Below are 84625 nucleotides of genomic sequence, written 5' to 3'. Positions count from 1 at the left end.
CTGTTCCCGCTGGAGTCGCCGCCTTCCGTTACAATCAACGGAACTTATCTATGCAAAAGAATAATCGATAATGAAATTTAGTTAATGTTAGGGTTTTTAATCGAAATAAGCAATTATGAAATTGACTCGATTATAAAAAGATCATTGAAAGTAGGGGAAATGACCATGATTCGTTATCCTGAACCAATAGGCATCGGCCAAACAATCGGAGTCACCGCGACTTCATCAGGTGTTGAAAGTGAGTTGCATCATCTGCTGAGAAAAGCCGCCCATCAATTTGAGAAAAGGGGATACACCGTACTCCTTGGGGAGACTGTCTGGACGAATGAAAAACTGACTTCAGCACCGAAAGAAATACGTGTTAAGGAATTTCTAGATATGATGACGGATGATAATATAAATGCGGTTATCCCTCCATGGGGCGGCCACTTTTTGTCTGAAATTCTTCCGCTTATAAATTACGAAGAATTGAAGCCGAAATGGGCAATGGGTTACTCGGATACTAGTACATTGCTGTTGACGATTACACTATTAACTGGCATCGCTACAGTTCATGGAACAAATTTTGTTGATTTAAGGAGTGATGAATGGGACCCAGTTACTTCGAAATTCCTGGAAGTGCTTAAGGCATCCGCTGGGGATACAATTATTCAGCATTCATCTGAAAAGTTCCAATCAGAATGGCAGCATTTTGCAACACCAGATCCTTATGTCTTTAAATTGGATATGGAGACAGCATGGGAAACGATAGGAGATCATCCTGTTCGGTTTGAAGGACGGCTATTAGCTGGCTGTATTGACACAATCCGTCATCTTATTGGAACGCCATTTGGGGACGTAAAAACATTCCGGGAAAAATATGTTGCGAATGATCAAATTGTATGGGCGCTTGAGAATTGTGAATTGGATGCTTCCGATTTCTATAGATCTATTCTTCAAATGCATAATGCAGGCTGGTTGGATAATACTGCAGGCATCCTATTCGGCAGGACAGCGGCAGGAATCGCCCAAGGTGGGTTTAGTGATGTAGATGCAATGGAAAGACTGTCCAAGCTGACAGGTATTCCAATCGTTTACAATGCAGATATCGGACATGTGCCTCCTCAAATGACATTTGTCAACGGCGCATACGCAGAAATCGAAGTGGCAGAAGGCAAAGCTGTGTTGAAAACGAAACTGATCTAATGATAACCCGGCAATCATTCCATTATGCCTTCAAATCTGGTATTCTTAAAGAAATGCTCGAGATGAAAGGATGATTGAAATGGCTGGACCTGCACTCAAACACCTTCACTCTCACCGCGCGATACATGAAGGTGGACTTTCAGGAGCAATGGGTAAAACAGAGGGTATGATGGATTTCTTAAAACAGGGAGATCTGAATTAGCGAATCAAGCGGCAGATGACTTGATTGAATATTGGAAGACACGTGTTATTAGTCATGCGGATGCGGAAGAACAAGGATTTTACGGAGAAGTTGCTGAACGCAACCCGGACTTAAAGGACGCAGTTATTCAATTGACACGGGATCATGATTTACTGCGAATTATTGTGAAAGACATTGAGCAATTGCGCGAAGAAGAAAATTTAAGCCCTGCTGCACTACACAAATTTCACGCTTTGATTGTCGTCAATGAAATACATAGCCGCGACGAGGAACGTATGCTTTTTGAAAACTAAACCTACAAAAAGCACCATTACCCGGTGCTTTTTTCTTCGTCTAGTCCCCAGTTTCTGACTAAGGCTATTTTAATATCGACATATATTGGAAGGAGACGGTAAAAATCGAAAAAGCATTAAAGATATTAACAACGTATTTCGGATACCCTTCTTTCAGGATAGGACAAGAGCAAGTAATCCGTGGTGTTATGGATTATCAAGATATGCTTTGTGTTATGCCGACTGGCGGCGGTAAGTCTGTTTGTTATCAGGTTCCCGCACTTGTGATGGATGGTACAGTCCTCGTTATTTCACCACTAATCTCATTGATGAAAGACCAGGTTGACGCGCTCCATCAAGTTGGGATTCCGGCAGCATACATCAACAGTTCGATGTCATCGGAGGAATACTTTGATACGATGGAAAGAGCTGTGCAGGGTGAATATCAGCTTCTTTATGTGGCACCAGAACGTCTTGACTCTCCCTCTTTTAAAAATCAGTTGCGTTTGATGAAAATTCCGATGGTTGCCATCGACGAAGCGCATTGTATTTCACAATGGGGTCACGATTTCCGACCTAGTTATCGAAATATTAGTAGCATCGTTTCTTTGTTTGATAAAAAACCGGTTCTACTTGCTTTAACAGCTACTGCTACGCCGGCAGTTCGGGAAGATATTTGCAAGCAGCTCGGAATTAGTGAAAATAATACAGTAATGACTGGTTTTGAACGAGCAAATCTAACTTTTTCCGTTGTTAAAGGGCAAGACCGTGAGAAATTCGTAAAAGAATATGTTCGGAAAAATGAAGGGGAAGCGGGTATCATCTATGCCGCGACTCGTAAAGCCGTCGATTCAGTGCATGACTTTCTACAAAGAAGTGGAGTGAAAGTCGCAAAATACCATGCTGGACTTGGGGATATTGAACGCCAATCCGGCCAAGACCGCTTTTTAAATGACGAAGCCGCTGTTATGGTAGCGACGAATGCATTTGGAATGGGAATTGACAAGTCCAATATTCGTTACGTTATTCATTACCAAATGCCGAAAAACATGGAGAGTTATTATCAGGAGGCAGGCCGTGCAGGCCGTGATGGGCTCGATAGTGCATGTACGGTGCTCTTTTCATCGCAGGATGTGCAAACACAACGTTTCTTAATTGACCAATCGCAAGACCAAAGTAGAATTCCCGCTGAGCTGGAGAAATTACAGTCCATGATTGATTATTGCCATACGGAAACTTGTCTACAAAAGTTCATTATCTTGTATTTCGGAGAGACGGATGTAGTGGATTGTGGAAGATGTGCCAATTGCACTGACACTCGTGAAAGTACAGACGTCACGGAAGATGTTCAAAAAGTATTGTCATGCGTCATTCGAATGGGCCAACGATTTGGTAAGTCTATGATTGCGCAAGTATTAACCGGATCACGGAACAAGAAAGTGATTGAATTCGGTTTCGATAAATTAACGACATATGGTTTGATGAAAGGACGCAGCGCTAAAGACATTTCTGATTTTATTGAGTTTATAATTTCGGAAAGTTATCTTGGCGTGGAAAATGGGCAATTTCCGACCATTTATGTTAGTGAAGCAGGAAAAGATGTACTGACAGGCAAGGTGACAGTACATCGCAAAGTTTCTGTTGTTACTATGCAAGTCGCAAATGATGATCCGTTATTCGATCAGCTCCGTGCACTTCGTATGAAACTGGCTCAAGAAGCCGGTGTACCACCGTTCGTTGTCTTTTCCGATAAAACATTACGGGACATGGCAGCAAGAATGCCAATCACGAATGATGCGTTCCTAGAAGTAAACGGTGTAGGACTTGCGAAATTGGAACGATACGGTGATCCGTTCATGGAAGAAATCAAGAATTATCAAATGCAAAATGCTTGATGAACTTTGAAAAAAAGAGGCAGGTACTATTCCAAAATGGGATAGTACCTGCCTCTTTATTCTTCTGAATAGACAACTGATTTATCTTCAATGATGTTAAGTATAGTCCAACCGCTCATCAATAACGGGTGACAACAATTTAAATCCACATAGCAATTGGGGTAGCGTTTACTACCTTAAGCTTAATTTTTTAACGGTTATCTACTTTTTCCGGATACATATCATGATTCATCATCCGGTGTTCTGCCATTTTTTCGTATTTCGTGCCGGGTTTACCATAGTTACAATAAGGGTCTATTGATAATCCGCCGCGTGGTGTGAACTTACCCCATACTTCGATGTAACGTGGTTCAATCAGTTTAATTAAATCATTCATAATGATATTGACACAGTCTTCATGGAAATCGCCATGATTGCGGAAACTGAAGAGATATAATTTAAGTGCTTTACTCTCTACTAGCTTTTTGTCTGGAATGAAACTGATATACATCGTTGCAAAATCGGGTTGCCCGGTCATTGGGCAAAGTGAAGTGAATTCAGGACAATTAAATTTCACGAAATAATCACGATTGATATGCATGTTGTCGACTGACTCTAAAACGTCAGGGTTGTATTCATACACGTATTTTGTGTTTTGATTACCGAGTAAAGTTAAGTCGGTCAGTGTTGCCTCATCTCTTCCAGCCAATTAAAAAACCTCCCATAAATTTGTCAGGGAGGTCCATAGGCGCCGGAAAAAAGAGCCATATCGAATGCACATGACTTAAATTCCGTAATCCATAGTTTTTTTAAGAGGGTCGCTATGAACCTCTCCCGAACAGGGTATTCATTTCGTATCTGACATTAAACGACCTACTCTGATTTGTCAATAGCTTCTCTTTTTGTTAAGCCAATTAACGCATACAGAGCAACTGCCAGCAGGAGGAAACCAGTCAGCATGAATGCTCCTCGATATTCTAGGTCGAGGAAGCCGATAAGTCCCGAACCAGCAACAACGCCTATTGAGAAGAATGCATAGAAATAACCATAAGCTTTTCCACGGAATTCAGCAGACGAAGAATCGATTAGCAGTGAGTTGATCGATGGGAATAGGAAAGCAAATCCCGCTCCGTAAATACCCATTGCGACATACAAGTAATTCAATTCTTCAATTTGGCTTAGGAACAACATACTCAATCCCATGAGTGCAATTCCGAATGCTAGCGTCACAACCGGTCGTACGCGGTCAAAAATTCGATTAATGGGTAATAAAAAGATTAGAATTGCAACCACGCCGAATGTACTTAATAATAACCCCGTCGTTTTCGTATCGAATCCGAGCGAAGCTACTTTTAACGGTAAAACAAGAGCTAGTACACCTTGTGAAAACATTAAAAAGAATGCCCCAGCAAAAGCTCTGACCATTCCGGGATGCTGGAACAGATTAATAACCTGGAATTCACCAGCACCTTGTGAAGGTTGTTTTCGTACATATGTATAAGAACGAAGAACAAAGAATGCTAGTATTGCTAACAACAGCATAATCCCGCCGTTGACCGCCATAATGTATGAGGTGCTTGTTTTCGCAGCAACAATACCGCCGTATGCAGGTCCTAAAATTGCGGCCATTCCAACGAATGCACCCGAAATTGCAACACTTTTACCACGTTTTGAACCTTCTGCACGATTTGCTAGGAAAGTGAAGGCTGCGGGAACAATTAGTCCTTCCATAAAACCATGAACGAATCGCACCCCGAGCAGTGACATCGGCCCAGAAACAAACGCGTAGAGGAAGAGAGAAATCGCTGTCGCAAAAAGTCCGAGTACTAGTATGAGGAATGGACCTCGTTTGTCGGTCATGAAACCTGAAATGACATTCCCGATTGTGTTAGAAAATGAATAGATACCTACCGCAAGTCCTACGAGGAATGGCGTAGCACCAAGTGATAATGCAAATGGACTCATAACGGGAAGTTGTGAAAATAAGTCGAAAAACGAGAAAAATACAATGAGGTAAACAAACCCACGCATAATGTAGCCTCTTTTCAATTATATAGATACCGTTCTATATTTTAGCATTAGTTTGAGCTAAGGGGAAAAGGATAGATTGTGAACAATCCATTTGGTTTGCCATAATACGAACTGTAGCGATAAGATTACGATTAGATCTGATAGAAAAAGAGGTGAGAAATGAATGAGTTTCCTTAAAAAACTTTTCAGTAAACAAGATAATACAAAGAATGAAGCGCAAATTGAAAAACAGTATATTTTTGTTGAACTGGAATTGGAGGATTACTACGAGCCTTTTTACGCTAGGGATTTGTCAGAACGCCAAGTTGCCGATTTGAATAAACCTGAATATATGAATGTTCACCAATCATTCAATTTAGGATCACCAGTAATTGCACATATCGCATCTGATACTTCAATTGAAATATTTATTCAAACAAATCACTTTGAGGCGAATTCTGTCGTTAAAGCGGGAATTGTAGTGAAGCATGCGTATTCATCCATCGAAGCGATTTTTATGGAAGCAGTTATTTGGACTAGCGTTGGTCATGTGGTGACGATTCCATTTAAACTAAATATTCGTGCAGACGATGAAAAGTCTAGATTGGCTTCAGCTTTGATAAGCATACAGAAAGAAATTCCGTTTTATTTTGGAAGAGTAGTAAATGATTTAGTGACGATAGACAAGCAAATGCTTATGACTATTCCGGAGTCCGTGCAGAATGATATGCAAATCACTCTTGCAGAACTGTACCATGACGAGTCACGAAATCCGGGTCCGTATATTGAAATTGAAACAGTTTTGGATCGTGAAATGACGACTGCAGGATGGGTCATGCACTTTGATAATGAAAAGTTGATAGAAGAAGAACCAGACTTGTCTTTTATGATAAATGAAATTTTAAGTACGGTTTTTGATAAAATCATTCAATTGGCCGACAATGGCCGTTTTACAGGATGGGTTGCAGAACATGCAGCGAATTCAGAAGGAAGCAGTCCATATGGCGAAACAACGACATTCGTCTTTACATCATCAGAACCGATGCATAGAAATGAAAAACTTCATAGTGCCATTATGAAATATATGAAATCATTAAAAGGGTTCTTAAGAGAAGATGGCGGATATCCATTAAAGTATGAAGCACTTCCTTTGATTAGACAAAGCGGCACTGGATATGGATTTGTCTTGATTGATGAATGTTTTTTAGCAAAAGCAGATGAGTTATATAGAAAGATGACGAATAAAGAGATAAACTTATATAGTAAATTGCTGAAATTGAAAGCATTAGATCGAAAGGGGAATAAAAACGATGACAATTAGAGTCGGAATTGCAGGTTATGGAAATTTAGGCCGCGGTGTTGAATACGCGATTGCTCAAAACAACGATATGGAACTGGTAAGCGTATTTACAAGGAGGAAGCCAGAGGACGTTAAACTGCTGAATGGCAATATACCTGTTCATATGATGTCTGACATCCAAAATTATACAGAAGATATTGATGTCCTAATTCTTTGCGGTGGATCAAAAAATGATTTACCGGAACAAGGACCAGCTCTTTCTGCTCTCTTCAATACTGTCGATAGTTTTGATACGCATGCAAAAATTCCAGGATACTTTGAATCGGTTGATGCAACGGCTAAACCGAATGGTAAGACTGCGATCATTTCCGTCGGATGGGATCCGGGTCTATTTTCCATCAATCGTTTGTTCGGTGAAACAGTATTATCAGAAGGAGCAACGTATACATTTTGGGGCAAAGGGTTAAGCCAAGGACATTCCGACGCACTCAGAAGAATTGATGGTGTAAAAGGTGCTGTTCAATATACGATTCCTGATTCAGATGCAGTCGATCGCGTGCGGGATGGTTCGTTACCAGAATTGTCGACGCGTGAGAAACATACGCGTGAATGCTATGTGGTCTTGGAACAAGGCGTTGACGCTGAAGAAGTGCGAAACACGATTGTAACAATGCCAGACTACTTCTCTGACTACGATACGACTGTTACCTTTATCACTGAAGAAGAATTGAAGCAGGACCACTCGGCAATGCCACACGGCGGTTTTGTAATTCGTAGCGGTAAGACAGGTGTTGGCAATACACAAGTAATGGAGTATTCACTAAAACTGGGTAGCAATCCCGAATTTACTTCAAGTGTACTCGTTGCATACGCACGCGCAGCTTACAGGTTGAATGAGAAAGGTGAAACAGGCGCAAAAACAGTATTTGATATTGCACCTGGTTTACTATCACCAAAAAGCGCTGCCGATTTGCGTAAAGAGTTATTATAACAGCACTAGAGCCACCTAGGAAATTCACTATATACACGTCCAAAAAATTATCTTTTGATAGTTGATGTAAACTAAAATTCCTCAATCTAACTTTTGGTTGGGGGGTATTTTTGTTTAAGGATATATTAAAACCTAGTTTTTTGATAACACTTCACTTTTCGCATATACTACTCATAGGGACATATTTAGGAGGGCGAAGTAATTGACAAAATTAGACGATACATTAGCGATGCTAAAAGAGTTAACGGATGCTAAAGGGATTCCAGGAAATGAACGTGAACCCCGTGAAGTGATGAAAAAGTACATAACGCCATTTGCGGATGAAATCGAACAGGATGGACTCGGATCTTTGATTGCGAAGAAAACGGGCGAAGAAAATGGACCTAAAATCATGCTTGCTGGTCACCTTGATGAAGTCGGATTCATGATATCTAAAATAGATGATAGAGGCTTCCTGTCGTTTCAAACCGTTGGAGGCTGGTGGTCACAAGTGATGCTTGCGCAGCGCGTGACAATCGTTACACGCAAAGGCGATACAATTACAGGTGTTATAGGATCAAAACCTCCGCATATATTATCACCGGAAGCACGTAAAAAACCTGTCGATATTAAAGATATGTTCATTGACGTCGGAGCAACTTCAAAGGAAGAAGCAATGGAATGGGGTATTCTGCCCGGAGATATGGTAGTGCCTTATTTTGAATTCACAGTGATGAAAAATGACAAATACCTCCTTGCAAAAGCATGGGATAACCGTATCGGCTGCGCAATCGCTATCGATGTTATGAAAGCGCTTAAAGGCGAAAAACACCCGAATATCGTTTTCGGCGTCGGGGCTGCACAAGAAGAAATTGGACTGCGGGGTGCACGAACGACGGCAACGAAAATTCAACCGGATATCGGTTTTGCAGTTGATGTAGGGATTGCAGGTGATACGCCAGGTGTCACTTCAAAAGAAGCGACGGGCAAAATGGGCGATGGTCCACAAATTTTATTATTCGATGCTTCAATGGTTTCACATAAAGGATTGCGTGAGCTAGTAGTCGATACCGCTGAAGAAAATGGTATTCCATATCAGTTCGAAACAATTCCAGGTGGTGGGACGGACGCGGGTTCAATCCATCTTTCTGGAAAGGGTGTACCATCACTTGCGATTTGTATACCAACAAGATATATTCATTCCCATGCAGGAATTTTACACCGTGAAGATTTTGAAAATACGGTAAAACTGATTGTCGCAGTTATTAAAAAATTAGACCGGGATACTGTAAATAAAATCACTTTCGAATAAGATTTAAAAGGTGTGCTTAGGCCAGTAAAATGGCTTAAGCCTTTTTTATTTATGAATATCTATAAAAATACACTTGACTTTATATTTATGCATACATATAATCAGAGATACCAATTGAAATAAACGATAGGGGATGAAGAAGTGGTGATGATTGACTTGGACGAAACTAAAATATTAGCAGGATTAAAAGGGAAAGATCTATTGACACTACTGGACTATACGCGTGATGAGGTAGCGTATCTATTATATAAAGCGGATACTATGAAAAAAGAGATGGCAGCTGGCAAGATGCCAAATTTATTGGCGGGAAAAACACTCGGTATGATTTTTGAGAAGCATTCAACGCGCACACGTATTTCATTCGAAGTGGGAATGATCCAGCTAGGTGGGCATGCGATATTCATGAATGCACGCGACTTGCAAATTGGGCGTGGGGAATCGGTTTATGATACTGGTCATGTACTGTCTGAGTATTTAGATGGCGTCATGATTCGTGCGAACTCACATGAAATGGTGAAAGAATTGGCACAACATACTTCGGTTCCAGTTATCAATGGCTTGACGGATATTTTTCATCCATGTCAGGCATTAGCAGATTTACTGACGGTTTTGGAAGTGAAAGGGTCATTAGAGGGAATGAAGTTAGCATACATTGGGGATGGAAATAATGTAGCACATTCCCTGGTCATTGCCGCAGCACATATGGGTATGCATGTAGCTGTCGCAACACCAAAAGGATTTGAATACAATCCGAATCTTTTAGTGAAAGCACAAGCTATTGCTGTAAAAAATGGTGGAAGTGTTTTTGAAACGACGAATCCTGTTGAGGCTGTTACAGATGCAGATGTTGTTTATACTGATGTCTGGACGAGTATGGGGCAAGAAGAAGAAGCGGCCGCACGTCTCGAAGCATTCAAAGAGTTTCAAATTAACGACAGTTTGGTGGCTCATGCGAAAAAGGATTACATGTTCTTGCATTGTTTACCTGCTCACCGTGAAGAAGAAGTAGCGACTTCTGTTATCGATGGTCCAAATTCTTATGTTTTCCAACAAGCAGGGAACCGATTGCATGCACAAAAAGCTGTACTTGCATCTTTGTTATAATTAAATCAATTTCATAAAGAGGATTTTGTACTAAGATTCGAACAAGGTTGATTTACACTCCAGGCGGAAGCTTTCCGCGGGCACGGCTTCAATCTCCTCGTCACTGCGTTCCTGCGGGGCTTTCAGCTATGGAAGAGTGAACTTCTTTCTCTTCCTAGCTGTTCCCGCTGGAGTCGCCGCCTTCCGTTGCAATCAACGGAACTCATATATGCAAACGAATAATCTATTAAGAAATTTCGTTAATATTAGGGTTTTTAATTAAAATAAGCAATTATGAAATTGATTCAATTAAATTAAATACTTTAAAAGCCCAGGTTTGCCACCTAGGCTTTTTTGCTGATTCATTCAAAGTTAATGGTAAACTGAAAATATGTTTGATCAATAAATGAAATTATTTCGTGAAGGATTTGGTGAAATTTCTAGTTTTAAAATACTAAAGCCGCTCAATGAATGAGCGGCTTTATGTTTATCCAAATGCCATCCTAGAAAATTGTGCGGGTGACAGTTGTACACGAAGTTTTTACAAAGTTTAACTTGCCGAAAATACTTGTGCTAGTTCTCCGGCCATCTTTGTTTTTTCCTGTTCACCTGAACTATTCCACAGCTTTTCAAAAAACACCCCAAGGCCTGGTAACAGGTGTTCTTCGCCTCGCTTGATGGCATCTTCCACAACGTTACGGATATCATCCGCTGTATTATTCGTCATGTTTGCCGTAATCGCATCTCTTATTTGAAAATCCATTTTATCAACCTCCCACACTCATTTTGGACACAAATATCGCCAACTATACCGTCATTTGTTACACTGAAAAGAAAAAGGCGGTAAAGAATATATGAAACGCATTGAATCCTCACAAAACGCACTTGTGAAACATTGGAAAAAGCTTGTTACAACACGAAAAGAACGCGATCAGTCGAAAGAATTCCTTGTCGAGGGTTTTCATCTCGTTGAAGAAGCATTGAAAAGTGATGGGACAATTCTCGCGTTAATCACCCGTGACGGTGTTGAAATTCCTGAAGGATGGTCTATTGAAGATGTGAAACTTGTTGAAATAACAGAAGCGATTGCGAAAGAAATATCTGAGACGGAACAGTCGCAGGGCATTTATGCACATTGCCGTCAGCCGGTGCACGCTGAAGAGGACTATACAGCATGGAAAAAACTTTTATTAATTGACGCAGTCCAAGATCCAGGTAATGTCGGTACGATGATACGAACGGCAGACGCTGCTGGAATGGATGCAGTTATTCTTGGGGTAGGGACTGCTGATTCATATAATCCGAAAACAGTACGGTCTGCGCAAGGCTCCCATTTCAATATCCCAATCGTCAAAGGTGATCTTATTGAATGGACGGCTAAGTCGAAAGTAGCGGGCATTCAAGTTTTGGGGACAGGATTAAAAAATGCTGTGAATCACTCCGATATTTGGCCGCAAGCCCAATTTGCATTGATCGTTGGAAATGAAGGCAGCGGTGTCAATCCTGAATTGCTTGCAATGGCGGACAACACAGTCAAAATTCCAATGTACGGCAAAGCGGAATCGTTAAATGTTGCGGTTGCGACTGGAATCTTACTCTATACGTACTCCAAACTGTAAAAATTGCATGTTGTTGCTGTACAAATCATAATCGGGTATACTATTGGTTATGAACAGAAATGAAAAGCGATGATCGGGAAAAGTAAACAACACATGAGCCGAAAGGGAGTCCGCGCCTTGACTGAAAGCGCAGATGGGTAAATGAGTGTCGAAGTTCACCCCGTGAGCTGCCGCCGGGACCAGCGAAAGCTGTAAAGGTGAGCCGGTGCCGGACCGTTATTCCGATTTGAGTGATCATATCTTTTTGGTATGATAATCAGGGTGGTACCGCGAAATCGTCCTCGTCCCTTTTATAAGGGGCGGGTTTTTTTTATTTTCGAGAGGAGAATCGCAATGGAAGCACAATTAGAACTGTTGAAAGATGAGGCGCTTGCAAAAATTGAAGCTGCATCAGATGTTAAAGCGTTAATCGAAGTCCGTGTTGCCTATTTAGGGAAAAAGGGGCCAATTACTGATTTACTGAAAGGGATGGGAAAACTCCCTGCCGAGGAACGACCTAAGATGGGGGCACTCGTCAATGTCATCCGCGAAAAGGTAACTGAAGTTCTGGAAGACCGTATGGTGAAACTTGAGGAATTGGCAATCAATGAACAGCTTGAAAAAGAATCAATTGATGTCACATTGCCTGGACGTCCAGCAAGAACTGGGAATCACCATCCGCTAACACGTGTAGTTGAAGAAATCGAAGACTTCTACATTAGCATGGGCTATGAAATCGCCGAAGGTCCCGAAGTTGAGAAAGATTATTACAACTTTGAGGCACTGAACTTGCCAAAAGGCCACCCTGCACGCGATATGCAAGACTCGTTCTACATATCCGAAGATATACTTCTTCGTACACATACGTCACCTGTACAGGCTCGCACGATGGAAGCAAAAGGCGGCGCACCGATTAAAATCATCTGCCCGGGTAAAGTGTACCGACGTGACAGTGATGACGCGACACATTCACATCAGTTCACACAAATCGAAGGGCTTGTCATCGGAGAAGATATCCGGATGAGCGACTTGAAAGGAACCCTTTCTTTATTTGCGAAGAAAATGTTTGGCGATGAGCGTGAAATTCGTCTCCGTCCAAGCTTCTTCCCATTCACGGAACCATCTGTTGAAATGGACATTTCTTGTTTCAAATGCGGCGGAGATGGCTGTAACGTTTGTAAAAAAACGGGCTGGATCGAAATTTTGGGTGCCGGAATGGTACACCCGAACGTGCTGAAAATGGCTGGTTATGATCCGGCTGTCGTTTCAGGTTTCGCTTTCGGTATGGGACCTGAACGAATTGCAATGTTGAAATATGGTGTGGAAGATATCCGTCATTTCTATACGAATGACGTGCGGTTTGTATCGCAATTCCACCGGACGGAAGCTTAAGGAGGAATTGATATGTTAGTATCTACAAAATGGTTGAGTGAGTATGTAAATATAGAGGGTATTGCTGTTGCGGATCTTGCGGAGAAAATTACACGCTCCGGCATTGAAGTCGATTCAATCATCGATCGTTCTCACGGAATGACGAACGTTGTCGTTGGATATGTTAAAGAATGTGTGAAGCATCCGGAAGCGGACAAATTGCGCATCTGCCAAGTGGACGTTGGGGAAGAAACAACACAAATCATTTGTGGCGCACCGAACGTTGCAGAAGGACAAAAAGTAATTGTTGCACGCCCGGGCGCTGTACTGCCAGGCGGCATGAAAATTAAAAAAGCGAAACTACGCGGTGAAGAATCGAACGGTATGATCTGTTCGCTTCAAGAACTTGCAATTGAAGGGAAGCTTGTACCGAAAGCCTATGCAGAAGGCATTTACGTACTCCCTGAATCGGCAGTACCTGGAGAATCAGCACTGTCACTACTTGGTCTTGATGATCAAGTACTTGAATTCGATTTGACGCCAAATCGCTCGGACGCACTTAGCATGATTGGTGTTGCCTATGAAGTTGGCGCGATTTTATCACAAGGAATTCAGCTTCCTGAAATTAACTACACGGCTTCAAATGAAAAAGCGGAAGATGTGCTGAAATTGCGCATTGATGCAAAAGAAGACAATCCGATGTACGTCGCGAAAGTTGTAAAAAACGTCAAGGTTGCAGAATCACCGTTATGGCTACAAAATCGCTTGATGGCTGCAGGCGTACGTCCACATAATAACGTTGTCGACATTACGAACTTTGTGCTAATGGAATACGGCCAGCCGCTTCATGCTTTTGATTACGATCGTCTTGGAACAGGAGAAATCGCTGTCCGACTTGCAGAGCAAGGCGAGAAATTCACGACATTGGATAATACTGAACGGACGCTTGAAGCGCACCAACTTGTCATTACAAATGGTAAAGAACCAGTGGCGCTTGCCGGCGTAATGGGCGGGCTAAATACTGAAGTGCATGACGGAACGACAACTGTTGTCATCGAGTCGGCTTACTTCGCACCGGGATCTGTCCGCCGTACGTCGAGAGAGCTTGGGCTTCGCAGTGACGCAAGTACGCGCTTTGAAAAAGGAGTCGATCCGAATCGAGTTACAGCCGCAGCAGAACGCGCCGCGCAATTAATGTCTGAAATTGCGGGCGGCGAAGTGCTAGAAGGGTCCGTTATTATCGATGAACTCGAAAAAACGCCTGTACGAATTGTTGTTTCTCCGGATTATATTAACAACCGTCTAGGTATGAAAATACCTCTGGAAGAAATGTTGGCGATTTTGGAAAGACTGCAAATCCCGACAGAAGCGGTGAACGGCAAACTACTTATCGACGCGCCGACTCGCAGACAAGATCTGCGAATTGAAGAAGATATTATCGAAGAAATTGCTCGGATGTACGGCTATGACTTGATTCCGATGACGCTTCCTGTGACGGAATCGACGCCGGGTGGCTTGACACCATATCAGGCGAAACGTCGTACAGTTAGAGCGTTCCTTGAAGGCGCAGGACTCTACCAGGCACTGACGTATTCATTGACATCTAAGGAACAGGCACAAAGCTACGCGCTTGAAACAGCACCTGTTACAGAGCTTCTGATGCCGATGAGTGAAGATCGCAGTATTCTTCGTCAAAGTCTCATTCCTCATCTTCTAGAGGCAGCCACTTATAACGTTGCACGCCGTATGGATTCGGTGGCACTTTATGAAACGGGATCGGTTTTCCTTGGAGAAGAAGAAGATGGCCTTCCGCAGGAAGTGGAACATGTTGCAGCTGTTATAACTGGCAAGTGGGTCGACCATGCATGGCAAGCTGAAACAAAACTGGTAGACTTCTTCGTCCTGAAAGGGATTGTCGAAGGCATGATGGACAGTCTAGGTCTAACTGAAGGTCTGTCATTCAAACAAACTGTTCTTGACGGGATGCATCCTGGGCGGACAGCAAACATTTTCTATAACGGTGAACGGATTGGTTTGATCGGTCAAACCCATCCAACGGAACAGAAAAAACGCGATTTGAAAAACACATATGTCATGGAAATGAACCTTGCTAAAATCCTTTCTATCGAAACGGATGAATTGCTATATGTTCCGGTTCCACGTTTCCCATCGAGTTCAAGGGACATCGCGCTAGTCGTTTCGAGCGATACATCAGCAGGTACGCTTGAAAACGTTATTCAAAGTGCTGGCGGTAAATTGTTGAAAGACATCAGATTGTTCGACTTGTATGAAGGGGATAATGTTGAAGATGGCAAGAAGTCACTTGCATTTTCGCTGACATATTCAGATTCCGAGCGTACATTGACGGACGAAGAAGTCGTCAAAGCGCACGACAAAGTGTTGAGCGCATTAACAACAGAAGCAGGAGCTTTGCTTCGCGGATAAATAAACAAAAGCGGTACACAGAATTTCGATTCTGTGTACCGCTATTTTTTAAAGGTAAGTATAAGTTTTTCAACCTGTAGCGGTGTCTAGACTTCAGGCGCCAGCCCCTGGGGTTATTAGTCGTTTGAGAAGGGATTGAACTATATCCCTTCTGTGCCAAATAGAAATGGTGAAATAACTACGTACCATACACAAAGTGGTAAAAAGTTCTGGAAAACAATAAATGGTGATAATATCCCAGTAATTACTCCAGTAGAGTGAATAGTGAGGGGCTAGGAATGAAGTATTTAGCAATGGTTAAAAGATTAAATCCACTTATTGAAGAGGAAGTATGCCTTGAAATTGGAGGGGTTCAATTTACAGGTTTTTCATTTGTATGTCCTTATGAAATTGAGGTTGGGCAAATTTATCCCGTTTCACTAGGGTTTACGATTTTAGATGAATTAATTATTGAGGAAATAAATGGAGATAAGAAAGAGTTGGAGCAAATTTGTAAGGGTTATCAATACTGCATCCGAGGACTTTTACATGAGACCTCAATAGATGTTGGAATAATTATTTCGGATGAAGATGAGTATTTCATGAATTATTCTAATTTATTTGGTAAATTTGTTGAAATGAAAGTTGATAGAATTAGTATTGAATTTTTACAAAAATAGTATGAAATAGTAGGTTGATTCACAAAACAAAAACGCAAACCATGAGGTTATACTTTGTGAACCTGTACGTGCGATAGTAGTCAGGTTAATTATTATTAACGTACTAATTGGTACAAGTAGTTTCTCGGACTACGAATACTTTTTTACATCATTTACAACACTATTAGATGCTGACTGACAGTCATATCATGAAACAACAAATTGCAGATCATGAGCAGCAACAAATAAAATCTCAAATCGATCAAAGACTTGTGAAGCAGAAAAAATCTCAATTAAAAGAAGTATATCTACAGTGGAATGCTTGTTCGGGGAAACTGAGAGATAATAATAAAACAGCATTGTAGACTGACAAAGCGATTTGAAGCAGAAATAAAACACTTGACTAAACGTAAAAAACACCATCTTTAGGCTACCTGACCTCAAGTTTTTTTGGGTCAGGTAGCCTGATTTTTATTATCGAAGGGTTATTCACGAATGGACTCACTGACATCCATTTCCTAGCGGGTCATTGGGCGGCCTTGTCTTCAAAAAATACGCTGTAGACGGAATTGGCACTTCGTACGCAGTGGCAGCGTTTGATTTCTACACGGAAGATATTGGAGCTATGCTAAGTGCAGATGCGACAGTAAACCAGAGAATGGAAGCTGCAGCTTTCACTTTCATTAAACCTGCCAAAGGACTAGGTATGATACATGATATTTCGAAGGCAAAGGGTATAGATAATGCTTCTGATAACAAAAACAATAATTAATTCAGAGGTGAGAGCTTACTTCATTCTCCAACAAGACCAAATGGAATTGGTAAGCCTCATGTATCAAGTTTAGGTGATTTGGTTCCAGCTAGTAAGGATGGTTTATATAAAGGTCGCCAAGTGACTGTTACAGTACATATACTTGGAGGTTATAGAAAAAGAGCTAAGTCTAATAGTCCTTATACTAGTATTACTAATAACAAAAATGTGATTGGGAATTATGGAGAAAATGCAATTGAATTGGATATTTCTGCTGTAAGGAAAGATATACAGTCTAGAAAAGTAAAGGATGTTGTTATACTTTCTCCAAAGAAAATTCTGAAAATAATAGAAAGAGATGTTATTTCCTCTGATTTTTTGAAGAAAAGAGCTATTGACTGGACTAAAAGGGATAATGAGTATTTGATTAAAGCGGAAGTTCCTAGCCAATACATTAAGATTTCGTCTAAGGAGTGAGAATTTTGAATCTTTTCTTTTTATACGAATGTTTAGGGGAACTAGAAAATGTTAGTGTTGAAGGTATGTGGGTAAATGGAAAGATCATACCTAATAAGAACATGGAGAAATTCAAGGCTTTTTTCGAGGAGATTGTTGACGAAGAAAACGAGTTCGCAGAAGAGGATTTTAGTGAAGAATGGTTAGATGATAGCAATTGGTTTATTATTGATAATGAAAATAGAAAAAAGAATATATACATACCTGCAGTTTATCCTGATGGGGATTTTATCTGGAGATGGAGATGATTTAAAAATATAAAGCTTTGATTATAGATGGTGCTTGTCAATTACACTGTCTATGTTTACGCACTGGAAGGGCATAAATTGAGGGATTAACAAGTGGGTGAAGTGAAAGGCTTGTTTTTATACTAGTTTATCGTTCATTACTATATCTTAAATTTAAACAGGACCTAGATAATTACATAGAAAAACCCCGAATACAAGACTTTTCAAAAAGTGTCTGCTTTTCGGGGGGAGCTCAGAATATGCGGTTCATGTTCATTCATTGACGCCTTTCGTGACTATAAATCCGATTTCGGCTTCTAACTTAAATGGTTCCACATCAATCGTGCCAAGCTCAATGTTGAATTCGGCGGAACCATGGATGATATACTCACCTTTAGGAAATCCCTCATTAATAAGTGTCTGTATGAATTCTATAATCTTTTCATCATCATTTTCACTATACCCTCCGGCAAATGAGTATCTCGCGCGCAATGGTTCGTCTTTTTTTAATGTCGTCACAATTAGCGGTTCATTCATCGGGTAATCGATACTGATTCCCCGTGTCCTTTCTTCCAATGGGAAATAGAAGGGAGAAGCGGCATGGGGAATGTCGATGGTGGCTTGATCGCCGATATATGTTAATTCGGCAAATATTGCAGTATCGCCAAAAATGTCATACACGTCTTTTTCTGTGAACAAGCGATAAATGAAATCACCTTTTATCACTTTGATTTCCGCTGGCGGCAGCGGTTCCGTTGGACGGGGTTGATGGTTGGCATCATTTTTTTCAGCAGTACCACATGCAGTAAGGATAGAAATAAAAATGAGCAAAAAAGCGAGTCTTCTCACAACAATCACCTCTATCAATTAGAACGGAAGAAGAGCGATAAAGTTACATTTTTTGTGTTTTACCTCTATTAAGTAAGATTAGAGACGGTTAAATGGCAATATGAGGCACCGAATTTAGTTGTTATTTTTTAAGATTTTTCCTAGCCGCGAGAGCCTTTGCTTTCCCCGCATTCGCAAAATGCCACTTTGTCAACGATTTCAATGTATCTTCACCGCTGTTCAATAAAATCTTGGCGGCCACTTCGTCCACTTTTGGTCCTGCGCCTTTTGGAATTGTCATACCCGCAATACCACTCAGCCGATCCATCTCTTCTAAAAAAGCAACACGAGCAATAATAGACGCGGCTGCTACTGACATATGAAGACCTTCCGCTTTCGTAGAAAACAGCACATTCTCTCTCACAATTTCAGACTCCGCTTTAATATGATTATAATAAATGCCGCGTTCAGCAAATTGGTCAATCAAAATATAATCGGGTTTCTCGCCATCCATTTTTCGAAGGACATGCTTAAGCGCTTGATTATGGAGGAGAGCTTTAATCTTCCCTTGGGACCAGCCACTTGCTTGCACTTCATTGTATTTCGCGTTATCAAGTGTCAATACACTATGGAGAAGCGCTACCTGCAAATCAGGGGCGATTTTCCGCATAAGGTCATCCGTTAGCATTTTTGAATCTTTAACTCCGAGTTCACGCACCAGTTCGACTTGATTGGCACGGACGAAACAAGCCGCAACCGTGACAGGTCCGAAGAAATCACCCGTTCCAGTTTCATCCGATCCGAGTACTGATAGTTCTGCCAAGCGATCGGGCAGAGAATCTCCTTTTGTTTTCACCGCCACTGAGCCCGCTTTACCTTCAGCTGTACCCCAGCGCGCCGCCTCCCGTTCAGACCCTGCGCCTTGGAACAGCACTTTACCAGATTTATAGGCAGTGATAGAAGTATCCGGCAGCTTTGCAGCAAAAACGACGCCCGGGGCATTGCGAATGATTTTGGAAGCGGTATAATGATTTATTACTTTTTTCATTACTTGATCATTTACAATAATGACTCGATTACTCAATTTATTACATCCTTTCGTCGACTTATTTCACAACCAAAACAATTTCGTGGTATGATTGATAACAGGGTTTTTACGTAGGAGGTGGTATCATTGGCAGACGAACAGAAGACGCGTATAGCAGTAGATATATACGGACAGACCTATAAAATGGTCGGTACCGAGACAAGTACTCATATGCGGCTGGTCGCTTCGCTGGTCGATGAACGGATGAGGGAAATCAGTGCCCATAATCCCTACCTCGACAGTACGAAAATCGCTGTGTTAACCGCCGTTAATAGTGTACATGATAATCTTAAATTAAAAATGCAAATTGAACAATTAGAAGAAGAATTGAAAAAGTTGAAGGGTTGACGGTATTACATGCTTGATTTACTAATTATTATCCTCCTGTTCGGGGGGCTTGTCACTGGATTCAGACGAGGACTTATCGTACAAATCATACATATGACAGGATTCATAATCGCACTCGTTGTCGCTTATACGTATTATAAGCAACTCGCGGAAAAATTTGTTCTCTGGATTCCATATCCAGGTGTTACAGCTGGTTCGAAATTGTCCATGACAGTCGACAAGCTTGATCTTGATGGGACATTTTATCGCTTACTGGCATTCGTTTTGATATTTTTTGTCGTCAAATTCGTTTTTCAGCTCATTGCGTCCATGTTTGATTTCCTGACGTATTTACCTGTCCTTGGTTTTTTAGCGCGTATCACTGGGGCATTATTTGGATTCATCGAGTTTTATATACTAATATTCCTAGTTCTCTATTTGCTGGCCATGTTACCGATAGATTTTATCCAAGACATGTTGAGTAATTCATTGCTTGCAAAAACAATGTTTGAACACACGCCGCTATTATCAGAGACTGTGAAAAAATGGTGGTATATCTATACAAGTTAACGGCTTCCCCCTTTTTGGAGGGGAGCTTTTTTCTAGAAAGGAAGTGTTGTTATTGAATAAGAAAACGATTATCCGCACATTAGAAAAAATTGCATTATATATGGAATTGCTGGGGGAAAACCATTTCAAAGTATCCGCATTCAGAAAAGCGGCCAACGTACTTGAACTGGATCCACGCAGCTTAACCGATATGGATGATATTTTAAAGCTGAAAGGAATCGGAAAAGGGACAGGTGCTGTCATTACCGATTTGTTGGAAAAAGGGGAATCCGACCTTCTAAAGGAAATGGAAGAAGCGGTGCCAAAAGGGCTCATCCCAATGTTGAAAATTCCGGGACTCGGCGGAAAAAAAATCTCCAAACTGCGTGAGGCAATCGGCATCGATTCAATTGAATCGCTACGTGCGGCATGCGTTGCGGGAGAAGTCAGCAAAGTTCCTGGTTTCGGTAAAAAGACCGAAGAGAATTTTTTGAATGAAATTGAAATTCTAGGGACTAGGCAAGGGAAATTCCCAATTTGGCAGATGGAAAAAATCGTTACGTTCGTTGAATCAGAACTGCATCTGATTCCGGAAATCAGCCACTTTTCTGTCGCTGGGAGTTACCGCCGAACGGAAGAAGAAAGCAGTGATGTGGACTTCATCCTCGTGACGGATGAACCAGCAATTGTACGGGAAAAACTACTTGCAACTTTGCCGCTTCTGTCGACGATTGCGGCAGGTGATGCAAAACTGTCTGTGACACTCGACTTGGAAGAAGCGATTGACGCCGATTTCCGCTTCGTAAAGGCGGAACAGTTCGCAAGTGCTATCCATCATTTCACAGGCTCGAAAGATCATAATGTCCGGATGCGACAACTTGCAAAATCCAAGGGCATGAAAATAAGTGAATACGGAGTGGAGAATGAGGACGGTTCCGTTGAGACGTTCAATTCAGAGGAACAGTTTTTCGCCCACTTCGGATTGCCATTCATTCCACCTGCGGTCCGCAGAAATGGCAGCGAAATCGATCGTGTCGATGAACTTGCAGGGCTAGTGGCACTAGAGGATATCCGTTCAGACCTTCATATGCATACGACTTGGTCAGATGGAGCATACTCGATTCGTGAAATGGTTGAGGCATGCCGGACTAAAGGCTATGCCTATATGGTCATCACAGATCATACTCAGTACTTGAAAGTTGCGAACGGTCTCACACCAGAACGACTGCGTGAGCAAATCGCAGAAATTCGTACGTTAAATAAAGAATACGATGATATCGAAATCTTTTGTGGAACGGAAATGGACATCCTTCCTGACGCAACGCTCGATTTTGATGATGATCTCCTCAGTGAACTTGATTTTGTTATCGCGTCCATTCATTCCAACTTCAGTCAATCGCAGGATGTGATAATGGAACGGCTTCACGCGGCGATTAAAAATCCGCATGTCGATATGATTGCACATCCGACGGGTCGAATTATTGGACAACGAGAAGGGTATAATCCTGATGTGCCGCAACTCATTCGTTGGGCGAAAGAATATGGTAAAATACTTGAGTTAAACGCAAGTCCGTACCGTCTTGATCTTGCGAAAGACCACCTTATTATGGCGCAGGAACAGGGTGTAAATATCGCTATTAATACGGACGCACATGCAATTGATCAACTGAGTCATATGAATACTGGCGTGAATTATGCTAAGAAAGCCTGGCTGAAAAAAGAAACGGTCGTTAATACTTGGCCACTTGATAAATTTATCCGTGAGATAGTGCGGAAGTGAAAGGAAGTGTAAGACATTGGAAAATCGTGTCTTAAAAACACTTGAGTTCGATAAAATCCGAGATATGGCAGCAACCCATTGCACGTCATTTGCCGGTCGTTCTTATATGGAAAAATTAGTACCCGTAAGCAATTTTGACGAAGTTGTAAAGTTACTTGAGGAAACGGACGAAGGGTTATCGATACTTCGAGTTCGTGGCAATGTGCCGATGGGGGGAATCAGTGATATCAGACCCCATGCCAAACGTGCGCAAATGGGCGGCATGCTGAGTGCATTTGAACTAATGGAAACGGCTAACACAATTCGTGCAAGCCGGAATCTACGGCAATTCATCGAAGCGATTGTGGCGGACGAAGATATTGAGATTCCGCATTTTATTGCGAAAAAAGAAGCCATTCCTGTATTGACAGGATTGGAACATGAAATCAATGCATGCATCGATGACAATGCGCATGTGGTAGACAGTGCATCGGGGTCGCTTCGTACCATTCGGCAAGGCTTGCGAATCCAGGAAGGTCGCGTGCGCGAGAAACTAGAGAGTTATACGCGGGGCAAAAATGCAGCAAAAATGTTATCTGACGCAATCGTCACAATCCGCAACGATCGTTATGTCATTCCTGTAAAGTCGGAGTACCGTTCGCATTACCGTGGCGTCATCCATGATATGTCTTCTTCCGGCCAAACATTATTCATCGAGCCGGATGCAGTGGTGCAGGCAAATAACGAAATTAGAAGACTGAAACTTCAAGAACAGGAAGAAATAGAGAAGATTCTAATAGAGTTGTCTGCTATAGTGCAAGAAGTCGCTCATGATTTATTCACGTTAGTAGCCATATTGTCTGAAATTGACGTCATTCTTGCAAAAGCAAAATTTGGGATTGCTCATAAATGTACGAAACCTGAAGTGAACAACAAAGGTTATATACGCCTAAAAAAAGCTAGGCATCCACTATTATCGATTGAAGAGGCGGTAGCGAATACAATCGAATTCGGTAAAGACATAACCACTATTGTCATTACCGGACCGAATACGGGCGGTAAAACAGTCACGTTGAAAACGGTAGGACTCTGTACGCTCATGGCACAGGCTGGCTTGCCAATCCCCGCGCTCGATGGCTCTGAGGTGGCTGTGTTCGATTCGGTCTATGCAGATATTGGGGACGAGCAGTCAATTGAGCAAAGTCTCAGTACATTCTCATCGCATATGGTGAATATTGTTGACATATTAAAAAAATATGATGACCGTTCTCTAATTATTTTTGACGAGCTCGGTTCAGGTACAGATCCACAGGAAGGGGCGGCACTTGCCATCTCGATTTTGGATGAAGTGCACGGGCACGGCGCGAGAGTGATGGCTACAACCCATTATCCTGAATTGAAGGCTTATGGATATAATCGGCCGGGCGTCGCCAATGCTAGCGTTGAATTTGATGTTGACACCCTTAGTCCAACATATCGATTGCTAATAGGAGTACCAGGCCGCAGTAATGCGTTCGAGATTTCGAAGCGCCTAGGATTGCAAGACCGTGTCATAGAACGTGCTAAAAAGTTCACGGGTACAGATCGCGGGGAAGTGGATTCAATGATATTGTCGCTTGAGACAAGCCGTGTCCAATCCGAAAAAGATGCCGAAGAAACGCATGAAATTCTCTTGGAAACGGATCGACTGAAACGTGAACTGGAAGAAAAACTTGCCACATTCGACAGCATGAAAGAACGGATGGAAGAAAAGGCCAAAGACAAAGCGAGAAAAATTGTTCAAGACGCAAAAAGGGAAAGCGAAGCGGTTATATCAGATTTACGTGCAATGCGTCTAAATGTCGGTGCCAATATAAAAGACCACGAACTAATTGAAGCTCGGAAACGTTTAGAAAGCGCCTCACCAGTGGAAGCGAGCAAGAAAGTGATCAAAGCGAAGGCAGCACCAAGGGCCTTGCAAATAGGTGACGAAGTGAAAGTGCTGAGCTATGGCCAAAAAGGAACACTAATCGATAAGGTTTCAGATAATGAATGGATTGTCCAAATCGGCATCTTAAAAATGAAGCTTGATCAATCAGGTCTCGAGTACGTTAAACCTGAAAAAGAGAAAATATCTTATATATCGACCTCTGTAAAGGGAAGAGATTCAAACGTTAAACTTGAACTCGATCTTCGCGGCGAGCGTTATGAAGATGCAATCATTCGCACGGAAAAGTATTTAGATGATGCAATCCTATCTAATTATCACCAAGTATCTATTATCCACGGAAAAGGAACAGGTGCATTAAGGCAAGGCATTCAGCAATATTTGAAAACCCACAGGCGTGTCAAAACGTATCGGTTCGGCGAAGCAGGCGAGGGTGGACATGGCGTTACTGTTGTAGAGTTGAAATGAAAAATCAATTACGCCTCGGCGTAATTGCGTCCAGATTTTGAATCGAGCTTGAGGCCTACAGGATGTAGGTCATGCAACAGGGAAGGATGGAACTGCATCCTTCCTTGTTGCCGCAGGACGCGGCGATCTTAGGTTGCCTTCATTGACTCCTTTCAAAATCTGTGACTTCCGCCGGAGGCTTTATCAGGGAGGAATTGAACTTCATTCCTCCTTGTTCAGCGGGCGTTTGGACACCCGCTGAACAGGAGTACAAAACCGCATTCATCTCCCACCTATGGAGGTGAGAGTCTTCTGCTGAATGAAGATAAAGTTATAGGATAAATGAAATAGTTGAAACCTTTTACGTTCCAATCCGTAAAGGAATGAACGAACGAACTTAAAAGGAGTCGAAAATTATGACGAATACTGGATTTTGGAGTCATCCTTTAGTAGAAACAGCAGGCTACTTCAGTGTAGTTGTCCTTTGTCTTGTCGTTTCGATGGTTCTTTTTGAGCTCGTTACGAAATATAACAACTGGGAAGAAATTCGCAAAGGAAATGTTGCTGTTGCCCTTGCTACTGGCGGAAAGATTTTCGGGGTTGCAAATATTTTCCGCTATTCGATTGAACAGCATAATTCATTGCCCCAAATGATTGGATGGGGATTGTACGGTTTTATTTTACTCGTATTCGCATATTTATTATTTGAATTCTTAACACCCAAGTTTAACATAGATAAGGAAATCGAAGCAGATAATCGTTCTGTTGGCTTCATATCTTTGACGATTTCCGTAGGGTTATCATTCGTAATTGGAGCAAGTATTTCATAGGAGTCGTGAATTCATGGAGAGATTATCGAAAATACTAATTGTTGTCTGTGTCTTATTTATTTTAGTAGGCATATACTGGATGACATCTAATACACCTTGACCAGTTTATACTGGTCAAGGCTTTTTTAATGTAAATGTAATTTTTCAATTGTAACCTGAAACATTAACAACTATAATTAAATTAGGAATATTCAAAGAACTGTAGATAAGAGAAGAGGGGGCTAAAAAATGACAACGAAACCTTGGCTAGATTTATATCCTGCCGAAATTTCAAAGACACTCGATTATGAGCGAATTCCTCTACAGGAATATCTAACGAGGTCCAGTAACAAGTATCCTGATAAAACCGCTATGCATTTTCTAGGCAAAGATATTTCATTTAAAGAGTTTCATCAATCGGCTTTGAAGTTTGCAAACTATTTGACGACAATTGGAATTAGTAAAGGGGACCGGGTGGCAATTATGTTACCAAACTGCCCGCAAAGTGCAATTGCCTACTATGGTATTTTGTATATCGGCGCAGTTGTTGTTCAAACGAACCCTCTTTACACAGAACGTGAAGTGGCTTATCAGATGACGGATTCCGGAGCAAAAGCCATCATTTCACTCGATATTCTATACCCGAGAATTTCAAAAATTGTTAAGGAAACAGAACTTGAGCATGTCATCATCACAGGAATAAAAGATTACTTACCGTTCCCTAAAAACTTAATTTTTCCTTTTATTCAGAAGAAGGAGCATGGGGTCAAAGTGAAAGTTGAACACCGTGGCATGAATCATCTATTCACAGAAATAATGAAATCTGCAAAACCGGATCCAGTCAGTTATACATTTGATTCTGATGAGGATATCGCGTTGCTACAATATACGGGCGGAACGACGGGACCGCCAAAAGGTGTCATGTTAACACATGCTAACCTTATTGCCAATGTGAAGATGTGTGATGCATGGTTGTATAAATGTAAAGAGGGCGAAGAAGTAGTAATGGGCATCCTGCCTTTCTTCCATGTTTACGGAATGACAACTGTACTGATTCTTTCCGTGATGCAAGGTAATAAAATGGTCCTCGTACCTAAATTCGATTTCGAAACGGCACTGAAAACAATTGATAAACAGAAGCCGACTCTTTTTCCAGGCGCACCTACTATATACATCGGATTATTGAACCATCCTGATTTAGAAAAATACGACCTATCTTCCATAAAGGCTTGTATAAGCGGTTCCGCCGCCTTGCCGATCGAAGTTCAAGAAAAATTCGAAAAAATAACCGGTGGAAGGCTTGTTGAAGGATATGGTCTGACAGAAACCTCACCAGTATCACATGCGAACTTTGTATGGTCGGAAGAACGAATGAAAGGATCAGTCGGTGTTCCTTGGCCGGACACGGATTCCTGCATACTCGGCCCAGATTCAACAGAACCTTTGAAGAATGGAGAAATTGGTGAAATTGCAATTAAAGGTCCACAAGTGATGAAGGGATACTGGAACAGACCGGAAGATACGGAGCAGACTTTTCGCGACGGCTGGTTCATGACAGGAGATCTTGGATATATGGATGAACAAGGTTATTTCTATGTTGTTGATCGAAAAAAAGATATAATCATAGCGAGTGGATTTAATATATACCCACGAGAAATTGAAGAGATTCTTTATGAACATGAGGCAGTACAGGAATGTGTCGTTGCTGGTATTCCTGATCCATACAGAGGCGAAACAGTCAAGGCATATATTGTTTTAAAACAAGGTGCTACTGTAACTGAAGAAGAGCTTGATAAGTATTGTAGGGAAAATTTGGCGTCATTTAAAATACCACGACTATATGAATTCCGAAACGAGCTGCCTAAAACTGCTGTTGGGAAGATACTACGCCGTGCTCTTGTCGATGAAGAGAAAAAGAGGGCTGAGAAGGAATTGCTTCCACTGTAAGGGAATACTTGACACGAAGGTAAATAGCGACTAATATGAAAATATGAATGAATCATCATTCATATTTTCTATTGGTGGTGATTAAGTATGAAACGAGATAAACCGAAATATAAACAAATAGTGAACGCGGCGGTTATTGTAATCGCTGAAAATGGTTATCACCAAGCGCAAGTGTCTAAGATTGCGAAAGAAGCTGGCGTTGCGGACGGAACAATCTATCTCTATTTTAAAAATAAAGAAGATATTCTAATATCCGTCTTTAAAGAGAAAATGGCGATTTTCGTAAACTACGTTGAAATTATTTTGAAACAAGATATCGACACATCCGAAAAATTATTCAGGATGATTGATAATCATTTCCGTGTACTTCATGAAGACCGTCACCTTGCAATTGTAACTCAGCTTGAACTCCGACAATCTAATAAGGAGTTAAGGGTCCGTATTAATGAAGTCTTAAAGGAATATCTAATGCTTCTTGATGCCATTTTGAAAGAGGGAATCGAAAACGGGGCACTAAATACCGGTCTTGATGTCCGGCTTGCAAGACAGATGGTATTCGGAACAATTGATGAAACTATCACTTCATGGGTGATGAATGATCAAAAATATGATTTAATGAAACTATCACCCGAAGTACATAGGCTGATTATGAATGGAATGAAAGCTTAAGAAGGATGGGATGAAATGGAGTTTCTAAACGTTTTAGTTGACGATGGGGTGGCGGTAGTGACAATAAACAGACCGCCTGCGAATGCGCTTTCACGAGCACTTATCCTTGAAGTGGATGCATTGCTCGATAAAGTGGAGCACGACGAATCTGTTAGAGTCATAGTCTTACATGGGGAAGGTAAATTCTTCTCTGCAGGTGCGGATATCAAAGAATTTACATCTGTTACTACAGGTGAAGAATTTTCAAAATTAGCGGCCAGCGGACAAGAAGTTTTTGAACGTCTCGAACAATTCTCGAAACCAGTTATAGCAGCTATTCATGGGGCAGCATTAGGTGGTGGGCTTGAACTGGCAATGGCTTGTCACATTCGATTCGTCACTGAAAGTGCAAAACTTGGAATGCCAGAATTGCAACTGGGACTAATTCCTGGGTTTGCTGGAACACAACGTCTTCCTCGCTACGTCGGCATGCCGAAAGCCGCGGAAATGTTGTTAACGAGTGATCCTATCAGTGGAGTAGAAGCGGCACAACTTGGACTTGCCAATCAAGCCTTCACAGACGAAGAGTTACTTCCGAAATCAATGGAGCTTGCAAAAAAAATTGCTAAGAAAAGTCCTGTTGCGGTCAAATTTGCACTTCAGATGCTTCAGTATTCAAAACCAGCTTCTTATTATGAAGGTGTGAAAGCGGAAGCTGATTCATTTGGTAACGTTTTCATCTCTGAAGATGCTAAAGAAGGAATTCAAGCATTCTTAGAAAAACGAGTTCCAGTATTTAAAGGAAAATAATCAAAAAGTTGAGGGGGTATGCAATATGAACATTTATGTTTTAGTTAAACGGACATTTGATACAGAGGAAAAAATTACAATCTCAAACGGTAAAATTGCCGAAGACGGTGCGGAGTTTATCATTAACCCTTATGATGAATACGCAATTGAAGAAGCCATCCAAGTACGGGACGCAAATGATGGTGAAGTAACTGTTATAACAATTGGTGGAGAAGACGCTGAAAAACAACTTCGTACAGCGCTTGCAATGGGTGCTGATAAAGCAGTGCTTATCAATACTGAGGATGATCTAGATGAAATGGACGAGTTTACATCTGCTAAAATCATCGCTGAGTACTTGAAAGATAAGGAAGCTGATTTGATTCTTGCAGGAAATGTTGCAATCGATGGTGGTTCTGGACAAGTTGGTCCGCGTGTTGCCGAACTTTTGGGCATCAACTGTGTAACGACAATCACGAACCTTGAAATTAGCGGAACTTCAGTCAAAATCATTCGTGATGTTGAGGGAGATTCTGAAACGATTGAAACATCACTTCCACTCTTAGTGACTGCACAGCAAGGTCTAAATGAACCTCGCTATCCTTCACTTCCAGGAATCATGAAAGCCAAGAAAAAACCGTTAGAAGAGCTAGAGCTTGATGATCTAGATCTTGAGGAAGAAGACGTGGAAGCTAAAACACAAACAATAGAAATCTATCTTCCACCGCAAAAAGCTGCTGGACGTATTCTTGAAGGGGATACGAGTGATCAAGTGAAAGAACTTGTTAATCTCCTTAAAACTGAAGCTAAAGTAATCTAATCTGACTTTTAATTGTAATAGGAGGGACTATAGATGTCTAAAAAAGTAGTAGTACTTGGGGAAGTACGAGAAGGGGCATTGCGTAACGTTTCGTTTGAGGCGATTGCAGCTGCTAAAAAGGTATCCGGAGGCGGAGAGGTTGTCGGCATCTTGCTCGGCGATGCAGTACAATCGTTAGCGGAAGAAATGATCCATTATGGAGCGGACCGTGTGATCACTGTTGAGCATCCACATTTGAAACTATATACTTCCGATGGCTTCAGCCAAGCATTCATGGCTGTTTATGATCAGGAGAAACCGGATGCTGTTGTTTTTGGTCATACGGCTCTTGGAAAAGATCTTTCACCTAAAGTTGCTAGTAAACTAGCATCGGGTTTGATTTCTGATGTAACTGCTATTGAAGGAGAAGGCGATGCGGCAGTATTTATCCGTCCTATCTTCTCCGGTAAAGCATTCGAAAAAGTAAAAAATAAAGATGGATTATTGTTTATAACAGTTCGCCCGAATAACATTGCGCCGTTAGAGCATGATGCAAACCGTTCTGGTGAAGTAACAGCGGTACCTGTTGAGGTTACTAATCTACGGACAATCATTTCTGAAGTTATCCGTAAATCGACAGATGGCGTCGACCTTTCGGAAGCGAAAGTTGTTGTTGCAGGGGGGCGCGGTGTGAAAAGTGCAGAAGGCTTTGAACCACTGCAAGAACTTGCATCACTATTAGGCGGAGCAATCGGTGCTTCACGCGGGGCATGTGACGCTGACTACTGTGACTATTCATTACAAATCGGACAAACGGGCAAAGTTGTTACACCGGATCTGTACATCGCTGCAGGAATATCGGGTGCAATCCAGCATATGGCGGGCATGTCCAACTCGAAAATAATCGTGGCTATCAATAAAGATTCAGAAGCGAATATTTTTAAAGTAGCTGACTACGGTATTGTTGGAGACCTATTTGAGGTTATTCCAATGATGATTGAAGAAATCAAAAAGCTTAAAACGAACTGATTCAAAAGTAAGCGCCCTCATTAGCAGGGCGCTTACTTTTTTTGCAGAGCATATATTTAGGTCGGGATATAGCAGCATGCTATAATACGATCATAGGTTATCTAATAAGAGGAGGAAATATATTATGGCTATTATTCACGCAACTGATCAGAACTTTGAAGAGAACATTAAAGAAGGATTAGTCCTTGTAGACTTTTGGGCACCTTGGTGTGGACCTTGTAAAATGATCGCTCCAGTACTTGAAGAACTAGACGGCGAAATCACAGGGAAAGCAAGTATTGTTAAAGTTGACGTAGACGACAATCAGGAAACAGCTGGTAAATATGGCATTATGTCAATCCCTACTTTGGTTCTTTTCAAAGACGGAGAAATCGTCGATAAAGTTGTCGGTTTCAAACCGAAAGAAGCACTTGCAGAATTGATTACAAAGCACGCTTAATTATTAACATATTTCAGCAACAACGCCTAAGTTACCGATAGAGAGGAATGGAATATAATTCCTCCTCTTCGAGCTGAAGCCTCTGGCGGATGTCGAGGGTATTGAATGGAGTCAATCGAGGAAACTCCAATCAATATCTTAGCGTAAATACATTGAGGCATATTTGAAAGTATAACCGGGTCCCTTCAAAGGCTCCCGGTTTTTTTGGTAGGTGAAATAGATGAATGAACTAATTTCAGAGAAGTTGGCTATATTACCGGAGTTGCCGGGTTGTTATTTAATGAAAGACAGGCAAGGGACAATTATCTATGTCGGCAAGGCAAAAGTTTTGAAAAATCGTGTGCGCAGTTACTTTACGGGAAGCCATGACGGGAAAACACAGCGACTGGTTGGGGAAATTACAGATTTTGAATACATTGTCACATCTTCAAATCTGGAGGCTCTTGTTCTTGAATTGAATCTGATCAAACAGTATGATCCGAAATATAATATCATGCTAAAGGATGATAAAACGTATCCGTATTTAAAATTGACTGCCGAGCGACATCCGAAACTAATTATTACAAGACAAGTCAAAAAAGACAAAGGAAAGTATTTTGGTCCATACCCAAATGCATTTGCCGCTGGGGAAACAAAAAAATTACTTGACCGACTTTATCCTTATCGAAAATGTTTAACGTTGCCGGACCGAGCTTGTTTATATTACCACCTTGGCCAATGCCTTGCACCGTGCATCAATGAAGTGAGTACTGATACGTACAAAGAAATGGTGGACGACATCAGCCGATTTTTAAACGGCGGTTATAAAAAAGTAAAAAAAGAATTAACAGAGAAAATGTCTGCTGCAGCGGAAAATCTGGAATTTGAACGCGCAAAAGAATATCGTGATCAGATTGCTAACATTGAAGCGGTCATGGAGAAACAAGCGATGACCATGAATGATTTCACGGATCGTGATATTTTCGGATTTGCAGTCAATCACGGCTGGATGTGTGTTCAAGTCTTTTTTGTCCGTCAAGGAAAGTTGATAGAACGGGATGTGTCACTTTTTCCACTTTATCAAGAACCTGAAGAGGAATTGCTGACTTTCATTGGCCAATTTTATGGAAAATCACAACACTTGATTCCCCAGGAAATACTTTTGCCACAAGGAATTGATAATGTAATCATCAGTAGGCTTCTCGATGTCAATGTATTCATTCCACAGCGCGGAAAAAAGAAAGATCTAGTCCAATTGGCAGTCAAAAATGCAGAGATATCATTATCGGAAAAGTTCCATCTCATTGAACGTCAGGAAATGAGGACAATCGGTGCATGTGAGGAACTTGGCAAAGCGATGAACATCACAGTGCCTTTACGTATTGAAGCATTTGATAATTCACATATGTATGGCGCTGATGCAGTTTCTGCAATGGTTTCATTTGTTGACGGGAAACCGAATCGAAAAGATTACAGAAAATATAAAACGATGACCGCGGCAGCGCACGACGATTATGGTGCAATGCGTGAAGTTGTACGGAGACGTTATATCCGTGTGTTGAAAGATGATTTGCCATTACCAGACCTTATTGTTGTTGATGGGGGTAAAGGTCATATGGAGTCTGTTAGGGAAATCATTGAGGATGAGTTGAATTTATCCATTCCCATTGCGGGACTTGCAAAAGATGAGAAGCACCAAACAGCACAACTCCTTTATGGTAACCCGGTTGAAATGATACCACTTAAGAGGTCGAGTGAAGGATTTTACTTATTGCAAAGAATCCAGGATGAAGTGCATCGGTTTGCAATCACTTTCCATAGACAACGCCGCGAAACGAATTCATTGACGTCAGCACTGGATGGATTGCCGGGAGTTGGGCAAAAACGGAAAACGATGCTGTTAAGGCATTTTGAATCAGTAAATAAGATACGCGAAGCTACGATTGAACAATTGCAAGAAGCAGGACTACCTGCAGGTGTAGCAAAATCAGTTGAAGCGCATTTTCGCGAGATGGCATTGCGAGAAAAAAAGTAATATGGTAAGGTGAAACCAATGAATTTTTTCACTAATACATTTATATATAGTGAAGATAGAGGTGCGGTAACCAATAGTAGATCCACGGAAGGCGGCAGCCTAATGAAAGGGATTGAAAGGGGTATTCGCCGAAGCGGATGAATCGTCTGTCACGATTGTCATGCTGGATTTCCATTGAATAAGTGGAGATTTGTCAGGTATGGAAATACCTGGAGGGCTATCTGGATGGGGCGTCTCTTCGGGGATAGCTCCAATCAGACCGGCTCTCATACTTTTGAGGGCCGTTTTTGCATTCAGGGGAAAATGGAGGAAAAATCATGGGACGTATTGTAATGAAATTCGGAGGGACATCAGTTGCAAATCCAGAGAGAATTGCACGGGCTGCAACACTTGTTAAAAATGAGGTTAATCGTGGAAACCAAGTGGCAGTCATTGTCTCTGCGATGGGTAAAACAACAGATGAACTATTAAGGTTGGCAATGGAGATTAATCCCAAAGCAGGACGGCGCGAATTGGATATGCTCCTTGTAACAGGAGAACAAGTAACAGCGTCTTTACTTGCAATGGCGATTACTGCACAAGGGTTAGAAGCACGGTCATACACAGGTTGGCAAGCAGGGGTAACGACAGAGGCTGTTCATGGTAATGCAAGGATTGAACAAGTTAATGCTGACAAAATTCAAACCGCACTAGAATCAGGCGCGGTTGCAGTAATCACTGGTTTCCAAGGAATTGATAATAACGGTGAGTTGACAACACTTGGTCGCGGTGGTTCCGATACGAGTGCCGTCGCAATTGCGATTGCACTCGATGCAGCTAGTTGTGATATTTACACGGACGTCGAAGGGGTATTTACGACGGACCCAAGATTGATTGAACGAGCGACGAAACTTGAGGAAATATCTTACGATGAAATGTTGGAAATCGCTAACCTTGGTGCGGGTGTGCTTCATCCAAGAGCAGTTGAGTTTGCAAAAAATCATCAAATGCCGCTTCGGGTAAGACCGGCTCATATGGACGGAGTAGGAACAGTTATCAAGGAGGAAATCGATTTGGAAAACAATTTAATTGTACGTGGCATCGCTTTTGAGAGAGAAATTGTACGGATTACAGTGATGTATGAAGTACCTTATAATGGCTCACTTGCTAATATTTTCACTGCACTCGCGAAACAACATGTAAACGTCGACATCATTGTTCAGACAATTATGGAAGGCGTACAGCCGTCTGTGTCATTTTCCATTAAAAAAGAAGATTTCGCAGAAGCGATAAATGTTTTGGAGACCGAAAAAGAATCTCTCGGTTATAGTCGGGCAGATTTTGAAGTAGGACTGGCGAAAGTTTCAATCGTGGGAAGTGGAATGGTATCGAATCCGGGAGTTGCCGCGCAAATGTTCGACACGCTGAGGAACGCAACCGTTCCCGTGAAAATGGTGAGCACTTCTGAAATCAAAGTCTCCGTAGTCATTCCTGAATCGGATATGGAGAAAGCAGTTGCAACACTTCATGAGCAATTCGGTTTAGATAGAAATTAAAGTAGAATTGAAAGAAGATGCACCCAATACCGGGGCATCTTCGATTCATACTTCAATTTTGGTTTTTAAATCCCATTTGACTTGAAAGTGCACCAAACCGTCTTTCATTTCACCGTAGCATTCAGTCAGAAGTCCATTTAACTTTTGGTATTGTTCTGCAATGAAGCCCGCTTCAAGTTGACAAGATCTATTTTGGTTATTTGTCCCAAAATCGTTTTTCATCGAATAAAACGCTTCATCCTTTTCTGTCTTATCAAGCTGAAGTGGACCCCAACCGGCTTCCGTAAAGAAAATGGGTAGTTCATCAATACTGAAAATGGGGAATTTTCTGGCCACATCTTTTCCAGCCCAGTACAGAATGTCATCTTCGTGGTTGCCGAGAATACTAGGCAACACGTGGTCCCGTAAAAGTTCATAGCCGAATCGGGTCGGCGTATCGTATGTAATGTTTTCCAATCGAACATGCAACCCTTTCGGTTAAATGATAGAATCAGTAAGTCTAATGGCATAAAAGAGTACTAGATTAAGGCGTGGCAAAAAGCCTGAATCGTCTTGACCTCTTCAAAACTGAGGAGTACAATGGTTATGTCATAATATTGTACCATGAAGAGGTACGCCGTCAACATTTGCTTCGTGTCGAAACGATGGCAGACGACGATTGGCGGACTCAGTTAATAAGGGAGGGTAAAAGACTTGTCAAGAGAATCAGATTTCTATTTACGCCGTCTTCATTCGTTGCTCGGAATTATTCCGGTGGGGCTTTTTGTTGTCCAGCACTTGGTCATTAACCATTTTGCAACACGAGGTCCAGAAGCATTCAACACCGCTTCCAATTTCATGGGGAGCTTACCATTCGTTCTATTCCTCGAATGGTTTGTCATCTACATTCCACTCATGTTCCATGGATTCTATGGTGTGTACATAGCTTTCACATCGAAAAACAACGTACAACGATACGGTACTTTCCGTAACTGGATGTTTATGCTACAACGCATAACTGGCGTATTCCTAGTTGTGTTCATCGCATGGCATATTTACCAGACTAGAGTTCAAAAAGCATTAGGTGCTGATGTGGACTTTAATATGATGGAAGATATTTTGTCGAATCCGTTCATGCTTGCATTCTACATTGCGGGAGTTATTGCGGCAACATTCCACTTATCAAACGGTATTTGGTCATTCCTAGTAAGCTGGGGATTAACACAATCACCGCGTTCACAAAAAATTGTTACATATATTTCAATTGTCGTATTCCTAGTTCTCTCTGTAATCGGTGTACAAGCACTATTTGCTTTTGTTTAAATAAAAAAATAATTTAACGAAATATGAAATCCCTATAATTTGAGGAGTGAAACAATAATGGCGAAAAGCAGATTGATTGTTGTCGGCGGAGGTCTTGCAGGCTTGATGGCAACTATCAAAGCAGCTGAAGATGGCACGCCGGTCGACCTGTTCTCAATTGTTCCGGTTAAACGTTCCCACTCAGTATGTGCGCAAGGTGGCATCAACGGCGCAGTGAATACAAAAGGGGAAGGCGATTCGGTTGAAATCCACTTCGATGACTCTGTATATGGAGGAGACTTCCTTGCGAATCAACCTCCTGTACAAGCCATGACGGCCGCGGCACCAGGAATCATTAGTTTGTTGGACCGTATGGGCGTAATGTTCAACCGGACACCTGAAGGACTTTTGGATTTCCGACGTTTCGGAGGTACAATGCACCACCGTACGGCATTTGCAGGAGCGACAACAGGACAACAGCTTCTATATGCACTTGACGAGCAAGTTAGACGTTTTGAAGTCGATGGGCTTGTTCAAAAGTATGAGCACTGGGAATTCTTAGGTGTTGTACTTGACGAAGAAGGCGTTTGTCGCGGTATCAAAGCACAAAACATGAAAACAATGGAAATTAAAGCGTTTAAAGGCGATGCAGTAATTATGGCAACAGGTGGACCCGGTATCATTTTCGGGAAAACGACAAACTCTGTCATTAATACAGGTTCTGCTGCTTCCATCGTTTATCAACAAGGAGCACAATATGCAAACGGTGAGTTCATTCAAATTCACCCGACAGCGATTCCAGGAGACGACAAACTCCGACTTATGAGTGAATCTGCACGTGGTGAAGGCGGTCGTATCTGGACTTATAAAGACGGAAAACCTTGGTACTTCCTCGAAGAAAAATATCCGGATTACGGTAACCTTGTACCTCGAGATATTGCAACCCGTGAAATTTTCGACGTTTGTGTTAATCAAAAACTTGGTATTAACGGCGAAAACATGGTGTACTTGGACCTTTCCCATAAGGATCCGAAAGAACTCGATATCAAGCTCGGCGGAATTATTGAAATATACGAGAAATTTACAGGCGACGATCCGCGTAAACTTCCGATGAAAATCTTCCCAGCAGTCCACTATTCGATGGGCGGGTTATGGGTCGATTATGATCAGCAAACAAGTATTCCAGGCCTATTTGCAGCAGGAGAAGTTGATTATTCGCAGCATGGTGCAAACCGTCTTGGCGCAAACTCACTCCTTTCAGCAATATACGGTGGAATGGTCGCAGGACCGAATGCTATCAAATATATGAAGCACTTAAAACGATCTGTAGTGGATCTCCCTTCAACAATCTTCGACGAGGCAGAAAAAGAAGAGCAACAGAAGTGGGATGACACACTTAAAATGAACGGTACTGAAAATGCGTATATCCTTCATAAAGAGCTTGGAGAATGGATGACAGATAACGTTACAGTGGTACGCCACAATGACAAGCTTCAAGCTACGGATGATAAGATCGTAGAGCTTCTAGAACGTTATGAAAACATTAACATTATCGATACGCAAAAGTGGTCTAACCAAGGCGCAACATTTACGCGTCAGCTGAAAAACATGCTATACTTAGCTCGAGTCATCACACTTGGAGCGCTGAATCGTAATGAAAGCCGTGGAGCCCATTACAAACCAGAATTCCCAAATCGTGATGATGAGAACTTCCTGAAAACGACGATGGCGAAATTCGATGGACATTCTGCACCAATCTTCCATTACGAAGAAGTCGATGTTTCCTTGATTCCGCCACGTACACGCGATTACTCCGCGAAGAAAGGAGATTGACATAATTGAGCGAGAACAATACAGCCGTACCGGAACGCGAACAGCAAACAGCTAAGAAAACAGTCCGTTTTGAAATTCAACGCCAGGATACAGCTGATTCGCAACCATATATGGAGAGTTTTGAAGTAGAATATAGACCGAATATGAACGTTATTTCAGCGTTAATGGAAATTCGTCGTAATCCGGTCAATGCAGAAGGTAAGAACACTACACCAGTTAACTGGGAAATGAGTTGTCTAGAAGAGGTTTGTGGCGCATGTTCGATGGTTATTAACGGACGTCCACGTCAATCTTGTACAGCACTTGTGGACCAATTTACACAACCCATTAAACTTGAACCTATGAAAACATTCCCTGTCGTTCGCGACTTGATTGTTGATAGAGAATTCATGTTTGATTCTTTGAAAAAAATAAAAGCTTGGATTCCGATTGATGGAACTTATGACTTAGGTGAAGGACCACGTATGCCTGAGCGTAAGCGTCAATGGGCATATGAGCTTTCTAAATGTATGACATGTGGTGTATGCCTTGAAGCATGCCCGAACGTCAATGACAATACAAACTTTATGGGACCTGCACTTCTTTCACAAGTCCGTCTGTTCAATTCGCATCCCACAGGTGCAATGAACAAAGACGAGCGTCTAGCTACACTTATGACTGATGGTGGTATTGGAGAATGCGGTAACTCACAAAACTGTGTAGTTGCATGTCCAAAAGGAATTCCTCTTACAACTTCGATTGCTGCAATGAACCGCGCAACGAATGTTCAAATGTTTAAAAACTTCTTTGGAAGTGACCATATGGTAGACTGATTTCAGTCTAATGCTCCGCTAGGCAAGTGCCTAGCGGGGTTTTTTCTTTTTATCCTAAAGCTTCATTTATGTGGGGGAATTTGATAGAATACAAGAATGAGTATTCATTCATTTTAAACGAGAAGGGGTTTTTACAGATGAAAGCTGCTTACATAGCGGAATTAACGGAATGGACTTCTGATTTCAAATTCTCCGTTCCGGTTTCTGTCAGATTTTCAGAGACGGATATGTATGGTCATTTAAATAATACAATCCCATTTGTTTATTTTGAACACGCAAGAATTGAATATTTAAAGGAAATTAAGTTGATGAATAATTGGCTTGATCCAGTGGGCGAGACGTTTCCAGTTGTTGCAGACCTGCAATGTGATTTTGTGAAACAAGTATTTTTTGATGAACAGCTTACAATTTTCGTGAAAGCTGCATCCATTGGTAACAGTTCTATAGATATCCATTACATGGCGAAAAATAGTAAAGGGGATATCGTTTTCACAGGACGAGGTTCGATGGTCCAAATTAGCAGAAAAACAGGCAAAGGTGTTCCATGGACTGCTAAAGAAAAATTGCTATTTGACTATTAATTAATCAAGTAGCCGGCACAGCCCGCTCCTTCTTCACATATTTTAAAGTGAAAGTGGATAGGAGGGCGCGTCTTGATAGAAAACTCTAAAAACCGTTCTTTGCTTACCGCTAGAGAACGGGAAATATTCAATCTGCTCGTTGATGATCAAACGACAAAAGATATCGCAGGGCGGCTCGGAATCAGCGAAAAGACTGTTCGGAACCATATTTCGAACACGATTCAAAAGCTCGGTGTTTCCGGTAGAGCGCAGGCGGTAATCGAATTATTGCGTTTGGGTGAATTACAGTTGCGTTAAAAGGGTATTCATAACCAAAGACAATAAGAACCTATTTGTCGAAATGCGTATTTAAATTTTGCGCAATTATGTAATGACGCACCTTAAGAATAGCTGTTTGACCTGCATCATGCAGAATTCAAACGGCTATTCTTTTAGTGTTTTTTACCATCACTTTAAAAGGTATTGCCTTACGCGCGAAAAAGGGAGACAATGAGTAGACAGGAATCGTTCTCAGGGGGCTGGTCTATTTGATGGAAAACACCTCACCAAACAATGAATATACAGAAGAAGTAGCGCATATGGAGAAAGAATTGCGGTATGTTGCTGCGATTATTAAACAGCAAGGACGTAGAATCCTTAGCAACTACACAATTACCCCGCCGCAATTTGTCGCATTGCAGTGGCTTTTTGAACATGGAGATATGACAATCGGAGATCTTTCGAACAAAATGTTCCTTGCTTTTAGCACTACGACAGATTTGGTTGATCGAATGGAAAAGAACTCCCTTGTAAAAAGAGTTCGTGATACAACCGATCGCCGAGTTGTACGAATTCACTTGCTAAGCGAAGGTGAGAGGGTAATTGAAGAAGTGATTGATAAGCGACGTCATTATTTGAATTCAGTGCTGACAGATTTCGATGAAAAGGAAGTAAAAGTTTTCTCTGATCTGCTGACTAAACTACACCAAGAGATGAAAAAGGATTGAGGGATTACAGTGGAAGCACCAATCGGAGTAATCGATTCCGGCGTCGGCGGATTGACCGTAGTAAAAGAAATTCTTAAACGGCTACCGAATGAACCAATCGTCTACATAGGAGATGATGCACGTTGTCCATATGGGCCACGTCCAACTCAAGAAGTCCAGGTCTTTACAATGGAGATGGCAACGGCGCTGTCGAAAATGGGCATTAAAATGCTTGTAATAGCCTGTAATACAGCCACAGCAGTTGCTCTCGATGAAATACGGGCAAATTTTCCTTTCCCGGTCATTGGTGTGATTGCTCCTGGTGCGCGAGCTGCGGTTAATGCTTCAGAAACCCAAAAAATCGCCGTACTAGGAACTACGGGCACGATTAAAAGTGGAGCCTATGAAAATGCAATTCATGGACTAGCATCGAATGCAATGGTTTATTCACTTGCTTGCCCTGAGTTTGTACCAATTGTCGAAAGTGGTCAATACAACTCGGAAAATGCAGGTGCGATTGTCGAACAAGCACTGCATGGACTTGCAGATATTGACTTTGATGCAGCGATATTGGGCTGTACACATTATCCATTGTTAGAGCACCATATAAAAAAATCGTTACCGGATAATGTGCAAATTATATCGTCCGCGGTGGAAACAGTTTGTGATGTTGAACGAATTCTACTAGCAAATGATATTGAATATACATCTGAATGCGAAATAGCGCCAGTTTTTTATACAACCGGTGAATCAGATAGTTTCCGTGCTATTGTCACGGATTGGTTATCGATTGAAAACCCAGATGTTAGACATATCGATTTGTGACGAACCCGGAATGTCCTATTTGGGATTTCCGGGTTTTTGCCTATAGCAAATGGGTTATACTAAGATGAAAACGCAAACTTGAAAGATGGAGGCTACACTATATGAGACATGATGGAAGAGCGGCCGATATGATTAGGCCAGTAATAATAGAGACGGATTATTTAATACACCCAGAAGGCTCTGTTCTAATTACAGTCGGAAATACGAAGGTAATTTGTACAGCTTCAATTGAAGAACGGGTTCCACACTTTTTACGAAATAGCGGAAAAGGCTGGGTAACCGCTGAATACTCAATGTTGCCACGTGCCACAGGACAAAGAACGCAACGCGAAGCATCAAAAGGTAAAATCGGTGGACGTACGATGGAAATTCAACGTTTAATCGGACGCGCTCTGCGTGCTATCATTGATCTCGAGGCGCTAGGGGAACGAACGATATGGATAGACTGTGACGTTATCCAGGCGGATGGTGGTACACGTACAGCCTCGATTACAGGTGCATTTGTCGCTACAGCACTGGCGATATCTAAATTGCATATTGAAAAAGGCTTAGCTAAATTTCCGATTACTGATTACCTTGCAGCAACAAGTGTTGGTAAAACGCTTGAAGGTGAACTTATTCTAGATCTAGACTATATTGAAGATTCGTCAGCCGCTGTTGATATGAACGTTGTTATGACCGGGGCGGGTGCGTTTGTTGAGCTTCAGGGGACAGGGGAAGAGTCAACATTCACACGCGAAGAAATGAATGGTCTTGTGGAACTTGCCGAAACGGGCATCAACCAATTAATAGAAATACAAAAAGAAGCACTCGGTTTAGTTGCTCAGCTAATCAAGACGAAAGATCGAAATGTGTTATGAAGGAAGTCTTAATCGCTACAAATAATAAAGGCAAAGCAAATGACTTTGAAGCGCTTTTCAAGCCGTTAAAGGTACAAGTTCTTACCCTAAATGATATTGAAGGCAGCATTGATGTTGAAGAGACAGGTATTACGTTCGAAGAAAATGCGATTTTAAAAGCGGAAACAGTGGCACGCTTGCTCGGTAAAGTTGTCATAGCTGACGATAGCGGACTTGAAATTGATTTTCTAGACGGAGCGCCAGGTGTGTACTCCGCTCGATTTGCGGGGCTGGAGAAAAATGATGACGCTAATATAGATAAAGTACTTAATGAGCTAAAAACGGCTTCTGAGGGCGATCGTAGTGCTAGATTCCGCTGTGTGCTCGCGGTGGCTGGACCGGGTTTGAAAACAGAAACATTTTCGGGTAGCTGCGAAGGATTTATCAACACTGAGCGGCAAGGGTCTAATGGTTTCGGTTACGATCCAATCTTTTTTCTGCCGGCATTAAACCGGACGATGGCAGAGTTGTCAGCTGAAGAAAAGAGTGAAATTTCACATCGTGGAGCAGCGCTGGCTCAGTTAAAATCCAAATTACCTCAATATATGTCTATTTTAGGGGATTCATTATGAAAATTATAGTCATGAGTGATTCGCATGGAGATAAGGAAACGGTGAAAGCCGTTTCTGCACTACCCGCGGATGCACTATTTCATTCCGGAGACAGTGAACTATCATTTAATGATCCGGTTTTACATACAATGCATAAGGTCCGTGGAAATTGTGATCATGATGCTAAGTTTCCTATGTCTGTAATTGTCGAGGTGCGAGGTAAAACCGTATTGCTTGTCCATGGTCATGAGCACAACGTAAACCACTCACTGATGAAGCTTTATTATTATGCAAAAGAGTGTGGAGCGGATATAGTTCTGTTTGGTCATTCACACCTTTATGGTGCCGAGCAAAAAGACGGCATTTTGTTCTTGAATCCGGGTAGCACTGTGCAGCCTCGCGGTGGAAAAGTCGCGACGTACGCAGTTGTAGAATGGAATGAAACAATGCAAATATCCTTTAAAAATATGGTGCATGAAACAGTGGATTTCATAGAGTTTAAAAGTATTTAAAAATATTTAAAATTAATGTTGACTTTTGTTTGAAACTTATCTATACTAAAGCTTGTCCTTAAGAAACAAGCAAACACTTAAACGCACGTCTCAGTAGCTCAGCTGGATAGAGCAACGGCCTTCTAAGCCGTCGGTCGGGGGTTCGAATCCCTCCTGGGACATAATTAAGACAGTCACAAACCATTGATGTGATAGGGTTTGAGACAGATAAGGGATTCGGTCAGGGCTTCGGTCACTGGTGCAGAATCCCTTTTTTGTACCCTAACATTTTACGTATAATTAGACACGAAACTATCTTCCAATTCAACTGAATGGAGGATTTTTTATTATGACGAAAAAGACAGGATTATTTGATGTGGATTTCACACTGACAACCAAAGAGCTTACCACTTCTATTAAAGGGGTGAAGGCAACTACCGCTCACTACAAGCTCTTTTCGGAAGCTTTAGGAACTATTATCAACCAAATGCAGGTGAGCGGCTATCGCCCTCGTACTATGAAGGATTACGATACAATCCTGCATAACTTTGCAAAGAGTACAGGGATTACCTATTTAGAAGAAGTTACAGTAGATACTATCTACTCGTGGTTAGATTCCATGCAAGTAGTAAATCAAACAAAGTTAACACGTTTAAAGGTTGTGAAGTCGTTCTTAGGTAAGTGCATTAACAATGGTTGGTTGAAAGTGAACTTTTGGCACACTATCAACGTGAAAGTAGATAAAAAGGTGAAGAAGGGTGCTAAACCAACTGATATTGCTATCCTTATCTCATTGATTGATAAAAGTACCTTTATTGGTCTCAGGGATGTGACGGCTATTTTAACCATGTATAAAACGGGTATTCGTATTAATACTTTGGGGCAGCTTGAAGAAAAGCACATTGACTTTGACAATAAAGTGCTTGTTCTAAATGGAGCGATATTGAAAAATCACCAACTACTTAAATTGCCACTCAATGACCAACTTATACAACTTTATCGGGTGCTAATCAAACAGAGTATAAAAGTAAGAGAGTATTACGGGGAAAGTAATACCAATATATTCATTTCAACTAAGGGGACATCGCTAAATACGAAATCAACAAACAATGCGATCTCAAAGCAGCTAACTAAATATGCGAAACGGTTTGGACTAGAAAACATCAATGCGCACGCCATTAGAAGAGCCTACGCAAAGAATTTACATGATAATGGTGCAAGTATAGCCCTTATCAGCAAAGCTCTAGGACATAGCGATTTAGCCGTTACAACACAGTATTTGGATTTAGAAGTAGAAGAAGTGGTATCTAACTTGAGGGAATACCTATGATCATTAACAACGCCACTTTTTTAGATGCGATTCCTATTCATATGTAGTATTAAGTTCTTTTGGAGAATAAATGCGTGAATTAAAGTTTATTCAAAATCGCCTAAAACCGCCTAAAACCGCCTAAAACCGCCTAAAACCGCCCTAGCATTAAAGTGAATGGGATTATCCCCTCCAAGACACCACGCCGCCCAGAAGCGACTACAGGACGGTTTAGAAGCATAATTTGGTGGTTTGTTGGACTTGTAGAATCAATTTTATATGGAAATATGGAGAGATAGGAGATGCCTATCTCTTTTTTTATTTGATTAAGTGGAATGGGAAATTAGTTGTTAAATTTAATGCAAAGCAAAAGTATTGCAATATTATACCATTTATGTACCTAATTGACATATATGAAGTTGTGTTTTAGAATGATAGAAAGAGAGGGAGTAAGTAATTTCTTCGACAGTTATATGCAAGTAATGACAATAGGATTGAAATGAATGGTACTAAGGATTCTAATTCAAAGGGAGATAACTAATGAGGAAAATTGATTTGATTACAGAGATATTGTTACAGGAACAATATTATAATTTTTATGGAAGTGGATTTACTGATATGGGAGTGGATTTTTTGGAATACTAGAAATTGTTCTAAGGCGGTAAAGGCAATTATCGGGGATGATTTTTTTGGAGAAAATTATATCTACAATGTTGATCCTTTAATAGATGGATGGAAAAGTGAAGAAGAATTTAAGCTTAAAATGCTAGGATTGGATATTAATCTAGCCGAAACAATTTCCTATGAGCAGAAATCGATTGTTATTAAGGAACTGTTAAATGTTAAAAGAAATTTGCGGTCCAAAATTTCAAAGCTAAATGACGAATACGGTGTTTATTTTTGGAGAATTGAGGAGGCAAATTTACTGGGAGAATTGGTGAAAAAGCTGCTTTCTACTCATATCGATGAAAAGTCTTCGATGGAATTTTAACTATTAAGATAAAAGGAGTTATCCTATGATAGGTAGTACTTGTCGACTATATAAAAAATGTAGGATTTGCGGACAAACCAAGTGGTATAAAGAGTTCGAATCAAACGGGGTGAGAAGAAGGAAGTCTTATTGCAGAGAGTGTAAGGGGAGGAGACGTGAATTATTTCATTCAGCATTACCTCAATATAACTTTGACACACAAACATTGAAAAGATCAGACATAAACGTTCGTTTAAGTTTACGGTCTAATAGAAGAATTCAATATACAGTTACATATGAGCAAGCAGTATTAATGGTGAATGAGGGGGCGGCAGGAATAGTCCATGAAACCCTAATTCATAAGTTTTATGATAGACAGGCTTTTAAAGAAATGATATTGGAGAGGGACAAAGGGATCTGCCAATACTGTGGCGGATATGGAGACACAGTTGACCATATCAAATCTAAGTCAGAGGGGGGGATCTCAAGCCCTATGAACTGCCTCTGTGCCTGTCAAAAATGTAACATGAATAAAGGTAGTTTACCATTAGAGGAATTCCTTTTTTACATTGAACCAATAGAAGTAAGTGGGAATATAAAAGTTGGACGTTTAGAACAACAATTACAATATCTTTTACAAGCATTAGAATACATGAATGGTCGTATTTTAGATGAAGGATTTTCAGAAGAACAAACCTTTGAGCGGATTTATCAAACCATTGAACAGGTCGAAATCACTGTTAGAAATCTAAAGGCTGATATATTGGAACTGAGCAAGAGTATCTGGGAAACAGCAGTTTCTATTTAATGAGAATTCTTCGTAGTTGGGAGATATGGGAGAGAGAGTGAAGATGAATAATGAAAGACATGATGTACAAGTTGCCTCTGGATGGAATGACAGACAGTGACTTAATCGAGTGGATAAATTCTATCCCTCGCAATAAGAAAGCTGAAGTCATTAGGCATGCACTTAGATTCTACAGGGCGCATTTAACAGTGGGTGAAGGAATGTTTGTAATGCCAACAGTTGGGAGTCCACAGGAGACAGCTCCAGTGGACAAACCTAAGAAGAAGCTAAATGTTAAACTAGTAAAGGGATTAGGTGGCATGATTAGAAACGTTGAAGGTGAAGATGTAGAGTGAATGGGGAGATTAACGTTGTCTATGAACTAATTCTTATTAACTAAGAAAGTGAGAAGGTGAAAGAGACGTTCGCCAAAACCTTTGATTCTAAAATTTACAACAGCGATAACGATGGAACTGATATAATGATGGTTCACCATAAGATTAAGGACATTCAAGTGAAAAATGAGGATGTATTTCTATTAGGCTTCACAGTTGGGGAGATACGCTACTGCAATAGGGGGATATGCATTGAGTGATTGGACTATTAGCGAATTCATGGATGACTTTGCTAGAAGCTTGGCTAAGGAGAGGTCGATAAATGGATTCCTATTCGAAAAGTTAGATGATTACGGTTGCATCCGAGGTGTATATATTATTTACAACTCCGATGGAGTCCCATTGTATATAGGGGAGTCATCTAATGTTAAAGACAGACTGAAGGCTCATGTAAGGAATTCTCCATTCAAAGAGGAGATAGAGTATTTTAATATAATCCAAATGGACGATGGCTTAATTGAAGATAAAGAGCATAGGCTTCGAGTTGAATCAATGTTTATCGATATATTAAACCCGAAGTATAACGTTAGGAATCGTGGAGAAACTATGTTTAGGGAACTTATGGTCTTTGAAAAGATTGATTTGAATGACAGAAGTACATATACGAGACGAGTCGAGGATTAATTCCTCGGCTCTTTGTTGTTTTTAATGCCATTTATGCTGTAATTGGAGTTAAATTTGATTAAAAACAGGTAAAACAGATGATTTACGATTAAAATGGGATGAAATTTTGTGGAAAACGCTCGAAAAAAGGATGAAATAGGAACGAAAACGCACAAAGATGACGATAATGACGTCAAAAAGGGTGAAATCATGCTGAAATAGGCTCAAATCCCTTAAAATAGCTGTTATTTGGGTTGTTTACGTTAATCAATATATATACGTTCAAAAGGCTATTCTATACGAGTCGAAGAGGCTTTGTTATTTATTGATAGTTTTATTATTGATACTAAATGGTAGTGTCTTAAACGCAGGGTTTTCGGAAGATTAGCAATAGTAAACTTCCAGTTACATAAGGATGAATATCAATTTCTATGTAACATGTATCCATTGGAGTTGCGAGGGAGCGCCCTAGCCACATAATAAGATTGTGAAATATTCCGATGCGAGACCGATTCTGGTTTAAAATTCAATATGCTGATTATGTTGGTTCTGGAGTATTACCAACGTGTTTAGTCTATGGTTAAAATAAAAAGGGCAACCATGGCTCTGGAAAACAGAAGACTGCAGATTGGATTCAGTATAGACGAATATGCACCAATCCTTTTAGCGCTTGAAAATAAACAAGTGTTGCTATAACAAAATGGGATAAGTGCTACAGAGGGATATAAGCGTACACATCGACTTCTTATAAGCCTAGGATAATTATACTGACTTAGCTACGGAATGCTTGGAACGACCCGCAGGATGTCAGAATGCATCGTACTAACTACTAAACTGATGAATATTAAATCTTACATGGGTGGTTTTTTGTTTTACAGGGCTACTAATTATCAAAGGATTGGTTGTACAAAGGTCAGGAAAGAAGTGTCTTCCACACGACACTATCTGGTACTGTAAGAAGAGAGATAAATTTAATCATAAGTATAAAATTAATAAGAGAGCAATAGCCTCCCCGCAAGCGAAGGAGGATATGTATTGGATTTCTCCGTTATTCTTGTTCAACAAAACACAAGCTCTAAAGGGGGATTTTGATGTCAATTAAGGTCCATTGTCGATGCAATAGCATGGGGTACGCTGTAACTAGGCTTGTAGCTGCATTTAGCTCATAAGAACAGGACACTCATGATGATTAAACTCAATAATTGTGTATCCGTCACAGTAATCAAGTATCGTGATATGGTTCTGATATCGCAATCACCAATTAGACATGAATTGGTATCGGGTCTACAGAAAAGTTACGCTTTTTATTGATATCTCATACTGGTAAGTATCATTTTATAGATATACTGTCGAAAAGAAGAATAATTTCCGTTATTGTACTTAGCCACATAAATATTTGATATTCGATTCATACATCTGTTTTGAAGATAAGAATAATAACTGGAAAACTATTTATGGTACAGTTGATGCAGTTGATAAACGGTGAAATAAAAGAGTGAAGGAGTTGAACATCCTAGTGCAAACACGAGTCTTTGAAGAAATGAAACAAGTATTAAAAGAAACAATTTCTATGGAAAGATACAACGTAAATAAGTTTAAAATTTTTGCTTGGGAAGCTGGGTTAGGGAAAAGTAAATTTTCAACTGAATTTGTTGCTGAAGTAATAATTGATGCTATTGGAAATGAATCGAAAATAGAAATACCGACTTTTCTTATTGTAAAGAAATTTAAATCTGATGTTAAAGAGACTGTAAAATACATAAATTCGGCACTAGGTAGTTTTGGTGATAGTGGCTATAAAGATGATTGGGTTATAGGCATCACAAGTGAAAATTGGGAAGAGCTACGTAAGCAGCCAGATAAACTAGATAATAGTTTGGTACTAGTGATCACGCATCAAAGATATATCGAGCTTTGTCAAGCTGAACTACCAAAACCATTTGGTAATAGGAATACACTGATAATTGATGAAAAAATCCAATTTCCATCGTATTCTTATTCAAAAGCTCAATATGATGCAGTTCGCCCGAAATTTCCGTATAAGTTACAAAGAGAATTTGATTTACTAAATGATGAATTGTTAATGAAATTAGATGAGTTAGATACTGAAGGTAAAAACAAAATTAGAGCCATAACAGTTGACTTTGACAGTGCTTTAATTGATTCATTCTTAAAACAACTAAAGATTTTTGGACTTGATTCAATTAAGGAAGTAAAAGAGTTTTTTGCTGAGCTGAAATTTTTCTATAATCAAGAAATCATTTACAATAACAATCATTTCTACTCCTATAACAAAGCGATGAAGCTGAGAAAATTAGAAAATAACATCATTCTTGATGCAAGTGCAACGTTAGATTCCGTTTATAATGGCGAAGATTTTGTATTAATTGAGAAAAGAAGAATTGTTGATTATAGCAAATCTCTTTTCATAGGTGAACTAAAAAATAGTAGCCGCTCATCGATTGGGAAAAATGCGAAAGTGTATATGAAAGATGCTGTTCGTGGGGCGGGAAACATCTTAGAATCAAAAAGAAAATGTTTATATATTACTCATAAATCTGAATTGAAGTCTTTTACTGATGCGCTTAAAGAATTAGAGGTCAGTAAAGAATCATATCATCTTCCTAACGCAATCAAAAGTATAGAAGATGAAGAGATAGATGCCACAATAGAGTTAAAAGACTATAAATTGGCTGTGAATTGGTATGGAAATATTGTTGGACAAAATAAATATAGTGATTTTGATATGTGTCATATCATAGGAACAAATAATCTACCTTATCCAATATATTTAATTCAGTATGCAATTTACAATGAGCTTGAATCAATTAAACAATATGATTTGACAATTGAGAAAGGCAAGTTCAAAGATATTGAAATGGAAAGGATTCGCAAGGGTTCTATTGCTGCAGAGTTTTATCAAGCAGCAAAACGCATTCAGCGAAATGAAAATCCACAAGCAATTTTTATCCTAGTTCATCATGATGAGCATGTGATTAACATGATTGCTAACGAAATGAATAATGTTCAATTATATGTGATAGAGCGTATTTCAGACAAGGATATGACTAAGATTGCAACTAATACAATTGGCTTCAAGTTAGCAAAGCATATTGGAACTCTTGAAATTGGGAAGTATAAGAAAAAAGAAATTGCAGCTATTATCGGAATAGATACTAAAAACTTGGCAAGACATTTAAAAAATCCAGAAATTCAGCATTTAATTGGAGAAGGTTTTATTGTAATTCAGCATCAAAGTATTGAAGTTATAAAAAAAAATAATAGCTGATTTGAAACTCCTCATCTGCTCTATATAGAGAAAATAGATGAGGAGTTTTTTATATTGTATTGCCCCAGATCATCAGCGTAGCTGATGCGGCGGAGCCACCTATCCAATCAATTAACTGCTAATAAATTAGTTTACGATAGTATAAGAAATGCAGTCTTTCACGTAGTGAAAACTGCAGAGCTGTCGGGGAGCATAGAGTGAGGGACGAGCGACTATGAGGGCTGACAAGCCAAAACACGAAGTGTCATTTCGTTATTCAAATATAATTAATACAGTACCCAAACCCACACCAACATGGTGTGGGAAATACCGATACGAGACGGATATTTGAACCTTTTCATCCAATAAAATACTTCAACAATAAGTATTACTAAAGTAAATCTCGATACTTGTAAACATTTGACTAAGGTGAGTGGATTATAATCCTACATTGTGTTGCCTTAGTCAATTGGAATGATTATATAAGGTGCGCCACTTAGCGGTTTTTGCTAATTGGCGCACCTCGGCTAGGAGGAACGGAGTGACGGGGCGCTGAAGCCCAATGCTCTTGATTTTTAGTACAACAAATAATCATAATCGAGAAAAGTGATTACTAAGTTGTAATGCATATTATTGAAGGATCTCACCTTAACAGAGCAACATGTAATCATCACGATAGAGATGTTCATGCACAGCGAGCGTTCATTAGAACATGCTAAGGGAAGGCAGAAAAATATCACTAACACGTCTGATTCAGATAGAATCAAATCATTGAAGATCATGAAGCAGTATGCTCCAATGTAGGAGTTGCTATTGGAGTACTTTAGATGAAAGAGCAGTATACAATCAAATCCATCTGCAGTTGAGGAAATAGCACCAACTTCATTTGAAGTTGATGGGGTTGATTATGAAGTTGCTAAAGAATCAAAGAGAACTAATCCTTTAGCTCAGTTCCAAGCTATTCGTCTGATTGCCTAAATGAATATGGAATAGATAAGAAACACAGGAGGGTCTCTTTACTGAAATCCTCCACTTTCGTATATTGGAGTGGACGATGGAATATAGGTCGGAATTCATGACATTGTTACACCTACTAATAAAACCGTCTTTTATATAGTCTGATACATCATTATCAGTATGTAATGCAAGGAGGATATTTTTTACAATATCTCCTTATCAATGCGCTATAGATAGTTGGTACAGACACACGTCACAAAGTTTTTATGAAGGTAGCAACTAAATGGTTATGAACCTTTGTGCCATACACTTATAGAAGAGATGAAAATGGTGGGAAATGTAGTTTTGAGGGAGGACTTTTAATGCACACAGTAGATGATATCATCATTTTTCTAAGTTACTATAAGGAGAATAAATTAAAAGTAGATAAAGAGGACTTTTTAGAAGCTGTAAGCTGTGTGGAAAATTATCAAGAATTCAAGCTGGTTCTAGATTTATTTAAAGACGCTGGACTTGAAGTAGGGATACGTTTATACGGCCATATTGTTCATTACATTTGTAGTTATGAAGACTGTAGGGAAATATTAGATTACTTAAAGAAAAATGCTGCTATAGTTAATCGTGAGTATTTTATACAACTCATATTATTAAGCACAAATAAAGAGGATGCAAGAAAAATTTACAATGAATTTATTGATCAAAATACTAGAACAAGATTTGCAGAAAGTTTCATGGGGAGATTTGGTAATAAAGAGCAAGTGTTGAGAGATTTCAATGGGAAAGCCAAGCTTGAATATAAGATTAGGGGTTACAAATTCCATGAACGTGTTGAAAATATTAAAGGACAAATTTTTGCTAGCAGGGAAATAACAGAGACTGAGAAAGAACATTCAATAAAGTTAAGAATTGGTCAATCTGTTTTTAGAAAGGCTCTACTATCCACTGGGAATAAATGCAAATTATGCGGTGTTACGGACGAAAGGTTTCTTGTAGCAAGTCATATTAAGCCATGGAGTCAATCAAATGATCAAGAGCGGTTAGATGTTAATAATGGGTTGCTGCTTTGTCCAAATCATGATGCCTTATTTGATAAGCGACATATTAGCTTCAATGTTGAAGGAACAATTTTGATTTCAGATAGTTTGGATGAAGTGACAAGGCAGTTTTTGAATATCACTGACAAGATGAAAATTGAAATGAACGTAACTCAGCAGCGGTATATGAAGTGGCATAGAGTGAATCGATTAAAGCCTTGATTTAAAGAAAACATTAAGGGGGAGAGTAGTTTGACTAGTTATCTAATTCCGTATATAGACCCAAAGAAAAATGATGGAGAAGAAGACCCTTTATTTTCGGAATATACATATGGCGATAAAGGGAGTAGAGGGGATACATTAAAAAATAGAGTTGCAAAGGGAGATTATCTCTTCTTTCATACTAGCATAAGAAATAAGCGGTACATTACCGCTTTTTACGAAGTGGAAGAGGTTATGGAAATACAAAGAGCAAGAACGGATAATATAATAATGATGAAATACCGAAATCCTCACTTAATTAGTACTGAAACGCAAGAGAATGAAGTAATTGTATTTGGGAATCCAATTAAATCCTTGGTATTAGATACACCACTTGAACTTAATGAGGGGTTGCTGTTAGAACTTACTATTAACTATAATCCCTCTTCAAATCAGACAGCATTAGCAGCACTGTCGTCAAAGTTTAGAAATTGGTTTGCATTAACCGACACGCAAATTGAATTAATACTGCAAAAAGTATATACCTTGCATAACGAGAGCTATCTTAAGAAAAAACAACTTTCTAGCGATGAAATACGCCAATTAAGCGAGGCGGATATTGAACAGTTTCTTGCTGATGATCCAGAAGTATTAGGGTCTGACCTAGTTTTTGTTGAAAGGCAACATCAATTTCGGGATGGAAAAAGGTTAGATTTATTAATGAAAAATAGTGTAACAAATCAAGTACATATTGTTGAAATTAAAAAGGATGATATAGGTCCTGAAGTACTTAAGCAAATTAAAGGATATATTGATAGATATGAAACAGAAGAGAATACTAGAGACATTAAAGGGATTATAGTATGTAAAGGGATATTACCTCACTTTGAAGACGAAATATTGAAGCAATTAAAAGGAAGAATACAAATATTTCAGTATGGATGGATGTTCTCTATACAACCAGTTTAACTTAAGTGATGTTAATAAAACTTTGATATTATTAATTATTTAAAATGCGACTAATTTTTGTATTTGTATCCTAACTTGGACAATATGACCTGAATTTCTTATACTATAAAATGACAGTATTTATTTTCATCTATGGTGGAAAAGGTTTGGACACTAAAAAACATAATCCAGAAGGGGAGAATTCTATTTTGACTACTTTAAAAACTTCTTTGGACTCTTTGAAGCAAATTGCTAAAGAAAGAACAGTTAAAACACAGAATATAGAGTATGATTTAGAAACTTTGGCAAAAAAAATTGATAGGAAAACTATTAAATTGGACCCAGAATATCAAAGGAATCATAGATGGTCTGATGAAATGTCTTCAAAGCTAATTGAAAGTTTAATTTTAAACATCCCTATTCCAGTTATTTATTTATCCCAAGACATTGATGTAGATGATGATGACGGTGAAAACGAAGGCATTCCTCGATATTCAGTTATAGATGGTCAACAACGTTTAACCGCTATATTAAATTTCATGAAAAATAAGATGCCGCTAAGTGGAATGGATGTATTAGAACCATTAAATGGTTCATTTTATAAAGACTTACCTCCGTTCTTAATTAGGAGACTAGAAGAGCGAACAATTAAATGCCTAAGAATTGATTCCACTTTAGATACTCAGGTTAAATATGATATTTTTGAGAGGTTGAACTCTGGCTCTATACGTTTAGAGGCGCAAGAATTACGTAACGCTATTTATAGAGGTCCTTTTAATAGCTTAATTAAAAAATTAGCTGAAAATGAAAATTTTAGGTTGTTAAATCAAATAAGTTTAGAAGAACCCGAGAAAACTAAAAAAGTGCAAAAAATGGAAGATGTTGAATTAGTTCTTCGTTTTTTTGCACTACAAAATAATAGATATAGAAATTTAAAGAAGGGTTTTAAAAAGTTCTTATCTGAAGCAATGGAAGAATTCAATATGTTACCTATTTCAACTCTTAAAGAATATGAATTAAAGTTTAATAAAGTGATGGCTCTAATAATTGAGGTATTTGATAATGAAGCTTTTTCTAAGTATAAATATGAGAGTGTAAATGGGACTTATGATTTCAAAAAGATGTCAAAGTTTAATGCCGCTGTATATGATGCCTTAGCAATTGCTATTGCTGATGAAGTTAACTTTGATGATGATGTGAAATTACCTATTACTATAAATGAGAGTTTTCAGTCGTTATTTAAAGACCCAAAATTCTTTGATGCTGTTTCAGGGAGCGTTAATGACAGGGAAAAAGTTATATTTAGAATTGAAGCTGTAAAGGAGCTACTGAGAAATTGAAGGCTGCAGAATCAATAAAAGTAGAAGCCCCTCATGAGTTAGAAACTGTCGAAATAGAAGATTTCACTTTAGAAATTAAGGAAGATGGAAGCGAGTCAGAATCTGAAATAGACGGACTTACATATGCGTCTCTATTCATTGAAAGCCTTGAAGAACGATGGAAGGAAATTGATTTACTTATAACACAAATTAATCTAGAAAAAAATGAGGAATTTAAAAATATTCTATGTAGATCGACAATTGTTCTAATAGTGGCACAATTGGAAGGCTTTATGAAAGAAGCTGCGTCAATTATTATAAAGGATTTAAATCTTTATGTTGATTTTGCTAGTATTCCAAAATTTATTAAAAAGACATACTGTATCTCATTTTTATCTTTGGATAAAAATGGTAAAGTTGATAATCGGAAAATAGAGAAATTGATTGAAGAATTCGGAGATTTAAATGCAAAGCTAGATGTCTCTCCTTTCTTTTACGAACAAAATAAAAATCCATCACCAACAATTATAGAAAAAGTAATGTCGAATTTTGGGGTCACAGAGTTTTTTAGAGTTATTCATAAATCAAAGCTTGATATTGTTTTTGAAAATAACCCTTCTGAAACAAAGATCCTTTTTGAAGATTTGAGAGATTATACAAAACAAGCTGTGAAAACATTTCCATATAGAATTGAATTAAAAAATTATGGTTTGGTGTTAAATGAAGAAAAAATAAAAAGAGGGAATTCCTTGTGGACAACCTTCTTGGATGAATTATTGCGCAAGAGACATCAAATTGCACATGGGGTAAGCTTTACTGATGAAATTAATATTAATGAATTGAAAGATTATCGGACAAAAATACATGTTTTACAGTTTGCTATTGCATTAGTATTGTTTGATAGTGGAGTGAAAAATGAAGCATAAAACGTTTTTGTATCAAAAATAGTGTTTTTTATGACTTTATTAATTTAAGGGTATTATTTCTGTTTGATTTAATAAATTTGGATATTATTTCAAAAAGACAGCGGACGTAATTTCCCTGTCTTTTTATTTTATAGAAAAACATAATATAGAATATAGTTATTGATAGAGTGTACTTAAACGGTAACGAATGTAATAATATTCCAAATGTAATAATGACAAGGATTGTAGCGTGTTCGTGGCGTTATCGTTTGACTGTTACCGAAATAAAAGGTAATGTGAAGCCATCATAGGGTGAAAGAAGGTTGTTATATGAGAAATATAGCGTACATAAGAGTATCTTCCGAAAAGCAAAATACAGCACGTCAGCGCAAAGCACTAAAAGAAGTTGGTTGTGATGTGTTCTATGAAGAAAAGTTGAGTGGTAAGAATACAGAACGTCCCGAATTACAACGTATGCTATCAGAGCTACAAGAAGATGATGTAGTAATTGTGCATGAAATATCACGTCTATCTCGTTCAGTAAAGGACTTACTAATCATAGTTGAAGATATTAAAGAGAGAGGAGCTTCTCTTAAGTCGCTGAATGAGTCGTGGTTAGATACATCGACCGAGAATCCTATGAATGAGTTCTTGCTTAATATCTTCGGCAGCCTAGCACAATTGGAAAGGGGTCTAACCTTACAACGCCAAAGAGAGGGAATTGAAATTGCTAAAAGAGAAGGGAAATTTAAAGGTCGAAAATTAGAGGTTACCTTAGGCGGAAAGAAGGCAGAGAAAGCCGTACAAGCTCTTGAATGGTATCAAGAAGGTAAGTCTGTACGATACATATGTAAGACGTTGTCAATTGGCACTGGAACGTTGTATAGGCTGTTGGAGCGAGAGGGTTTACGTTAGAGGTGATATTTTAACGAGAACGAAGTTTCGTATGTAATAAGATAAAGAAATTATTAATGATTGGACTAATTAACGCTGATGATAACTCTGTTTGACTAATTCAAAAGTCACCGAGAAGTTAATATCATGTTTTGATATGTTTGGTTTGATCATATTCCCACGTGAAATAAGCTTCTCAAAAGTATTCATCCATTTTGAGTTAAGTACATGTTTTCTCAGGGAAGAATAATCAAGTTGTAGAATGGCATTGAAAGATTCATGTAACCCAGTCAGCATAAGAATTAGTATTGGCATCCAACAATGTAATGACATCGATCCTATCCTCATTGTTTCTATGAATTAGAGCTACTTCTAATTACGGATTACAAAATGTGTAGGAGAATTACTAAGCTTTTGAAATGGTATGAATTAGGATTAGTGAATAGGAGATAACTTATCAACTGATGTTATAGAGGTTGATTTAATACTAACTACCTTGCTAGGTCAGGGCGGCATGCTAGAATATAGTGTATATAGGCGGGGGTAATAACCACATTCTAGTGTGTTTATATCTGGATGATGGAATAGGCAGCCACATCTGCACGTCATAATATTAATTAAAATTTGAGGTAAGGTTTGACCAATTGAAGTTGTTTTCTAATAAGGATAGTTAAAGTCATACACTTACCGCTATAATAAGGATGATACTTAGTCAATTTAGCAGGTCTAAATAGATCACTTCTTTAGAAAGGGGGATATATAATTGAAAGCAAAACATCAAATGACTGAAGAAGATATTAAATTGAAATATATTACGCCAGCTATTCAAAAAGTAGGTTGGGATATCATGAACGATGTATTCTGTGAGTACAGTTTTACAGATGGTCGGATAATTGTTCGTGGTAATTTAACTGCACGTGGTAAGTCCAAACGAGCGGATTACTTATTGTTCTATAAGAAGAACTATCCAATTGCAATCATAGAGGCAAAAGACAACAAGCAAGAAGTAGGAGCAGGGATGCAACAAGCTTTAGATTATGCAGAAGTTTTAGATGTACCTTTCGCATTTTCCTCTAATGGTGATGGGTTTATTGAGCATGACCGCTTAACTGGTAATGAAAGAGAACTAACTCTTGATGAATTCCCAACACGTGAGGAACTGTGGAGGCGTTATTCGAAGGAAGCAGATATTACACCTGAGCAAGAGCAGATCATAAACGAACCGTACTATTTCCAATTAGGAGAAAAAACACCACGTTATTATCAACGTATTGCTATAAATAGATCAATAGATGCGATTGCAAATGGTCAAAATAAGATTCTATTAGTAATGGCAACAGGTACAGGTAAAACTTATACAGCGTTTCAAATCATTTATCGTTTATGGAAAGCTGGTGTAAAAAAGAAAGTCTTATTCTTAGCGGATAGAAATATCCTGGTAGATCAAACTATGACAAATGACTTTAAACCATTTGAAAAAGTCATGACTAAAATTGAGAATAAAGAGTTAGATAGCTCTTATGAAATATATTTATCGCTATATCATCAGCTTGCAGGTGATGATGGTTTAGAACCCTTCAGAAAATTCAAACCAGATTTCTTTGATTTGATTATAGTTGACGAGGCACATCGTGGTTCTGCCAGAGAAGACAGTCGTTGGAGAAAGATATTAGAGTACTTTGATACCGAGGGAACTACTCAAATTGCCTTAACTGCTACACCAAAAGAAACGAAAGAAATATCCAATATTACTTACTTTGGTGAGCCAGTCTATACTTACAGTTTGAAGCAAGGAATTGATGATGGATTCTTAGCCCCTTATAAAGTGATGCGCATAGGTTTAGATAAAGATTTACATGGATATCGACCAGAAAAAGGTAAGCATGATATGTATGGTGAGCTAATCGAAGACAGGGAATATAATCAAAAAGATTATGATAGAAATATTATTATCGATGCTAGAACAGAAGCAGTTGCCAAGCGAATTTCACAGTTTCTAAAGAAGACAGATCGATTTGCTAAAACGATTGTTTTCTGTATAGATATTAACCATGCGGAGCGCATGCGTAGAGCATTAGTGAATGAAAATAGTGACTTATGTCAAGAAAACTCGAAATATATTATGCGTATCACAGGAGATAATAAAGAGGGGAAGGCACAGTTAGATAACTTTATTGATAGGGGAAGTAAGTACCCTACAATTGTTACAACTTCTAAGCTTTTAACAACAGGCGTGGATGTTAAAACATGTAAATTAATTGTGCTAGATTCTAATATCAACTCAATGACTGAATTTAAACAAATTATAGGTCGGGGAACTCGCTTAGATATTGAACATGGCAAGGAATACTTTACTATTATGGATTTTCGTAATGTTAGTCGCTTATTTGCCGACCCCGATTTTGATGGTGATCCAATTGTCATTATTGATGTTCCGAATGGTGACGATATGCCTGGCTATGATGATGATGATGGTGGTGGTGAAACAGGAAATGGCGGCACTGATATAGATGGAGATCCAGATCCAGATACAGGAGATGGTGATGGTAAAGTACCGTCGAAAAAATATCGTGTGAATGATGTTGATGTGCAAATCATTCATGAGCGTGTACAGTATTACAATGTGGATGGGAAACTCATAACAGAAAGTCTGGTCGATTACACGAAAAAGAATATCCAAAAACAATTTGCTTCCCTTGATGTCTTTTTACGAAGATGGAAAGAGGAAGATCGAAAAGAGATTATATTGGAAGCGTTAAAAGAGCAAGGTGTCTTATTAGATGCGCTTCGTGAGTACGACAACCTTAAGGAGTTAGATGATTTTGATTTGATACTACACCTAGCCTTCGACCAGCCACCATTGACAAAAGCAGAGCGTGCAAAAAATGTGAAGAAACGTGGCTATATTTATGAGTATAAAGATGTAGCACGTGAAGTTTTAGAAATGCTATTAGATAAATACATGAATGAGGGCATTGCAGAAATCGAGGGAACAGAAGTGTTGGAATTAAGTGAATTCCATAAGTTTGGAAATCCAATGAAAATTGTAAAAGCCTTCGGGAACAAGAAGAAATACTTAGAAGCAGTGAGAAAATTAAAAGATGAAATATATCTAGCATAGGAGACTTAACATGTCGGTGACATCATTTGTAAAGACACTACAAAATATTATGCGTAATGACGCTGGAGTATCTGGTGACGCACAACGTATTGAACAAATCGTTTGGACGCTATTTTTAAAAATTTATGATTCAAAAGAAGAACTTTGGGAATTCCATGATGATGATTTTGAATCCATCATTCCCGAGGATTTGCGCTGGAGAAATTGGGCTGTAGATAACAAAGACGGCGAAGCAAAAACAGGTGACTCATTACTTGATTTTGTAAATAACAAGTTATTCCCTGTGTTAAAATCCATTGAAGTAGATGAGAATACACCAGTTAGTAAAGCAATCGTACGTTTTGCTTTTGAAGATGCGTACAACTACATGAAAGATGGTGTGCTATTAAGACAAGTTATTAATGTGATTGATGGCATTGATTTTACGGATTATAAAGAACGCCATGCGTTCAATGAAATCTATGAACAAATTTTAAAAGATCTACAAGCCCAACGTGCATCAGGTGAATATTACTCGCCAAGGGCTACAACTGATTTTATTACCGCAATGATCAAACCACAATTAGGTGAAAGAGTGGCGGATTTCGCTTGTGGAACAGGTGGTTTCTTAACATCTGCTTTAAACTATTTACAACCCCAAATTAAATCTACAGAAGACAACGAAGTTTATGATAGATCTGTTTATGGGATTGAGAAAAAAGCATTCCCGTATCTATTAAGTATTACTAACCTATTATTGCACGACGTTGATAATCCAGTGATTATTCATGGTAATAGTTTAGATAAAAATGTACGTGATTATACAGAGAAAGATAAATTTGAAGTGATTATGATGAACCCTCCATATGGTGGTTCAGAAAAAGAAAGTATTAAAATGAATATCCCTATGGAATTACGAAGCAGTGAAACTGCAGATTTATTCATGTCTGTTATTATGTATCGTTTAAAACAAGATGGTCGTGCGGGTGTTATTTTACCAGACGGAATCTTATTTGGAACTGACGGAGCGAAGCTGGGGATTAAGGAAAAGTTATTAAAGGAATTTAACCTTCACACAATTATTCGCTTACCCCATAGTGTATTTGCACCTTATACTTCTATTCATACAAACGTGTTATTTTTTGATAATACACAGCCAACTGAAAATGTGTGGTTCTACCGTTTAGATATGCCAGAAGGATATAAAAACTTTTCTAAAACGAGACCGATTAAACTAGAGCATTTTAAACCCGCTATGGAGTGGTGGGAAAATCGTGTAGAGATTAAAGAAGGGAATTTTGATAAAGCACGTAAATTCTCAGCGCAGGAAATTATTGATGACAACTACAATTTAGATTTGTGTGACTTCCCACAAAAGGAGGAGCTAATTTTAGAACCAGGAGAATTAATTGCAACATATCAAGCTGAACGTACACGATTAAATAATGAAATCGATTCGATTATGGATGAAATTCAAGAGATACTAGGTGATACTAATGAATGCTAAGCAATTAAAAGATTCTATCTTAAAATACGCTTTAGAGGGGAAGTTATTAGACACAATAGGCGAAAACTCGGAGCTTATAATTTCGCAGATTAGTAATATTAAAGCTGATCTAATAAAAAAGAAACTCTTAAGAAATGATAAAGAAAATTACGATTATATAGAGAGTATTCCTTATGAACTACCTGAAAAGTGGAATTGGGTGAAAATGGGTAAAATTGCTACAGTAAAAGGAGGGAAACGAGTTCCAAAAGGTCACAAGCCATCAACCACGCCTACGCCATACATTTATTTAAGAGTCGCTGACATGAAGCAAGGTACTATTTTTGAAGGAAATTTACATTATGTTGACGAGATAATTTATCAGCAAATAAAAAATTATACAATCTCAAGCGACGATTTTTACTTAACTATTGCTGGAACTATTGGGAAGGTAGGTTCGGTCCCGAAGCACTTAGACAATTCATTGTTGACGGAGAATGCCGTTAAAGTAATTAACTATGGTATTTATAAGCCCTTTTTTAACATGGTTTTAGAATCTCCAATTATACAAAATCAATTCGAATCTCTTATTAATAAAGTTGCTCAGCCGAAATTGTCAATTAGAAATATAAATCAAACATTAATGCCTTTACCACCATTTGAAACTCAGATAAAGTTAGTAGAGAAAATAAATGAACTTTTTAGCAAGGTTTTGAGTTATGAAAAAATTGATAGTGAGTTAAAAGATATTTCATACGCCTTTCCAACTCAACTTGAAAAGTCTATCCTTCAATATGCAATGCAAGGAAAATTAGTTGAACAGCAAGAGACTGATGAACCTGCTAGCCTTTTAGTTGAACGAATTAAAACTGAAAAAGAACGATTGGTGAAAGAGAAGGTAATTAAGAAAGAAAAGGCATTACCTAAGATTACTGAGGAAGAGATACCTTTTGAGATCCCGAGTTCGTGGGAGTGGGTGAGGTTAGGGGAAATTGGAAAATACATTCAAAGAGGGAAGTCACCTAAATACTCTACTATTGAAGAGTTTCCAGTTGTATCACAGAAGTGTGTTCAATGGTCAGGTTTCGACATTAGTAAAGCAAGGTTTATTGAGCCAGACTCACTAAAACAATACGAAGAAATAAGGTTCTTACAAGATGAAGATTTACTTTGGAATTCCACTGGGCTTGGGACAGTAGGGCGTATAGGTATATATAATTCTGACAAAGTATCGTATGACAGGTTGATAGTTGACACACATGTAACGATTGTTCGTTTACCAGAAGAAATTAACAGAGAGTTTATCTATTACTACTTAGCTTCGCCTACAATTCAAGAAGCAATTCCAGATATTAGTACAGGAACAACTAAACAAAAAGAATTAAATCTTAGCGTAATAAAAAATATTCTAATACCGTTACCTCCAAGGTTGGAACAAGACAATATTGTAAATAGGATCAAAGAATTGATAAAGTATAAAGAAGATTTAGTTGAAGTGCAGATATAGGGGCAAATTATCAAGTCTAAAACATCCTTTGCCTGCTACAATTAAGTGGGTACAGTATAAAAAAAAATTTGTAAAGAATCTTAAAAGGATTCTTTTTCATTATGCAACAATATGGTATATACTAGTTCTTAGAAGGTCATTGAACCAAGTTCGTGAATATGTAATACTCCCTAGTGAGTAAAACCTTGATATATCAGCATTTGATAGTGTAGATGCTTAAGTGTTAGAGCCTCTGGACGTGGGTTCGACTCCCACCGTCTCCATCTTAGAAATCATTGGATTTCAAACAGTGCCAAAACCCTTGTATATCAAGGGTTTTTTCTTTTGCCTTGTTTCATATGCCGTGTTTCATATGATTTCAGATAATTTCAATAGAACGTAGTCAAAGCGTAGTCATCTGTCTACATTTCAATATAGTTGGCAAAATTCAGTATAGTTTCTTCTTTCGATTTCCGATGTTGAGATAGGGTATCTACCTATTAATATATGACCTGATACACTCACCCAAATTGAAGTTGCTAACGAGCTGAGCTTTGCAATAGGCTTGAATAATGTTATCATTGGTTCAAAGATAGTTTCGGTCTTAAAACGTAAATTGACCGAATCCCTAGTACGAGTTGAATACGTTCCAAACGCTTGGTATGACTAGGCTGGTGGTGAAAACCATAGTGGCCTTCTAAGCCGTCGGTCGGGGGTTCGAATCCCTCCTGGGACATAATTAAGACAATTTAGAAGAAGTTAAGAAATTAAAAAACCGCTAGAAACGTTGGATTAACAGCGTTTCTAGCGGTTTTTTGATTTTGGAAAATTCGTTAGAAAACGATATGAAGTGAAACCATTATACTCAAATTATACACATTTACTCAATCATATTCTCGAAAGTAGCAATTGTACTCTTCTCATCACGTACACGTAATTCTTTAATAATGTGTGCATAATACTTCAATGTGGTGTCAATATCTTTGTGTCCTAACCTTTCGGAAACATAATATATGGATACCTTTTTGTAAAGTAAGATACTTGCGTGTGTATGGCGTAATCCATGAACCGAAATCAAATCGATGTCAAGACTTTTAAGCATCCTGCGTAATAACTTATTAGTGTATTCATTTGTGATGGATTTAAAAAGTTAATCAATAATAAAGCAAGGTATTTGTGAGTTAACCTAGGAACCGGATGGAATTGGTACATCGGCTCGTCCAACATCAATTTGAAGCATACTTTGGGAGGTTGTTTTTAAATTTAATATCAGAAGGAATAATTTTTAACAGTTGTTAAATTTTAATTAGTCTTTGACAGGCGTAAAGTAGTGCTATTAAGTTAATGCGATTAGATATCCTAATAATATCTTTGGAATTTGGACGGTAAGTCATACGTGTTTTATTTAATTACTTCACGCATAGAAATTTTTACGTAAAAAGATGGGAATCACGCATCCTTTGGTGCAGAAATCTTTTTTGCATTACCTCAAACTACCAAAAGTACTATTCTGGAAACTAGTCCCAAGTAGACTTTATTAAATAGTCTAATAACTTATACTTAATGTGTAACCAACTATATTTTAGGAGGCTCGATTAAGTATGAGAAGAAAACCGTTTATCGCATTAGTACTTGCCACAAGTTTATCAGTAGGGCTCCCAACCGCGTATGCAAAGGAAGCGCCTGCTCCACCTCCTCAGGCACAGCAAGCTTTTGATAATAAAATTGTCAAAAGAATCAATGTGGATAACATTTATAACGATATTGCCCATCTTTCCAGCGAACCGCGTGTTGCGGGTACAGAAGCCGAATGGAATGCTGTTCAGTATATCAAATCCAAATTCTCTTCATTTGGATACAATACCGAGATTCAGCCTTTTACATTTGAAAGTTACCAAACGCCAATTGTTTCCGTTACAGTAGCGGGTGATACTCTCTCATCAACTAGCTTTACATATACACCAAATGGGGAAGTGTCAGGTGAAATAGTTTATGCAGGTTTGGCAACAGAGGCTGATTTGGTAGGCATCGACTTAGCAGGCAAAATCGCTTTGATCAAAAGAGGAGATATCTCCTTTGCCGATAAGGTGCTAAACGCTGCTAAAGCAGGAGCATCAGCAGTGATCATTTATAATAATACTTCTGGCACATTATCTGGAACTCTGGGTGCACCAAATGATAAATTTGTTCCTACTGTTTCTCTTTCACAAACCGAGGGAGATAGGTTAGCATCATTAGCTGTAGGACAAACTATTTCCGCAACTGTCAAAGTTACGGATGGCGGTATTCAACAAAAAACATCCCATAATGTTGTTGCTGTCAAAGAACCTACTAATAAAAAGAAAGCTACTAACCAGATTATAGTTGTTGGTGCCCATCATGACTCTGTTCCGGGATCTCCAGGTGCCAATGATGATGCTTCCGGAGTAGCTACTTCCATTGAGTTGGCTCGTGTAATGGCAAACATGCCTACTGATACTGAAATTCGCTTCGTGACGTTCGGTGCGGAAGAATTAGGGCTTCTTGGATCCTATGCTTATGTCGAAACTCTATCCCAAGATGAGCGTGACCGGATTGTCGGTATGTTCCAAATGGATATGGTCGGAAGTAGGGATGCTGGTGAACTGGTAATGTTCACTGTAGATGGAGAGAAAAATGTCGTCACTGACCTCTCGGCAGCTGCTGGAGTGAGAACAGGAAATCCATTGAGTTACGGAAAAGAAAGCCGAAGCGACCACGTGCCGTTTTATTATGCGGGCATTCCAGCTGCTTTATTTATTCATAGCCCTACTGAACCTTGGTACCATACACCAAATGATTCAATTGATAAAATTAGCAAAGAGAAACTACAAGAAACAGCAGAAATCGTTGGTGCAGCAGTATACCAAGTTGCACGTCCCGACACACCCGCTTTAGAAAGGGCGAAAGTTTCACCAAAACCAGTTGACTATGAAAGAGAGCTTGGTGGACTACAATAAGAAATATAGAAAAAAAGCGGGAGAAAGTTTCCACGCTTTTTTTCTATTTGAATTTGTAGAAGTACTTTTGATTAAAGTTGGATTGGGATTAATACACCAAACATGATTAGGAAATTAAAATTTCTTGGGAGGCTGTCGAAACTTGGTATCTAGTTATTGTAAAGGATAACAATTCCCAAGATTCATCTAACAGGTAACTCAATTTATAAAATAAGTTTTACAACAAAAAAATACTTTTGAAAAATTACAAAACACGTTCCATTCAGCCAATGAATGGAACGTGTTATTTTTATTGACTTATAAACGGAAGGGGGATTCACAAAGTGTTTTTCAAAACTAAAATCTGTAGACATAAGCTGAATATCTATCCGGAAGTAGAAGTCAATATAGCAATACATGACCCAGTCGAATTAATCGAGTTGCGTGTTCTTAAACTCGGTAGATCCCTATTACTTTGAAAGTCGTCTTCATCCGAGCAGAAATCTCATACAAGAAAAAGCGTGGCAATCAACGTATCGAGGAACAGCCGAACAAAAGCTATTTTGAAAAAAGGAAAGAGGAAAAGGAGAGAATACAGCGAGGGGAAGTTATCATCATTCTAGGTGCTTCAACCGATAATGATGATAATTGAGCGAAAAATAATTAGATGCTGAGTTACAAGTAAAGGAATTTAATTCAACCAGAACAACAAAAAACACCCCTAAAGAGCAATTAGGGTGAAAAATGATGTACATTTAAAAGAAACGAACTATAGTAAGATATTCAGTAAGATGTCTTTTAGTTCTAAGCAAATTAATCTAGATGTCAAAGTACGACCGCAATGTGTAATAGCATATAACTGGTGCTTTAGTGAAAAATACTAGGATTAACAATAAATGTTTTGGTATTAATGAAAGGTAATTTTATTTACAAATGGGTTTTCAAAGTCACATTTCCAACCAACACAGTGGATTAAATATAGAAAAGTATTTATTGCGCATTTGATACATTAATCATAATTAGGTGAATTCAAAAGTGAAATCATATTCACTTGTCGAACGAATGGAAGTTAAAAGAAATGAATTTAAATAATCAATTGAATAACACTTTTTACAGTGGCGCTAGCGAATTTCCTACTACGTTTGCTCTATTCCAAATAGATAAGGACATAACGGCTTCAAGAAGAGTACAGTTTAAATACAAAGTTTCATTCTCATCTTTTGTATTCATAAGGGTCAGCGCTTCGCATAAGAGTTTAATATCTTGGAGAATACATTCTTGAATCAAAGAATCGTGGCATCGGTTATAATCGACTACTAGCTTATTAAGTTCAATCAAAATGAAATCCATAGGTCAATTCTCCTTAAAATGATTATCGTTCCTATAGTATCACTCATTTGCAATGAAAAAGAAATAGTTTATTTGTAAATTTCTAAATATAATCTAATTCATTAAAAGTAGGTAACAAAAGGTGAGAGAAGACTGGTTTTTGATGGGAAAATAAATCTAGAATACACGTTCCATAACCCTGGTACGTTATGCTTACAGGTTTTAATAATGATAAAACATATTTGGGAAAAATGAATTGTTTACTCAATCGACTGGGACTTTAGTTGAAAAAGAAGAAGGTTTTTAAATAATCTAATTGCACTTGAGACTAATTAAATTATGTTTTTTGTTTTACAATACAAAACCCGTTTCATTCCATCATTGAATGAAACGGGTTGTTATTTCGTAAGGGAGAAGTCGCAAAGTGTTTTTCAAAACTAAATCCTGTAGATAAGCTGTATATCTACCCGGAAGTGGAAGTCCATGTAGCAAAATGAGACTGAAATAGCTGGTTCAATTTTATTGTGTAGCTATTAAATTGAATTTTTAAAAGTATCCTTAATTTATAAAAAAATCATCTGTAATGGATAGCACAGGGAAATTTTGATTTACAGCTTTAAGCACATTTTCAAGACGCTACCTATATAGGTCTTTTGTTCAAAAAACTCTAGTATATGATCTAGGAAAATCACATAGAATAGTAAAGAAAAACTGTGACTACTACTGGATATGGAGGGAATATATTCATATGAGTATCAGAATGATTCGGCAGCTGATTAGGTCAAGGCAACAGGAATTAGTCGAACTTGCTGCTTCATTTATTAGAATTCCATCCGAAAATCCATCGCCCGATTTTAAGAAGCAATCGGCAGAAATGGGAACCCATATTAGCCGATACCTAGCAGCAAAAGGGTTTTTAATAACCGAGCACCGCAGTAGTGAAAATTCGCTAGTTACCGTAGTCTGTGATGCTCCCTTAACTAGTGTATCCGGTCCACGACTCCTATTTTGCGGACATACAGATGTCGTACCGGCAGGCGACCGTTCACGTTGGACCTTTGACCCTTTTTCGGGAGAAGTCAGATCAGGTATGCTTTTGGGGCGGGGAGCCTCCGACATGAAGGGCGGCTTGGCATCAATGATCTTTGTGGCTGGACTGCTTCAGGAGTTTGCCTCCACTCTTAATTTGAAAGGTAGCCTAGGAATTATTGCTTCTCCGGATGAAGAAAATGGCGGCATTGAGGTCGCCTCTCTCCTGGATCAAGGATTGATTAAGGGAGATGCTTGTCTTATTGGCGAACCAACGCACACCCACCATCCGGTTGTTGGTGAAAAGACCATGGCATGGATGCGGGTGACTATACCAGGTCAGACCGGGCATGGAAGCCAACAACCGCTTTCTGGAATCTCCGCTGTACGAAGAGGGGCAGCCGCGGTCGAAGCACTAGCTAAACTATGGGAGCTCAAAGCAACGCCTCCGGCTGAACTTAGTCAGCTATTGTACAATACTGAATGGTTCCTATCTCAGGGTCAAGGACATCCTTTAATGTCACAATTACTATATCGTCCCTCTTACAATCCAGGTATAATTCAGGGCGGAACAAAGGTAAACACCATCGCAGACAGGTGCATCATTGAAGTGGATACCCGGGTTCCATTCGGAATGAAGTCCGAGTTTGTACAGGGTGTCGCCAGGAATCTTGTCAAAGCTGTAGCGCCAGGTGCTGTTGTAGAGCCAATAGTACCCTATAGTAACCCGAACTGGACCTTAGAGAATCGCCCAATTGTGCGGTCTATAGAACTGGGAATCCAGCGTGTCCTTGGAATAGAGGAACCTGTCTTCAGCGTACTCTCGCTTGGGTCTAGTGATGCCACTCACTTCCGGCGCAATGGCATTGATACCGCATTTTATGGTCCGGGGCTGCAAGATACTATCCATGGGTACGATGAGCAGGTTTCAGTAGAGAACTTAGTAGAATCTGCCGAGATATATGCTGAGACGGCAGTCCAGTATCTTAGGTCATTCTAAATCTATTTTCACCAAACTTTATGTAGAGTCAGGATTTTGACAATTTATAACGTTAAGATAGAACCTCTAGTATTAATAAGTTCTAGCTTTATTTAGTCTATATATGCATATTGCTATTTTAGTTGTTGAATAAATTTCTATTTCTATTTTCACAAAACACGTTTCATTCAGCCATTGAATGAAACGTGTTATTTTTATTTCCATTTTTAAGGAAGGAGGAAATCGCAAAGTGTTTTTCAAAACTAAAACCTGTAGAAATAAGCTGTATATCTACGCGGAAGTCGAAGTCTATGTAGCAAAACAAAGCCCTGTTAAGGATGTTGAACGGGAGGTTGAGTAACTAAAGAAGTTTTGTGAGCAATAAGACCGCCGATTGCAATTCAGCGGTCTTAAACACAGTCACCTTATTGGTGTAGCAGCAGTATTGCCGAACCTGGCGATTGATAAACGTGGGGGTATTTGGCAGTATACACAAACTATGCAGTATAGGATACGAGGTTAACAGAGTCATTTATGAATGACAACCCTTGTACCTATTGGAACTCTAGATGACAATTCTAGAACATCATGATTAAACATTCTAATACATCCACGTGAGACATTCTTACCGATTGAAGCTGGGCTACTTGTGCCGTGTATACCGTAATGAGGCTTTGATAATCCCATCCAAAGCACTCCAAATGGACCTCCGGGATTACGTTGTTTATTGATGATCGTGTAAGTCCCAGAAGGTGTCGGTGACAATATTTTTCCAACTCCAATTGGATAAGCTTTTATAAGTCTGTTTCCATCAAAAAGTTTTAATTTATGTTGTGAAGTAGATATGTCAATCCATATAGCCATGAGGATCAACTCCGTTCTTTGAATATTGTATGGAGTAACCTAGGGATCTGTGAATTAACAGAAATTAATAGAACAGTTAATGAGGAAAGAAAGCAAAACTGCTTAAGGAACAGTTCGACCATTATAAGCCGGGAAAGAGAAATTTCTTACCCTAATGAGTGTAGTTGTAAAAGGATTCTTCAACTTTATTGCTTTAAAGACCAAATATAATTACTTTGTTGTTATCCATCAGAACACGTTCCATTCATCCTTTGAATGAAACGTTTTTTTTTGTCCTTTAACTGAAGGGAGAAATCAAAACATGTTTTTTAAAACTAAAATCTGTAGAAATAAGCTGTACTTCTATCCTGAAGTAGAAGCCCATGTTGCAAAACAAAATCCAACCGAACTATTCGAGCTTGGTTTTGTCGTCCTTGAAACATCCCTCCTATTGTTGAGAATGATGGATACTCAAAACTACAAGAGGGAAATGCGGTTTTGGATGAAACGTATATCCCACAATACAAATGCGCTACCTGAATTATTATGGGAAGAAGGTGAACATGCAAATCAACTAATGTTAGGAAAACAGAATAAAGAACACCTGGAATTACTCAGATATAAAATATTCAGTACCATTCAGACGTTGTTCAGTTTTGAAGAAGATAGTCATAGTCGTTCACTGTTCAAAATGGACCAATTACATGAGTACTTCGGCAAGAGGGATTGGATAAAGAAATGATATCGAGAGGAGGTGATGCAGATGGGTATGCCCGTTGAATCCGGTGAGTTTATTAGTGAAGTAGAAGAGACATAAGAAAATGGGTTAACCATTTCAGCCAACTGTTCTTTTCATCTTCATTCGACGGTGTAAATGTTTGAGTAGCCTGCGATTCTGGGTTTACTCAGTTCATCCGTTGTTGAAACTGTAGAATGTCCTAAGTTATGTGAAATTACATTTAAATGCACATTTGCTTCCATTAATAAAGAAGCGAACGTTTGTCGAAATGGATGGGGGGTAATGTGCTTATTCAAATCAGGCATTCGTTTCAATAGTCGCTGAAGAGGATTAGAAAACTGTTTGATTGTATACGGATGAAATACTGGAAGAGTTAGATGCAAACCGTAACCACATGTACGGTGAATTCCAGCCTTCATCGTTCTATTCCTCGAAATTCATCTACCTATAGTTTAACACGTAGATAATGAATCGTGATATATATCCGACGCATTAAGATGGATATATATCACGATTCATTTCCACCTACGACTTTCCTCGTACCCTGGAAGAACGGTGGCGACAGGAGGGGGACAGAGGTGTTATCTGAGACCGCAATTCAGTTGATTAAATGTTGGGGCTGTTTGCTTAAAAAGAAAGGGATGAAGCATTCACTCCATTGAATAAATGAATGAATTGTAAAAGTACAATCAATAAATTGGACAAGGGAAACATCGATAACTAAAATTGAAATGGAATACAAGAAGGAGTGATGGGCTATGTATCGTAAGGTAGAAGATTTTATAGAGGACTGGACTGTTTCATCTGAAGGAACTACCAATGTGATGAATGCAATGACAGATGAAAAGCTTGACCAAGCTATTGTGGAAGGGCATAGCTCGCTAGGTTGGTTGTCTTGGCATTTGGTTGGCGCTGCAGGGGCTTTCGGCCATTTTGCTGGATTCGGGGTTCAAGGACCTGACCGACAGGAGCCACAACCAACAAGTGCAAAAGAAATTGCCAAAGCTTACGAAACACTTGCGCAGGCAATTAAGAAAGAGGCAACCAAACTGACCGATGAAGACCTACTCGAAGAAGTTACAAGTTTCACAGGACCAACTAAACGAGGAAAATTACTACGCGCGCTCATCGACCACCAAACACACCACCGTGGCCAAATGACCGTCCTCCTTCGTCAGGCGGGGTTGACTGTTCCACCCATTATGGGACCAACAAAAGAAATGCAAGTATAACGAAATGGGTTGTCCAGAAACTCAGTGTAAACTGTTTTTTCTGTACAGCCCATTGGCGTTTAGTAATAAAAAGGTGCTGGTTCTACTCCAAGTAAAACTAGAAAACTCGGCGATTGCCGAGCCTTTAGGCGATCCGTAGTTACAGCGAAGGGTATGACCATTGTCAAAACACCTTACATATTTTAGAGGCATTCGCTTGCGGGGATAACGAAACTATGGAGCGCATTCTTCCATCCGAACTGGGTTTAACGAAAGAATCATCCATGCAGATCAACCAAGAAAAGGTATTCTACTAACTGGTTTAATGAATGAAATGGAGAAACAATTCAAAATCCCAGTGTTTAGGAATGAAGTATGGGAACGAGAAAATATTAAGGTAATAGCAATGTATCGCAAGTTAAGTATTACAAGAACATTGTGAAGGTCGGCGAAACCTGATCTTCTTTTTTTTGTGCAGATTGTCCAAGGGGTCTGTACTTTTGATAATGGGTGTCACTTTAACCGATAATTTGCGCTTATTTCAAGTGTTATTTTGCACATATAACTTTAAAAAACCGACTAACTTCACATGAGGAGATTAGCTGGGCTTCTTCATTGCAACATAAGATAGATTTTATTAGGTTATTGAACGTAGAATAATGAACAAGGATTTGTAACGTCTATAGCCGTAAAGAGTATTCATTTCAACGGGGATCTGATTGTGTTCAGAAAAGGACGAGTTTTGGAACGTAGAAAAAGAGGAATACCGACTAAAATAAAATACTTAACTTCTAACTCAATTCTAAACTTCTAAGCTCATCTGCTCACTATCAAATAATTGTTTCTTTTATTATGCATTATTCTGTTTGAAAAAGTTTTATTGAAGAAAAGAACGTCCGCAAACTAATCATATAGTTTAACGGACGCACAATATAAATACTCCTCACTTTATTTATAGGTCACTATGTTGTTGAAAGGCTGGAAGGTTTATTCTGAAAATTGTACCTTTATCGAGTTCACTACTTACATGAATGGTACCATTCATTCCTTTGATGATACTATAAGAAACCATCATTCCAAGACCAGTACCTGTTTCCTTAGTTGAAAAATATGGTTGACCAAGACGATTAATTTGTTCTTGTGACATTCCAACACCTTGGTCACTAATCTCAATTTGGACTGTATCTTGGACACTAGACAAGTGAATTTGAAGCTTACCTTCCTTTGACTTCATAGATTCAATTCCATTTTTCATAAAATTGATCAAACATTGTTGGAATTTTTTTCTTTCGCCAATCGACACAAATTGATTTTGATCTGGATTGTATATTTTTCGCTCTATTTCAACTCCGTTTATTGTTGCCAAATGACAAATCACATTGACGGCCTGTTGTATTTCATCATTAATATTGATCTTTTCATTTTTTTCTAAGGTTGGTTCAGCAAAGGTTAAATAATCATTAATGATATCGGTAGCTCGATCTAATTCTTTTAAAGTAATACTAATGAATTCTTTTCTTTTATCAGGGGAAATATCATCAGATAATAATTGAATATAACCTCTGCTTACTGTAAGTGGGTTCCGAACTTCATGAGAAATACTAGCTGCCAAGTGGTAAACCATTTGGAGTTTTTCTGCCTTAATCAAGTTTTGCAATAAACTAGAATAATTACGAATACCTTCCCATATGATCGTTGAAATAATAATACCCAACATATTAATACTATAAAACTCGAAGAGAAACAAACTTGGTTTATAACCCGAGAAATAAATGAATTCCAAAGAATCAAGAATGATCATCCCAATGAATGATAATGTCACTGAAAGTAAAAGTTTTTGCTTCAAATTCATTTTTAAATAGTTTTTGGAAAGGATGCAAGTTGCAATTCCGATAATAATAAATACTACAGATGCTGGATAAAAACCCATCCCTCCCAATGAGAAACGAATAAGAAGAACGATAGCTAATTGTATCAACCCTAGTTTATAACCACCATATAGACCACCTAGAATAAATGGAACATAGCGTAAATCCCAAAAGCTATTATCGTTTGAATATACCGGAAATACCATACACAATACAAGAGTGACAATAGGGAATAAAGCGATTTGCCAACTTTTTAATTCTTTTGAACGGTAAGCATAAGTAGCATGTAGGATTTGTAATAAACAGAGAGCTAGTAGGATAAATAGAAAATTGTTGAGCAAATCTTTTGTAATAAGATCCATGTGAGCATCGTTCCCTTAATTTTATGACTAGTCTTATAATAGCGTACGTCTGTCGTTAAAACAAATTCAGACAATATTTTCATGAATAATCAGTTATAAACCAGATTAATAATAAAATGACACACTCGATATCTATTACACTGGTCGAATCTGGGAGTAAACATGCTCTCAGGCATTCTTCGTATTTCATGGACACGCCTTTAGCTATTTTGCAATCAGTAGTATTTTTCCCTTAAAAGTCGTTTTAAAACTAAAAATAGGAAACTAGCCGACATTTTATTATTTCATTCTTAGCCAATTCATTCTGTTCATAAAAGTACACATTCACTGCCAAGTGTGAAAAACATAGCGGAAAACAGTTCGTAAAAGTAAAAAACAATTGTTGAACGTTCCTTCATACCTTTGCAACTTCCCAAACGAAAATGTATAAATAAACGTGCTCAAAGGGGTGTTCTATTTTGGAGTCGCGAAAATTCGGATATGTCAGGGTAAGTCCAAAAGAACAAAATGAAAGCCGACAAATGGAAACAATCAAAAAGATAGAGATTAGCAAGCGTGACGTTTTTCTCGATTAGCAATCAGGCGATCAAAGGAAAGAATATAAGTACTACTATATCAACCCCAATTTCCTTCGTAAGTTCTTGCCACTCTTTCCGTTAGAGCAATAAAGAAGAGAGGAGAGTATTCTTCTCTTCTTTCTACATAAATGGTCGATTTTCACTGCAGACAGGGAAGGGAGTCACGGAGAAGGAAATCGTTCTGGCATCCACGGATTGTCAAGAGAACAGAGGGAAAATCTTATTAATAAACTTGAATAGTAATGTTAACGGGGTGAATACTGAGGGAGTAGAAGACAAACAGCTCCAATTTAACATGGATGTGATAGTGCAAGCATTCATCTACGGTAAACCATTGAGCAGTAGTGATTAAAATCAAATTTCCAGGGTGCCTTCCTATAACAAGTAGAGTCGCATTTTTTGTATTATATGAATCATGAAGATTGCAGTAGGACTAAACTACTTAGAGGAGTCCTCTTCCTTCTGTCGAATATTGCAAGATAGAGGGGAGGGGATTCTATGATTTTCGGTCAAGAGGATTTATCGCAATATAATTCAGCAAAATCGCCATGGTTCAATATAGCAACTAACGGTAAAGTTGATATCGGTATTGAACAAGATTATATCCAAAAAGTCGGTTTGACTTCCGAAGGAATGTACAAAATGGTAGATGAATGGTTAAACAGCATCCACGGATTGTCAAGAGAACAGAGGGAAAATCTTATTAATAAACTTGAAAAGTAATAGGCAAGAACGTCCTCTACAGGGACGTTTTTTTATTTTCGTGAAGCATACGGAGTGAGATGGTAAGGGCGTGGTATGAGATTGACTGTTAGAAAGTTTCCATACCAAAATGATAATGAATTAAAAAGAGCAGATTAGGCTCTTAATAAAATCCTTTTATCTTCTTGAGAGATTCTAAAAGTACGAATACCGCTGAAAAAGTATTCTGAACTCCCGATGACATGTAAAAATTAGCTTCATCATAATAAATATTGTTGTAGTTAGGCTTTAGAGCTTTTGCAAGCTCGATTGCTAGTCATTTATTTTCATCCGAAAATAGAAAGTGAAATCCAACTTCTAAAAATGATGCTACTTAACAGAGGTACTCAATTACAGAGCCGTGAAACTATCGCGCTATCGGTTAAATAAATTTTAATGGAGTTGATGCACAAAAAGAGGGTAAATAAACAATGAGTTCAAGGATGCTTTATCTAGAATGCGCTATCCGGTATTACAGATTTCTAATCTGGAAAATAGAAAAGGGAGCGATGATATGGCCTCAGCCTGTTCAATGCTATATGACGGGTTAGCAAAACGCTTTATGTTTAAATTTGAAGGAGACTTAGGAAGCATGAGTTTGAACAATTGAACAGAAATTATCAACTAATTTAAAAGGAGATTTTTAAAATGAAAAACTATGAAATGATAATTGAACATCAAATTGGAAGAAGAATGTGATGCTGATAATGGTAAATATTTCGAAGGACGAAGGTTGATGAGTGGCATAATGCTGAGTGTTGTAGGTATTTATGCAGTTATTGGATTGATGATGTGATAAATGCAAACTATAAAACTGAAAAGGGGATATTAAAAATGAATGTAAACATACAAAAGGTAGAAATGAAAGAGATGTTGGATGCGGTTGTTACTAGAATTGATAATCTAGAAAATTTAATGGTGGGAAACGGATTAATGACAATGAATGATTTTAATCGAGATATATTGAAACCTATTATTGTCGGATTTGAAGATATGGAGAAAAATCTAATCGGCATTGGGAGCGATACGTTAGACACTCTTAAAGATATGAAAGAAACGTATGGTGATAGTGGGCTTGAAATGATGAAATTTGCGATGATGCTTAATAGATTAAAAGATAATTGAATATGCAGATAGGAAGGCATGATTATGAATGAATTTGGAGCTTTGAATGAGGATTATGGGAATGTATCTAAGCCATTCACTCTATCCTTTTGAATCACCAAATTGTTGATGATAGAATAAAATATTAATATAAAGTCAATAAATTTTACACCTGAATTAGAGAGTGTTTGTATATTGTTTGATGCGAGCATCCTAGAAAGGGTGCTCTTTTGAATTACCTGAATTGTTCTCTAAATTTATTCCGCTATTATAAATCTGCTTTTATCGTATAAATTGTAATCCTCGATATCGAATCCACGATACTCTTGTTTTTCAAAGGTAGTTGTACAACTCGTTCATAAATAACATTATCATCAGCTGTTTTCGCAAGAATGGAACCATATATGCCTAGCCAAAAAAGGGTGAGTGGATTCAACAATGACATTTTGAAACCGGTTAGCATTGATGTTCTAAGACGGATTCACGGCATGCAGGGGCTCAAAGAATGGACAGAATTGTCGCACCCGGATGTCTACGAAGTGAAAGTGAAAAAGGATACCTATTACGTAAGAAGAATCTGGGGCTGAAAAAATGAAATAACCCTCTGATATCTTTTACAGTGCATCCCCTAAATTAGTAACGTTCAAAACTGAGGGTTTTTAATGTCTATTCTAAGGGACGCACTTCGCGTATCTCATTTCGGAAATTAATGTTAGTAAAAGTACACTTTTTACGGACACTAAACTCGAGAACTATCAATCAAAAAATAGAGCGTTGTTGCCGATGGAGCCTTTGGCGACAAAAGAGGGAGTGCTTGAAAACAACTTATCCTGTGAGGAATGACAAGGAAAACGGCCGATCAATATGTGGGAAGGTCTTCTTATTTGACTGGGCGATAACATGGATCCAGGAATACATATAAAAAACGCTCCAAATCCTTTAGTGTAAGGGTTTGAGGCGTTTTTTGAAGATATGTTGATCAGGATTGGAAATGAAAGGTCATACATTTTCTGTATAAGAAAATATATCAAGGAGGCTCCAATTGTCAATTCTAAATCCGTCCTTCTTTTCCGATACTATGTCAATGCTAGCGCATTTAAGACATTGATACTCCAAAATCAAATAATTTGTCGGTAAAAACCCGAATTAACTAAAAATTAATATGTTAATTACTAACTATATTTAGGCACCAAGAGAAATTTTCCCAAGCGGATTGCCAGCCTATGAAATGCTCGGATGAATCATCCCAACGGACATCGAATTTCTTCTGACCGTTTACATCCACTAAATACAGTGCAAGGGTATTATCCTCCTTAGAGACAGCTATCTTCATACCGATTTGAAGTTCTTCTTGAGTGAACGGTACGTCTGAAACCGAACGTAGCTGTGCCTGTTCAAATACTTGTTTGTTAATGATTTTGTAATTCATAATAAACCTCCAATAAAACTTTTTATTCATTATATAAGTTCCTATCACATCCGCAAATCATAGGGCTACAAAAGTATATTTTATATTCATTTAGCGATAAAAACAATAATAAAATGAATTCGCTCTATTCAATTAGACTAAGGATTAAGATGTGTTTAAACCAGTGGCTAAACCAAAACCATCGACACGGCCTAACTTTAAAAACTGTACAGACTTACGTACGGTATATCCAAGCGGTGTTCAAAAGATCACCCGGCATATCAATCGAAAATGGACCGGGACAAAGACGGATGGGCGTGTGAACGATTATGGGAAAAGCAAAATACACACTTGATCGTGTTGAAGAAGGTCAATATAATTTTTCTAGAGTATCCTGTATCCCGGCGAATGAAGTCACTGGAGAAATTTCCAAAGGCGATATTGTATAAATTAGCCAATCGGATATAATAGCGAAGTCATTCAAATAACACTCTTTTTTGAATCGTTTCCATATCTGTTTTAATGTTTACTTCTCCTATTTGAAAAAAGCAAAAAAAACAACGGCTGGGAAGGAGAGCAAAAAGCGTCCTTGTTTGACAAGAACACTTTTCATGTCAATATTTACTTACTGTCACATTTACAGAGTAACCAGAGTTTGCTGATATAAGCACTTCATAAATTCCATCATTTTTTATTTTGAGTGGAAAAAAGACGAGGGCGTATATCTTGAAAAAGTGTGAAAACATTTGAAATCGACCCACTCACAAATTTCGTGGTTAGGTCGCTATTTCTTATGCTTGCGGTCCGAAATCTAGTAGCGCTTGCGCAAGCATTCGTTGATCTAGATCCAGATTTCAAAAGCTCCATTAACATTTTCAATTCACGGTTGTGGGGCTCTTCCATAGCTATAGCAAGTTTTTCATCGCTTAACCCCGTGTTTTCGCCTGACTCAACACTTGAAAGCATGTAGATTAACACTCCTTTACTGTTATTCTATCGAAATATAAATTGATTAAATACGAGTGACAGATTTTATTTAATCTCTATTATCTGCGGCAACCTTAATTTTTTCCTGCTCGTCCAACCCCGCGCTTTTACTTTGGCATGAAACGGTGTCTTCCTCGATAGCAACTTATCTTTTATTTCCTTCGTGAATCCAATCGTAACACTCCCTAAATATTCGCCATCAAGACTTTGCAATTGGACGGTAAGTGGCCCAAACGTGATTTTCGACACAATCACATCATGGTAACTCCAATTAATGATTTTTCGCCAGTCATCTGAACGCGTACGAGACAAATAGAGACTACCTACTCGCTTAGCAATGATACCTTCTATTTTGTTTTCTTTTATAACATCAAATAGTTGTTCGCCTTCGGTATATACGTAGGGCACTAAATTAATATGTGGTGAATCGATTGCGGTTAAGGTTTCGGTTAATAACCCTTTTCTTTCTTCGATTGGCCAATGTGTCACTATTTCTGAATGATAAGAAATAACGTCAAAGGCCATCAACGAAATAGGTTGATTCTTGTTACCACTAAATCGAGACATCGCGCCCTCGAAGTAATCTGGTGACTCATCTCCAGGCGCAATCAGTTCTCCATCCAATAATACTTCATTGCCTCCAAAAATAAGTCCGGGGAAAATACTTGTTGTAATTGTTCCGTGACGTGTATAGGACCGATTATTTTCCGCTAACAGGCGAATTCCGTTAAATTTCAATTCATAAATCCATCCATCATCCGATCTAACTTCCTCTTGATACCCGAGGAGCATGGGCTTAACTAACTTCATGCCCGTTTCTTTTGCTCCTTGATAGATGCAACGCTTTTCTCCATAGCATCCATTAAATTAATAACATTCGACGGCTGTTCTGCATTCTTAGGTATTTTACTCTTAATCAATTTTTCTAAGCGCTCACGATATTCGTCATGATATTTAGTGGGTTCAAATTCTGCAGTTAGTTGCTCAATTAACGATAGTGCGATTTCTTTTTCTTTCAGGGTTAATTTTACGTTTGTTATCTGTGGAAGGTCAGCGGTAGACCGTACTTCATCGGGAAAGTGTAACGTCTCTAAAACTAGATGATTATCAAGGACCCTCACTGCTGCAAGACGTTCCTTTGAACGTATCGTTATCTTTGCAATACTAATCTTTTTCGACTTGGCCAATGCCTCACGAAGTAGTGCGTATGTTTTCGAACCATTGCTATCTGCAGCTAAATAATACGTCTTGTCAAAATAGACAGGATCGATTTCTTTGAGTTTGACGAACTCCACAATCTCTATAGCTTTTTCTTCTATATAACTATTCAGACCATCCAATTCTGCATCCGCGATGACAACAAATCGGTCATTCGCATACTCATAGCCCTTTACAAGTGACTTGGAATCCACATCTTCATTACATATAGGACATACCTTTTCCTGCTTAATTGGTTTCTTACATTTATCATGAATCTGCCTTAATTTTATACCTTTGTCTTCCATGGCTGCATGTAACTTTACAGGAATTGTTACAAGCCCAAACGATATAGCACCTTTCCAGACCGTGTGCATTTAAATCATCTCATAGTTATTATCGCCAATAAAAATAATGCGATACATCCTGTTCCAGTTCATTGGAACCTAATCGACAGCGGACGTCGTATGTTTGGCATGAAAATACTTCCAAAGTCTAAAAAAGCTATTATTGCACATATTATTTTGGACGGAGGTGAGTATCCATGACAAACAACAAAAACAGAAACCCGAACAACAATCGTAACAACAACAGCCGCAACAACAACAGCAACAGCAACAGAACCACCAACGATACCAACAACAACAACAACAATAACCAAGATCGTACAGAGTTCGGGACTGAAATTGATGTGAATCAGCTTAAAGAACGAAACGCAGACAAAGAGTGCAATAATGATATTAATGCGTGCAACAATCGTTTCTAAAAAGATTCTCGTTTGGTTGTGGATACCACTGATGGCAGAAGCGTAATGCTTCTGCCATTTTTTAAAAGGATATTATGGATTGAGAAAAAGTGAATAATAATAAGTTAATTGGTAAATATTTTCAGAAGTTATTTATTATTCCGAAGTAGCTTAGCGGTGGAGCTATCGGCTGTTAACCGATTGGTCGTAGGTTCGATTCCTACCTCCGGAGTAATATCCAATTTGAAAACCTCTTCTCAATTGAGTAGAGGTTTTTCTATGCTGAAAAATAAAAAGCGGTCTCAATCAGCTAGGGTGCCCAACTTTTTTTATTGTTGCAATACGAACATTTATTCGGTATACTGTAACGAAAGGAGGGAACAAGTGTGCGTAATCAATTAAGTAAGTCAGAGGTCCATGGTGAACTTCTGGATATGATGTATATGGCGAAGGATGGTTCAATCAGTAAGCGAAGAATCAAAGTCCTGCAGGTCGGCGAGGTGTCGTTCCGTGCGTACTGTTTCTTACGTAAATCCAAGCGTACTTTTACAAATGATAACGTGCTGGCACTTGTTCCCGTCGTATATAAAGAAAGCCTGGTGATTTAAGTCGTGCGATTCATTCCATCTGGGGCAATACCTTATTTCGATATTATTGAAGGTGCACTAAAGGCTGCAAGGCATGAAATGAAAGAAACGAATATATATTTGAAGTGTAATAAAATGAAAGTAATTAAAAGGCTGAATGATGGAACGTTTACAGAGTACCTATTTATGCACGATGGTCACGAAGAGCGACGGAAATATTTAAACATACGGTTACGAAACAGAACCGAGGAATTGATAAGCATCTATTTTACGAAGTCCGGAGAACACCATACCAAAGGAGCTGTTATTTAATGAGCGAACGTCAAAGAAATATTTTAGAATACATTAAAAGCTACACAGCAGAAAACCTATATCCACCAACGATTAGGGAGATTGCTACAGCAGTCGGACTCAAATCACCATCCACAGTTCACGGTCATTTAGATAGGATGAGGGAAAACGGGTTTATAAACTTTGTTAATTCATCACCACGCACTTTGACAGTTGTTAGTTAAATGCATCCGATATATAAGGGGCAACCAAATAAACAAATCGCCTGTATCGATATGATGAGCTTCTATGCGAGCTGCATGGCTACGTTGCACAATTTAGATGTTCGTACTGTGCCAATCGCGGTCGTAGGAAACCTACAACAAAAAGGTTCAGTCGTACTTGCGGCCAGTCCCGCTATGAAAAAGAAATTTCGTATAAAGACAGGTAATCGATTATTTGAAATCCCTAGCCATCCCGAAATTCGTTTGTTTGAACCAAAAATGTCGTATTTCCTCAAGATGTCGATGGCAATCACACATATTCTCCACAATTACGTGCCTGCAGAAGCTATACATGTCTACTCGGTCGATGAATCGTTTATTGAACTAACGGGAACCGAGAAGCTCTGGGGTGACCCGGTGGAAACAGTTAAGGATATACAAGCAGAAATACTGGAAACGCTTAACTTACCCTCCACAGCTGGCATGGGCCCGAACATGTTGATGGCGAAATTGGCGCTGGATTTAGAAGCTAAAAAGACAGGTTTCGCGAAATGGACTTTCGAAGACGTGCAAACAAAATTGTGGCCAATATCACCATTAAGTGAAATGTGGGGGATTGGCAGGCAAACGGAAAAGACTTTAAATAATATGGGAATCTTTTCGATTGGTGACCTGGCTCATGCCAATTTACAAAGCCTTGAAAAGAAGTTTGGTGTTTTGGGAAACCAATATTATCATCACGCATGGGGAATTGATTTGTCAGAGTTAGGCGCTCCACTTTTGCAAGGTCAAGCGATGAGCTACGGCAAAGGGCAGACTCTGTACAGGGATTATGTAACCCGTGAATCCATCCTTGTAGTTATTTTAGAGATGTGTGAGGATGTTTCCCGTCGAGCTAGAGAAGCAAGAAGAGAGGGGAGGACCGTTCATCTTGGAATTGGGTACAGTAAGCATTCATTCGGTGGCGGATTTAGTCGTTCTCTTTCAATAGAAGAAGCTACAAACGATACGATGAAAGTTTACCGAACTTGCATGGCTCTATTCGATAAATTTCATGATGGCCTTCCAGTAAGGAAAATCACAATCGCGTTAACAAATTTAGAAGACGAAACATCAATGCAGCTAAGTTTTTTTGATGAGCATAAGGTTCGGAATCGTAAATTAGGCATGGTTATGGATGATATCCGAAATAAGTATGGATCCACAGCTATATTGAGGGCGGTGTCTCTAACGGATGACGGGACCGCAATCGGACGCTCTAAATTGGTTGGCGGACATAAGTAATGGGAGGTATAGCATGATTCGAGATCGCGGAAGTATTAAATGGACGGCATTGATGTTGCCGGAGCATATTGTGGAATTAAGAAATTGGATGGATAAGGAGCATTTCGTTGAATGTCCGGAACTCAATGATTGGGATTTACAATCTATCCAGGAAGAAATCGAAGTAGCGTATAAACGCAAATGCCAAACGTTGATTAAGACTTGGAAAGACGGCAAGATTATGACGCGTGGAGCCATAGTAGAAGTAATTGATGTGCAGTCTAGCTGTATTGTGCTCGATAACCCCTTTGGACCCGAGAGGATTCCATTTTCAGATATAGTCAGCGCACAATGTATGGAATGAAAAAACAACGACCAATTCGATTAGGGAAAGGTCGTTTTTATTTGGCGACATTTTCGAAATACTATTAAAGGTCTTCCTGACTATTTGACGTTCTATTGGGACAGTCCATCTGCGCAGAAATGATTGTTATAGAAGAAGTACAGACTTAAAGACAGTACATCCTAGCGGCGTCCCACAAGGTCATGCTGCATACCAGTCGAAAATGGATCGTGACAAGGATGGGTGGGCTTGCGAATGACAAAAGTAAAATACACTCTTGATCGAATCGAAGATGGTCGGTAAGTGTTCCTGGAATATCCTAACGAAGAAAATCAATTACTCATTCCGAAGAATGAAGTCCCGGCCGAAGTTACGGAAGGTGACATCGTATTAATCAGCAAAGAGGATTCGGTTTATGAAATAGTAGTATTAGATGAAGAAACTGAAGACGTGCATCATAAAGTTAGCAGCTTGCTCGAGAAGTTGAAGAATAAAAAGTAAATAAAAAACGACTACTACTCAAATTGAGCGGATGGTCGTTTTTTTGTATAGCAAAGTGGTATCAATGCTCTGTACAACTTATTCATTAGCATACTTCAACTAGGGCGGACTCCGATTCGATTGAAGTATGCTCGATAAGATTTTTGTTGTATGTCGAAAACAATAAGACGAAAACATAAATTGGGTTGATGGCGAAGCGTGCGCTTGATGAAGATTACGTCCAATGGAGTGTAGATGGATCATTGGACTTTAGGAATCGTCATCTTGCTATTGAAAAGGTATTGGAATAGAAAGATGTTTAATTTCTAATGATGAAAAAGAATTGAGAAAGTGCACCCCGGTGCCGTTGAAATAGAAATGAAAACTATTTTAAACAAGACTTGCATTTCATGAGATGGAGTGGTATATTTATAAAGTTGCTTTTGCGACATAATGAAAACAACGCAAAATGAAAGTGGAATTAGTTGTTGACACGAACCAAACGAAATGTTATGATATAAAAGTTGTCGCAAAAAAACGACAACGACTAAAGGTGAAGGATGCAAGTAGATTCTTCCTACATGAACCTTGAAAACTGAACAGCAAAACATCAATGAAATATAGCGAGAGTGCTAACACACTTAAGCAAAACGTTTCTAAACTAAGCTAGCTTCGGTTGGTTGAATAGAAACGCACACAAGAATCTTCGGATTCGAGTCAGCAAGAAATGAGCTATTCATTTTCTTCTATTATGGAGAGTTTGATCCTGGCTCAGGACGAACGCTGGCGGCATG

General features: G+C 38.9%; 85 protein-coding genes, 2 tRNA genes, 2 pseudogenes, 2 riboswitches and 1 other annotated feature. Of the genes and pseudogenes, 74 read left to right on the top strand and 15 right to left on the bottom strand.

Annotated features, from left to right (window positions below; genetic code table 11):
- Positions 1-165: 165 nt before the first annotated feature.
- The 4 genes from AC25Y6_RS12260 (at position 166) to recQ (ending at position 3554) form a co-directional block, all read left to right on the top strand.
- Positions 166-1185: a S66 family peptidase gene (locus AC25Y6_RS12260; protein WP_482099731.1), complete on the top strand. Its 1020-nt coding sequence runs from the start codon at positions 166-168 to the stop codon at positions 1183-1185.
- Positions 1186-1264: 79 nt separating this feature from the next.
- Complete coding sequence (locus AC25Y6_RS12255) at positions 1265-1387, top strand: hypothetical protein (RefSeq protein ID WP_488143233.1); 123 nt, start codon at positions 1265-1267, stop codon at positions 1385-1387.
- A gap of 20 nt (positions 1388-1407) precedes the next feature.
- The gene (locus AC25Y6_RS12250; protein WP_488143232.1) at positions 1408-1680 is read left to right on the top strand and encodes a hemerythrin domain-containing protein; all 273 of its coding nucleotides are present in this window, start codon (positions 1408-1410) and stop codon (positions 1678-1680) included.
- A 104-nt stretch (positions 1681-1784) separates the two neighbouring features.
- Entirely contained in the window at positions 1785-3554 is a 1770-nt protein-coding gene (gene recQ, locus AC25Y6_RS12245; RefSeq protein WP_482105163.1) for a DNA helicase RecQ, read from the top strand.
- A gap of 190 nt (positions 3555-3744) precedes the next feature.
- Here the strand turns inward: recQ and queF are convergent, their stop codons facing one another.
- Positions 3745-4242 (bottom strand): preQ(1) synthase, encoded by a 498-nt coding sequence (queF, locus tag AC25Y6_RS12240; RefSeq protein ID WP_488143231.1) that lies wholly within the window; start codon positions 4240-4242, stop codon positions 3745-3747.
- 85 nt (positions 4243-4327) lie between these two features.
- Positions 4328-4371: riboswitch (PreQ1 riboswitch) on the bottom strand.
- Positions 4372-4406: 35 nt separating this feature from the next.
- A complete protein-coding gene (locus tag AC25Y6_RS12235) occupies positions 4407-5564 on the bottom strand; it encodes an MFS transporter (protein ID WP_488143230.1) in 1158 nt (385 codons plus the stop codon).
- Positions 5565-5727: 163 nt separating this feature from the next.
- Between AC25Y6_RS12235 and AC25Y6_RS12230 the strand changes: the two genes are divergently transcribed.
- From AC25Y6_RS12230 to argF, 4 genes are all read left to right on the top strand, one after another.
- Positions 5728-6864: a hypothetical protein gene (locus AC25Y6_RS12230; protein WP_488143229.1), complete on the top strand. Its 1137-nt coding sequence runs from the start codon at positions 5728-5730 to the stop codon at positions 6862-6864.
- Entirely contained in the window at positions 6854-7834 is a 981-nt protein-coding gene (locus AC25Y6_RS12225) for a diaminopimelate dehydrogenase (RefSeq protein WP_488143228.1), read from the top strand. Before AC25Y6_RS12230 ends, AC25Y6_RS12225 begins: the two co-directional genes overlap by 11 nt.
- Positions 7835-8036: 202 nt before the next feature.
- Entirely contained in the window at positions 8037-9125 is a 1089-nt protein-coding gene (locus tag AC25Y6_RS12220; RefSeq protein WP_488143227.1) for a M42 family metallopeptidase, read from the top strand.
- 147 nt (positions 9126-9272) lie between these two features.
- The gene (gene argF / locus AC25Y6_RS12215; RefSeq protein ID WP_482105162.1) at positions 9273-10229 is read left to right on the top strand and encodes an ornithine carbamoyltransferase; all 957 of its coding nucleotides are present in this window, start codon (positions 9273-9275) and stop codon (positions 10227-10229) included.
- A gap of 529 nt (positions 10230-10758) precedes the next feature.
- Here argF and sspI read toward each other — a convergent pair.
- Entirely contained in the window at positions 10759-10971 is a 213-nt protein-coding gene (gene sspI / locus AC25Y6_RS12210) for a small acid-soluble spore protein SspI (RefSeq protein WP_482099723.1), read from the bottom strand.
- A 91-nt stretch (positions 10972-11062) separates the two neighbouring features.
- Here sspI and AC25Y6_RS12205 point away from each other — a divergent pair, with 91 nt between their 5' ends.
- The 8 genes from AC25Y6_RS12205 (at position 11063) to AC25Y6_RS12170 (ending at position 17775) form a co-directional block, all read left to right on the top strand.
- Positions 11063-11827 (top strand): TrmH family RNA methyltransferase, encoded by a 765-nt coding sequence (locus AC25Y6_RS12205; RefSeq protein WP_488143226.1) that lies wholly within the window; start codon positions 11063-11065, stop codon positions 11825-11827.
- A 60-nt stretch (positions 11828-11887) separates the two neighbouring features.
- Positions 11888-12119 (top strand) — a binding site (T-box leader).
- A 41-nt stretch (positions 12120-12160) separates the two neighbouring features.
- Complete coding sequence (gene pheS / locus AC25Y6_RS12200; RefSeq protein ID WP_488143225.1) at positions 12161-13198, top strand: phenylalanine--tRNA ligase subunit alpha; 1038 nt, start codon at positions 12161-12163, stop codon at positions 13196-13198.
- A 12-nt stretch (positions 13199-13210) separates the two neighbouring features.
- Positions 13211-15622: a phenylalanine--tRNA ligase subunit beta gene (gene pheT / locus AC25Y6_RS12195; RefSeq protein WP_488143224.1), complete on the top strand. Its 2412-nt coding sequence runs from the start codon at positions 13211-13213 to the stop codon at positions 15620-15622.
- Positions 15623-15900: 278 nt separating this feature from the next.
- Positions 15901-16281: a hypothetical protein gene (locus AC25Y6_RS12190; RefSeq protein ID WP_488143223.1), complete on the top strand. Its 381-nt coding sequence runs from the start codon at positions 15901-15903 to the stop codon at positions 16279-16281.
- Between the two features lie 167 nt (positions 16282-16448).
- On the top strand, positions 16449-16625 hold the full coding sequence (locus tag AC25Y6_RS12185) for a hypothetical protein (RefSeq protein WP_488143222.1): 177 nt from the start codon (positions 16449-16451) through the stop codon (positions 16623-16625).
- A gap of 221 nt (positions 16626-16846) precedes the next feature.
- Positions 16847-17032 (top strand): hypothetical protein, encoded by a 186-nt coding sequence (locus tag AC25Y6_RS12180; protein WP_488143221.1) that lies wholly within the window; start codon positions 16847-16849, stop codon positions 17030-17032.
- A gap of 78 nt (positions 17033-17110) precedes the next feature.
- Positions 17111-17488: a hypothetical protein gene (locus AC25Y6_RS12175; RefSeq protein WP_488143220.1), complete on the top strand. Its 378-nt coding sequence runs from the start codon at positions 17111-17113 to the stop codon at positions 17486-17488.
- 5 nt (positions 17489-17493) lie between these two features.
- Positions 17494-17775: a hypothetical protein gene (locus AC25Y6_RS12170; protein WP_488143219.1), complete on the top strand. Its 282-nt coding sequence runs from the start codon at positions 17494-17496 to the stop codon at positions 17773-17775.
- 252 nt (positions 17776-18027) lie between these two features.
- Here the strand turns inward: AC25Y6_RS12170 and AC25Y6_RS12165 are convergent, their stop codons facing one another.
- Positions 18028-18621, bottom strand: a complete 594-nt coding sequence (locus tag AC25Y6_RS12165) for a hypothetical protein (RefSeq protein WP_488143218.1) — start codon at positions 18619-18621, stop codon at positions 18028-18030.
- Between the two features lie 103 nt (positions 18622-18724).
- Complete coding sequence (rnhC, locus tag AC25Y6_RS12160) at positions 18725-19666, bottom strand: ribonuclease HIII (RefSeq protein ID WP_488143217.1); 942 nt, start codon at positions 19664-19666, stop codon at positions 18725-18727.
- A 90-nt stretch (positions 19667-19756) separates the two neighbouring features.
- Between rnhC and zapA the strand changes: the two genes are divergently transcribed.
- The 13 genes from zapA to AC25Y6_RS12095 all read left to right on the top strand — a co-directional run bounded on the left by zapA (position 19757) and on the right by AC25Y6_RS12095 (position 34687).
- The gene (zapA, locus tag AC25Y6_RS12155) at positions 19757-20017 is read left to right on the top strand and encodes a cell division protein ZapA (RefSeq protein ID WP_488143216.1); all 261 of its coding nucleotides are present in this window, start codon (positions 19757-19759) and stop codon (positions 20015-20017) included.
- A gap of 9 nt (positions 20018-20026) precedes the next feature.
- Positions 20027-20566, top strand: a complete 540-nt coding sequence (locus AC25Y6_RS12150) for a CvpA family protein (RefSeq protein WP_482099712.1) — start codon at positions 20027-20029, stop codon at positions 20564-20566.
- Between the two features lie 52 nt (positions 20567-20618).
- Complete coding sequence (gene polX, locus AC25Y6_RS12145) at positions 20619-22325, top strand: DNA polymerase/3'-5' exonuclease PolX (RefSeq protein ID WP_482104979.1); 1707 nt, start codon at positions 20619-20621, stop codon at positions 22323-22325.
- 64 nt (positions 22326-22389) lie between these two features.
- Positions 22390-24699, top strand: coding sequence for an endonuclease MutS2 (locus AC25Y6_RS12140; RefSeq protein WP_488143237.1), 2310 nt, complete (start codon positions 22390-22392; stop codon positions 24697-24699).
- 395 nt (positions 24700-25094) lie between these two features.
- The gene (locus AC25Y6_RS12135) at positions 25095-25508 is read left to right on the top strand and encodes a DUF350 domain-containing protein (protein WP_482099710.1); all 414 of its coding nucleotides are present in this window, start codon (positions 25095-25097) and stop codon (positions 25506-25508) included.
- Positions 25509-25736: 228 nt separating this feature from the next.
- Complete coding sequence (locus tag AC25Y6_RS12130; RefSeq protein WP_488143215.1) at positions 25737-27434, top strand: long-chain-fatty-acid--CoA ligase; 1698 nt, start codon at positions 25737-25739, stop codon at positions 27432-27434.
- Positions 27435-27521: 87 nt separating this feature from the next.
- Positions 27522-28103, top strand: coding sequence for a fatty acid metabolism transcriptional regulator FadR (gene fadR, locus AC25Y6_RS12125; RefSeq protein ID WP_482099708.1), 582 nt, complete (start codon positions 27522-27524; stop codon positions 28101-28103).
- Between the two features lie 15 nt (positions 28104-28118).
- Positions 28119-28892, top strand: coding sequence for an enoyl-CoA hydratase (locus AC25Y6_RS12120; RefSeq protein ID WP_482099707.1), 774 nt, complete (start codon positions 28119-28121; stop codon positions 28890-28892).
- Between the two features lie 25 nt (positions 28893-28917).
- Positions 28918-29691, top strand: coding sequence for an electron transfer flavoprotein subunit beta/FixA family protein (locus AC25Y6_RS12115; protein WP_482099706.1), 774 nt, complete (start codon positions 28918-28920; stop codon positions 29689-29691).
- A 33-nt stretch (positions 29692-29724) separates the two neighbouring features.
- Entirely contained in the window at positions 29725-30699 is a 975-nt protein-coding gene (locus tag AC25Y6_RS12110; RefSeq protein WP_488143214.1) for an electron transfer flavoprotein subunit alpha/FixB family protein, read from the top strand.
- A gap of 124 nt (positions 30700-30823) precedes the next feature.
- Entirely contained in the window at positions 30824-31138 is a 315-nt protein-coding gene (trxA, locus tag AC25Y6_RS12105) for a thioredoxin (protein WP_482099704.1), read from the top strand.
- Positions 31139-31358: 220 nt separating this feature from the next.
- Positions 31359-33152: an excinuclease ABC subunit UvrC gene (uvrC, locus tag AC25Y6_RS12100; RefSeq protein WP_488143213.1), complete on the top strand. Its 1794-nt coding sequence runs from the start codon at positions 31359-31361 to the stop codon at positions 33150-33152.
- Between the two features lie 48 nt (positions 33153-33200).
- Positions 33201-33380: riboswitch (Lysine riboswitch) on the top strand.
- 89 nt (positions 33381-33469) lie between these two features.
- Positions 33470-34687, top strand: coding sequence for an aspartate kinase (locus tag AC25Y6_RS12095; protein ID WP_488143212.1), 1218 nt, complete (start codon positions 33470-33472; stop codon positions 34685-34687).
- Positions 34688-34732: 45 nt separating this feature from the next.
- Here AC25Y6_RS12095 and AC25Y6_RS12090 read toward each other — a convergent pair whose 3' ends face one another.
- Entirely contained in the window at positions 34733-35143 is a 411-nt protein-coding gene (locus AC25Y6_RS12090) for a YslB family protein (protein ID WP_482099701.1), read from the bottom strand.
- A gap of 237 nt (positions 35144-35380) precedes the next feature.
- On the opposite strand from AC25Y6_RS12090, the gene AC25Y6_RS12085 reads away from it, so the two are divergent.
- From AC25Y6_RS12085 to AC25Y6_RS11965, 25 genes are all read left to right on the top strand, one after another.
- A complete protein-coding gene (locus tag AC25Y6_RS12085) occupies positions 35381-35989 on the top strand; it encodes a succinate dehydrogenase cytochrome b558 subunit (protein ID WP_488143211.1) in 609 nt (202 codons plus the stop codon).
- A 57-nt stretch (positions 35990-36046) separates the two neighbouring features.
- Positions 36047-37801, top strand: coding sequence for a succinate dehydrogenase flavoprotein subunit (sdhA, locus tag AC25Y6_RS12080; RefSeq protein ID WP_488143210.1), 1755 nt, complete (start codon positions 36047-36049; stop codon positions 37799-37801).
- Between the two features lie 5 nt (positions 37802-37806).
- On the top strand, positions 37807-38613 hold the full coding sequence (gene sdhB, locus AC25Y6_RS12075; protein WP_482104971.1) for a succinate dehydrogenase iron-sulfur subunit: 807 nt from the start codon (positions 37807-37809) through the stop codon (positions 38611-38613).
- Between the two features lie 137 nt (positions 38614-38750).
- Positions 38751-39194, top strand: a complete 444-nt coding sequence (locus tag AC25Y6_RS12070; RefSeq protein WP_482099697.1) for an acyl-CoA thioesterase — start codon at positions 38751-38753, stop codon at positions 39192-39194.
- A 75-nt stretch (positions 39195-39269) separates the two neighbouring features.
- Positions 39270-39491, top strand: coding sequence for a helix-turn-helix domain-containing protein (locus AC25Y6_RS12065; protein ID WP_482100101.1), 222 nt, complete (start codon positions 39270-39272; stop codon positions 39489-39491).
- 233 nt (positions 39492-39724) lie between these two features.
- Entirely contained in the window at positions 39725-40180 is a 456-nt protein-coding gene (locus AC25Y6_RS12060) for a MarR family winged helix-turn-helix transcriptional regulator (protein ID WP_482100100.1), read from the top strand.
- 9 nt (positions 40181-40189) lie between these two features.
- Positions 40190-40984, top strand: a complete 795-nt coding sequence (gene racE / locus AC25Y6_RS12055) for a glutamate racemase (RefSeq protein ID WP_488143209.1) — start codon at positions 40190-40192, stop codon at positions 40982-40984.
- A 101-nt stretch (positions 40985-41085) separates the two neighbouring features.
- Positions 41086-41844, top strand: a complete 759-nt coding sequence (rph, locus tag AC25Y6_RS12050; RefSeq protein WP_482104969.1) for a ribonuclease PH — start codon at positions 41086-41088, stop codon at positions 41842-41844.
- The gene (locus tag AC25Y6_RS12045) at positions 41841-42455 is read left to right on the top strand and encodes an XTP/dITP diphosphatase (RefSeq protein WP_482104968.1); all 615 of its coding nucleotides are present in this window, start codon (positions 41841-41843) and stop codon (positions 42453-42455) included. The genes rph and AC25Y6_RS12045 overlap by 4 nt, the downstream gene beginning before the upstream one ends.
- On the top strand, positions 42452-42946 hold the full coding sequence (locus tag AC25Y6_RS12040) for a metallophosphoesterase (RefSeq protein ID WP_482104967.1): 495 nt from the start codon (positions 42452-42454) through the stop codon (positions 42944-42946). Before AC25Y6_RS12045 ends, AC25Y6_RS12040 begins: the two co-directional genes overlap by 4 nt.
- Positions 42947-43033: 87 nt before the next feature.
- Positions 43034-43107, top strand: a tRNA-Arg gene (locus AC25Y6_RS12035).
- A 167-nt stretch (positions 43108-43274) separates the two neighbouring features.
- Entirely contained in the window at positions 43275-44255 is a 981-nt protein-coding gene (locus tag AC25Y6_RS12030) for a tyrosine-type recombinase/integrase (RefSeq protein ID WP_488143208.1), read from the top strand.
- Between the two features lie 577 nt (positions 44256-44832).
- On the top strand, positions 44833-45225 hold the full coding sequence (locus AC25Y6_RS12025) for a hypothetical protein (protein ID WP_488143207.1): 393 nt from the start codon (positions 44833-44835) through the stop codon (positions 45223-45225).
- Between the two features lie 205 nt (positions 45226-45430).
- Positions 45431-46012 (top strand): HNH endonuclease, encoded by a 582-nt coding sequence (locus AC25Y6_RS12020; protein WP_488143206.1) that lies wholly within the window; start codon positions 45431-45433, stop codon positions 46010-46012.
- An 86-nt stretch (positions 46013-46098) separates the two neighbouring features.
- Positions 46099-46347 (top strand): hypothetical protein, encoded by a 249-nt coding sequence (locus tag AC25Y6_RS12015; protein WP_488143205.1) that lies wholly within the window; start codon positions 46099-46101, stop codon positions 46345-46347.
- A 231-nt stretch (positions 46348-46578) separates the two neighbouring features.
- Positions 46579-47010, top strand: a complete 432-nt coding sequence (locus tag AC25Y6_RS12010; RefSeq protein ID WP_488143204.1) for a GIY-YIG nuclease family protein — start codon at positions 46579-46581, stop codon at positions 47008-47010.
- Positions 47011-48505: 1495 nt separating this feature from the next.
- Complete coding sequence (locus AC25Y6_RS12005; RefSeq protein WP_488143203.1) at positions 48506-50278, top strand: hypothetical protein; 1773 nt, start codon at positions 48506-48508, stop codon at positions 50276-50278.
- Between the two features lie 1298 nt (positions 50279-51576).
- Positions 51577-52470, top strand: coding sequence for an HNH endonuclease (locus AC25Y6_RS12000; RefSeq protein ID WP_488143202.1), 894 nt, complete (start codon positions 51577-51579; stop codon positions 52468-52470).
- A 30-nt stretch (positions 52471-52500) separates the two neighbouring features.
- Complete coding sequence (locus AC25Y6_RS11995) at positions 52501-53418, top strand: endonuclease NucS domain-containing protein (protein ID WP_488143201.1); 918 nt, start codon at positions 52501-52503, stop codon at positions 53416-53418.
- Between the two features lie 110 nt (positions 53419-53528).
- The gene (locus AC25Y6_RS11990) at positions 53529-54737 is read left to right on the top strand and encodes a GmrSD restriction endonuclease domain-containing protein (protein WP_488143200.1); all 1209 of its coding nucleotides are present in this window, start codon (positions 53529-53531) and stop codon (positions 54735-54737) included.
- Complete coding sequence (locus tag AC25Y6_RS11985; RefSeq protein ID WP_488143199.1) at positions 54734-55642, top strand: MAE_28990/MAE_18760 family HEPN-like nuclease; 909 nt, start codon at positions 54734-54736, stop codon at positions 55640-55642. The genes AC25Y6_RS11990 and AC25Y6_RS11985 overlap by 4 nt, the downstream gene beginning before the upstream one ends.
- 309 nt (positions 55643-55951) lie before the next feature.
- Positions 55952-56536 (top strand): recombinase family protein, encoded by a 585-nt coding sequence (locus tag AC25Y6_RS11980; RefSeq protein WP_488143198.1) that lies wholly within the window; start codon positions 55952-55954, stop codon positions 56534-56536.
- 760 nt (positions 56537-57296) lie between these two features.
- Entirely contained in the window at positions 57297-59636 is a 2340-nt protein-coding gene (gene hsdR, locus AC25Y6_RS11975) for an EcoAI/FtnUII family type I restriction enzme subunit R (RefSeq protein ID WP_488143236.1), read from the top strand.
- Between the two features lie 10 nt (positions 59637-59646).
- The gene (locus AC25Y6_RS11970; RefSeq protein ID WP_488143197.1) at positions 59647-61122 is read left to right on the top strand and encodes a class I SAM-dependent DNA methyltransferase; all 1476 of its coding nucleotides are present in this window, start codon (positions 59647-59649) and stop codon (positions 61120-61122) included.
- Positions 61112-62608, top strand: a complete 1497-nt coding sequence (locus AC25Y6_RS11965; RefSeq protein WP_488143196.1) for a restriction endonuclease subunit S — start codon at positions 61112-61114, stop codon at positions 62606-62608. Before AC25Y6_RS11970 ends, AC25Y6_RS11965 begins: the two co-directional genes overlap by 11 nt.
- Before the next feature lie 859 nt (positions 62609-63467).
- Here AC25Y6_RS11965 and AC25Y6_RS11960 read toward each other — a convergent pair.
- Positions 63468-63725: a tyrosine-type recombinase/integrase gene (locus AC25Y6_RS11960; protein ID WP_488143235.1), complete on the bottom strand. Its 258-nt coding sequence runs from the start codon at positions 63723-63725 to the stop codon at positions 63468-63470.
- A gap of 463 nt (positions 63726-64188) precedes the next feature.
- On the opposite strand from AC25Y6_RS11960, the gene AC25Y6_RS11955 reads away from it, so the two are divergent.
- The 3 genes from AC25Y6_RS11955 (at position 64189) to AC25Y6_RS11945 (ending at position 66196) form a co-directional block, all read left to right on the top strand.
- The gene (locus tag AC25Y6_RS11955; RefSeq protein WP_488143195.1) at positions 64189-65565 is read left to right on the top strand and encodes a M28 family peptidase; all 1377 of its coding nucleotides are present in this window, start codon (positions 64189-64191) and stop codon (positions 65563-65565) included.
- A gap of 323 nt (positions 65566-65888) precedes the next feature.
- Positions 65889-66023 carry a hypothetical protein gene (locus AC25Y6_RS11950; protein WP_488143194.1) on the top strand — a complete coding sequence of 45 codons (135 nt, stop codon included), beginning with the start codon at positions 65889-65891 and terminating at the stop codon, positions 66021-66023.
- Positions 66020-66196 (top strand): hypothetical protein, encoded by a 177-nt coding sequence (locus AC25Y6_RS11945; protein WP_488143193.1) that lies wholly within the window; start codon positions 66020-66022, stop codon positions 66194-66196. Before AC25Y6_RS11950 ends, AC25Y6_RS11945 begins: the two co-directional genes overlap by 4 nt.
- A gap of 458 nt (positions 66197-66654) precedes the next feature.
- On the opposite strand, the gene AC25Y6_RS11940 is transcribed toward AC25Y6_RS11945, so the two are convergent.
- On the bottom strand, positions 66655-66894 hold the full coding sequence (locus tag AC25Y6_RS11940) for a hypothetical protein (RefSeq protein WP_488143192.1): 240 nt from the start codon (positions 66892-66894) through the stop codon (positions 66655-66657).
- A 727-nt stretch (positions 66895-67621) separates the two neighbouring features.
- Between AC25Y6_RS11940 and AC25Y6_RS11935 the strand changes: the two genes are divergently transcribed.
- Positions 67622-68902, top strand: a complete 1281-nt coding sequence (locus AC25Y6_RS11935; RefSeq protein ID WP_488143191.1) for a M20 family metallopeptidase — start codon at positions 67622-67624, stop codon at positions 68900-68902.
- A gap of 507 nt (positions 68903-69409) precedes the next feature.
- Here AC25Y6_RS11935 and AC25Y6_RS11930 read toward each other — a convergent pair.
- A complete protein-coding gene (locus tag AC25Y6_RS11930; protein ID WP_482106623.1) occupies positions 69410-69745 on the bottom strand; it encodes a L,D-transpeptidase in 336 nt (111 codons plus the stop codon).
- A 301-nt stretch (positions 69746-70046) separates the two neighbouring features.
- On the opposite strand from AC25Y6_RS11930, the gene AC25Y6_RS11925 reads away from it, so the two are divergent.
- Positions 70047-70466, top strand: a complete 420-nt coding sequence (locus AC25Y6_RS11925) for a hypothetical protein (protein ID WP_488143190.1) — start codon at positions 70047-70049, stop codon at positions 70464-70466.
- A 116-nt stretch (positions 70467-70582) separates the two neighbouring features.
- Here AC25Y6_RS11925 and AC25Y6_RS11920 read toward each other — a convergent pair whose 3' ends face one another.
- Positions 70583-70882, bottom strand: coding sequence for a tyrosine-type recombinase/integrase (locus AC25Y6_RS11920; RefSeq protein WP_488143189.1), 300 nt, complete (start codon positions 70880-70882; stop codon positions 70583-70585).
- 339 nt (positions 70883-71221) lie between these two features.
- On the opposite strand from AC25Y6_RS11920, the gene AC25Y6_RS11915 reads away from it, so the two are divergent.
- Entirely contained in the window at positions 71222-71695 is a 474-nt protein-coding gene (locus AC25Y6_RS11915; RefSeq protein ID WP_488143188.1) for a DinB family protein, read from the top strand.
- 931 nt (positions 71696-72626) lie between these two features.
- On the opposite strand, the gene AC25Y6_RS11910 is transcribed toward AC25Y6_RS11915, so the two are convergent.
- The gene (locus AC25Y6_RS11910; protein WP_488143187.1) at positions 72627-73904 is read right to left on the bottom strand and encodes an ATP-binding protein; all 1278 of its coding nucleotides are present in this window, start codon (positions 73902-73904) and stop codon (positions 72627-72629) included.
- Positions 73905-74980: 1076 nt separating this feature from the next.
- On the opposite strand from AC25Y6_RS11910, the gene AC25Y6_RS11905 reads away from it, so the two are divergent.
- The 3 genes from AC25Y6_RS11905 (at position 74981) to AC25Y6_RS11895 (ending at position 76348) form a co-directional block, all read left to right on the top strand.
- The gene (locus AC25Y6_RS11905; protein ID WP_488143186.1) at positions 74981-75205 is read left to right on the top strand and encodes a hypothetical protein; all 225 of its coding nucleotides are present in this window, start codon (positions 74981-74983) and stop codon (positions 75203-75205) included.
- 688 nt (positions 75206-75893) lie between these two features.
- A complete protein-coding gene (locus AC25Y6_RS11900) occupies positions 75894-76019 on the top strand; it encodes a hypothetical protein (RefSeq protein WP_488143185.1) in 126 nt (41 codons plus the stop codon).
- Between the two features lie 38 nt (positions 76020-76057).
- Positions 76058-76348 (top strand): hypothetical protein, encoded by a 291-nt coding sequence (locus AC25Y6_RS11895; RefSeq protein WP_488143184.1) that lies wholly within the window; start codon positions 76058-76060, stop codon positions 76346-76348.
- Between the two features lie 352 nt (positions 76349-76700).
- Here the strand turns inward: AC25Y6_RS11895 and AC25Y6_RS11890 are convergent.
- Together AC25Y6_RS11890 and AC25Y6_RS11885 are read right to left on the bottom strand one after the other, a co-directional pair.
- Positions 76701-76805 (bottom strand): annotated as a pseudogene (locus tag AC25Y6_RS11890) (amino acid transporter); the annotation flags it as partial.
- Positions 76806-77492: 687 nt separating this feature from the next.
- Positions 77493-77756 carry a hypothetical protein gene (locus AC25Y6_RS11885; RefSeq protein ID WP_482106631.1) on the bottom strand — a complete coding sequence of 88 codons (264 nt, stop codon included), beginning with the start codon at positions 77754-77756 and terminating at the stop codon, positions 77493-77495.
- A gap of 196 nt (positions 77757-77952) precedes the next feature.
- Between AC25Y6_RS11885 and AC25Y6_RS11880 the strand changes: the two are divergent.
- Positions 77953-78062 (top strand): annotated as a pseudogene (locus tag AC25Y6_RS11880) (excalibur calcium-binding domain-containing protein); the annotation flags it as partial.
- 705 nt (positions 78063-78767) lie between these two features.
- Here the strand turns inward: AC25Y6_RS11880 and AC25Y6_RS11875 are convergent.
- Positions 78768-79532 (bottom strand): ATP-dependent DNA ligase, encoded by a 765-nt coding sequence (locus AC25Y6_RS11875; RefSeq protein WP_488143183.1) that lies wholly within the window; start codon positions 79530-79532, stop codon positions 78768-78770.
- Positions 79529-80296, bottom strand: a complete 768-nt coding sequence (gene ku, locus AC25Y6_RS11870; RefSeq protein WP_488143182.1) for a non-homologous end joining protein Ku — start codon at positions 80294-80296, stop codon at positions 79529-79531. The genes AC25Y6_RS11875 and ku overlap by 4 nt, the downstream gene beginning before the upstream one ends.
- Positions 80297-80463: 167 nt before the next feature.
- On the opposite strand from ku, the gene AC25Y6_RS11865 reads away from it, so the two are divergent.
- From AC25Y6_RS11865 to AC25Y6_RS11820, 10 genes are all read left to right on the top strand, one after another.
- A complete protein-coding gene (locus AC25Y6_RS11865) occupies positions 80464-80685 on the top strand; it encodes a hypothetical protein (protein WP_488143181.1) in 222 nt (73 codons plus the stop codon).
- Between the two features lie 139 nt (positions 80686-80824).
- Positions 80825-80896: transfer RNA gene (locus AC25Y6_RS11860), tRNA-Asn, on the top strand.
- A gap of 154 nt (positions 80897-81050) precedes the next feature.
- Positions 81051-81272 carry a transcriptional regulator gene (locus tag AC25Y6_RS11855; protein ID WP_482106636.1) on the top strand — a complete coding sequence of 74 codons (222 nt, stop codon included), beginning with the start codon at positions 81051-81053 and terminating at the stop codon, positions 81270-81272.
- A 3-nt stretch (positions 81273-81275) separates the two neighbouring features.
- The gene (locus AC25Y6_RS11850) at positions 81276-81563 is read left to right on the top strand and encodes a YhjD family protein (protein ID WP_488143180.1); all 288 of its coding nucleotides are present in this window, start codon (positions 81276-81278) and stop codon (positions 81561-81563) included.
- On the top strand, positions 81563-81766 hold the full coding sequence (locus AC25Y6_RS11845) for a LexA family protein (RefSeq protein WP_482099559.1): 204 nt from the start codon (positions 81563-81565) through the stop codon (positions 81764-81766). The genes AC25Y6_RS11850 and AC25Y6_RS11845 overlap by 1 nt, the downstream gene beginning before the upstream one ends.
- Positions 81767-83029, top strand: coding sequence for a Y-family DNA polymerase (locus AC25Y6_RS11840; RefSeq protein ID WP_488143179.1), 1263 nt, complete (start codon positions 81767-81769; stop codon positions 83027-83029).
- A gap of 13 nt (positions 83030-83042) precedes the next feature.
- On the top strand, positions 83043-83372 hold the full coding sequence (locus AC25Y6_RS11835) for a YolD-like family protein (protein WP_482099557.1): 330 nt from the start codon (positions 83043-83045) through the stop codon (positions 83370-83372).
- A 94-nt stretch (positions 83373-83466) separates the two neighbouring features.
- Positions 83467-83610 (top strand): excalibur calcium-binding domain-containing protein, encoded by a 144-nt coding sequence (locus AC25Y6_RS11830; protein WP_488143234.1) that lies wholly within the window; start codon positions 83467-83469, stop codon positions 83608-83610.
- Positions 83611-83654: 44 nt separating this feature from the next.
- Complete coding sequence (locus tag AC25Y6_RS11825) at positions 83655-83852, top strand: DUF3006 family protein (RefSeq protein ID WP_488143178.1); 198 nt, start codon at positions 83655-83657, stop codon at positions 83850-83852.
- 448 nt (positions 83853-84300) lie between these two features.
- A complete protein-coding gene (locus tag AC25Y6_RS11820; protein ID WP_488143177.1) occupies positions 84301-84423 on the top strand; it encodes a hypothetical protein in 123 nt (40 codons plus the stop codon).
- Positions 84424-84625: the final 202 nt, after the last annotated feature.

The sequence above is a fragment of the Sporosarcina sp. Y1004 genome (genome assembly GCF_057669665.1).
Note: the sequence above shows the minus strand (reverse complement) of the source record. Positions and strands in the feature narration are given on the sequence as shown.

Bases quoted from the DNA above. Each gene is read 5' to 3' on its own strand.
- AC25Y6_RS12260 (WP_482099731.1), top strand. From the start codon at position 166: ATGATTCGTTATCCTGAACCAATAGGCATCGGCCAAACAATCGGAGTC.
- AC25Y6_RS12255 (WP_488143233.1), top strand. From the start codon at position 1,265: ATGGCTGGACCTGCACTCAAACACCTTCACTCTCACCGCGCGATACAT.
- AC25Y6_RS12235 (WP_488143230.1), bottom strand. From the start codon at position 5,564: ATGCGTGGGTTTGTTTACCTCATTGTATTTTTCTCGTTTTTCGACTTA.
- AC25Y6_RS12230 (WP_488143229.1), top strand. From the start codon at position 5,728: ATGAGTTTCCTTAAAAAACTTTTCAGTAAACAAGATAATACAAAGAAT.
- AC25Y6_RS12225 (WP_488143228.1), top strand. From the start codon at position 6,854: ATGACAATTAGAGTCGGAATTGCAGGTTATGGAAATTTAGGCCGCGGT.
- argF (WP_482105162.1), top strand. From the start codon at position 9,273: ATGATTGACTTGGACGAAACTAAAATATTAGCAGGATTAAAAGGGAAA.
- sspI (WP_482099723.1), bottom strand. From the start codon at position 10,971: ATGGATTTTCAAATAAGAGATGCGATTACGGCAAACATGACGAATAAT.
- AC25Y6_RS12205 (WP_488143226.1), top strand. From the start codon at position 11,063: ATGAAACGCATTGAATCCTCACAAAACGCACTTGTGAAACATTGGAAA.
- pheS (WP_488143225.1), top strand. From the start codon at position 12,161: ATGGAAGCACAATTAGAACTGTTGAAAGATGAGGCGCTTGCAAAAATT.
- pheT (WP_488143224.1), top strand. From the start codon at position 13,211: ATGTTAGTATCTACAAAATGGTTGAGTGAGTATGTAAATATAGAGGGT.
- AC25Y6_RS12190 (WP_488143223.1), top strand. From the start codon at position 15,901: ATGAAGTATTTAGCAATGGTTAAAAGATTAAATCCACTTATTGAAGAG.
- AC25Y6_RS12185 (WP_488143222.1), top strand. From the start codon at position 16,449: ATGCTGACTGACAGTCATATCATGAAACAACAAATTGCAGATCATGAG.
- AC25Y6_RS12150 (WP_482099712.1), top strand. From the start codon at position 20,027: ATGCTTGATTTACTAATTATTATCCTCCTGTTCGGGGGGCTTGTCACT.
- AC25Y6_RS12140 (WP_488143237.1), top strand. From the start codon at position 22,390: ATGGCAGCAACCCATTGCACGTCATTTGCCGGTCGTTCTTATATGGAA.
- AC25Y6_RS12135 (WP_482099710.1), top strand. From the start codon at position 25,095: ATGACGAATACTGGATTTTGGAGTCATCCTTTAGTAGAAACAGCAGGC.
- AC25Y6_RS12130 (WP_488143215.1), top strand. From the start codon at position 25,737: ATGACAACGAAACCTTGGCTAGATTTATATCCTGCCGAAATTTCAAAG.
- fadR (WP_482099708.1), top strand. From the start codon at position 27,522: ATGAAACGAGATAAACCGAAATATAAACAAATAGTGAACGCGGCGGTT.
- AC25Y6_RS12120 (WP_482099707.1), top strand. From the start codon at position 28,119: ATGGAGTTTCTAAACGTTTTAGTTGACGATGGGGTGGCGGTAGTGACA.
- AC25Y6_RS12115 (WP_482099706.1), top strand. From the start codon at position 28,918: ATGAACATTTATGTTTTAGTTAAACGGACATTTGATACAGAGGAAAAA.
- AC25Y6_RS12110 (WP_488143214.1), top strand. From the start codon at position 29,725: ATGTCTAAAAAAGTAGTAGTACTTGGGGAAGTACGAGAAGGGGCATTG.
- trxA (WP_482099704.1), top strand. From the start codon at position 30,824: ATGGCTATTATTCACGCAACTGATCAGAACTTTGAAGAGAACATTAAA.
- uvrC (WP_488143213.1), top strand. From the start codon at position 31,359: ATGAATGAACTAATTTCAGAGAAGTTGGCTATATTACCGGAGTTGCCG.
- AC25Y6_RS12095 (WP_488143212.1), top strand. From the start codon at position 33,470: ATGGGACGTATTGTAATGAAATTCGGAGGGACATCAGTTGCAAATCCA.
- sdhA (WP_488143210.1), top strand. From the start codon at position 36,047: ATGGCGAAAAGCAGATTGATTGTTGTCGGCGGAGGTCTTGCAGGCTTG.
- AC25Y6_RS12070 (WP_482099697.1), top strand. From the start codon at position 38,751: ATGAAAGCTGCTTACATAGCGGAATTAACGGAATGGACTTCTGATTTC.
- AC25Y6_RS12060 (WP_482100100.1), top strand. From the start codon at position 39,725: ATGGAAAACACCTCACCAAACAATGAATATACAGAAGAAGTAGCGCAT.
- rph (WP_482104969.1), top strand. From the start codon at position 41,086: ATGAGACATGATGGAAGAGCGGCCGATATGATTAGGCCAGTAATAATA.
- AC25Y6_RS12045 (WP_482104968.1), top strand. From the start codon at position 41,841: ATGAAGGAAGTCTTAATCGCTACAAATAATAAAGGCAAAGCAAATGAC.
- AC25Y6_RS12040 (WP_482104967.1), top strand. From the start codon at position 42,452: ATGAAAATTATAGTCATGAGTGATTCGCATGGAGATAAGGAAACGGTG.
- AC25Y6_RS12030 (WP_488143208.1), top strand. From the start codon at position 43,275: ATGACGAAAAAGACAGGATTATTTGATGTGGATTTCACACTGACAACC.
- AC25Y6_RS12025 (WP_488143207.1), top strand. From the start codon at position 44,833: ATGGAAGTGGATTTACTGATATGGGAGTGGATTTTTTGGAATACTAGA.
- AC25Y6_RS12015 (WP_488143205.1), top strand. From the start codon at position 46,099: ATGACAGACAGTGACTTAATCGAGTGGATAAATTCTATCCCTCGCAAT.
- AC25Y6_RS12000 (WP_488143202.1), top strand. From the start codon at position 51,577: ATGCACACAGTAGATGATATCATCATTTTTCTAAGTTACTATAAGGAG.
- AC25Y6_RS11990 (WP_488143200.1), top strand. From the start codon at position 53,529: ATGACAGTATTTATTTTCATCTATGGTGGAAAAGGTTTGGACACTAAA.
- AC25Y6_RS11980 (WP_488143198.1), top strand. From the start codon at position 55,952: ATGAGAAATATAGCGTACATAAGAGTATCTTCCGAAAAGCAAAATACA.
- hsdR (WP_488143236.1), top strand. From the start codon at position 57,297: ATGACTGAAGAAGATATTAAATTGAAATATATTACGCCAGCTATTCAA.
- AC25Y6_RS11970 (WP_488143197.1), top strand. From the start codon at position 59,647: ATGTCGGTGACATCATTTGTAAAGACACTACAAAATATTATGCGTAAT.
- AC25Y6_RS11965 (WP_488143196.1), top strand. From the start codon at position 61,112: ATGAATGCTAAGCAATTAAAAGATTCTATCTTAAAATACGCTTTAGAG.
- AC25Y6_RS11955 (WP_488143195.1), top strand. From the start codon at position 64,189: ATGAGAAGAAAACCGTTTATCGCATTAGTACTTGCCACAAGTTTATCA.
- AC25Y6_RS11940 (WP_488143192.1), bottom strand. From the start codon at position 66,894: ATGGATTTCATTTTGATTGAACTTAATAAGCTAGTAGTCGATTATAAC.
- AC25Y6_RS11935 (WP_488143191.1), top strand. From the start codon at position 67,622: ATGAGTATCAGAATGATTCGGCAGCTGATTAGGTCAAGGCAACAGGAA.
- AC25Y6_RS11930 (WP_482106623.1), bottom strand. From the start codon at position 69,745: ATGGCTATATGGATTGACATATCTACTTCACAACATAAATTAAAACTT.
- AC25Y6_RS11925 (WP_488143190.1), top strand. From the start codon at position 70,047: ATGTTTTTTAAAACTAAAATCTGTAGAAATAAGCTGTACTTCTATCCT.
- AC25Y6_RS11920 (WP_488143189.1), bottom strand. From the start codon at position 70,882: ATGAAGGCTGGAATTCACCGTACATGTGGTTACGGTTTGCATCTAACT.
- AC25Y6_RS11915 (WP_488143188.1), top strand. From the start codon at position 71,222: ATGTATCGTAAGGTAGAAGATTTTATAGAGGACTGGACTGTTTCATCT.
- AC25Y6_RS11910 (WP_488143187.1), bottom strand. From the start codon at position 73,904: ATGGATCTTATTACAAAAGATTTGCTCAACAATTTTCTATTTATCCTA.
- AC25Y6_RS11905 (WP_488143186.1), top strand. From the start codon at position 74,981: ATGATTTTCGGTCAAGAGGATTTATCGCAATATAATTCAGCAAAATCG.
- AC25Y6_RS11895 (WP_488143184.1), top strand. From the start codon at position 76,058: ATGAATGTAAACATACAAAAGGTAGAAATGAAAGAGATGTTGGATGCG.
- AC25Y6_RS11885 (WP_482106631.1), bottom strand. From the start codon at position 77,756: ATGAATTACAAAATCATTAACAAACAAGTATTTGAACAGGCACAGCTA.
- AC25Y6_RS11875 (WP_488143183.1), bottom strand. From the start codon at position 79,532: ATGAAGTTAGTTAAGCCCATGCTCCTCGGGTATCAAGAGGAAGTTAGA.
- ku (WP_488143182.1), bottom strand. From the start codon at position 80,296: ATGCACACGGTCTGGAAAGGTGCTATATCGTTTGGGCTTGTAACAATT.
- AC25Y6_RS11865 (WP_488143181.1), top strand. From the start codon at position 80,464: ATGACAAACAACAAAAACAGAAACCCGAACAACAATCGTAACAACAAC.
- AC25Y6_RS11845 (WP_482099559.1), top strand. From the start codon at position 81,563: ATGAGCGAACGTCAAAGAAATATTTTAGAATACATTAAAAGCTACACA.
- AC25Y6_RS11840 (WP_488143179.1), top strand. From the start codon at position 81,767: ATGCATCCGATATATAAGGGGCAACCAAATAAACAAATCGCCTGTATC.
- AC25Y6_RS11835 (WP_482099557.1), top strand. From the start codon at position 83,043: ATGATTCGAGATCGCGGAAGTATTAAATGGACGGCATTGATGTTGCCG.
- AC25Y6_RS11820 (WP_488143177.1), top strand. From the start codon at position 84,301: ATGAAAGTGGAATTAGTTGTTGACACGAACCAAACGAAATGTTATGAT.